Annotated in this window: 112 protein-coding genes, 1 tRNA gene, 6 pseudogenes and 1 riboswitch (1 of these 120 only partly in view); of the genes and pseudogenes, 70 read left to right on the top strand and 49 right to left on the bottom strand. The window is 71.8% G+C overall.

Annotated elements, in window-relative coordinates:
• From ABZO31_RS01125 to ABZO31_RS01110, 4 genes and pseudogenes are all read left to right on the top strand, one after another.
• Positions 1-941: the 3' portion of a glutamate dehydrogenase gene (locus ABZO31_RS01125; RefSeq protein ID WP_406858908.1), read on the top strand. It extends 256 nt beyond the left edge of the window; the window shows 941 of its 1,197 coding nt (coding positions 257-1,197); the start codon falls outside the window, past its left edge; the stop codon is at positions 939-941.
• Positions 929-1,345, top strand: a pseudogene (locus ABZO31_RS01120) (TetR family transcriptional regulator C-terminal domain-containing protein); the annotation flags it as partial. The gene ABZO31_RS01125 and the pseudogene ABZO31_RS01120, both read left to right, overlap by 13 nt.
• Before the next feature lie 236 nt (positions 1,346-1,581).
• A complete protein-coding gene (locus ABZO31_RS01115; RefSeq protein WP_406858907.1) occupies positions 1,582-2,349 on the top strand; it encodes an NPP1 family protein in 768 nt (255 codons plus the stop codon).
• 171 nt (positions 2,350-2,520) lie between these two features.
• Positions 2,521-3,207, top strand: a complete 687-nt coding sequence (locus ABZO31_RS01110; RefSeq protein WP_406858906.1) for a DUF4232 domain-containing protein — start codon at positions 2,521-2,523, stop codon at positions 3,205-3,207.
• A gap of 29 nt (positions 3,208-3,236) precedes the next feature.
• On the opposite strand, the gene ABZO31_RS01105 is transcribed toward ABZO31_RS01110, so the two are convergent.
• A complete protein-coding gene (locus ABZO31_RS01105) occupies positions 3,237-3,653 on the bottom strand; it encodes an isomerase (protein WP_406858905.1) in 417 nt (138 codons plus the stop codon).
• Positions 3,654-3,810: 157 nt separating this feature from the next.
• Here ABZO31_RS01105 and ABZO31_RS01100 point away from each other — a divergent pair, with 157 nt between their 5' ends.
• Positions 3,811-4,599: a helix-turn-helix domain-containing protein gene (locus ABZO31_RS01100; protein WP_406858904.1), complete on the top strand. Its 789-nt coding sequence runs from the start codon at positions 3,811-3,813 to the stop codon at positions 4,597-4,599.
• Here ABZO31_RS01100 and ABZO31_RS01095 read toward each other — a convergent pair.
• Positions 4,596-5,210, bottom strand: a complete 615-nt coding sequence (locus tag ABZO31_RS01095) for a GNAT family N-acetyltransferase (protein WP_406858903.1) — start codon at positions 5,208-5,210, stop codon at positions 4,596-4,598. The two genes, ABZO31_RS01100 and ABZO31_RS01095, sit on opposite strands and share 4 nt — an antisense overlap.
• Before the next feature lie 84 nt (positions 5,211-5,294).
• Between ABZO31_RS01095 and ABZO31_RS01090 the strand changes: the two genes are divergently transcribed.
• The 5 genes from ABZO31_RS01090 to ABZO31_RS01070 all read left to right on the top strand — a co-directional run bounded on the left by ABZO31_RS01090 (position 5,295) and on the right by ABZO31_RS01070 (position 9,026).
• Positions 5,295-5,786 (top strand): GNAT family N-acetyltransferase, encoded by a 492-nt coding sequence (locus ABZO31_RS01090; protein WP_406858902.1) that lies wholly within the window; start codon positions 5,295-5,297, stop codon positions 5,784-5,786.
• Positions 5,787-5,866: 80 nt separating this feature from the next.
• Positions 5,867-6,652: a YqjF family protein gene (locus tag ABZO31_RS01085; protein ID WP_406858901.1), complete on the top strand. Its 786-nt coding sequence runs from the start codon at positions 5,867-5,869 to the stop codon at positions 6,650-6,652.
• 116 nt (positions 6,653-6,768) lie between these two features.
• On the top strand, positions 6,769-7,353 hold the full coding sequence (locus ABZO31_RS01080; protein ID WP_406858900.1) for a TetR/AcrR family transcriptional regulator: 585 nt from the start codon (positions 6,769-6,771) through the stop codon (positions 7,351-7,353).
• Between the two features lie 25 nt (positions 7,354-7,378).
• Positions 7,379-8,209: a M55 family metallopeptidase gene (locus ABZO31_RS01075; protein WP_406858899.1), complete on the top strand. Its 831-nt coding sequence runs from the start codon at positions 7,379-7,381 to the stop codon at positions 8,207-8,209.
• A gap of 253 nt (positions 8,210-8,462) precedes the next feature.
• Positions 8,463-9,026 (top strand): GlcG/HbpS family heme-binding protein, encoded by a 564-nt coding sequence (locus ABZO31_RS01070; protein WP_406858898.1) that lies wholly within the window; start codon positions 8,463-8,465, stop codon positions 9,024-9,026.
• Positions 9,027-9,156: 130 nt separating this feature from the next.
• On the opposite strand, the gene ABZO31_RS01065 is transcribed toward ABZO31_RS01070, so the two are convergent.
• Together ABZO31_RS01065 and ABZO31_RS01060 are read right to left on the bottom strand one after the other, a co-directional pair.
• Complete coding sequence (locus ABZO31_RS01065; protein ID WP_406858897.1) at positions 9,157-9,420, bottom strand: hypothetical protein; 264 nt, start codon at positions 9,418-9,420, stop codon at positions 9,157-9,159.
• Between the two features lie 83 nt (positions 9,421-9,503).
• On the bottom strand, positions 9,504-10,121 hold the full coding sequence (locus ABZO31_RS01060; RefSeq protein ID WP_406858896.1) for a hypothetical protein: 618 nt from the start codon (positions 10,119-10,121) through the stop codon (positions 9,504-9,506).
• A gap of 160 nt (positions 10,122-10,281) precedes the next feature.
• On the opposite strand from ABZO31_RS01060, the gene ABZO31_RS01055 reads away from it, so the two are divergent.
• Positions 10,282-11,067: a glycoside hydrolase family 16 protein gene (locus ABZO31_RS01055; RefSeq protein ID WP_406858895.1), complete on the top strand. Its 786-nt coding sequence runs from the start codon at positions 10,282-10,284 to the stop codon at positions 11,065-11,067.
• Here the strand turns inward: ABZO31_RS01055 and ABZO31_RS01050 are convergent.
• Positions 10,979-11,572 carry a DUF2867 domain-containing protein gene (locus ABZO31_RS01050; RefSeq protein WP_406858894.1) on the bottom strand — a complete coding sequence of 198 codons (594 nt, stop codon included), beginning with the start codon at positions 11,570-11,572 and terminating at the stop codon, positions 10,979-10,981. The two genes, ABZO31_RS01055 and ABZO31_RS01050, sit on opposite strands and share 89 nt — an antisense overlap.
• Before the next feature lie 153 nt (positions 11,573-11,725).
• Between ABZO31_RS01050 and ABZO31_RS01045 the strand changes: the two genes are divergently transcribed.
• Positions 11,726-12,490, top strand: coding sequence for an SDR family oxidoreductase (locus ABZO31_RS01045; protein ID WP_406858893.1), 765 nt, complete (start codon positions 11,726-11,728; stop codon positions 12,488-12,490).
• Positions 12,491-12,981: 491 nt separating this feature from the next.
• Here the strand turns inward: ABZO31_RS01045 and ABZO31_RS01040 are convergent, their stop codons facing one another.
• Positions 12,982-14,793 (bottom strand): hypothetical protein, encoded by a 1,812-nt coding sequence (locus tag ABZO31_RS01040; RefSeq protein WP_406858892.1) that lies wholly within the window; start codon positions 14,791-14,793, stop codon positions 12,982-12,984.
• Between the two features lie 110 nt (positions 14,794-14,903).
• Positions 14,904-14,975 (bottom strand) — tRNA-Arg (locus tag ABZO31_RS01035).
• A gap of 147 nt (positions 14,976-15,122) precedes the next feature.
• Here ABZO31_RS01035 and ABZO31_RS01030 point away from each other — a divergent pair.
• The 3 genes from ABZO31_RS01030 (at position 15,123) to ABZO31_RS01020 (ending at position 16,338) form a co-directional block, all read left to right on the top strand.
• Positions 15,123-15,398 (top strand): isoamylase early set domain-containing protein, encoded by a 276-nt coding sequence (locus tag ABZO31_RS01030; RefSeq protein WP_406858891.1) that lies wholly within the window; start codon positions 15,123-15,125, stop codon positions 15,396-15,398.
• Between the two features lie 63 nt (positions 15,399-15,461).
• Entirely contained in the window at positions 15,462-15,947 is a 486-nt protein-coding gene (locus ABZO31_RS01025) for a PadR family transcriptional regulator (RefSeq protein WP_406858890.1), read from the top strand.
• Positions 15,919-16,338, top strand: a complete 420-nt coding sequence (locus tag ABZO31_RS01020) for a hypothetical protein (RefSeq protein ID WP_406858889.1) — start codon at positions 15,919-15,921, stop codon at positions 16,336-16,338. Before ABZO31_RS01025 ends, ABZO31_RS01020 begins: the two co-directional genes overlap by 29 nt.
• Before the next feature lie 17 nt (positions 16,339-16,355).
• On the opposite strand, the gene ABZO31_RS01015 is transcribed toward ABZO31_RS01020, so the two are convergent.
• The 3 genes from ABZO31_RS01015 to ABZO31_RS01005 form a co-directional block, all read right to left on the bottom strand.
• Positions 16,356-16,880 carry a VOC family protein gene (locus tag ABZO31_RS01015; RefSeq protein WP_406858888.1) on the bottom strand — a complete coding sequence of 175 codons (525 nt, stop codon included), beginning with the start codon at positions 16,878-16,880 and terminating at the stop codon, positions 16,356-16,358.
• The gene (locus tag ABZO31_RS01010; protein WP_406858887.1) at positions 16,877-17,662 is read right to left on the bottom strand and encodes a lysophospholipid acyltransferase family protein; all 786 of its coding nucleotides are present in this window, start codon (positions 17,660-17,662) and stop codon (positions 16,877-16,879) included. Before ABZO31_RS01010 ends, ABZO31_RS01015 begins: the two co-directional genes overlap by 4 nt.
• A gap of 151 nt (positions 17,663-17,813) precedes the next feature.
• The gene (locus ABZO31_RS01005; RefSeq protein ID WP_406858886.1) at positions 17,814-18,914 is read right to left on the bottom strand and encodes an NADAR family protein; all 1,101 of its coding nucleotides are present in this window, start codon (positions 18,912-18,914) and stop codon (positions 17,814-17,816) included.
• Between the two features lie 127 nt (positions 18,915-19,041).
• Between ABZO31_RS01005 and ABZO31_RS01000 the strand changes: the two genes are divergently transcribed.
• The gene (locus tag ABZO31_RS01000) at positions 19,042-19,467 is read left to right on the top strand and encodes a nuclear transport factor 2 family protein (protein ID WP_406858885.1); all 426 of its coding nucleotides are present in this window, start codon (positions 19,042-19,044) and stop codon (positions 19,465-19,467) included.
• A 4-nt stretch (positions 19,468-19,471) separates the two neighbouring features.
• Here the strand turns inward: ABZO31_RS01000 and ABZO31_RS00995 are convergent, their stop codons facing one another.
• Positions 19,472-20,110, bottom strand: a complete 639-nt coding sequence (locus ABZO31_RS00995; protein WP_406858884.1) for a DUF305 domain-containing protein — start codon at positions 20,108-20,110, stop codon at positions 19,472-19,474.
• Positions 20,111-20,233: 123 nt separating this feature from the next.
• Complete coding sequence (locus ABZO31_RS00990; RefSeq protein ID WP_406858883.1) at positions 20,234-20,686, bottom strand: DUF6153 family protein; 453 nt, start codon at positions 20,684-20,686, stop codon at positions 20,234-20,236.
• Positions 20,687-20,856: 170 nt separating this feature from the next.
• Here ABZO31_RS00990 and ABZO31_RS00985 point away from each other — a divergent pair, with 170 nt between their 5' ends.
• Both ABZO31_RS00985 and mgt read left to right on the top strand, forming a co-directional pair.
• The gene (locus tag ABZO31_RS00985; RefSeq protein ID WP_406858882.1) at positions 20,857-21,612 is read left to right on the top strand and encodes a class I SAM-dependent methyltransferase; all 756 of its coding nucleotides are present in this window, start codon (positions 20,857-20,859) and stop codon (positions 21,610-21,612) included.
• A 91-nt stretch (positions 21,613-21,703) separates the two neighbouring features.
• Complete coding sequence (mgt, locus tag ABZO31_RS00980) at positions 21,704-22,906, top strand: macrolide-inactivating glycosyltransferase (RefSeq protein ID WP_406858881.1); 1,203 nt, start codon at positions 21,704-21,706, stop codon at positions 22,904-22,906.
• A 24-nt stretch (positions 22,907-22,930) separates the two neighbouring features.
• On the opposite strand, the gene ABZO31_RS00975 is transcribed toward mgt, so the two are convergent.
• From ABZO31_RS00975 to ABZO31_RS00945, 7 genes are all read right to left on the bottom strand, one after another.
• Positions 22,931-23,887, bottom strand: coding sequence for an immunity 49 family protein (locus ABZO31_RS00975; RefSeq protein ID WP_406858880.1), 957 nt, complete (start codon positions 23,885-23,887; stop codon positions 22,931-22,933).
• A gap of 145 nt (positions 23,888-24,032) precedes the next feature.
• Positions 24,033-27,035 (bottom strand): hypothetical protein, encoded by a 3,003-nt coding sequence (locus ABZO31_RS00970; RefSeq protein WP_406858879.1) that lies wholly within the window; start codon positions 27,033-27,035, stop codon positions 24,033-24,035.
• The gene (locus ABZO31_RS00965) at positions 27,035-28,897 is read right to left on the bottom strand and encodes an HSP90 family protein (RefSeq protein WP_406858878.1); all 1,863 of its coding nucleotides are present in this window, start codon (positions 28,895-28,897) and stop codon (positions 27,035-27,037) included. Before ABZO31_RS00965 ends, ABZO31_RS00970 begins: the two co-directional genes overlap by 1 nt.
• 47 nt (positions 28,898-28,944) lie before the next feature.
• On the bottom strand, positions 28,945-29,922 hold the full coding sequence (locus tag ABZO31_RS00960) for a hypothetical protein (RefSeq protein ID WP_406858877.1): 978 nt from the start codon (positions 29,920-29,922) through the stop codon (positions 28,945-28,947).
• 233 nt (positions 29,923-30,155) lie between these two features.
• A complete protein-coding gene (locus ABZO31_RS00955) occupies positions 30,156-31,112 on the bottom strand; it encodes a sigma-70 family RNA polymerase sigma factor (protein WP_406858876.1) in 957 nt (318 codons plus the stop codon).
• Between the two features lie 10 nt (positions 31,113-31,122).
• On the bottom strand, positions 31,123-32,325 hold the full coding sequence (locus ABZO31_RS00950; RefSeq protein WP_406858875.1) for an NAD(P)/FAD-dependent oxidoreductase: 1,203 nt from the start codon (positions 32,323-32,325) through the stop codon (positions 31,123-31,125).
• Positions 32,326-32,432: 107 nt separating this feature from the next.
• Positions 32,433-32,891 carry a PaaI family thioesterase gene (locus ABZO31_RS00945; protein WP_406858874.1) on the bottom strand — a complete coding sequence of 153 codons (459 nt, stop codon included), beginning with the start codon at positions 32,889-32,891 and terminating at the stop codon, positions 32,433-32,435.
• Between ABZO31_RS00945 and ABZO31_RS00940 the strand changes: the two genes are divergently transcribed.
• The 5 genes from ABZO31_RS00940 to ABZO31_RS00920 all read left to right on the top strand — a co-directional run bounded on the left by ABZO31_RS00940 (position 32,781) and on the right by ABZO31_RS00920 (position 36,035).
• A complete protein-coding gene (locus tag ABZO31_RS00940; RefSeq protein ID WP_406858873.1) occupies positions 32,781-33,239 on the top strand; it encodes a hypothetical protein in 459 nt (152 codons plus the stop codon). The two genes, ABZO31_RS00945 and ABZO31_RS00940, sit on opposite strands and share 111 nt — an antisense overlap.
• 107 nt (positions 33,240-33,346) lie before the next feature.
• Positions 33,347-34,261 (top strand): squalene/phytoene synthase family protein, encoded by a 915-nt coding sequence (locus ABZO31_RS00935; RefSeq protein WP_406858872.1) that lies wholly within the window; start codon positions 33,347-33,349, stop codon positions 34,259-34,261.
• Positions 34,262-34,325: 64 nt separating this feature from the next.
• Complete coding sequence (locus ABZO31_RS00930) at positions 34,326-34,709, top strand: VOC family protein (protein WP_406858871.1); 384 nt, start codon at positions 34,326-34,328, stop codon at positions 34,707-34,709.
• 48 nt (positions 34,710-34,757) lie between these two features.
• Entirely contained in the window at positions 34,758-35,363 is a 606-nt protein-coding gene (locus tag ABZO31_RS00925) for a hypothetical protein (RefSeq protein ID WP_406858870.1), read from the top strand.
• Between the two features lie 102 nt (positions 35,364-35,465).
• Complete coding sequence (locus ABZO31_RS00920; protein WP_406858869.1) at positions 35,466-36,035, top strand: GNAT family N-acetyltransferase; 570 nt, start codon at positions 35,466-35,468, stop codon at positions 36,033-36,035.
• 64 nt (positions 36,036-36,099) lie between these two features.
• Here ABZO31_RS00920 and ABZO31_RS00915 read toward each other — a convergent pair whose 3' ends face one another.
• Both ABZO31_RS00915 and ABZO31_RS00910 read right to left on the bottom strand, forming a co-directional pair.
• The gene (locus ABZO31_RS00915) at positions 36,100-36,279 is read right to left on the bottom strand and encodes a hypothetical protein (protein ID WP_406858868.1); all 180 of its coding nucleotides are present in this window, start codon (positions 36,277-36,279) and stop codon (positions 36,100-36,102) included.
• Between the two features lie 376 nt (positions 36,280-36,655).
• Positions 36,656-37,447 (bottom strand): TetR/AcrR family transcriptional regulator, encoded by a 792-nt coding sequence (locus ABZO31_RS00910; protein WP_406858867.1) that lies wholly within the window; start codon positions 37,445-37,447, stop codon positions 36,656-36,658.
• Positions 37,448-37,582: 135 nt separating this feature from the next.
• On the opposite strand from ABZO31_RS00910, the gene ABZO31_RS00905 reads away from it, so the two are divergent.
• The 3 genes from ABZO31_RS00905 (at position 37,583) to ABZO31_RS00895 (ending at position 40,689) form a co-directional block, all read left to right on the top strand.
• Positions 37,583-38,653, top strand: a complete 1,071-nt coding sequence (locus tag ABZO31_RS00905; protein WP_406858866.1) for an alpha/beta fold hydrolase — start codon at positions 37,583-37,585, stop codon at positions 38,651-38,653.
• A gap of 243 nt (positions 38,654-38,896) precedes the next feature.
• A complete protein-coding gene (locus ABZO31_RS00900; protein ID WP_406858865.1) occupies positions 38,897-39,436 on the top strand; it encodes an ArsR/SmtB family transcription factor in 540 nt (179 codons plus the stop codon).
• Between the two features lie 14 nt (positions 39,437-39,450).
• Complete coding sequence (locus tag ABZO31_RS00895; protein ID WP_406865225.1) at positions 39,451-40,689, top strand: MFS transporter; 1,239 nt, start codon at positions 39,451-39,453, stop codon at positions 40,687-40,689.
• On the opposite strand, the gene ABZO31_RS00890 is transcribed toward ABZO31_RS00895, so the two are convergent.
• On the bottom strand, positions 40,686-41,009 hold the full coding sequence (locus ABZO31_RS00890) for a hypothetical protein (RefSeq protein ID WP_406858864.1): 324 nt from the start codon (positions 41,007-41,009) through the stop codon (positions 40,686-40,688). The genes ABZO31_RS00895 and ABZO31_RS00890 overlap by 4 nt on opposite strands.
• Before the next feature lie 48 nt (positions 41,010-41,057).
• Positions 41,058-42,296 carry an IS110 family transposase gene (locus tag ABZO31_RS00885; RefSeq protein ID WP_406858863.1) on the bottom strand — a complete coding sequence of 413 codons (1,239 nt, stop codon included), beginning with the start codon at positions 42,294-42,296 and terminating at the stop codon, positions 41,058-41,060.
• Positions 42,297-43,101: 805 nt separating this feature from the next.
• Between ABZO31_RS00885 and ABZO31_RS00880 the strand changes: the two genes are divergently transcribed.
• Positions 43,102-43,491, top strand: coding sequence for a RidA family protein (locus tag ABZO31_RS00880; protein ID WP_406858862.1), 390 nt, complete (start codon positions 43,102-43,104; stop codon positions 43,489-43,491).
• A 66-nt stretch (positions 43,492-43,557) separates the two neighbouring features.
• Here the strand turns inward: ABZO31_RS00880 and ABZO31_RS00875 are convergent, their stop codons facing one another.
• Positions 43,558-44,364, bottom strand: coding sequence for a crotonase/enoyl-CoA hydratase family protein (locus tag ABZO31_RS00875; RefSeq protein WP_406858861.1), 807 nt, complete (start codon positions 44,362-44,364; stop codon positions 43,558-43,560).
• Between the two features lie 278 nt (positions 44,365-44,642).
• Here ABZO31_RS00875 and ABZO31_RS00870 point away from each other — a divergent pair, with 278 nt between their 5' ends.
• Positions 44,643-45,752, top strand: a complete 1,110-nt coding sequence (locus ABZO31_RS00870; protein ID WP_406858860.1) for a DNA gyrase subunit B — start codon at positions 44,643-44,645, stop codon at positions 45,750-45,752.
• Here ABZO31_RS00870 and ABZO31_RS00865 read toward each other — a convergent pair.
• Positions 45,715-46,968, bottom strand: coding sequence for an FUSC family protein (locus ABZO31_RS00865; RefSeq protein WP_406858859.1), 1,254 nt, complete (start codon positions 46,966-46,968; stop codon positions 45,715-45,717). The two genes, ABZO31_RS00870 and ABZO31_RS00865, sit on opposite strands and share 38 nt — an antisense overlap.
• A gap of 204 nt (positions 46,969-47,172) precedes the next feature.
• Between ABZO31_RS00865 and ABZO31_RS00860 the strand changes: the two genes are divergently transcribed.
• On the top strand, positions 47,173-48,987 hold the full coding sequence (locus ABZO31_RS00860) for an alpha/beta hydrolase (RefSeq protein ID WP_406858858.1): 1,815 nt from the start codon (positions 47,173-47,175) through the stop codon (positions 48,985-48,987).
• A gap of 48 nt (positions 48,988-49,035) precedes the next feature.
• Here the strand turns inward: ABZO31_RS00860 and ABZO31_RS00855 are convergent, their stop codons facing one another.
• Together ABZO31_RS00855 and ABZO31_RS00850 are read right to left on the bottom strand one after the other, a co-directional pair.
• On the bottom strand, positions 49,036-49,587 hold the full coding sequence (locus ABZO31_RS00855) for an SMI1/KNR4 family protein (RefSeq protein WP_406858857.1): 552 nt from the start codon (positions 49,585-49,587) through the stop codon (positions 49,036-49,038).
• Positions 49,588-49,625: 38 nt separating this feature from the next.
• Positions 49,626-50,579, bottom strand: a complete 954-nt coding sequence (locus tag ABZO31_RS00850) for an AraC family transcriptional regulator (RefSeq protein WP_406858856.1) — start codon at positions 50,577-50,579, stop codon at positions 49,626-49,628.
• Positions 50,580-50,659: 80 nt separating this feature from the next.
• Between ABZO31_RS00850 and ABZO31_RS00845 the strand changes: the two genes are divergently transcribed.
• The 3 genes from ABZO31_RS00845 (at position 50,660) to ABZO31_RS00835 (ending at position 52,858) form a co-directional block, all read left to right on the top strand.
• The gene (locus ABZO31_RS00845; protein ID WP_406858855.1) at positions 50,660-51,493 is read left to right on the top strand and encodes an NAD-dependent epimerase/dehydratase family protein; all 834 of its coding nucleotides are present in this window, start codon (positions 50,660-50,662) and stop codon (positions 51,491-51,493) included.
• Positions 51,494-51,582: 89 nt separating this feature from the next.
• Positions 51,583-52,062: a hypothetical protein gene (locus ABZO31_RS00840; RefSeq protein WP_406858854.1), complete on the top strand. Its 480-nt coding sequence runs from the start codon at positions 51,583-51,585 to the stop codon at positions 52,060-52,062.
• A gap of 151 nt (positions 52,063-52,213) precedes the next feature.
• On the top strand, positions 52,214-52,858 hold the full coding sequence (locus tag ABZO31_RS00835) for a dihydrofolate reductase family protein (RefSeq protein ID WP_406858853.1): 645 nt from the start codon (positions 52,214-52,216) through the stop codon (positions 52,856-52,858).
• An 81-nt stretch (positions 52,859-52,939) separates the two neighbouring features.
• Here ABZO31_RS00835 and ABZO31_RS00830 read toward each other — a convergent pair whose 3' ends face one another.
• Positions 52,940-54,613 carry an FAD-dependent oxidoreductase gene (locus ABZO31_RS00830; protein WP_406858852.1) on the bottom strand — a complete coding sequence of 558 codons (1,674 nt, stop codon included), beginning with the start codon at positions 54,611-54,613 and terminating at the stop codon, positions 52,940-52,942.
• A gap of 264 nt (positions 54,614-54,877) precedes the next feature.
• Between ABZO31_RS00830 and ABZO31_RS00825 the strand changes: the two genes are divergently transcribed.
• The 7 genes from ABZO31_RS00825 to ABZO31_RS00795 all read left to right on the top strand — a co-directional run bounded on the left by ABZO31_RS00825 (position 54,878) and on the right by ABZO31_RS00795 (position 60,173).
• Positions 54,878-56,005 (top strand): SchA/CurD-like domain-containing protein, encoded by a 1,128-nt coding sequence (locus ABZO31_RS00825; RefSeq protein WP_406858851.1) that lies wholly within the window; start codon positions 54,878-54,880, stop codon positions 56,003-56,005.
• A gap of 73 nt (positions 56,006-56,078) precedes the next feature.
• Complete coding sequence (locus tag ABZO31_RS00820; RefSeq protein WP_406858850.1) at positions 56,079-56,537, top strand: cupin domain-containing protein; 459 nt, start codon at positions 56,079-56,081, stop codon at positions 56,535-56,537.
• Complete coding sequence (locus ABZO31_RS00815; protein WP_406858849.1) at positions 56,534-57,802, top strand: beta-ketoacyl-[acyl-carrier-protein] synthase family protein; 1,269 nt, start codon at positions 56,534-56,536, stop codon at positions 57,800-57,802. Before ABZO31_RS00820 ends, ABZO31_RS00815 begins: the two co-directional genes overlap by 4 nt.
• Positions 57,799-59,049 (top strand): beta-ketoacyl synthase N-terminal-like domain-containing protein, encoded by a 1,251-nt coding sequence (locus ABZO31_RS00810; protein ID WP_406858848.1) that lies wholly within the window; start codon positions 57,799-57,801, stop codon positions 59,047-59,049. Before ABZO31_RS00815 ends, ABZO31_RS00810 begins: the two co-directional genes overlap by 4 nt.
• 23 nt (positions 59,050-59,072) lie before the next feature.
• The gene (locus tag ABZO31_RS00805) at positions 59,073-59,333 is read left to right on the top strand and encodes an acyl carrier protein (protein ID WP_406858847.1); all 261 of its coding nucleotides are present in this window, start codon (positions 59,073-59,075) and stop codon (positions 59,331-59,333) included.
• Position 59,334: 1 nt separating this feature from the next.
• Positions 59,335-59,814: an SRPBCC family protein gene (locus ABZO31_RS00800; RefSeq protein WP_406858846.1), complete on the top strand. Its 480-nt coding sequence runs from the start codon at positions 59,335-59,337 to the stop codon at positions 59,812-59,814.
• A gap of 26 nt (positions 59,815-59,840) precedes the next feature.
• Entirely contained in the window at positions 59,841-60,173 is a 333-nt protein-coding gene (locus ABZO31_RS00795) for a TcmI family type II polyketide cyclase (RefSeq protein ID WP_406858845.1), read from the top strand.
• 87 nt (positions 60,174-60,260) lie between these two features.
• On the opposite strand, the gene ABZO31_RS00790 is transcribed toward ABZO31_RS00795, so the two are convergent.
• The 4 genes from ABZO31_RS00790 to ABZO31_RS00775 form a co-directional block, all read right to left on the bottom strand.
• The gene (locus ABZO31_RS00790) at positions 60,261-61,289 is read right to left on the bottom strand and encodes a methyltransferase (RefSeq protein WP_406858844.1); all 1,029 of its coding nucleotides are present in this window, start codon (positions 61,287-61,289) and stop codon (positions 60,261-60,263) included.
• Between the two features lie 114 nt (positions 61,290-61,403).
• The gene (locus ABZO31_RS00785; RefSeq protein ID WP_406858843.1) at positions 61,404-62,480 is read right to left on the bottom strand and encodes a right-handed parallel beta-helix repeat-containing protein; all 1,077 of its coding nucleotides are present in this window, start codon (positions 62,478-62,480) and stop codon (positions 61,404-61,406) included.
• Positions 62,481-62,553: 73 nt separating this feature from the next.
• Positions 62,554-62,691 (bottom strand): hypothetical protein, encoded by a 138-nt coding sequence (locus ABZO31_RS00780; RefSeq protein ID WP_406858842.1) that lies wholly within the window; start codon positions 62,689-62,691, stop codon positions 62,554-62,556.
• 54 nt (positions 62,692-62,745) lie between these two features.
• The gene (locus ABZO31_RS00775; RefSeq protein ID WP_406858841.1) at positions 62,746-63,135 is read right to left on the bottom strand and encodes a hypothetical protein; all 390 of its coding nucleotides are present in this window, start codon (positions 63,133-63,135) and stop codon (positions 62,746-62,748) included.
• Between the two features lie 154 nt (positions 63,136-63,289).
• Between ABZO31_RS00775 and ABZO31_RS00770 the strand changes: the two genes are divergently transcribed.
• A complete protein-coding gene (locus tag ABZO31_RS00770; RefSeq protein WP_406858840.1) occupies positions 63,290-64,084 on the top strand; it encodes a DUF4389 domain-containing protein in 795 nt (264 codons plus the stop codon).
• Between the two features lies 1 nt (position 64,085).
• On the opposite strand, the gene ABZO31_RS00765 is transcribed toward ABZO31_RS00770, so the two are convergent.
• The gene (locus tag ABZO31_RS00765; RefSeq protein WP_406858839.1) at positions 64,086-65,417 is read right to left on the bottom strand and encodes an ROK family transcriptional regulator; all 1,332 of its coding nucleotides are present in this window, start codon (positions 65,415-65,417) and stop codon (positions 64,086-64,088) included.
• A gap of 173 nt (positions 65,418-65,590) precedes the next feature.
• Between ABZO31_RS00765 and ABZO31_RS00760 the strand changes: the two genes are divergently transcribed.
• The 9 genes from ABZO31_RS00760 (at position 65,591) to ABZO31_RS00720 (ending at position 76,281) form a co-directional block, all read left to right on the top strand.
• Entirely contained in the window at positions 65,591-66,898 is a 1,308-nt protein-coding gene (locus ABZO31_RS00760; protein ID WP_406858838.1) for an ABC transporter substrate-binding protein, read from the top strand.
• A 12-nt stretch (positions 66,899-66,910) separates the two neighbouring features.
• Complete coding sequence (locus tag ABZO31_RS00755; protein ID WP_406858837.1) at positions 66,911-67,927, top strand: carbohydrate ABC transporter permease; 1,017 nt, start codon at positions 66,911-66,913, stop codon at positions 67,925-67,927.
• A complete protein-coding gene (locus tag ABZO31_RS00750; RefSeq protein ID WP_406858836.1) occupies positions 67,920-68,780 on the top strand; it encodes a carbohydrate ABC transporter permease in 861 nt (286 codons plus the stop codon). The genes ABZO31_RS00755 and ABZO31_RS00750 overlap by 8 nt, the downstream gene beginning before the upstream one ends.
• Before the next feature lie 35 nt (positions 68,781-68,815).
• The gene (locus tag ABZO31_RS00745) at positions 68,816-70,228 is read left to right on the top strand and encodes a GH1 family beta-glucosidase (protein WP_406858835.1); all 1,413 of its coding nucleotides are present in this window, start codon (positions 68,816-68,818) and stop codon (positions 70,226-70,228) included.
• Positions 70,229-70,386: 158 nt separating this feature from the next.
• Positions 70,387-72,579, top strand: coding sequence for a discoidin domain-containing protein (locus tag ABZO31_RS00740; protein ID WP_406858834.1), 2,193 nt, complete (start codon positions 70,387-70,389; stop codon positions 72,577-72,579).
• 87 nt (positions 72,580-72,666) lie between these two features.
• Complete coding sequence (locus ABZO31_RS00735) at positions 72,667-73,017, top strand: hypothetical protein (RefSeq protein WP_406858833.1); 351 nt, start codon at positions 72,667-72,669, stop codon at positions 73,015-73,017.
• A gap of 79 nt (positions 73,018-73,096) precedes the next feature.
• Positions 73,097-73,187, top strand: a riboswitch (cobalamin riboswitch).
• 241 nt (positions 73,188-73,428) lie between these two features.
• The gene (locus ABZO31_RS00730; protein ID WP_406865224.1) at positions 73,429-74,445 is read left to right on the top strand and encodes a FecCD family ABC transporter permease; all 1,017 of its coding nucleotides are present in this window, start codon (positions 73,429-73,431) and stop codon (positions 74,443-74,445) included.
• A complete protein-coding gene (locus ABZO31_RS00725) occupies positions 74,445-75,248 on the top strand; it encodes an ABC transporter ATP-binding protein (protein ID WP_406858832.1) in 804 nt (267 codons plus the stop codon). The genes ABZO31_RS00730 and ABZO31_RS00725 overlap by 1 nt, the downstream gene beginning before the upstream one ends.
• A gap of 7 nt (positions 75,249-75,255) precedes the next feature.
• Positions 75,256-76,281, top strand: a complete 1,026-nt coding sequence (locus ABZO31_RS00720; protein WP_406858831.1) for an ABC transporter substrate-binding protein — start codon at positions 75,256-75,258, stop codon at positions 76,279-76,281.
• Positions 76,282-76,314: 33 nt separating this feature from the next.
• Here the strand turns inward: ABZO31_RS00720 and ABZO31_RS00715 are convergent, their stop codons facing one another.
• Positions 76,315-76,653 carry a DUF190 domain-containing protein gene (locus ABZO31_RS00715; protein ID WP_406858830.1) on the bottom strand — a complete coding sequence of 113 codons (339 nt, stop codon included), beginning with the start codon at positions 76,651-76,653 and terminating at the stop codon, positions 76,315-76,317.
• A 305-nt stretch (positions 76,654-76,958) separates the two neighbouring features.
• On the opposite strand from ABZO31_RS00715, the gene ABZO31_RS00710 reads away from it, so the two are divergent.
• The 3 genes from ABZO31_RS00710 to ABZO31_RS00700 all read left to right on the top strand — a co-directional run bounded on the left by ABZO31_RS00710 (position 76,959) and on the right by ABZO31_RS00700 (position 80,383).
• Positions 76,959-77,867, top strand: a complete 909-nt coding sequence (locus ABZO31_RS00710) for a peptidoglycan-binding protein (RefSeq protein ID WP_406858829.1) — start codon at positions 76,959-76,961, stop codon at positions 77,865-77,867.
• 103 nt (positions 77,868-77,970) lie between these two features.
• Positions 77,971-79,047: an ABC transporter substrate-binding protein gene (locus tag ABZO31_RS00705; protein ID WP_406858828.1), complete on the top strand. Its 1,077-nt coding sequence runs from the start codon at positions 77,971-77,973 to the stop codon at positions 79,045-79,047.
• Positions 79,048-79,144: 97 nt separating this feature from the next.
• The gene (locus tag ABZO31_RS00700) at positions 79,145-80,383 is read left to right on the top strand and encodes a hypothetical protein (protein ID WP_406858827.1); all 1,239 of its coding nucleotides are present in this window, start codon (positions 79,145-79,147) and stop codon (positions 80,381-80,383) included.
• 90 nt (positions 80,384-80,473) lie between these two features.
• Here the strand turns inward: ABZO31_RS00700 and ABZO31_RS00695 are convergent, their stop codons facing one another.
• From ABZO31_RS00695 to ABZO31_RS00685, 3 genes are all read right to left on the bottom strand, one after another.
• Complete coding sequence (locus ABZO31_RS00695; protein ID WP_406858826.1) at positions 80,474-81,652, bottom strand: alginate lyase family protein; 1,179 nt, start codon at positions 81,650-81,652, stop codon at positions 80,474-80,476.
• 453 nt (positions 81,653-82,105) lie between these two features.
• Entirely contained in the window at positions 82,106-82,249 is a 144-nt protein-coding gene (locus tag ABZO31_RS00690; RefSeq protein WP_406858825.1) for a hypothetical protein, read from the bottom strand.
• 5 nt (positions 82,250-82,254) lie between these two features.
• Positions 82,255-82,494: a hypothetical protein gene (locus tag ABZO31_RS00685; RefSeq protein ID WP_406858824.1), complete on the bottom strand. Its 240-nt coding sequence runs from the start codon at positions 82,492-82,494 to the stop codon at positions 82,255-82,257.
• 712 nt (positions 82,495-83,206) lie between these two features.
• Between ABZO31_RS00685 and ABZO31_RS00680 the strand changes: the two genes are divergently transcribed.
• Positions 83,207-83,617: a hypothetical protein gene (locus ABZO31_RS00680; protein WP_406865222.1), complete on the top strand. Its 411-nt coding sequence runs from the start codon at positions 83,207-83,209 to the stop codon at positions 83,615-83,617.
• Positions 83,618-83,873: 256 nt separating this feature from the next.
• Here the strand turns inward: ABZO31_RS00680 and ABZO31_RS00675 are convergent, their stop codons facing one another.
• Positions 83,874-84,242: a hypothetical protein gene (locus ABZO31_RS00675; RefSeq protein ID WP_406858823.1), complete on the bottom strand. Its 369-nt coding sequence runs from the start codon at positions 84,240-84,242 to the stop codon at positions 83,874-83,876.
• A 271-nt stretch (positions 84,243-84,513) separates the two neighbouring features.
• On the opposite strand from ABZO31_RS00675, the pseudogene ABZO31_RS00670 reads away from it, so the two are divergent.
• Both ABZO31_RS00670 and ABZO31_RS00665 read left to right on the top strand, forming a co-directional pair.
• Positions 84,514-84,633, top strand: a pseudogene (locus tag ABZO31_RS00670) (SDR family NAD(P)-dependent oxidoreductase); the annotation flags it as partial.
• Positions 84,634-84,664: 31 nt separating this feature from the next.
• Positions 84,665-84,955, top strand: coding sequence for an SDR family NAD(P)-dependent oxidoreductase (locus ABZO31_RS00665; RefSeq protein ID WP_406858822.1), 291 nt, complete (start codon positions 84,665-84,667; stop codon positions 84,953-84,955).
• A gap of 76 nt (positions 84,956-85,031) precedes the next feature.
• On the opposite strand, the gene ABZO31_RS00660 is transcribed toward ABZO31_RS00665, so the two are convergent.
• The gene (locus tag ABZO31_RS00660; RefSeq protein ID WP_406858821.1) at positions 85,032-86,561 is read right to left on the bottom strand and encodes an FAD-dependent oxidoreductase; all 1,530 of its coding nucleotides are present in this window, start codon (positions 86,559-86,561) and stop codon (positions 85,032-85,034) included.
• A 141-nt stretch (positions 86,562-86,702) separates the two neighbouring features.
• Between ABZO31_RS00660 and ABZO31_RS00655 the strand changes: the two genes are divergently transcribed.
• Complete coding sequence (locus ABZO31_RS00655; protein ID WP_406858820.1) at positions 86,703-86,975, top strand: FAD-dependent oxidoreductase; 273 nt, start codon at positions 86,703-86,705, stop codon at positions 86,973-86,975.
• Here ABZO31_RS00655 and ABZO31_RS00650 read toward each other — a convergent pair.
• Positions 86,930-87,208: a GlsB/YeaQ/YmgE family stress response membrane protein gene (locus ABZO31_RS00650; RefSeq protein WP_406858819.1), complete on the bottom strand. Its 279-nt coding sequence runs from the start codon at positions 87,206-87,208 to the stop codon at positions 86,930-86,932. The two genes, ABZO31_RS00655 and ABZO31_RS00650, sit on opposite strands and share 46 nt — an antisense overlap.
• Positions 87,209-87,408: 200 nt before the next feature.
• A complete protein-coding gene (ppk2, locus tag ABZO31_RS00645) occupies positions 87,409-88,401 on the bottom strand; it encodes a polyphosphate kinase 2 (RefSeq protein ID WP_406858818.1) in 993 nt (330 codons plus the stop codon).
• A 922-nt stretch (positions 88,402-89,323) separates the two neighbouring features.
• Here ppk2 and ABZO31_RS00640 point away from each other — a divergent pair.
• From ABZO31_RS00640 to ABZO31_RS00630, 3 genes are all read left to right on the top strand, one after another.
• Positions 89,324-91,150: a thiamine pyrophosphate-requiring protein gene (locus ABZO31_RS00640; protein ID WP_406858817.1), complete on the top strand. Its 1,827-nt coding sequence runs from the start codon at positions 89,324-89,326 to the stop codon at positions 91,148-91,150.
• A gap of 1,031 nt (positions 91,151-92,181) precedes the next feature.
• Complete coding sequence (locus tag ABZO31_RS00635) at positions 92,182-93,273, top strand: PP2C family protein-serine/threonine phosphatase (protein WP_406858816.1); 1,092 nt, start codon at positions 92,182-92,184, stop codon at positions 93,271-93,273.
• Between the two features lie 226 nt (positions 93,274-93,499).
• Positions 93,500-94,297: an SMI1/KNR4 family protein gene (locus ABZO31_RS00630; RefSeq protein ID WP_406858815.1), complete on the top strand. Its 798-nt coding sequence runs from the start codon at positions 93,500-93,502 to the stop codon at positions 94,295-94,297.
• Positions 94,298-94,336: 39 nt separating this feature from the next.
• Here the strand turns inward: ABZO31_RS00630 and ABZO31_RS00625 are convergent, their stop codons facing one another.
• Positions 94,337-94,468, bottom strand: a complete 132-nt coding sequence (locus ABZO31_RS00625; RefSeq protein WP_406858814.1) for a hypothetical protein — start codon at positions 94,466-94,468, stop codon at positions 94,337-94,339.
• A 13-nt stretch (positions 94,469-94,481) separates the two neighbouring features.
• On the opposite strand from ABZO31_RS00625, the gene ABZO31_RS00620 reads away from it, so the two are divergent.
• The 3 genes and pseudogenes from ABZO31_RS00620 (at position 94,482) to ABZO31_RS00610 (ending at position 96,202) form a co-directional block, all read left to right on the top strand.
• Positions 94,482-94,733 carry a hypothetical protein gene (locus ABZO31_RS00620; protein WP_406858813.1) on the top strand — a complete coding sequence of 84 codons (252 nt, stop codon included), beginning with the start codon at positions 94,482-94,484 and terminating at the stop codon, positions 94,731-94,733.
• 261 nt (positions 94,734-94,994) lie between these two features.
• A pseudogene (locus ABZO31_RS00615) lies at positions 94,995-95,325 on the top strand (transposase family protein); the annotation flags it as partial.
• Positions 95,326-95,845: 520 nt separating this feature from the next.
• Complete coding sequence (locus ABZO31_RS00610) at positions 95,846-96,202, top strand: hypothetical protein (protein ID WP_406858812.1); 357 nt, start codon at positions 95,846-95,848, stop codon at positions 96,200-96,202.
• On the opposite strand, the pseudogene ABZO31_RS00605 reads toward ABZO31_RS00610, so the two are convergent.
• Positions 96,191-96,606, bottom strand: a pseudogene (locus tag ABZO31_RS00605) (transposase); the annotation flags it as partial. The gene ABZO31_RS00610 and the pseudogene ABZO31_RS00605 sit on opposite strands and share 12 nt — an antisense overlap.
• 253 nt (positions 96,607-96,859) lie before the next feature.
• Here ABZO31_RS00605 and ABZO31_RS00600 point away from each other — a divergent pair.
• A pseudogene (locus ABZO31_RS00600) lies at positions 96,860-97,109 on the top strand (IS256 family transposase); the annotation flags it as partial.
• Positions 97,110-97,143: 34 nt separating this feature from the next.
• Here the strand turns inward: ABZO31_RS00600 and ABZO31_RS00595 are convergent.
• From ABZO31_RS00595 to ABZO31_RS00575, 5 genes are all read right to left on the bottom strand, one after another.
• Positions 97,144-97,710 carry a GNAT family N-acetyltransferase gene (locus tag ABZO31_RS00595; RefSeq protein ID WP_406858811.1) on the bottom strand — a complete coding sequence of 189 codons (567 nt, stop codon included), beginning with the start codon at positions 97,708-97,710 and terminating at the stop codon, positions 97,144-97,146.
• A gap of 74 nt (positions 97,711-97,784) precedes the next feature.
• Complete coding sequence (locus tag ABZO31_RS00590) at positions 97,785-98,723, bottom strand: MerR family transcriptional regulator (RefSeq protein WP_406858810.1); 939 nt, start codon at positions 98,721-98,723, stop codon at positions 97,785-97,787.
• A 329-nt stretch (positions 98,724-99,052) separates the two neighbouring features.
• Positions 99,053-99,460, bottom strand: coding sequence for a hypothetical protein (locus ABZO31_RS00585; RefSeq protein ID WP_406858809.1), 408 nt, complete (start codon positions 99,458-99,460; stop codon positions 99,053-99,055).
• A 580-nt stretch (positions 99,461-100,040) separates the two neighbouring features.
• Positions 100,041-101,111: a PI-PLC domain-containing protein gene (locus tag ABZO31_RS00580; protein WP_406858808.1), complete on the bottom strand. Its 1,071-nt coding sequence runs from the start codon at positions 101,109-101,111 to the stop codon at positions 100,041-100,043.
• A 242-nt stretch (positions 101,112-101,353) separates the two neighbouring features.
• Complete coding sequence (locus ABZO31_RS00575) at positions 101,354-101,983, bottom strand: TetR/AcrR family transcriptional regulator (protein ID WP_406858807.1); 630 nt, start codon at positions 101,981-101,983, stop codon at positions 101,354-101,356.
• A gap of 134 nt (positions 101,984-102,117) precedes the next feature.
• On the opposite strand from ABZO31_RS00575, the gene ABZO31_RS00570 reads away from it, so the two are divergent.
• From ABZO31_RS00570 to ABZO31_RS00540, 7 genes are all read left to right on the top strand, one after another.
• Complete coding sequence (locus ABZO31_RS00570) at positions 102,118-103,683, top strand: FAD-binding oxidoreductase (protein WP_406858806.1); 1,566 nt, start codon at positions 102,118-102,120, stop codon at positions 103,681-103,683.
• A gap of 277 nt (positions 103,684-103,960) precedes the next feature.
• On the top strand, positions 103,961-105,595 hold the full coding sequence (locus tag ABZO31_RS00565) for a phospholipase D family protein (RefSeq protein WP_406858805.1): 1,635 nt from the start codon (positions 103,961-103,963) through the stop codon (positions 105,593-105,595).
• A 74-nt stretch (positions 105,596-105,669) separates the two neighbouring features.
• A complete protein-coding gene (locus ABZO31_RS00560) occupies positions 105,670-105,894 on the top strand; it encodes a DUF6458 family protein (protein WP_406858804.1) in 225 nt (74 codons plus the stop codon).
• A gap of 244 nt (positions 105,895-106,138) precedes the next feature.
• Positions 106,139-107,191 carry a mechanosensitive ion channel family protein gene (locus tag ABZO31_RS00555; protein WP_406858803.1) on the top strand — a complete coding sequence of 351 codons (1,053 nt, stop codon included), beginning with the start codon at positions 106,139-106,141 and terminating at the stop codon, positions 107,189-107,191.
• Positions 107,192-107,573: 382 nt separating this feature from the next.
• The gene (locus tag ABZO31_RS00550; RefSeq protein ID WP_406858802.1) at positions 107,574-108,566 is read left to right on the top strand and encodes an AraC family transcriptional regulator; all 993 of its coding nucleotides are present in this window, start codon (positions 107,574-107,576) and stop codon (positions 108,564-108,566) included.
• Positions 108,567-108,718: 152 nt separating this feature from the next.
• Positions 108,719-109,063 carry a hypothetical protein gene (locus tag ABZO31_RS00545; RefSeq protein ID WP_406858801.1) on the top strand — a complete coding sequence of 115 codons (345 nt, stop codon included), beginning with the start codon at positions 108,719-108,721 and terminating at the stop codon, positions 109,061-109,063.
• A 12-nt stretch (positions 109,064-109,075) separates the two neighbouring features.
• A complete protein-coding gene (locus ABZO31_RS00540) occupies positions 109,076-109,417 on the top strand; it encodes a hypothetical protein (protein ID WP_406858800.1) in 342 nt (113 codons plus the stop codon).
• Positions 109,418-109,627: 210 nt separating this feature from the next.
• Here the strand turns inward: ABZO31_RS00540 and ABZO31_RS00535 are convergent.
• Positions 109,628-109,780, bottom strand: a pseudogene (locus ABZO31_RS00535) (TetR/AcrR family transcriptional regulator C-terminal ligand-binding domain-containing protein); the annotation flags it as partial.
• Positions 109,781-109,984: the final 204 nt, after the last annotated feature.

Below are 109,984 nucleotides of genomic sequence, written 5' to 3'. Positions count from 1 at the left end.
ACCCGCGCGACCCCGAGGCGTACGGCGTCCTCGTCCGCTACCTGCGCGCGATGCGGCCGCACATCGAGCGCTTCTGGACCACCGGCGAGGACCTCGGCCTCACCCAGGACCTCGTCGACCGCGCCGCCGCCGAGGCCGGGCTCGTCTCCTCCGTCCAGGCCGTGTACCCGCTGCTCGACGACGAGGCCGCGGCCCGCCGTCGCCTCGCCGACGCGTTCGCCGTGGACGTCGACGGCATCGGCCTCGACGAACTGGCGGGCGGCTGCGGGGTCGCCGAGTCCGTCCTCACGGCAATGGACCGCGCCGGCGTCCCGCACGCGGGCACGCGGGTCGCGGTGCAGGGCTTCGGGACCATGGGCGGGGCGACCGCCCGCTTCCTCGCCCGCGCCGGACTGAAGATCGTCGCCGTCGCCGACGTGAAGGGGACCGTTGCCAACCCCGAGGGCCTGGACGTCGATGCCCTGCTGGCCGCGCGCGACGTGTACGGGACGGTCGACCGCTGCGCACTGCGGCCGGGTGACGTCGAACTGCCCGGCGACGCCTGGCTGTCCGCCGACGTCGACGTGCTCGTACCGGCGGCCGTCTCGTACGCGATCGACGCGGGCAACCAGGCCGCGATCACCGCCCGCTGGATCGCCGAGGCGGCCAACATGCCGGTGCTGCCGGAGGCCGAGGAGCCGCTGACCGCACGCGGCATCACGGTCCTGCCCGACGTCGTCGTCAACTCCGCGACCAACGCCTGGTGGTGGTGGACCCTGTTCGGCGACATCGGCGCGGACGCCGACGAGGCGTTCGCCCACATACGGCGGTCCATGCGGGCCCTGGTCGAGCAGGTCCTGGCGCGCGCCGAGGCCGACGGGACCACCCCGCGGTCCGCGGCGCACGGCGTCGTCGCGGACCGGCTGCCGGTGATAGCCGAGCGCTACGGCTGGTACGCCTGACCCTCCTGCTGAGCAGACCCCGTACCGGCGCCACCCGCCGACTGCGCGCCGCGCTGCGCTGGTACGCCCCCACCGGGCAGGCCAAGGGGTGGCGGCTGTGGATCGAGGGCTGGGCCGCCGCACTGCGCGAACCCACCCTGCGGAAGGTCGTTCACGACCTCGACCGGCAGGGATGGGCGGCGATCACCGAGGTCGTCGCCGAGGTCGTCGCGGAGGGCGTGGCGGCGGGCGAGTTCGTCTGCACCGCCCCGGCCGGCACGGCCTGTCGGCTGACCGCGCCCCTGGACGGACTGGCCGTGCAGACCGCCTCGTACAAGGCGCCGCTCATCCGTGCCCGTATCCAGGAGTGGGTCGACGACGCGCTGGCACGCGAACTCGGCCTCACCCACGACACCCTGACGGCCGCCCCGCTGAGCCTTCCGTACCCCACGGCCTTCCGCATCCCACGGCCTCCCGCATCCCACGGCCTCCCGTACCCCACGGACTCCGCCCCGGCCCACCTCCGGCCCCCGGCCCACCTCCCGCCGTTCACCTGCGCGTCACGATTCACCGCCGCTGGAATGGGCATGTCAAGGTCGCCGCGGTGCGCCCGCAAGAACGCGCGGGCGCACCGACCCCCCATCCGACCAAGGGAGCCGTAGTGAAGCAAAAGCGTTACCTCGTCAAGGGAGCGCTGACCCTGAGCAGTTCCCTCGCCCTGCTCATCGCCCTCCCCGGCAGCGCTTTCGCCGCCCCGCCCACGGCCCTCCCGGCCAACGCCGACGGCCTGGAGCAGACCTTCCAGCCCGCCTACGACTACGACACCGACGGCTGCTACCCCACGCCGGCGATAGGTCCCGACGGCACGCTCAACGGCGGCCTCAACCCGTCCGGCGCGCTCAACGGCCAGTGCCGCGACTCCTGGGACCTCACCAACACCAACGGCTACGCGCGCTACAAGTGCAACAACGGCTGGTGCGCCATCCTCTACGGCCTGTACTTCGAGAAGGACCAGGCGGTCCCCGGCAGCAGCCTCGGCGGTCACCGCCACGACTGGGAGCACGTCGTGGTCTGGGTGCAGAACAACCAGGCCCAGTACGTCTCCACGTCCGCCCACGGGGACTTCGACACCTACTCCCGCGACCGCATCCGCTGGGACGGCACGCACCCCAAGATCGTGTACCACAAGGACGGCTGGAGCACCCACTGCTTCCGTCCCGCCAACTCCAACGACGAGCCGCCCGAGAACCACCAGCACACCTGGCAGTTCCCCGCCCTCGTCGGCTGGAACGGCTACCCGCCCGGCATCCGCGACAAGCTCACCCAGGCCGATTTCGGCAGCGCGCACTTCGGCCTCAAGGACGGCAGCTTCAACTCCCACCTGGCGAAGGCCAAACCCGCCGGCATCCCCTTCGACCCGAACGCCTGAGGCAGGTGTACACCTCTGTGCTCCCCGTCGCGACCTGCGACGAGGAGCACGGAGGTACCCGGTCAGACCGTGGTGGAGTCGAGAACGCGCCATGACGATTCTGTGAAATTGGCGCGCCACTCTGATCCTCACGCCAGCGCACTTTGCGCCCATCGATCGGGGGAACCGCACATGAGCAGCACCGTACTGAGAGGCACCGTCGTCCTCGCCGCACTGTCGGCGCTGACCCTGACGGCCTGCGGCCCGTCCGAGGACGGTGCGGCGGACGCGCCCACCGCCCCGACGACGTCCGCGCCCGCGACGCCCGACGCGACCCCGACCGAGGCCCCGGACGCCGACGGGCCCTCCGCACCGGCGAAGCCGACGTCGCCCGCCGAGAAGCCGTCGAAGAAGCCGTCGAAGAAGCCCGGGGGCTCCGGCGGCAAGGAGCCCGCCGACCCCGACTTCGACGTCTTCCCGTGCAGCACCTTCGACGTGACGTTCACCGCGACCCTGGCCGAGCCCACGACCAGCAGCTACCTGCTGAAGATCACCAACAAGAGCGCCAAGCCCTGCAAGGCCCTCGGCCACCCCGTCGTCACCTTCGGCAGCCTCGACGGCGCGGCCACCGAGCGCGGTACGGCCCCGGGCATCGAGGACGCCATCCGGCTCGCCCCCGGCCAGTCCGCGTACGCCGGGCTGATGGGCGGGGTGAACGACGGCACGGGCAAGACCGTCAACTCCATCGCCATGACGATGACCACCGACTCGGACCTGGTGCAGACACCGCTCAAGGCCTCGACCCCCGGCCTGTACGTCCACCCGGAGAAGAACTCCGTGACCGCCTGGGCCACCAACGCCGAGGACGCCCTCAGCTGAGGCCCTCAGCCGTACACCCCGCGGTACACCTAGTGGTGCGCCGCGGGGTCGAAGCCCTCGGGGGCACGGTCGAGGAACGCGGTGACGGAGGTGATCCGGCCGTCCTCGCCGAGCTGGATCACGTCCGTCCCCTCCGCGAAGGACGTGCGCTCGCCGTCCGCCGCGCCCACCAGGATCTCCCACCGGAGCCTGGCGCGGCGGTGGTGCACCTGCGGCTCCTGCCGCAGACGGAGGGCGGCCGGGCCCATGTGCCCGGTGAACTGGTTCCGGAAGTCCATCAGGGCCTCGGCCCCGTTGAGGATGCCGATCTCCGCGCGGTACTCGACCCCGTCGGCGAAGGCCACCGCGGCCAGCCGGTGCTGCTCCGCCTCGTCGTCCGCGTTCCAGAACCGTACGTAGGCGTCGAGCCCTTCCGTCTCCGACTGCCGAACTGCCGTGCCGGTCATGGCGGTCGTCCCTTCCTCGCTGGGTCACGGGCCGTGCTCGGCCCCTGGGAGGGGCGTGTTCGGCCCCTGTGACACGACTGTGCGGGCCGCCGGTGACGACTGTCGATGACCTCCCGGGTCATTGCCGTCGCTCCCGCGGCCCGGCAGCCTGAAGGTCATGACCACCACCATCGAACCGGTCGGGGCGTTGCTGCGCCGCTGGCGTCGGCAGCGCCGCCGCTCCCAGCTCGACGTGTCGCTCGCCGCCGAGCTGTCGACCCGGCACCTCAGCTGTATCGAGACGGGGCGCGCGAACCCGAGCCGGGACATGATCCGGCGGCTCTGCGACGAGCTGGACGTACCGCTGCGGGAACGCAACGCGCTGTACCTGGCCGGTGGTTTCGCCCCCGTCCACGCCGAACGCGCCCTCGCCGACCTCGGCGCGGCACGCGCCGCCGTGGAGGCCGTACTGACCGGCCACGAGCCCAACCCTGCGCTCGCCGTGGACGTCCGCTGGGAACTGCTTGCCGCGAACCGGGCGATGGGCGTCTTCCTCGGGGACGTACCGGAGTCGCTGACGCGGCCGCGCTTCAACGTGCTGCGCGCGACCCTCCACCCCGACGGCCTGGCCGGCCGCATCCGCAACCTCGCCCAGTGGCGCGCCCACGTCCTGCGGCGCGTCCGGCGCCAGTTGGACCGCACGCCGGACGCGGGCCTCGCCGAGTTGCTCGCCGAGCTGGAGAGTTACCCCGCGACCGGGGCGGAGGGCGAGGCGGGCGGTGCGGAGCACGACCTGGTGGTCCCGCTCCGGATGGCCACCGACTACGGCGAACTCGCCCTGCTGTACACCACGACGGTCTTCGGCTCGCCGCGCGACGTCACTCTGGACGAGATCGCCATCGAAACCTTCTTTCCGGCGGACGCCGGCACCGCGGCCCTGCTGCGGGCCGTGACCGCTGCCGTCTAGGCGGCGTCCGCGGCGCCGGTGCGAGCTTCGCGCCACATCCCCCAAAGGACAGGGCCGCCGCCCGGCAGCCGGACCTCGTGGCGCACGGTGAAGCCGAAGTGGGCGTAGAAGGGGAGGTTGGACTCCTTCGAGGACTCCAGGTAGGCGGGAGAACCCGCCGCGTCGGCCTTCGCGAGACCCGAGCGGAGCAGCGCGGCGCCCTGGCCCTGCCCCTGCGCCGCGGGGTCGGCGCCGATCAGCGCCAGGTACCAGTGCGGCTCCTGCGGCGTGTGCTGCGCGGCCGCCCCGACGGCGTCCCGGAACAGTCCGGCGCGGTCGCCGAGGATGTTCACCAGCTCCTGGATCGTCTCCGCGTCCGGGACGGCCTTCTCCTGCGCCTCCGGCGGCACCCAGAAGGCCGCCGCGTCGGCGGTGCGCTCGCAGACCGCGTTGCGCAGGTACTGCCGGGTGAACAGCGTCCCGAAGTAACTCTCCAGCGAGGCCCCGCGGGTGGCATCGTCCGGGAAGAACCACCGCATCATCGGGTCGTCGTCGAAGGCGAGGGCCAGGGACCGGCTGACCCGTCCGGCATCGTCGATTGCTGCCGCCTTGGGCGTATTCGTGTTCGACATGCGGACATTGTGCACCGGATGATCTTGGTCGGTGAGGGTGGGGCCGGGTCCGGCCCGCCCTGTCGCGACTGGCATACTCCGGCCATGGACGCCGGGTTGATCATGAACGACGCGGACACCGCGGACTGGACGCTGCGCGCCTCGACACCCGCCGACGTCGAGGTCATTGCCGAACTGCGGGCCGTGGTCATGCGCCCCGACCTGGAACGGCTCGGGGTGTACGACGAAGTCCGGGTGCGGCAGCGGCTGCGGAACCACTTCTCCTTCGACTTCACGAGAATCGTCATGGTCGACGGGGAACTCGCCGGCAGCGTCACCCTCCGGCCCGCCGAGGACCGCGAGTGGCTCGAGCACTTCTACCTCGAACCGCGTCACCAGGGCCGGGGGCTCGGCACGGCCGTCCTGGCCGCGGTACTGGAGGCCGCCGACGCCCGGCACGCGACCGTGGCCCTGCAGGTCATGCAGGGCAGCCCCGCCCGCCGGCTCTACGAGCGGCACGGTTTCACGGTCGAGACCGAGGACTCCTTCGACGTCTTCATGGTCCGCCCGGCGGCCGGGGGTGCGACCTCCGCCTGACCCGCCACGGTCCGGCCTGACCCGCCGGACCGGCCCGACCCGCCGCGGACCGGCGGTACGGCCTCCGCGATACTGACGCGATGCCGCAGCCGCATCCGCCCGCCACCGCCGAACCGGCACCCGAGCCGATCACCGCCGACCCGCCGTACGCCACGGAACGGCCCCTGCTCACCCAGTCGTGGCTGGACCTGGCCTTCCTCCACTGGGCCGTCGACCCGGCGGACGTCGCTCCGCTGCTGCCGGCCGGCACCCGGCCGGACACGCTGAACGGCGTCACGTACGTGGGGCTCGTCGCCTTCCGGATGCACCGCGTCGGCTGGTTCCGGCTCCCGGGCATCCCGTACCTCGGCTCCTTCCCCGAGACCAACGTCCGCCTGTACTCGGTCGACGCCCACGGCCGCCGCGGCGTCGTCTTCCGCTCCCTCGACGCCTCCCGGCTGATCCCCGTCGCCGTCGGCCGCGGGGCCTTCCGCCTGCCGTACGTCTGGTCCCGGATGGCGATCCGCCAGGAGGGCCGCACGGTCACCTACACCAGCCGCCGCCGCTGGCCCGGCCCCCGCGGCGCACACAGCGACCTCGCGATACGCATCGGCGAACCCGTCCGCGAGCCGACCGACGTCGAGCACTTCCTGACCGCCCGCTGGGGCATGCACAGCGCGTTCTTCGGACGCTCCCTGTACCTGCCGAACACCCACCCCCGCTGGCCGCTCCACCGCGCCGAACTCCTGCACTGCGACGAGAGCCTGATATCCGCCGCCGGTCTCGACGCCCCCGGCGGCCCGCCGGTCAGCGTCCTGTACTCGCCGGGCGTCCCCGTCCGCTTCGGCCGCCCGCCCCGCACCCCGGCCGGAATCCCCACCCCGTAAGGCACCCCGTAGGGCCGAGCCGCCACCGCCGCCGAGCCCGGCGGGCGACGCCTCTACGATGCCGTACAGGCAGAGCACGGCACGACACGGCAGGCGCCGGGGACAGGAGGCACCCCATGGCCACGGCCCGCACCCCGCGCGGCAAGTGGATCGAGGAGGGCTTGCGGGCACTGTCCGCCGGCGGCCCGGACGCCGTCCGCATCGAGACACTCGCGCAGTCCCTCGGCGTCACCAAGGGCGGCTTCTACGGGTACTTCCGCAACCGGGGCGCCCTGCTCACCGAGATCCTCGACACCTGGGAGCGCGAGGTCACCGAGAACGTGATCGAACGCGTCGAGGCCGGTGGGGGAGAGGCCCGCGAGAAACTCATCCGCCTCTTCGCCATCGCCAACTCCGCCGGATCCGCCGGTGCTTCGGGAGCCGCCGAGAACCCGATGACCGGGATGCCCGCCGAACTCGCCATCCGCGACTGGGCCCGCCGCGACGAGGACGTGGCCGAACGCCTCCGCCGCGTCGACAACCGCCGCATCGCGTACATGCGCACCCTGTTCGGCGCGTTCTGCCCCGACGAGGCGGAGGTCGAGGCCCGCTGCCTGATCGCCTTCTCGCTGCGCATCGGCAACCACTTCATCGCCGCCGACCACGGCGGACGCAGCCGTGCCCAGGTCCTCGAACTCACCCGGAAGTGGCTCCTCGGCTGACGGCGGGTGCATAGACTCCGCGCCCATGAAGGTGCTGATCTCCGTGGACATGGAGGGCATCGCCGGGATCGTGCATCCCAGCGAGACCGGCCCCGACCGCCACGACTACGCGCGGGGCCGCGCCGCGATGACGGCCGAGGCGAACGCCGCGATCGCGGGCGTCCTGGACGCCCGTCCCGACGCCGAGGTGCGGGTCGCCGACGCGCACGGGACGTTCCGCAACCTCGTGCCGGAGGACCTCGACCGGCGCGCCCGGCTGGTACGGGGCAGACCGCGGGCGCTGGGCATGCTCGCCGGACTGGACGGGAGCGTCGACGCGGTCATGCTGGTCGGCTACCACGCCCGCGCCGGCGCCGGACCGGCCGTGCTCGCGCACACCATGAGCGACGCCGTCCTCGACGTGCGGGTCGACGGGCGGCCCATGGGCGAAATCGGGCTCAACACCGCCATGGCCGGTCACCTGGGCGTGCCGGTCGTCCTGCTCAGCGGGGACGACGCGGCCTGCGCCGAGCTGCGCGCGCTGGTACCGGACGCGGTCACCGTCCCGGTCAAGGAGGCCCTCGGCCAGGGCGCCGCCGTCACCCTCCATCCCCAGGAGGCCCGGGAGCTACTCCGGGAGGCGGCCGCTCAGGCCGTCGCGCGGCCCGTACCGGTCCCGCCGCTGACGCTCACCGGCCCCGTACGCCTCGAGGTCGACCTGGCCGTCCCGTACATGGTCGACCTGGCGATGCTGGTGCCCGGCGTCGGGCGAACCGGGGACGGCGGGCGCACGGTCGCCTTCACCGCGGTCGACTACGCCGAGGCGTACCGGCTGGTCCTGCTGCTCGTCCAGCTGTCGTCGATCAAGCCCGCCTAGCTGCGGAAACACCGCCGAGGACCGGCCGCGGCAGCGGCTGCGGACGGGCCTGCGGCGGCGGGAGGGTCGTCCGATCGGATGACCCTCGGGTCCGCCGGCCCGCGCGCCGTGCGCAGCCGCCAGGTCGACCGGGCGGGGCCCGGGGTGGACCCAGGATGGATGACAGAGCGGGACGGCACGACGGCCTCCCGGTCTCCGGTCCCGGGAGATGCCCGGGGCGGGACGTACCGACGACCGCGAGGAGTCAGTGACCATGAAGAAGATCTCGATGCGGACCCGTGTTCTGACCGGCGGCCTGACCCTGGCCGCGCTCGGCGCCGGCGCCTTCGGCGCGGTGTCCGCGAACGCCGCCACCCCGGCCGCCCCGGCTGCCGCGCCCGCCGCGGTCGCCAAGGCGGATGCCGCCGCCGGCAACACCACGCAGAGCACGCATCTGACGATCGAGGCCGCGACCGAGGCCGCGCAGGCCGCGCTCGACGCCGCCGAGAAGGAGAACCAGCGGGTCTCCGTCGCGGTCGTCGACCGCAACGGCAACACCATCGTGACCCTGCGCGGCGACGGCGCCGGCCCGCAGTCGTACGAGTCGGCCGAGAAGAAGGCGTACACCGCCGTCTCCTGGAACGCCCCCACCTCCGAGCTGGTCAAGCGCCTGGAGAACGCCCCGAACCTGAAGGACATCCCGGGCACCCTGTTCCTCGGCGGCGGCGCCCCGGTGCAGGTCAAGGGCGCGCCGATCGCCGGCATCGGCGTGGCCGGCGCCCCGAGCGGCGACCTGGACCAGAAGTTCGCCCAGGCCGGTGTCGCCACCCTCGACTGACGCCACGTACGCAGAAGGGCAGCACCCGCGGCCCCAGCCGTGGCACACTCACGGAAGAGCCTGGTGTTCCCCGTTCACCGGGCTCCCCCGCAAGGCCCCACCGGTCTCCCCCGTCCGGTGGGGCCGCCCGCTATCTGCCCGTGACCGTGACGCGCAGCGTGTACGGGCGCCCGGTACTGATGGCCTCCGCCTGTTCGCGCAGGTCGTTCCAGCTGAACCCGAGCAGGGCCCGGTCGGCGGCGTCCTTCAGCGCGGGAAGGATCTCGTGCGGCGGCCGCCCGCGGTGCGAGGCGGCGAGCTCCGCGAACGCCTGCTGATAGGGGACGCCGTGCCCGGCCGCGCTGTCGGCCAGCAGACGGTTGAGGTGCTGCCGGTTCACACTGATCCTGCCCATGACCGCTCCCTGCGCCCGTGGGCCGGCACCACACCGGCCCTGCACGAACGACGTTACGAGGGGGGTCTGACAGTCCCCTTCGGTCAGGCCCGTCCACCGTACTGCGCGGGCCCGGCGCCGAACGGCGGCAGGGCCTTGAACCCGTCGTGCAGTCCGAGGCCCGGGGTCAGACGCGCCAGCGTCGCGCGGACGCGGGTCAGCGGGTGCTGGGGGAACTGCGGGTCCCAGTGCTCGTGGTCGCCCATGTGGTACGGCAGACCGCCCGTCGTGTCCACGCCGTACGGGTGCGGGGCGAAGTACTGGTCCGGCCCCGTCTGCGCCATGACCATGGCCTCGCGCATCCCGGTCTGCCGGCCCTCCGCCGCCTGGACCTTCACCACCGTGCTGCACGTGGCCCGCGGGACCGTCCAGGAGCCGAGGAACACCTGGCCCTGGCCGTTCGGCCGGGGTACCTTGATCAGCTGGCGGACGGCGGGCACCGTGTCCACCTCGCCGATCACCGCCTCGATGAGGCCGCCGCCCGCGCGGGTGACCAGCCCGGCCAGCCCCTGCCGCAGCCGCTGCGGCTCGGCGAGCGTCGCGGGCAGGTCGGGGACGAGGTCGAAGAAGTGGATCGAGAGCACGAGGCCGTGGTCGTCGGTCCACACCCCCGGCTCCCGCTCCGTGAAGCCGGTGAGGTCCATGCGCGTGATCGGAGTCATGGCCCCATGATCGCCATGCGCGCGTCGAACACCGAATCGGGGGCGAGTTGGCGACCTCACGCCATCGGGTGACGGATCCGTGTAGCCGCCGGGGACGCGGGCAGGACCTTCGTGACCAGTGGATCATCACTGGACGAAACGTACGCCCGGGGGTACCGCCATGTCGTCCTTTCTCCCGACCGCCGAGCCGGTCTTCACCGCCGACTTCACGTCCACGCGGCAGTGGGTCGCCGGCCGTTCGTGGGCCTATCCCGACGGAGGCCCGGTCAACCCGGGCGACAACAAACTCGACCACCTGACAGCGGACCCGGACTACAGCCGCTCGGGGGTGTTCCGGGCGACGCGACGTGCCGACGGCCTGTGGGACACGGGACTGCTCACCACCGAGGGCAGCGAGGAGGGCTTCCAGGCACGCACGGGCGACATCCTGGAAGCCCGGGTCCGTCTCCCCGAAGAACTCGGAGCCTGGCCGGCGATCTGGACCTGGCGGGACGGTGGCCAGGAGATCGACGTCTTCGAGTATCACCCCGACAACCCCGACCTGCTGGAGCTCTCCAACCATGTGCGCCGGGCCCACCATTACCACCGCGACCCCGGCATCCGTCCCGGCGGCTGGGTACGCCTGCGCACGGAGTTCGGGGCCGACTCGGTGGTGTGGTCGGTCGACGACGTGGAGGTGTACTCCGACCGGCGCGGTGTCGGCCGCTCCTGGCACGCCTACCTGATCGTCAACCTCTCCGTCTGCGCGGGCCGTTACCATCCGAAGCCGGACCCGGAGACGACGGACATGTCCTACGAGGTGCGGGATCTGCGGGTGTTCCGCAGGGCGCGGTCACGCCCCGCGGCGCCGGAATCGGCTACCGCCGCTGTTCCCGCTCCCGCCACGCCGCCTCCCACCTCCGGGTCAGTGCCGGATAGACCAGGAGATAGCGAAAGGGGGCGATGAGGGCCATGTAGGCGCGGCCGAAGCGCCCGTTGGGCTTGACCAGCACCGCCATCCGCAGCTCGTGGTCGCCGTCGTCGCCCGGCGCCCAGCCGAGGTGCATGACCGTGTGCACGGTCTTGTTCGCGAGCTCGCGCGCGCACTCCTGGGGGAGTTCGTAGACGGGCTTGAGGGGCATCGCCGGGTCGTCCGGCCCCTGAGGCGCGGCCAGGAGGTCGTCCGGCAGACGGTCGCGCAGCGAGTCGACGCGCCGCCCGACACCCGCCTCCGGCCGGTCCCAGCCCAGCAGTGCGCCGAGCTTCCACCGCACGGCGAACAGGAAGCGGACCGGAAGGGACTGCCGGGTGAGCCCGCCGCCGGCGCGCATGGCGGCCAGCATCACGGGGAAGTCGTCGGGCCCCGCGCCCGGGGTCCGGAAGGACCACACGTCCTCGACCACGAAGTCGCGGGTGAGGTCGTGGATGCGCCAGGGCAGTTCGGTGTAGGCGGTCGTCGCGCGTCGGGACACGGGCGGTCATCTCCTCGTCCGGAACATCTATACGGTGCCGTATATCCGAGATGCCACGCTAGCGGATGTCACATTCGGGAGGCGCGCGGGGTCCTGTGAGAAGAAGGGGGCGCTCCAGAGGGGAGCGCACACATGGGAAGGGACCGAGACACCATGACGACCATCCTGGTCACCGGCGGCACGGGAACGCTCGGCCGCATCGTCGTGGAGCGGCTGCGGGACGCCGGGGAGCACGAGGTGCGGGTCCTCAGCCGCACCGCCCGGCCGTACGCGGTCGACCTGTGCAAGGGCGGCGCCGGCCTGGACGCCGCCGTCGCGGGCGTCGACACGATCGTGCACTGCGCCAGCGCGCCGAACGGCGGCGACGAGCAGGCGGCGCGGAACCTGATCGCGGCGGCCCGGCGGGCCGGGGTGAGACACCTCGTGTACATCTCGATCGTCGGCGTCGACCGGGTGCCGCTCGGCTACTACCGGGCCAAGCTCGCCGTCGAGCGGCAGGTCGAGCAGTCGGGCCTCGGCTGGACGGTGCTGCGGGCGACGCAGTTCCACGACCTGCTGATCCGGCTGTTCCAGGCCCTGGCGAAGCTGCCGGTGATGCTCGTCCCCGCGGGCGTCTCCGACCAGCCCGTGGAGGTGGCCGAGGTGGCCGACCGGCTGGCCGAACTGGCCCTGGCCGCACCGGCCGGCCGCGTCGAGGACCTGGGAGGTCCCGAGGTGCGCGGCCTCGACGACCTCGCCCGGTCCTACCTCGGGGCGACCGGCCGCCGTCGCCCCCTGGTCCGCCTCCCGCTGGCCGGCAAGGCCTACCGGGGCTTCCGTTCCGGCGGCCACCTCGCCCCCGCACACCGCGTGGGCAAGGGCACGTTCGACGACCACCTGGCGACCCGCCTCGGCGCAGGTCCGGCACGAGGGAGGTGAGCAGCCGCCGGCAGTCAGCGTCCGGCTACCGGACCCCGGTCAGCAGCCAGTGGCGGTTCGTCGTCCAGCCGAGGAGGCGGTGCGCGCGACCGTCGTCCGCCGAGCCGTCGGGGGCGAAGCTGCCGCCTGCCGCGACCAGGTGCAGGCCCGCCAGGGCGGGGGCGAGTCGGCCGGCCACGTGGGCGGGGTGACGGGACGTCTCGGCGGTCAGGGCGGTCACGGTGCGCGCCTGGGTCTCCGCGTCGCAGAGGGACAGGGCGAAGAGCATCTGGCGCCAGGCGTACGCCGCGTCCTTGACCGTCGGCAGCGGGCGCGGGTGGCCCTGCAGACGGGTCGTCAGGCGGCAGACCGTGGTGAAACAGCGCAGGGCCAGGCCGTCCCAGCCGTCCGGCCCGGGGTCGATGCCCACGCGGTGGACCAGGGTGGCCAGGTTGTGCGTGGTGAGGATCTGCGCCTGCTCGATGATCATGCCGTTGCCGGCCACCGACCAGTCATGCGCGTCGGAGTCCTGGCCCGCGCGCGTCGTGCACCACTCGGCGAAGTGCGGCGCGACGTGCGGGACGCGGGTGCGCATCGCGTTGCGGCCGGCCTCGGCCACGGCCGCGTTGCGCACGGCGGTGTAGTCGATGCCGTAGTACCGCTCGTACAGCGTGCCGCGCAGCAGTTCGGCCGCGATCCGTGCGGCCTGCAGGAACTTGGAACTGAACGTGCCCATGAAGATGTCCGCCGCCAGCTCCTCCACCAGCGGCGCCCGAGGTCGGCCTGCCGTGCGAGGACGGAGAGTTCGCGGACCAGCGGGTTGGGCAGGATCGTGCCCGGGAAGCCGCGTACCGCCGTCTCGCCCAGCTCGCGCAATGCCTCCATGGCGCCGTCCGCGCCGTCCCCCCGCGCCGCCGCGACGGCGCGACGGCGCGCACCCACGGCAGTTCCTCGACACGGACCTGGTGCTCCAGGTTCAGCAGTAGCAGCGAGCGCCGGTTGCGGAACGCCCGGTAGTGCGCGGCCATCAGCGTGCGCAGCGCCCCGTCCGGGTACGCGCCGGCCGTCGTCGTCGCGACCAGCTGCGGCACCAGCTCCGCCAGCACCTCGGCGGACGGCACCACACCACGCTCCACCAGCGTGGCGGGCGGCGCGCTGAGGGTGGCCTCCACTGTCCGGATCACCGCCTGCGGCAGCGCCGTGCCCGCCCGTACGCCGGACTCCTCGGCCTCCCGCTCGCTCACGTCCGCGACCAGCGGGCCGAGGTCCTCGGCGCCCGAACCCTGCGGCAGCGCGGCGAGCCGGCCGGCCACGACCGCCGCCACCTCGGCATGCCCGGGCAGCGCCGCCTGCGCGGCCTGCACCCGGCGCAGTTCACCGTGCCGCTCCGAGCCCGGAAGCCCGCGACGGCGCACCATCGCCTCCGCCGCCGTGCGGACCAGGCCGAGCCGGCGCGGGTCGAGGGGCCGTCCGGCCGCACACTCGATCAGGGCCGCGATCAGGATGCCCGTGTTCCCCTTGGGGTCCCGGTGCTTGCGGCAGCGGGTGTGCGTCGCGGCGAGAGCCCTGTACCGCGCGAGCAGCGCGCCACCGCGCGCGTACCAGCCCGCCTCGGGAAGCCGCGTGAACACGCGGCCCTCGTCGGCCGTCTCCAGCCAGTGGGCGAGAAGTTCGTCCGCGAACGGGTTCCAGACCGTCAGCGCCTCGCGCTGCGTCTCCACCGCCTTGTTCGGCGTCCGGCGTTCCAGCGCACCGCGCGCCTCGCCGACCGTCCGGCGGTGCACCGCGCCGGTGCCGTCCGCGCGGGTCGTGGCCGGGCGCGGCAGGAACCGCAGCGTGTCCGCGTACGGCGCCAGCACCTCGACCAGCTCGGCCGCCGCCGCGACCTCCCCCGCCCGCACCAGCCACGCCACCGTGAGCAGCGCGGCCTCCTCCGGCACCGCCACTTCGTAGCAGCCGCTGTCGAGCAGCGCGCCGAGCGCTTCCAGACCGGGCTCCGTCAGGCCGTGGGCGAACAGCGCCCCGCGCGTCGCCGCCACACCGAACCGCCGCGCGTACTCCTCCTCGTACGGCTGGACCGGGCCCCCGGCGCCCGCCTCGCCGGTGGCGAAGCCGCCGCGGACCACCTCGGGCGTCACCCACGCGGGCAGCCCGGCCACCGGGGTCCGCGAGCCGATCGTCAGCCGGCCTTCGGCGATCCCGGTGAGCACGGCGCGCCAGCGCCGGCCGCGCTCGGCCGCCCGCCCGCGCGTGGCGGCGTCGGGGTGACGCACGGCGGTGGCCAGCGCCTTCGCCAACTGGTCCGCCGCATAGGACGGTGCCACGGAAGGCCCCACGGAAGGCGCGACGGCAGGCGCCACAGGAGGCGTCACGGTCGCCGCCGCGGCGGGGGCGTCGGTCGCGGAATGCTGCTGCTCAGCGTCGTCGTTCATAGCCGACGTGGCGGGTTCCGCCCCCGCGCCCTCCGGGTCCGGAGCCCGGCGCTCTGCTGCTGAGCTACACGTCGATGTCCCGGACCCTAGGGCCACCGCCCCGGCCGGCTCAACCGGAATTCCGGCGCCGCCGTCGGCCGTGTCGGCGTCCCGCGCGGGCGCCCGGGGAGCAGGATGGGCCCAGGCCTCCCGCCCGTCGAGTCGACAGGAGTCGCACCGCCATGCTCGAACGCAAACAGCGGAAGAACCGGACCGAGATCACCTTCGTCCTCCCCGCCGATGTTCCGCCCGGCCCCGTCAGCGTCGTCGGCGACTTCAACGACTGGGACCCGTACGCCCACCCGCTGCGTGTCCGCGAGGACGAGACTCGTGCCGTGACGGTCGCCCTGCCCCGGAAGAGCAGCCACTCCTTCCGCTATCTCGCGGCCGGCGACTACTGGTTCAACGACGAGTCCGCCGACGGCCAGGACGGCCCCAACAGTCGCGTGCACACCTGACCGTCCCGCCCGGGCCCTCGCCGGCAGGGGATTCCCGGCCGGGGCCCGCGACACGGTCCCGGCATGGCTGAAGTCCGGTTGACCACACCCTCGTACCTCGTCCTCGGCATCGTCGACAAGCTGGGCGAGGCCACTCCGTACGACGTCAAGGGGGAGGCCGCCCGGACCGTCGCGCCGTTCTGGTCGATGCCGCACGCGCAGGTGTACGCGCAGTGCGACCGGCTGCTCGAAGCCGGGCTGCTGTCCGAGACACGCCAGCCCGGCGGGGGGAACCGGCGGCTCATGAAGCTCACCGACACGGGCCGCGCCGAGCTGAAGGCCTGGCTCGACGACGCCTCCTTCGTCCCCGTCGAGGCGCGCGAACGCGGCATCCTCAAGCTCTGGTTCGGAGCGGACCCCGACACCCTCGCCCCCGCGCAGCTCGACGAGCACCGCCGCACCCTCGCCGAGTACGAGGGTCTCGCGGAGAGCGTCGGGGACCTGCTGACGGAACCGCCGTCCGGCCGCGCCCCGCGCAGCGGTGACCGCGCCGATACCGGGGTGGAATAAGCCGTTCCTGGCCGTGCTCGGCGCGGGCTGGCTCGGGATCGGCGCGGGGCTGCTTTTTCTGCCGGGCTTCTGGGCGGACTTCGTGCCCTGGACCGTCGGCCGTGCCGACGCCCAGGGCCTCGGGGTGGGGGGCCTGGCCCTCGGCGCCGGAGTCCTCGGCTCCCTCGCCGAGGACGACCTCGCCCGCGTGCGCCCGGCACTGATCGCCGTCCCCGGCGTGGCGGTGGCGGCCGTCCTGGTGCTCGCCGTCCACGCGCCGCAGGTCGACTGGACGTCGGGACCGGGCTTCTCCCTGGCCTCGCTCCTCACCGGCCTGCTCTCCACCGGCCTGATCGGCGAGTGGATCCGCCGGCGCGCGACGACCGGACGAGGACCTGCGGCCGTGGCCTAGGGGGTGTCTGACACCCCCTAGGACGCCGGGCGGCGCGGCGGACTGGCCACGCCCTTCCGGCGGCCGCTCAGTTCGGCGTCGAGGGTCTCCTGCGCCACGCGCATCGACTCCGCGTACTTCGGCTCGGACATGCGCTTCCAGGCGACGTCCGGGTCGACGTCCTCGGTGCGGCTGCTGACCCACCAGATGTTGCCGAACGGGTCGCGGACCCGGCCGCCGCGGTCGCCCCAGGCACTGTCGGCGACCTCGGTGACGACCGTGGCGCCCTGCGCGACGGCGGCGGCCACGGCGGCGTCCGCGTCGGGCACGTAGACGCGGAGCAGCGAGGGCATCCGCGGCCAGTCCGGGCGCCGGTCGAAGGCGAGCACGACGGTGTCGCCGACGCGGATCTCGCCGTGCCCGATGGTGCCGTCCTCGACGGGCACCCGCGCCAGCTCCTCGCCGCCGAACGCGGCGGTGACGAAGTCGAGCAGGGCGCCGGTGTCGTCGGTGACGACCCAGGGAGCGACGCTGGTGTAACCCTCGGGTGCGGTGCGGTTCATGACCGTCCTTCCTGCCGTGCGAAGCGGACGTCATGACCGTAGGACGGAACGAGGTCGGATCCTGACCTAGAAGCGCGGGCATCGGCCGGACGGGCGAGATGGGCGCAGGTGGACGGGTGACCGTCGCCGCACATCGGCAGGCGCGCCCGCCGGTGGGCGGCCGACTGCCAGGCCGTGGTGACGGCCTGCCGGGCGAGCCGGGTCGCGGCCGCGGCGTCCGCCGGCAGGTGCGCCGGCACCCCGACGTGCACATGCAGGCGGGGGCGCCGCAAGGGCGCGGTGAGCAGTCCGGCGAGCTGCTTGGCCGTGCTGCCGGAGGTGATGCGGCGGGCGCCGGCCTGGCCCAGCGGCACCAGCGGCACGCCGGCGGCGGCCGCCAGCCGGGCCGGACCGGTGCGGAACTCCTCCGGCGGCGCGTCCGCCGAGTCCGGGCGGTCCGGGATGCGGCCCTCGCCGTACACCAGGACATGACGTCCGGCGCGCAGCGCCGCCTCGGCCACGGCCAGCGCGTCGGCGGCCCGGTCCGTGCCGCGGTACACGGGCACGTACCCCTCGCGCGTCAGGGCGCGGCCGAGCAGCGGGATCCGCCACAGCCCCGCCGCGCAGAGCACCACCGGTTCCGCCCCCATGCGGCGCAGCGCGGCCAGCACCACCGCCGGGTCGGCGAGGCTGGTGTGGTTGGCGACGATGACCGCGCCGCCCTCGGGCAGCCGCGGAATGTCCGCGGAGACGGTGAGCCGGCCCACGACGGGCACGAGAGCGGCGGCGAGGCGACTGAGCACGGGGAGGACTCCTGGCTGGTGCGGGCGGCGTGACGTTCCTCCATCGTCGGCCGCCGAGGCCCGCGCCGCCTGGGTGCGCGTACTCAACTGCCGACGCCCGCCCGGCCCATGACGCCTGAGTACCTGCCCCCGGGGAACCGGGGGCGGGCGGTCACGCCTCGTTGTGCAGACCCGCCCTGGTGAGTTCGAGCAGCCGCCCCATCCAGTTGCGGGCGGCGCCGTGGGAGCCCCAGAAGTCCGAGAAGGGGGCGCCGTAGAGCAGCGTGGCGTCGTCCGTCGCCAGCAGGATCGCGGCCAGGTCCGGGTGCTGGTCGTACTTGGCGTGCAGCAGGCGCGTCATGACGGCGAGACGTCGGCGCTCCCAGCCCTCCCGGCGTGGAGCCTCGGCCGCCAGATGCTCGGCCGCGGCCGGGCTGCCCGCCGCGGCGACCGCGTCGTGGTCCTCCGGATCGGCGACCGACTGCGCCCAGTAGGCGTGGGTGACCGTCGGGTACGTGACGCCGTCGACGACGATCGGGGCGGGGTACTCGTTGAACAGCGCCTGGAGCCCAGGGTCGGCGGTGTGCCGGATCGGGTACCTCTGGCGCAGCGGGATCGCCGGGGCGTGCGGGGTGGCGGGGCCGTCGGCCGGGACGCGGGTGTCCCTCTCCGCCATCCGCCGGGCGCGCTCCTCGAAGTAGCCGATCGCCTCGTCGTACTCCGCCTGCTCGACGGGCTCGTCGGGGAAGTCCGGCGACGGGCCGCCCGGCCCCGCGACCAGGACCTGGAGGGGGATGTCCCTGCGGTCCATGTCGCCGAGCGCGAAGCGGCGCCGCGTCTCAGGGATCGCCAGATACGCCTCGCGGACCGCGGCCCGGTTCTCCTCCGTGCGGTCGGCGAGGAAGACGTCCACCGCCGCCAGGCAGCGGCCGGTCGAGTCGGGGCGGCCGTTTAGCTGGTCCACGGTGTCCCGGACCTCGCCCATCATCACGTCGGGGGTGAGCCCGGTCTCCGGCTCGGTGAACGTCCACGCGGCCAGGCCGTGTGCGGACGCGTGTCCGCCCTCGGGCAGTTCGGTGGCGACCCAGCCGCGGCGGAGCTTGTCGTGGAACTCGTCGAGGGTGACCAGTTCCCAGCAGTCGACCAGCCCGTCGGCGTAGACGAACAGGTCGGTGAGGAAGTAGGTGTCAGCGTTGCGGATGAACGCGGGCCGCCAGGTCCCGGGTATGCGGACGCCGTCCGCCTCGCGATGGATGAGCCGATTGCCGATCATGACGTGGATTGTGCCGTACGGCGGCTCCGCGCCCGCTCCCCGGTCGGGCCTTGTCAGGCCGCGCGCGACCCCTCTACCCTGCATCGCACCTATTCAATTTGTTGGGTAAGTCGAGCGAGGGGTCCCCATGCATCCGTTCCGCACCGCGGTCGAGAACCGCGACGCCGCCGCCATCGAGGCGCTGCTCGCCGACGACGTCGTCTTCACCAGCCCGGTGGCGTTCAAGCCGTATGCGGGCAAGGCGATCACCGCGGCGATCCTGCGCGGCGTCATGCGCGTCTTCGAGGACTTCACGTACGAGCGCGAGATCGCGAACCCGGACGGTCGCGACCACGCCCTCGTCTTCACGGCCACCGTCGCCGGCCGGCGGATCCAGGGCTGCGACTTCCTGCACTTCGACGACGAGGGCCGGATCGACGACTTCACCGTCATGGTCCGCCCGCTCTCCGCCGCCCAGGCGCTCGCCGAGGCCATGGGCGCCCAGTTCGAGCAGATCGCCCGGGAAGCCGCGGAGACGGGACCGCGCGCTGCGGCCCCGTCCCCGCGCGGCTAGCCGGTCAGGACTTGCCGAGCAGCTTGTTCATCTGGGCGATCTCGGCCGACTGGGAGGTGATGATCGCCCCCGCCATCGTCTTGGCCTCGGGGAAGGCGCCCTGTGCCTGTTCCGTCTTCGCCATCGTCACGGCGCCCTCGTGGTGCTTGATCATCAGCTCCATGAAGGCCGTGTCGAAGGCCTTGCCCGAGGCGGCCTTGAGCCCTTCCATCTCCGCCGTGGTCATCATGCCGCCCATGCCGTGGGAGGAGTGGTCCACGGCTCCCGCGGCGGGCATCTGCTCGCCCCACGAGGTCAGCCAGCCCGAGAGGGTCCTGATCTCGGGGTCCTGCGCCTTCTTGATGTCCGCGGCCAGCTTCTTCACGGCCGGGGACTCGGCGCGGGTGGGCGCCAGATCGGCCATCTCCACGGCCTGACGGTGGTGCGGGATCATCCCCTGCGCGAAGGCGACGTCGGCCGCGTTCTGCTGGCCCGGCGCGGCGGACGCCGGTGCGGACGGGGAGGAGGTGGCGGCGCCGTGGCCGCTGTGACCGTTCGTGCTGCTGTCGGCGTCGTTCCCGCCGCAGGCGGCGAGGACGAGGGCGGCGGCACCGGCCGCGACGACGGCGGCGGCACGACGGACGTGGGAACGCTTGCTGCTCATGCGGGTGCAACTCCTAGCCGCGCAGCCGGGCCACCGGCGTGCGCGCAGTACGGATTCACGGATGAAGGGACGCCTCGGAGCACGGCCCGTCGCAGCAGGGCGAGGCGGGCCGCGCGGGCGGCTCTAGATCCGCAGGAGTTGCAGTTCGGCGAGGTCGGGCGGCGCGCGCCCGCTCACGGTGGACGCCGGCGGCGTACCGACGGTGGCGGCCGTCACGGAAAGGTCCGTCAGGGCGGCGGCGAGCGCCGGAGGGGCGTACGAGGCGCTCACCCCGGCCGCGGCGCAGGTCGCGTCCGCGTGCTCCGCATGACCGCCGCCCGAATCGTGCGAGCAGCCGAGAGTCTCGGGGGCCGAGTGAGGCGCACGAGACGCGTGATTCGAATGCTGAGATACGTGACCCGACGGCGGCTGACCGTGGTGACCGGCCTGGACCGCGCCGGTCGTCGCCTGTCGCACCGCGCCCTGCGCGGGCGACAGGGCGTGCATGCCGAGCAGTCCGGTGAGCACGACCAGCACCAGCAGCACGAGTCCGCGCCCGGCGGGGCGGGGGCTCGTCGGCCGGTCGGCGAAGGTCATGACGTTCATCGTACGGGGCACCGGCCGCCGTCCCGCTGCCGGACTGGTCCGTTCGCCGGAGGCGCGTCGGCGGAGTGCCGCCGGCACCCCGCCCGATCTCTCGTGGAACAGCAGGGCACCGGCCAGCAGTTCCGCGTCCGTCACGGGCTGCGTTCACGCAGAATCGTCTGATGACGCCCACGACACCGGCCTCGCAGGCCCTCTCCTTCGACACCGCCGCCGCCCTCTACGCCGCCAACCGCCCCTCCTATCCGCCCGCCCTGTTCGACGCCGTCGAGGAGCTCGCCGGGCGCGCGCTGGCGGGGGCGCGCGTCGCGGACGTCGGGGCCGGGACCGGGCTGGCGACCGCCCGCCTCGTCGAGCACGGGGCCCGGGTCGTCGCGGTCGAGCCCGGCGCCGGGATGGCCGCCGAGTTCCGTCGCGCCCTGCCCGGCGTGCCGCTCGTGCTCGGCGACGGCAACCGGCTGCCGCTCGCCTCCGGCTCGGCCGACTTCGTCACGTACGCGCAGTCCTGGCACTGGACCGACCCGCAGCGGTCCGTCCCGGAGGCACTGCGCGTGCTGCGCCCCGGCGGCGCGCTGGCGCTCTGGTGGAACGACTCCGACGTCACGGTTCCGTGGATCGCCGACCAGGACGCGCGGGTGCGAGGGCTCTTCGGCGTGGACGTCCGCGAGACCGACCCCCTGGTCCGGTTCCGCCGTCTGACGACCGAGCTCGACTTCGGCACCCGCCAGGTGGCGTGGAGCCGCAGTGTCCCGCTCGACCGGCACCTCGCCAATCTGGCCAGTCACTCGGCCTTTCTCATGCTCGGCGAGCAGGGCACGGCGGAATTCCTGGCCGCGGAGCGCGCGTTGCTGACCGCGGTCTTCCCGGACGGGACGGTGGAGGAGCGGTACGTGGTCTCGCTGGGGGTCGCCAGGCGCTGACCCGCGCCGGCCCTTACGCCCGCCCGGCGGGAGGGCCGGCCTGTCCGCAAACCGTTAGACGATACGGTCCGTCTCGTGTAGCGTCTCTCGTATGACGACCGCACCCCGCTCCCACATCGCCATGTTCTCCATCGCCGCCCACGGCCACGTGAACCCCAGCCTGGAGGTCATCCGCGAACTCGTCGACCGGGGTCACCGGGTGAGCTACGCGATCCCCGCCTCCTTCGCCGACAAGGTCGCCGCGACCGGCGCCACGCCCGTCGTCTACGACTCCACCCTCCCGACCGACGACGACCCGGACGCCTGGGGGACCGAACTCATCGACAACATCGAGCCGTTCCTCGACGACGCGATCCACGTCCTGCCGCAGCTCGCCGCGGCCTTCGACGGCGACCGCCCGGACCTGGTGCTGCACGACATCACCTCGTACCCGGCCGCCGCCCTCGCCCACGGGTGGGGCGTCCCCGCCGTCTCCCTCTGGCCCAACCTCGTTCCCTGGGAGGGGTACGAGGAGGAGGTCGCGGGACCGATGTACGCCGAGCTCAGGACCTCGCCGCGGGGCAAGGCGTACTACGCGCGCTTCGCGGACTGGCTCGCCGGCCACGGCATCCACACCGACCCCGACCGCTACGTCGCCCGCCCGCGCCGTGCCGTCGTCCTCATCCCCGAGGCCCTCCAGCCGAACGCCGACCGGGTCGACCGCTCCGTGTACACCTTCGTCGGCGCCTGCCAGGGCGAACGCGCCGACCAGGGGGAGTGGCAGCGGCCCGCGGACGCCGGGAAGGTGCTGCTGGTCTCCCTCGGCTCCGCCTTCACCAAGCAGCCCGACTTCTACCGGGCCTGCGTCGAGGCCTTCGGCGGCCTCGACGGCTGGCACGTCGTGCTCCAGATCGGCAGGTTCGTCGAACCGGCCGAGCTCGGCGACGTGCCGGACAACGTCGAAGTGCGCTCCTGGGTACCGCAGTTGTCCGTACTGAAGCAGGCCGACGCCTTCGTCACGCACGCCGGCGCGGGCGGCAGCCAGGAGGGGCTGGCCACCGGCACCCCGATGGTCGCCGTCCCCCTGGCCACCGACCAGTTCGGCAACGCCGACATGCTCCAGTCCCTCGGCGTGGCCCGCCATCTGCCGATGGACGAGGTCACCCCCGACCGCCTGAGGGAGGCCGTCCTCGCGCTGGTCGACGACCCGGAGGTGGCCCGTCGCGGCCGGGAGATCCAGGAGCGGATGGCCGGCGAGGGCGGCACCCGCCGCGCCGCCGACCTCATCGAGGCGGAACTGCCCACCCGGTCGTAGCACGGGTGCGGCGGACCGCCGGGACTACTTGGCGTGCCACACGCCGAGGTTGTTCTCGCCGGACTCCGCCGCCCGCTGCAGCGCGTCCGTCGTACCCAGGAGCGCCTGCGGCAGGTACACGGAGCTGATGCCCGGCTCCCAGCCGTGCACCTGCACCGCGAGGGCGGCCAGGGCGAGCGTGTCCATCGGCAGCAGCGTCCGCGGGGCGGGGTCCGCGCCCACGCTCTCGCGGTGCTCCACCAGCCGGGCCGCCAGGGCCTGTTCGAAGGCGGCCCGGTCGTCGTCGAGCAGGACCCGCAGCAGCCGCTGGTCCGCCGTCAGCTCACCGGCCGCGTCCAGCAGCCGGGCCGCCTCGGCGCGCTCCTCGGCGTCCGGCTTGCGCAGGGTGACGGTCGGCCAGTCGCGCGGCAGATGCCCGCTCGACTCGGCGAGATAGAAGCAGAGCGCGTCCATCGCGGCCGTGCCGCCCGGGTCCTCCGGCGGCGTGAACCTCGAGTACGGCGCGCCCTTGTGGATCTCGGGCGCGCAATCGCCCCGCAGCAGCAGACCGACGACCTTCTGCCAGTCCGCCATCAGACCGCCGACCAGGGACACCGCGAACACGTCGAGCCAGGTACGGGCCGACGGCGGCTCGTCGACGACGTCGCGGAAACACATCTCCTCGCTGGTGAGCGTCTGGTTCAGTGCCAGCGGGAAGCGGAGCTCCTGGTCGCCGTCGGGCCAGCAGGCGAGGCTCATCAGGCCCAGATGGCACTCCGCCGCCGTCAGCAGGGCGGAGCGCGCGGTGTCGTCGAGCGCCGGGTCCTGCAGGGCGCGCGCGGCGACGTGGTCGAGCAGCTCGTCGGCGAACTCCCGCAATCCGGCAGGGGAGAAGGAGCCGTAGCGCATGGAGTGCCAGCGGGCCCATGCCCGGTCCTCGATGCCCTCCAGAGCCTGGGCGATGCGCTCCTCGCCGACCTCGTGATGCGCCACTACCTGCACGGTTTCGTCCCCTCGTGATCGTTCCACCGGATGCCGCACGCTACCAGCGCGCACTGACACTCCCCGTAACGCGCCCCGGGCCCGGCCGTGTTGCACGGCCGGGTCCGGGGCCTCCGGCATCGGAGCGGTCCTGACGACCGGGCGGCTAGCGGGACATGTAGTCCTGTCGCAGGGCGTCCAGGATCTGCGCCGCCTCCGGGAGCCCGGCCTTGCGGCAGCGTGCCGCCGCCGTCGTCAGCCGGGCGATGGCCTCCTTGTACCGGCCCAGCATGTTGCCCTCGATCAGCGCGGCGACCCGGACCGCCTCGGCCCGCGGCGTCTCGCCGTCCTCGCCGCCCTGTTCGTGGCTGAGAACGGCGGCCTCCGCCGCGGCGAGGGCCTCCTCGGGCCGCTCCGCCTGCGCCAGGACACGGGCCCGGCGGTAGTGCACCGTGCCCCGCTCGAACCACGGCACGAAGTCCTCCGTGCCCGCCGGCACGGCGTCCGCGAGCGCGTCCGCCTCCGCGAGATGCCGCAGCGCCGTCTCCAGGCCCTCGGGGCCCTGCTCGTTCATCACCAGACGCGCGAACTCGCACATCATGTGGGCCATCAACGACGGGTTCGGCGCCTTCGCGTGCGCCGCGAGGGCCCGCCCGTACGCCGTGCCCGCCGCGTCCCAGCGGTCCGCCAGCGCCAGCGCGATGGCGGTGTCCGCCGCCACCATCGTCTGGATCGGCGCGTCGTCCTCCCAGCCGGCGGTCGCGTCCGCGAGCCGCACGAACTCCTCGGCCGACGGCAGGTACTCCTCCAGCTCCCGCAGCCCGCGGGCCAGCGTCAGCCGGGCCTGGGCGACCATCCGCTCGTTCAGCGCGGCCGCCGACTCCTCGGCCACCAGCGACTCCAGGACGGCCACACCGTCGGCGTGCTGACCCGTCCGCATCAGGACGTCCACCAGCTGCAGCCGCACATCGGCGGCCTCCTCCGCCTCGCCGGCCTGGTCGTACCGCGTGGCCGCCTCCGACAGGTGGCGCACCGCGCCCGCGAAGTCGCCCAGGTGCGAGACCGCGTGGCCGAGCATCGCGTACGTCGGCGCCACCGGGAAGTCCACGTCGTCGTACCGCACCGCGTCCGCGAGCGCCTGGTGCAGCAGGTCCACCGCCTCCGCCTGCCGCTCCTGCGCCAGCAGGATCTGCGCGAGCAGGGCCCGGGGCCGCGGAGCGCGCCACGGCCGGCCGGCGGCCTCCAGGTCCTGCAGCGCCGCACGCAGCTCCGCCTCGGCGTGCGCGAAGTCGCCGTGCCGGGCGGCCACATCGGCCGCGAACTGCCGCGCGTTGGCGACCTGGTGCGGCACGGCCAGCCGCTCCGCCTCGGCGCGCAGCGCGCGCACGCACGTCTCGAAGCGCGCGAGGGCCGCGGGGGAGGGCTCGGGACCCCCGCGCCCCAGCTCCCGGTAGGCCGCGTACGTGCGGGAGTAGAACACCGCGAGGTACGCCAGCTTGCGCTCCTGCTCCAGGTCCTCGCCGGACGCCGCCTCCGCCGCCCCGAGCGGCTCGCCCGTGAACGGGGCCTCGGACCGCAGCTTCTCGGCCTCGGGCAGCAGTGCGTCGAGGGCGTCACGGAGGGCGTCGGCGTCCAGGCGCACGGCCTCCACGGAGGCGCCCGTCTCGCCGCCGTCCTCCTCCTCGGCCGGCTGGTTCGTCCAGGCGAGGCCCCGGGCCCGCGCCGACAGCGCCTGCCACGGCATGCCGATCCGCTCGTACAGCTCCGCCGCCCGCCGCATCTCGACGGTCGCCTCGTCGTCGCGGTCGCCCATGGCCAGCTCGCCCGCCCGCTGCTCGGCGAGCTCCGCCCGCAGCAGCTCCTCCGGACCGATCCGGTCGTCGTGCACCGTGCTGCCGTCGGCCAGCCGCTCCGCGATCCGGTTCCACAGCCGGGTGTCGCCCGGGTGCCCCGAGTTCGCCATCCGCCGGGCCTCGCGCACCAGGGCGACGAAGTCCTCCGGTACCTCCACGACGGCGGCGGACACCGCCACCGGGGCGGCCGCCGGGGCCGCCGGCCGGGCGACCGACGTCCGCAGCCCCAGCGGCAGCGGCGCGTCGAGCAGCGGACGCTGCGCCAGCCGCTCCCGGCGGCGCTCCCCGACCGCGCTGGTGCCGTTGCGCGCGTCGAACGCCGCGGTGAGCCGGTCCGCCTCGGCGCGGACGTGCGCGAGCAGCTCGTCCGCGGTCCAGTTCCGCCCCGGCGGGCCCGCGACGACCGTGTCGGGGTGCCCGTCCTCGACGATCCGGGCGAGCAGCAGCTCCACACCGGTGAGGAAGTCCAGATGGGCGTGCGGTGCGCCGGTCGCCTCGAACAGCGGCCGGTTCTCGGCGAGGATCTCGAGCCCGCGGCCCTCGTTGCGGGACAGGACGCAGAACTCCAGGTGCCGGCCGACCCACGCCTGCATGCCGGTGTTGCCGCGGACCCGGCGGTAGCCGGTCAGGTGCTGCGAGCGGGCCTCGTCGAGCCGGCCGGTGCGCAGCAGCGCCGCCAGCGCGAGCGCCTGGCTCATCTGCGGCTCCTCGGCGCAGCCGATCGCCCCGTCGAGTACTGGCCGCAGCGTGTCGAGCGCCGTGGTGTCGGCACCCCCGTCGATCTGGTGCGAGGCCAGATGGCGGGTCTCGCACGCTTCGCAGTCGCTCAGCTCGGTGCGCGGCCGGGTGACCCACAGGTCGTACGCGTCGGCCACGCCGACACCCGTGTGGGACGCGACGTGGTAGCGCATCGCCGCCACGGGCTGCATGCCGTGCTCGGCCTTCTCGTACCGGCGGCGCATCTCGTCGATCCAGCCGTGGATCGAGGCCAGCGGCACCTCCGGCACGTCGAGCAGCGAGGTCGCCACCCACTTGAAGCGCCAGTAGATCTGGTGCGCCTCCCACTCGCTGAATTCCTCGGGAGACTCGTCCCACAGCTTCAGCAGCCGGCCGAAGACCACCGGCGACTTGCGGTACTCGCCGGTGAACTCGTACGCCGTCATCAGCTCGAGCAGGGCCGTGACCAGGACGTCCGGCTTCTCGAACTGCCCGGCCGCCTCGACGAGTTCCTCGGCGGCGACGGTGCGCTGCATGCCGTGCGGGCGGTCGTGGTTCTCACGCAGCGCCTCGACCACGGCCTCGGGGGTGTCCAGCATCAGATGTCCTTCCCGGGCCCGACGCCGTCCGCGTCCGTGCCGGCGTTGTGCATGGCGTGGGTGAGCAGGCCGATGAAGGCCCGGTTCAGCAGGGCGCTCTCGCTCGCCTTCAGCGGGCGGCGGCTGAGCAGCAGGGCCTGCCCGTACAGCGCCTCGGCGGTGGTCACGGCCAGACCGCGCTCGGCGATCGTGATCGCCTGGCGGACCAGCGGGTTGAGGTGGTTCAGGACCAGCTGGGCGCGCGGCGTCTCGTTCCGCAGCGAGCCCAGGATGTCCGCCCACAGACCGTCGCTCTCGGCGGCCAGGCTCGACCGGGTCCGCTCATGGCGCGCCTCCCGGTTGTCGAGCAGCAGCGCCGGCGCGGTCACCGGCTGGAAGTCGCGCAGCACGACGTCGCAGTCGTGCACGGCGATCGTCTCGCGGGCGACGGCGAGGAACGCCGCCGCGCGCAGCTCGGCCGTCGGGTCCACCGCGTCCAGATGCGCGGTGACCGTGGCCGGGTCGAGGTCGCCCACCGACGTGCCCGGACGGATCTCCGGCAGACGGTGCACCAGGTCGCGGTCGTACGTGTAGCCACCGTTGACCACGCCGAGCCCGGCCGCCGCCGCGATCGGGGCGACCTGACGGAACTCCTCGACGCTCCGGGTGACCAGCAGCGTCGGGTGCGTCCGCGCGAACTCCTCCAGCGTGACGTTGCCGTCGGTGGTCTCGAACGGCAGCCACGGCAGCACCACCCGCAGCAGCTCGTCGTCGTACCGGGCGAGCGCCTTCACCGCCAGGTGGTGCGTGTCGATGAACCGGTGCAGCAGCGCCGGGTCGCTGGCCGCGAGCCCGGTGAGCCAGTCACGGATCCGCTCGCCGAGGGCGTCGCGTACGGCGGACAGCGTGCCGTCCTCGTACAGCGACTCGCGCGAGGCCGTCGGCCGCAGGCTCGTGGTGTCGACGACGCAGCGCACGAAGAACGCCCAGTCCGGCAGCAGTTCGGGCGCCTGGTCGGTGAGCAGCATGCCCTTCAGGTGTACCCGGTGACCGGCCCGCTGCGCCGGGCTCACGGGCGTCGGCAGTACGTACGCGACACCGCGCAGCCCGGCCGCCGGCAGGTCGAGGTCGATGCTGTCCAGCGGCGTGAAGTCGAACAGGTCGCGGCAGTACGCGGTCAGCGCCTCGCGACGGGCGAGCGGGGAGCGGTGCGTCTGCTCCCACGGCGGCGCGTCGTTGATCCGGGTCTTCTCCCCCTGCGGGTCGACGACGGTGACCTCGTACCGCAGCAGGCTGCCGAAGTGCCGGGCCAGCTCGACGACCTGCCGGGGGCGCGTCCACTCGGCGTTGTCGGCCCGCGGCACGAGGCGCACGGTGGTGCCCGGCTCCGGCACGGCCGACGCCGGCAGCGTACGGATCGTGTACCGGCCGTCGGAGTGGCCGCGCCACTCGACCGCGGGCGCCGCCGGGTCGGCCGCGGACCGGCTGAGCACGGTGATCTCGTCGGCCACGACGAAGCAGGCCAGCAGACCGATGCCGAACTGGCCGATGAACTCGCCGCGGGCCGCGTCGAGTCCGGCCCCGTCCAGGGCGCCCTCGGCGGTCCGCTTGGAGCTGCGGCCGATGGTGGCGAGGAAGCGGTGGACATCGGCCTCGGTCAGACCGATGCCGGTGTCCGTGACGGTGAGCGTGTCACCGGTTCGCACGGTGATCGACCCGGGAACGCCCGGGTCGACGGCCTGCCGGGCGGTGATGGCGTCCACGGCGTTCTGCAGCAGCTCGCGCAGATAGACCCGGGGGCTCGAGTAGAGGTGGTGGGAGAGCAGGTCGACCAGGCCGCGCAGGTCGACCTGGAAGGTGTGGGCGGTCTCGGACGGTGACACCGGACGGAATCCTTCGCGAAAGGGGACGGAACTCGGCACGCCTGGGGTCAGCGCCCGGCGGAGGAGCGGTGCTTGCGGTAGGCGGCGACGGGGTCGGAGCCGTTCAGGTACTGCCACGGGGACTCCGTGACGCGGCCCTCCGTCGCCTGGAAGCACTCACGGGCGGAAGCCCGGTCGCCGGCCAGCGAGAACGCCATGGCGAAGCTGTTCAGCACGCCGAGCCAGGCACCCTCCCGGACGAAGTCCGGGTGCCGGTACGAGTGGTCGGCGGCCTGCCGCAGCGACTGTGCCACGTCCGGGCGGCCGATGTACGCGGCGTCCGGCCCCGATTCGAGGGACAGCCACTCCTCGATGTGCGCGTCCGCCACCAGCCCGCCGAGGAGCGTGCCGCCGGGAGCCTTGAGGGCGGACTCACGGGCGAAGGCGTGCATCTCCTCGTGCGAGCCGCCCCACTTCTTGCAGATCTGCTGCAGCTGCTGCTCGTGCGCCCCCAGGTGGTGCGGGTCGCGGCGCACGGTCGCCTCGAACCGGCGGCGCGCCGTGACCTGCCCGACCTGAAGTCCGCGGCCGGAGATCTGCAGCGCGTACCAGGGCGAGGTCCAGCCCGGCTCCCGCTCGGCCGCCTCGTACAGGTACTCCTCGGCCTGGCGCAGCCTGGAGTGGAACACCTCGAACTGCTCGCGCGAGACGTTCTTCGCGTACCCGGAGGTCCGGGCCTCCCAGCCCCAGCTGATGTACCGGATGCCCGCCACCGTCCGCGCCAGCGCCGACTCGGGCTCCGCCTCCAGCACCTCGCCGATCCAGCGCTCCACCCCGGCCGTGTCGGCGACGGTCCACAGCAGCCCCGTACGGTCCTGGCTCTCCGGGCGTGCCTCGAGCACGCTCCGTACGGTGCCCCAGTCCGCCGCGGCGGCAGCCGCCCGCAGCTGTGCCACCTCGGGCTTGTCGTCGCCCTTCACCAGCCGCGCTTCCGGCCGGCCGGACCATCGTCCCAGCGTGAGCCCCCAATCACGGAGCAACGCCATGTCCCCACCCCTTGGTGTTCTCGAACGGGGAGGCAGATGATCACCCCCCTCGTGGAGGTAGTGACTATCACGCGCGACTGACATTCGCACATCTGTTTAGTGGCCACTGAGTCAGGGTGCGTCTCCCGGTACCGGCTCGCGGCCGTCCTGGTCACGCAGGGCGCAGTGCCGCCCCCGACTGCCCATCCGGCCAGGGCGACAGCACGAGGGCGGGCAGGGGGAGGGGCGACGGGTCACCACTCGGCGACGAGCGGCGTGTCCGGTGCCTGCCGGCGCCAGACTTCGGCGAGTCGGGCGAGGCGGGCGGGGGCGGCGATACCGCGCACGGTGGCGATCCTGCCGCCGGCGAGGTCGAACGTCACCGCGCCGATGACCCGGTCGCCGAGCACGAAGAGGAACGCGGGCGCGCCGTTGACGAACGCGTAGTGGACGGCGGGCGTGCCGCCGGCCAGTCGCCGTTTCGCGGCGGTGGGTTTCAGCCCGGCCCGTGTGACGGCGGCGATGCGCTGCGGACTGTCGAACCGGAGCAGCTGCGCGGCCGTGCCGCCGACGCCGTCGGAGACCCCCGTCGCGTCGTCGGTGAGCAGCGCCACCAGCCGTTCGGTACGCCCCGAGGAGGCGGCGGCGAGGAACTCCTCGACGATCCTGCGGGCGTCGGCCGGATCGACCTCGCTGCCGCGGCGGCGCGCGGCGGCGACGCGGTTCCGGGCCCGGTGCAGGTGCTGCTGGCTCGCGGACTGGGTCACGTCGAGGATCTCGGCGATCTCGGCGTGACTGTACGAGAACGCCTCGCGCAGGACGTAGACGGCCCGCTCGACCGGCGACAGACGCTCCATCAGCGTCAGCACGGCCAGGGACACCGATTCGCGCTGCTCGAAGGTGTCCGCCGGGCCGAGCATCGGGTCGCCGTCGAGCAGCGGTTCGGGCAGCCAGGCGCCGGCGGTGCGTTCGCGGCGGGCCTGCGCCGAGCGGAGCCGGTCGAGGCACAGGTTGGTGACGACCTTGGTCAGCCAGGCCTCCGGCACCCGGATCCGCTCGCGGTCGGCGGCCTGCCAGTGCAGGAACGCGTCCTGCACGGCGTCCTCGGCGTCGGCGGCGGAGCCCAGCAGCCGGTACGCCAGCGAGGCCAGCCGGTTCCGGCCGGCCTCGAAGCGAGCGGTGCCGAAGCGATCGGCGACGGTGTCGTCCACGTGCTTCACTCTAGACGCGCGCCGTGGCCGGCGACGCGACCGCGTGTTCGGCGGTCACGTGGTGCCTGCGCTTGGGCAGGCCGAAGGTCGGGTGCGAGGTGGCCCACAGCGACATCCTGAGGATGCCGGACTTGATTCGCGCGGCCTTCCGCCCGCCCACGTACTTCGGCTTCGCCCGCCCCTCGGCGTCGACCGGCTGCAGGACCCCGTCCCGCCGCCCGAAGCTGATGTGGTTGCCGACGTACTCCAGCTTGGTGCGCGGGATCGTGCGGCCGGTGAGGCGTCCCACGATCGCGCTCACCGCCTGCGCGCCGGTGTAGCCGGCCGAGGCGCAGGACATCGGCAGCGGCCGGCCGTTGTCGCCGAGGGCGTAGGCGCTGTCCCCGACGGCGTAGACGTCCGGGTGCGAGACGGACCGCATGACGCGGTCGACGACGATCCGGCCGTCCTGGGTGACGTCCAGCCCGGCGGCCGCGGCGACGGGGCTGACGGCGAAGCCGGCTGTCCACACCGTCGCGTCGGACGCCAGGACGCTGCCGTCGGCGCACAACACCCGCGCGGCTTCGACGGCTTCGACCTCGGTGTGCTCCAGGACGGTGACGCCCAGCCGGCCGCAGGCCCGGCGCAGGTGGCTGCGGGCCCCGTCGGAGAGCCGGGCGCCCAGCTCACCGCGGGCGATCAGCGTCACCGACAGCCCGGGCCGGGACTCGGCGATCTCGGTGGCGGTCTCGATTCCGGTCAGCCCGTCACCGACGACCACCACGTCCCCGCCCCGCCCCGCGGCGCCGAGGCTGTCCAGCCTCTCCCGCAGGCGCAGCGCGGAGGGCCGGCCGCTGATGTCGAAGGCGTACTCGGCCGCGCCGGGGACACCGTGGACGGCGCCGTGACTGCCGAGCGCGTAGAGCAGCGTGTCGTACCCGACCTCGGCCCCACCGCCGGCATCGGCGACCTCCACGACCCGCCGCTCGGGGTCGACCCCGGTCACCCGGCCCAGCCGCAGCCGAATCCCCGTCCCCGCGAACACGTCCGCGAGCCGCGGAGCCGCGACCTCCTGTCCGGACGCCAGCTGATGCAGCCGCATCCGCTGAACGAACTCCGGCACGGCACTGACCACCGTGATCTCCACTGCCTCGGCCACCAGCCGCCGCGCCAACGACCCAGCCACGTGCGCTCCGGCATACCCGGCCCCGAGAACGACGATGCGATGCTTCATGACCAGCTCCTGTCGTCTGCCTGCTCTTGCTGCTTGAGCGGGACAGCGCCGTCGTTCCTGACAGAAGATGAATGTGACCTGGGTCACACCGGCGAGGGCGAGTGGGGTCAGTCCGTGGGCCGGTTGATGCGGATCAGGGTCTGCTGGCCGTTGGCGACCAGTGTGCGTGCGCCGTCGGCGCCGACGCCGTAGACCTCCAACTGGCAGACGGTCAGGGTGCGTCCGGACTTCAGGACGGTGCCGATCGCCTCGAGGTGGTCGCCGGCGGCGGGGGCGAGGAGGTTGATCTTGTACTCGACGGTGAGGACGTCGGCGTCCTCGGGGAACACCGTGAGCGCGGCGTAGCCGCCGGCGCTGTCCGCGATCGCGCTGGTGGCGCCGACGTGGACGTAACCGTGCTGCTGGCTCACCTCGGGGCGGGCCGGGAGGACGATGTGGACGCGTCCGGGGCCGATGTGCGCGAGGCGCGCCCCGAGCGTGGCCATCAGGCCCTGCCGGTCGAAGCTGTCCTGGACGCGCTCCTGGACGGAGGGGCTCGCCTGCTCCCGCGGTGTCCGGTCTGCCATGGACGTGCTCCCTTCGGGTCCGTGTCGAACCTCGTCGGCGATCATCATGGCATCGGGGCGGCGGGTGACGGCCGGGGCGGGCGAGGGGGCACTCGCCGGACTGCCCGGCGGGACGCCCCCCCCGCGCTCGTGGCCGCGGCCGAGGTCTTCGCGCAGGGGGAGACCCTGCCGGCCGACTCGCTGCGCGCCCGCGTCGCCGACACGGAGCGAGCCGCGCAGGTGGCGACGCTCGTCGTCGCCGCGACGGACGGCGCCATCGCCCTGTGCCGCGCGAGCCGCGACACCGCGCCCCTGGACCGTACGGCCGCCCAGCTCCGCGCGGTGGTCGCCGACGCGGTGGACGGCTGAGCGGAGGACGATCGGCCGGCTCACCGGCCCGGCCCCGCAGTTCCGTCGTCCGCCGGCCCCGTAGGCTCGCAGCCCGGCGACACGACATGACAGGAGAGGGACCGGGTATGTGGAAGCGGGCCTTGGACCGGGCCGGCGTCTCCGACGCGCGGCTGCGGCGGGACTTCACGGAGCAGCGCCGGGCCGTACGACGGTACAGGCCGGCCGAGTACGCGGCGGCGCGACTTCTGCTGCCCGAGGCGCTGCTGCCGCATGTCGTCGCCGCCGTCGCCTTCATGCACGAGACGGACGACCGGGTCGACCGCGGTTCCCGGGACGACGGGGACGACCGGGTGGCGGCGTGGGCCGACTGGGACGGTCACGTCCGCAAGGCACTCGACGGAGCCGACCCCGAACTGCCCGTGCTGCGCTGCCTGGTCCACACCACGGAGCACCGTCCCGCGCTGCGCGGGCACGTCGAGGAGTTCCTGCGGGGCTCCGAACGCGAGGCGGAGTGGACGGCGTTCGCGGACGACGCGGAGCTGGCGCGGTACGTACGCGCGTACTCCCTGCCCGCCCTCATGCTCACGGCGGGCCTGATCGCCCCCGAGGACCCGGCGCGCCGGGCGGCGTACACGGACGCCTGCCATCGGCTGATCGCCGGCATGCAGCGCCTGGACTTCCTGGAGGACCTCTCCGAGGATGTACGCGAGGGCCGCCCCGGCATCCCGGCCGACGCCGTCGCCCGCCACGGCGCGGACCTCACCCGCCCCGACGCGGCCCTGGGGCGGCTCGTCGCGGAGCAGGCGGACCGGGCGGCCGCGGAGATGCCGGGCACGGAGGTGCTCGAAGCCGCGGTGGACCCCGAGTACCGCCCCTTCGTCCGCGCCCTCGTCGGCGTGCAGCGGCTCCGGCTGGACGCGGTACGCCGTGCCGGCGCGTCCCTGGCGACGCGTTCGTCGGGGCCCGCGCGGCCTGCGGCGGCAGGCCTGCTGCTCGGCGAGTGGCGAAGCAGGAGACGAGGGCTGCAACGGCCACGCTGACACCGGACGCCCGCCTGGCACATCTCGGTGGCGTCCGGAGCGGAAGTCGGGCAGGCTCGCCCGCATGGTTTCGGTATTGCAGAACGTGGCGATCGACTGTGCGGACGCCTATGAACTGGCCGGTTTCTGGAGCAGTGTGACCGGCCGCCCGCGGGACCCGGAGGCGAAGCCGGGGGACCGGGAGACGCAGGTGCTCCTGGCGGAGGGCCCGATGCTCTACTTCAACGAGGTGCCCGAGCCCAAGAAGTCCAAGAACCGGCTCCATCTCTGCCTGCGCCCCGAGACCTCCCGCGACCAGGAGGTGGAACGCCTCCTGGCCCTCGGCGCGACCTTCGTCGCCGACCACCGGAACCCCGACGGCTCCGGCTGGGCCGTCCTCGCCGACCCCGAGGGCAACGAGTTCTGCGTCCTGCGCAGCGAGTCGGACCGGGCGGCAACGGACTCCTGAAGCCGAAGTGGCCCGCCCAACCGCCTCAACTCCTCGAGGAACGCCCAGTTGACTCCACATTCCCTCGCCTTCTACGTCGACGTGCTCACGTCCGGAACCGTCCTCGGCGCCCAGCCGACGGACAGCCCCGACCAGGTCACCGCGATCCTGGGTGCGGACTACGCCGAGAACTCCTTCGACGACCAGAGCATGTGGCGCGACTACGGCATGGTCGAGTTCTTCTGGTGCAGGGAATCGCGCGACCACCCGTGGGTCGGACACCACTTCTCCCTCCAGGTGCACCGGCTCTCGACTCTCGGTGGAAGCACGGTCAACGGGGCGATCCGCGAGCGCTACGGCCGCTTCGACCGCCACCTCCGCTTCGGCAAACTGGAGCGCCTCCTGGCCAATCGCGGCGTGCACTTGGAAGACGTCCCGGACCCCAACGCCCCGGCCTACACGCTGCACTGGCAACCTGCCTCCCAGGTCTCCGTCCTGACGCGCCGCGCGCACGAGCGGACGAAATACTGGCGCGGCGGCGACCGCCTCGGCGACGTGTACAAGGTCTCGTCGTCGATGACCGCGGACCAGGTGGCCTGGTACAGGTCGCACTACGGCGGTCGGAACGCTAACGACTTGGGGAGCGATAGAGGCGGGTGCTCGGCGGTGACGTGAAGGCGGCCGTGCCATGTTGCCGCTCCTCCAGCACCCCACCCGGTGACAGCCGCGGCCCGAAACTCCCTGGATCGTCCGACCCGTCTCGGCCATGATCCTCACGTGACCACCTACCTCGAGTCCGAGCGCCTGACCCTCCGCCACTTCGCCGCCGCCGACGCGGACCTGCTGATCGAGCTGGACAGCGACCCGGCGGTGATGCGCTACCTGACCGGCGGCGCTCCGACCCCGCCGGAGGAGGTCCGCGACCTCGCCATCCCCAGCATCCTCGCCGGCTACGAGCGCTGGGATCACGACCTCGGCCTGTTCGCCGCGCACGAGAAGGACGGCGGCGCGTTCGTCGGCTGGTTCTGCCTGCGTCCGCTGCGCAGCGGCCCGCGTGAGGAGGCCGAACTCGGCTACCGCCTGCGCCAGGCGGCCTGGGGCCGGGGCTACGCCACCGAGGTCTCGCAGGCGCTGCTGGCGAAGGGGTTCGCCGAGCTCGGCATCCGCATGGTCTGGGCCGAGACGATGACCGTGAACCGCCCTTCGCGCAACGTCATGGAGAAGCTCGGGATGACGCTCGCGGAGAGTATCCCCACCCCGGACGACATGATGGCGGTCGAGGGTTCCGAACACGGGGGTGTGCGGTACGAGATCACGAAGGAGCAGTGGGAGCGGCGGCAGGCGTAGGCGGTGAGGCGCGGCGCCCGTAGATGTGAGGTCATCAGCCTGCGCGGCCTTGTCTCATCGTGCCCTATCGGGCATATCCCGACAGCATTCTGCCGAACTCGTCGCTGAGCTCGTCCCGGCAGGGGAGGCGCAGCAGGAGTCTGCGCTGCGGGTGCGGCGCGGCGGCGATCGCCGCCGCGAGGCCGGTGCCGGCCCGAAGCATCGGCTGGTGTTCGTCGACCGGGTGCCGGTCACGCTCGCGCACTTGCGACACGATCCTCCGCACTCGGCCCTGGCTGTGCTGTGAGGAGTGGACCGCTCCATCATCAAACCCTGGCAGTAATCGTCATCGGATCTGATGGGATTCGAGTCGCCGCGGACCCCCGGATTGCACGGGTCCATTGGACGCGTCGCCCGCCTGTCGTCAAAGGATCGCTTGACGACAGGCGCATGCCCCAGGGATGTCTCGCCTGTCTTCCGTGTCGCCACTGTCCGGTGGTAGGCGACCAGGTGCGAGGGAATCGTCCGCCGCATCCAGAAGGACATCCCCCGAGGGGCGCAGCCCGCTGTAGACCGTGGGCAGGGTTCTGGCTGCTTCGGCCGCCCCGATTCGCATCGCTGATCGCGGCGGGTGCGCCGCGCTACGAAACGACCCGCGAGGTGGGTGGCTGGGGCCCGGCCGGGTGTCCGTCTGTGTATGCACTGTCGGAGTGTTCGACGAGTCTCTGGATGCCGTCGAGGAGGCAGGTGAGGCCGAAGGCGAGGGGGTCGTCGTCGGTGCGGGCGAAGCCGCCTTCGGCGAGGACGCGGGTGACGGCGGGGAACCGGTCGGCGTGCTCGGTCAGTTGGCGGGCGGTGAGGCGGTCCCACTCCCTGTCGGCCGCCTCGTTCCGGTCGAGCGCCTGCTGGGTGAGGTTGCGGACCAGGCTCAGGACGAGGAGGGCGGCGTCGTGGCGGCGGCGGGCGTCGAACCCGGTCGGTTCGAGGGCGGCGAGGGCCACGTCCAGCCAGGCCACCTGGTGCGGCCCCATGGCCTGTCGCCGGAGGCCCGTCGCGGTCAGGATCCAGGGGTGGGCGCGGTAGACGTCCCAGCAGGCCCGGGCCCAGGCTTCAAGGCGGGGGCGCCAGCCGCCGGGGATGCGGCCGAGGTCGGGCGGGGTGCCGAGCACGGTGTCGACCATCAGGTCGACGAGGTCGGGCTTGCCGGGGACGTAGCGGTAGAGGGCCATCGTGGTGACCCCGAGCAGCTCGGCCACCCGCTGCATCGACAGGGCCTCCAGCCCCTCGGCATCGGCGAGTTCGATGCCCCGGCGGGCCACGTCGACGGGGGTGAACTTCGGTTTCGGCCCCCGCCGGGGGCGGCCGTCGGCCCCGCCCCACAACAGCGCGAGGCTGGCGCCCGGGTCCCGCTTGCTCTCCTTGTTCGCCGGCACGGTACCGGTCTCCTTCCCGCGGTCAGGTCGCGAAGGGGTGCCAACAGATAGCGGAGGTTGTCTCCCACCCAGCAACTGTGTATAACATACACAACAATTAACAGCGTATCACGTACACAGTTTTTAGGGGTGTTCATGCTTGTCACTGTCATCACCGCAGCCTGTGCCACCATCGCCGCCTCTGCGGCCACTCTCCTCTCGCACCGCGCGATCGTCCGCTCGGGGAACTCCCGCCGCCTGCGCATCACCGGCCCCCACGGCGTCGACGAGCAGTACTTCACCCGCATCGGCGGCCTCGACCAGTGGCTCTCCGTCCGGGGCGAGGACCGCGCCCACCCGGTCGTGGTGGAACTACACGGCGGCCCCGGCTCCTCCAACGCGATCCTCGCCAATGTCTCCCGCGACTGGGAGCGGCACGTCACCCTCGTGCGCTGGGACATGCGCGGCACCGGCAAGACCCTGCGCCGCTCCGGCGCCGCCGCCCAGGGCGAGATGACGTTCGACCGGCTCGTGCGGGACGCCGTGGAGGTCGTCGAGCACGTACGGGAACGCCTCGGCGCGGACCGGGTCGTCCTGCTGGGCTGCTCCTTCGGCAGCGCCGTCGCGCTGCGCGTCGCCCGCAGCCGCCCCGACCTCGTCGGCGCGTACGTCGGGACCGACCAGAAGGTCTTCGACGGCGGCCGGGACACCTCCGACTACGACGCCGCGCTGGAGCGGCTGGAGAAGGCGGGCAAGAAGAAGGAGGCGGCGGCCGTACGGGAGATGGGACCGGACCAGCGGGCCTGGAGCGCCGAACAGTTCAGCCACTTCAGCCGCTTCGCCTCCGCCACCGACCCGCACACCTTCGCCGCGATGAAGTCCGTGGTGATGAAGTCGCTGTGGTTCTCGCCGCTGCACTCCCTGCGCGAGATCGTCACCTTCTTCAAGGGCTTCATGGCCTCCGCCGCCGTGCTGCCGGACACCGCCTCCTTCGACGACCGGGCCGACGGCACCCGCTTCGGCGTGCCGTTCTTCGTCGTCCAGGGCGCCTGCGACCTCGTGAACACGCCCGCCCGCGCCCGCGCCTTCTTCGACGAGGTCCAGGCGCCCGTCAAGGAGTTCACCCTGATCGAGGGCGCCGGCCACTTCGCCGCCTACCGGCACCCCGGGGTCTTCCTCGATGTCCTGCGGACCCGCGTCCTGCCCGCCCTCGCCGGCAGCCGATAGGGCCGTGTTCTGCACAGCGAGGTGCCCGAGCATGCCGGCGCGCGGCTGGCGATCCCGAGGGGTCCGGCGAGGAGGGCGGCGGCCCTACCGGGCCCCGCACAGGGCCCAGCCGGAATGTGGGGGCGGCGGCATGTCCACCCGCCGGGCGGGGCCTCAACGGAAGACCTCGCGCACGGACGGCAGATTCCGGCGGTCCGCGAAACCCCCTTGCGTAATGGTCAAGAAACGTTGACCATTGGGACCATGCCTACCGACGATCTCCCCGAGACGTTTCACGTCACCACGGACGAGCAGCTGCGTGCCGTCTCCAACCTCACGCGCCACCGGATCATGGCCGTGCTCCGCTTCGAGCCCGCGACGATCACCCAGATCGCCGAGCGGGTCGGCCTCGCGAAGGGGAGCTCCAGCTACCACGTGCGTCTCCTCGAACGGGCCGGCCTGGTGAAGGTGGTGCGCACGCGCAAGGTGCGCGGGGTCACCGAGCGGTACTACGCCATGGCCGCACGCTCGATCGCGCTGCCGGACCCGGGCGAGGGAGGCCCCGACGTGCTGATGCGGCACGCGGTGGCGGACCTGGAGGCATCGCCCGCGGACGGCGAGCGGCACGTACGGATGGCACATCTGCGGCTCACCGAGGAGCAGTTCACGGAACTGGGGGCGCGGTTGCAGGCACTGGCGGACGAGTACCGGGAACTGTCCGACCCGTCGCTGCCGGACGCGTCGCTCGTCTTCGCCCTGTTCCACCCTGCACAGGGCAAGCAGACCGAAGGGGGCACCAAGTGACGAACGCCGAAAAGCTGCCGGCCGGGTTCGGACGGCTGTGGACCGCGCAGACGGTCTCCTCACTCGGCGACGGGATCACTCACGCCGCCCTGCCGCTGATCGCGCTGACACTGACGCGGGACCCGATGGCGCTCGCTGTCGTCACGGCCGCGGGGACACTGCCGTGGCTGCTGTTCGGGGTGCTCGGCGGTGCGCTGGTGGACCGCTGGGACCGCCGGCGCACGATGTGGGTCGCGGACGCGGCCCGTGCGGCACTGCTCGCGATACCGGCGGCGGCGGCCGTGCTCGACATGCTGACCATTCCGCTGCTCGCGGCCGTCGCCTTCCTGCTCGGCCTCGGAGGACTCTTCTTCGACACCGCCGCCACGGCCTATCTTCCCGATCTCCTCCACCGCGACCCCGCACTCCTGGAGCGCGCCAACTCCCGCCTGCGCGGCGCCCAGACCGCCATGTCCGGATTCGCGGGACCGCCCGCGGGCAGCGCCCTGCTCGCGCTCGGACGATCGGTTCCCCTGCTCGCCGACGCAGTGTCGTTCGCGCTCTCCGCACTGCTCGTACGGACGCTGCCCGCCGTGCCCCGGCCCGCGACAGAGGCCCGCGAGTCGCTGCTGCGGCAGGCACGAGCCGGGGCCTCGTACGTCTTCCGGGACCGGCTGCTGCTCGGCCTCGCGCTGCGCCCGGCGGTCGGGAACATCGCCTTCCTCGCCGTGGAGACCGTCCTCGCCCTCTTCGCCCGCGAGCGCCTCGGCATCGGCACCTTCGGCTTCGGCCTGCTCCTCACGGCGGAGGCCACCGGCGGCCTGCTCGGCGCGGGCATCGCCTCCTTCCTCGGCCGACGCCTCGGCACCGGCACCGCACTGACCTGCACGGCCGCAGCCGAAGGGCTCGCCATCCTAGGACTCGCCGCCGCCCCGAACCCGTACCTGGCCGGGCTCGCGCTCGCCGTCTGCGGAGCAGGCATGGGCGCCACAATGGTGCTCGGACCCTCCCTGCGCCAAGCGATCGTCCCCGCCCACCTCATGGGCCGGGTCGCCTCCACCTCCCGCATGCTCGCCATGTGCGCCGCCCCCCTCGGCGCCTTCCTCGGCGGCTGGCTGGCCACCGCCTACGACGTACGCACCCCGCTCTACGCCGCCGCGGGCCTCCTCCTGACCATGACCGCCATCACGGCGACCATGACCAGCAACCGCCGGGTCGAAGCGGCGCTGCGTGCCGCCACCCCGACCGCCGTTCCAGACACCTCAGGGTTCTAACGCGTCAAGTCCTCGTCGGTGAGTCCGGGGTTTCCCCAGCGATTCCAGAGCGTGCGATGCCAGACGTCGGCGTCGGGCCCCGGGCGTGTCACGGCCGGCAGCGGGCCTGGGCTGGTCTCGATCAGGTGCAGCAGCGACCAGGCGACGCCATAGCAGTCGTCGGGGCCGAAGCAGCCAGCCAGGGCCTGCGCCTCGTCGGGTGTGACTGGCGCGGAGATGGCGTCGATTTGCCGACCTCGGCGGTCGACGAGCTCCTCGTCGTCGGTGTCCCAGTCGGGGAGAGGGCCGTCGGCGACGAAAGCCTGAACTTCGGGTCTCATCCTTGAATGATCGACTGCCGTGGGTGAACTGAGCAAGATAACTGCAGGTCAAGCGGCTGCCATCTCCGCCGTTGAAGGGGGTGCGGGGAAGGCAGCCTGCTCGTCGAACTGTTCGCCGCGCTGCAGGCAGTGGTAGAGCTGGCCGATCATGCGGTTGAAGAGGTTGCGCTGGGCGGCGGCATGCCAGTCTCCGTGGTCGCGGCGGCGCCGGTAGTGGGCCTTGGCGCCGGGTGAGGCCGTGAGCGAGGCGAAGGCCCAGAGGTAGCCGGCGTGGTTGAGGCGGTCGTTCTTGACCCAGCGGCGGGTGATGGACGACTTCTTTCCGGAGGCTCTGGTGATGGGCGAGGCGCCGGCGTATGCCTTCAGGCCGCGGGCGTCGGCGAACCGCTGCCGGTCGTCTCCGACCTCGGCGAGCACCCGGGCGCCGAGCTGGAGGCCGAGGCCGGGAAAGCTGAGGATGATCTCAGCGTCCGGGTGCTGAGGGAAGGACTCTTCCACGGCGTTGGCGAGCTGGTCGGCGGCCGTGCAGGCCGCATCAAGCTGCGTCAGGAGGGCGAGCGTCTGCTTGCCCAGCGCCTCCTCGACCAGCGGTGGCTGATGAGCCCACTCGGACCGGAAGACCTCACGCAGCCGTTCGACTTCGGCCTCGATGCCGCGCTGGCGGCCCGCGCGCTTGAGGACGGCCTGGAGCTGGGTGCGGGTGAGCCGTGCAGCACGGGTCGGAGTCGGGGCTGTCCGGAGGAGTTCGCGGGCCTCGGACCGGCACAGACCGTTCTTCCAGCCGTCCGCTGCTGCCAGGGCTGCGGGGTAGTACTCGCGCAGCAGTGAGCGGAGCTGGTTGGAGATCTGCTGGCGGTTCCAGGTGGCATCCTGCTGAGCTCGGGCGAGGACGGCAACGGCCCGGGCCAGGTCGGAGTCGTTGGGCAGGGGCCGGTGGGCGTGCATGTCGGTGCGGAGGATGTTTGCCAGGACCAGCGCGTCGCCGGGGTCGGACTTCTTGCGGGAGACGGAGTGCCGGTCTCGGTAGCGGGCGGCTGCCATCGGGTTGATCGCGAAGACCTGCCGCTTGCCGGTCCGCAGCACGGCAACGAGCAGGCCGCGGGACGTCTCGATCGCGACCGGGATCGGGTCCTCGGCAGTGTCGCCGTACTCGGCGAGCAGGTCCAGCAGGATCTTGTAGCCGTTGGCGTCGTCGGTGATGTGGCGTTTGGCCAGGAGCTGGCCGGTGTCGTCGACGAGGGCGACGTCGTGTGTCCTCTCCGCCCAGTCGATGCCGCAGTAGATCAAGGTCCCTCCCGGTACTGCTGTGTATTTGTGCTGGTCACGAGCTCGTGCGGAACCACGCAGCGACCTAATCCCAGGACTCGACGCGAGGGCCGGTCCGCCACCTCAGTAGCTGTTCGTGGCACCAGCTCACCCCACGGGCCTCGGTCTATCTGGGAGCTCTGCGGCTCGGCAGCATCGAGAAGTCACCGCACGGTGGGCTCGCACCACCAACTCCAACGAGCGATCAAGTGGCAAGTGTTGACGCCCCTGCGGTGGCGGTCAGGGAGGTGCCGAGACGCGCTCGGTCTGGCACAAGGTCTCGGGACCCGATCACACGAAGTCGTCCACTCGGCACCCGCCTGGACGCCACCACCATGAACACCACAGCCCTCGCGCCACTCTCTGACGAGGCCTGAGGGCCAGGTTCTTGATAGGCATCACGGGCCTTGGTGCTCGAACAGGCCCGGGAGCACTCGGCTCCCCAATCCCGCTCTTAAGACGGGATTAGATCACCCGGCCCTCAAGGGACCCGCCCAGGAGAGCGCACCCGACGTGCTGTGACGCCTGCTGCGAAAGCGTCACGACGACCCGGTGTCCAAGAAGTTCGGTTCCGGGGCTCACCAGGTGCCTGCCAGCGGTGAACATCTACTGGGCCGGTGAGGGCCAGGCGGGTGGCTGCATGGCCGAAGTGGAGTTCCTCGGCGAGTACGACGAAGGGGTGCAGCTACGGGAAGGGAACTTCGGGGCGGTCCATATGCCTAGAGGTATCAGCCCATGCCTGTGGCTGTATTAGACGTATCCATGCTGGTCACCTAGCGTTCGGCACATGACAGAGCGACGCGCGATCCTCAGCGGCTCGACCTTCGAGGATCAGATCGGCTATGCCCGTGCCGTGGTTGACGGCGACTGGGTGCACGTGTCCGGGACGACCGGCTTCGACTACACCGACATGACGATCTCCGACGATGTGGTGGAGCAGGCCGAACAGTGCCTGCGCAACATCGAGGCCGCGCTGACCGAGGCCAAGTGCACCTTCGGCGACGTGGTGCGGGTGCGCTACCTGCTCCCCGACCGAGAGGACTTCGAGCCCTGTTGGCCGGTCCTGCGCCGCTGCTTCGGCGACGTCCGACCGGCCGCCACGATGCTCGTCTGCGGCCTCGCCGACCCCCGCATGAAGATCGAGATAGAGGTGTACGCGCGCCGGTCCACCGCGTGACGGCCCGATCCGCGCCGGGGGGGGGAACGGGTGGGGCCGGCCGGTACGCGGCCGGCCGGGCAGGTCCTAGTCGTCGAAGGAGCCGTGCCGGCCCGCGCCGCCGGTGAAGCGGGCGGCGCCGGTGAGGGTTTCGCCGGTGGTCAGGGGGACCATGCCGTGGCGGAGTTCGGTGGCGAGTGCCTCGGGTTCGGGGAGACCGTGCTGGGCCAGGAGCGAGAGGCGGTCGTGGCGCAGGCAGAGTTGGGGGAACGCGGCGATCTCCCGGGCGAGTTCCTCCGCCGCCTGCCGGGACCGGCCCGGCGGGACGACGCGGTTGGCGAGGCCGATCGCCTGTGCTTCCGCGGCGGCGACGGGACGGCCGGTGAGGATCAGGTCCATCGCGCGGCTCTCGCCGATCAGCCTGGGGAGCCGGACGGTGCCGCCGTCGATGAGGGGGACGCCCCAGCGCCGGCAGAACACCCCGAGGACCGCGTCCTCCTCGACCACCCGCAGGTCGCACCAGAGCGCGAGCTCCAGCCCGCCCGCCACCGCGTGGCCCGCGATCGCGGCGATGACGGGCTTCGTCAGCCGCATCCGGGTCGGGCCCATCGGCCCGTCGCCGCCCGGCTCGACGCGGTTGCCTCGCTCCGTGCCGATGGCCTTCAGGTCGGCGCCCGCGCAGAACGTGCCGCCCTCGCCCCACAACACCGCGACCGACGCCGACTCATCGGCCTCGAACTCCCGGAACGCATCCGCCAGTTGCCGCGCCGTCGGCCCGTCGACGGCATTGCGGGCAGCGGGTCGCGACAGCACCACGGTCGTCACAGGGCCGTCCCGCTCGACGCGGACGGCGGGGGAGCCCTGCTCTGCCGGTGTCACTGGGGTGTCGGTCATTCCGGCATTCTCACGCGCCCGCCGCGTTGCGGGCGAGAGGAATTGAGATCGGGCCTCAACGGCTGCCCGAATCACCGTCGTACGCAGTGGCGGCGGGGGCTTCGGCGGACCCTCCGCCGTTGCCCGACCCCCGGCTCCGCAGGGCACGGGATCGGCGTTCTCCTGGCCTGTCACGGCCTCGGGAAACTGGCACTGACCTGGTGTTTTCCCGCTGCCCGCCTAGGGTGGGGGAGTACTGCCGGACACCGCCCGAGGGGGACTCCGTGAGCGACAATCCCGTGACGTACGACGCCGCACGCATCGAAGTGCTGGAAGGGAGGGAAGCCGTCCGGAAGCGACCCGGGATGTACGTCGGATCGACGGGGGAGCGCGGGCTGCACCATCTGGTGTTCGACGTCGTCGACCCGGCCGTGGCCGATGTCCTGGCCGGCCGCGCGAGCCGTGTCGACGTCGTCCTGCTGCCCGACGGCGGCGTGCGCGTCTCCGACGACGGGCCGGGCGAGGAGGCTTCCCTCGAGGACCGGCTGAAGCGCCTGCACGTCGGGCCGGATCCTGTCGGTCGCCTCAGTGCGCCGGTGAGCATGTTCAGCGGAGGACTGTTCGTCGCCAACGTGCTGTCGCGCCGCTTCATCGCCGAGGTCCGGCGGGACGGAGCGTGCCGGGTCCAGGAGTACGAGCGTGGCGTCGCGCGCGGCCCGTTCACGGCGACGTCCCGTCCGGTGACCGGAACCGGGACCACTCTCGCCTCCTGGCCCGACCTCGACGTGTTCGAGACGGTGGAGTGCTCGTACGACAGGCTGGCCGAGCGCTTCCGGGAACTCGCCTATCTGCACAGGGGCCTGGAGATCACGCTGACCGACGAACGGCCCGCCGCATCCGCACCGCACCAGGAGCGCTTCCGTTCCGACAACGGCCTGCGCGACCTCGTGGCTGACCTCGACGCCCGTCTCGACGCGCCTGCGGACATCATCGGTTTCGCGTGGGCGGACCCGCGCATGGAGGGAACGGCGGAAGTGGCGCTGCGCTGGTCCGGCGCCCACGTCGAACGGCTGGTGTCCTTCGCCAACAGCCGCCTTACCCAGGAGGGAGGCACGCATGTGGTGGGACTCCATGAAGGAATCGCCGCCGCGGTCGACGCGTACGCGCGCGAGCGCGGCCTGCCCGCCCCTGCCGGCGACAGGCTCGGCGAAGGCTTGACGGCCGTTGTGGCCGTCGCGCTCGATCACCCCGAGTACGAGGGATGCACCCGCACCAGGCTCGCCAACCCCGCCGTCCGCGCCGGCGTGGCGGAAGCCGTGCAGGAACACCTCGGCGCCCGGCTGAAGGCGGACCCCGATCGCGCCGACGCCCTCATCCGCCGGATCGCGACCGGCTCGTCAGGGACGTGACACGGCGCCGGCGCTCCTGGCGGGCCCGGGTGTTGCGGTCCAGCTCCTCCATCAGGCGCCGGCCGCGGTGATCGGGGTCCAGCTCGTCCAGTACACGGTCGATGTCGGCGACCAGGGCCCCGTACAGCTGCCACAGCTCGGGCGCGTGGCGGGCGTCCTCCCGCAGGAGGCCCGCCGCGCGGTCGCGGGCGGACCGCGTCGACGCCAGGTCGCTGATGAGCCGGCTCTCCGCCCGCTCCGCTCCGTCGCTCGCGTTCGAGGTGACGAGCACCCCGAAACTCACCAGCGCGTCCCCGAGGCCGCGTAGCGCCTCCTCCACCGCCGCCCCCGTGTCCCGGCGGAACAGCGCCGCGCCCCGCCGGTGCTTGGCGAGGTCCGTCAGCGTCCGGGCGAGGACACGCAGGACGACGGCCGAGATCTCCAGCGTGTCGAGCCCGGTCCGCAGCACGATCCGGTGCAGCAGCCCCTCCTTCACCCGGGGGTTGAGCCGCAGGCTGTCCTCCGCCTGCCGCAGCGCCGCGTCGACGTCCGCCACGTCGTTGTCGAGCCGACGCGCCTCGTGGAGCCGGGCGGCGGCCCGCTCGAAGGGTTCGGAGGACGGGACGGACCCGTCGCCGGGCTCCGGCTCCGACGGGGCCGTCAGCTCGTCCCCGATGTCCAGCAGCAGCCGCCGCATCTGCCGGGCCAGGTCCACGATCGAGTCGCCGGCCGTGTCCACCCAGACGGGCGGCACGAGCACCACGTTGAACAGCAGCCCCACCACCGCGCCGATCAGGGTCTCCAGCACCCGGTCCCACGCGGTGTCCGCGACCTGCGTGACGCCGAGCACCAGCATGGCGCTGATCGCCACCTCCGGAACGAATTCCTCCACCCGTACGAACCGCCCCACCACGAGCGACGCCAGGATCACCAGCGCGAGGCTCCACCACGTCAGCCCGACGAGCACGCTGAACGCGATCGCGATCAGCACGCCCACGACGACCGAGTTCACCCGCCGCAGGCTCGTCTTGAGCGTCGAGTACAGCGTCACCTGCACCACGAGCAGTGCGGTGAGCGGCGCGGTCAGCGGGGCGGGCTCGGAGCTGAGGCCGAGCGCGACGACGTACGAAATCGTCGCCGCGGCGGTCGAACGCACGGTCTGCACCACCGACGGGTCCCGCCGCCACCGCTCCCAGAGCCGGGCCGGGGAGAACGAGGCGGCGGAGCGCTGCGACATGGGGACGACTCCTCCTCCGACGGAGCGGCGGGCGACGCGCGGCCGAGGGCCGCGCACCCGCACACGTCTTCCCGTCGCGTCCGCCGTCGAATCCCGCTGCTCCGCCATCGCCCGGACTGGCGCACACCGGTGGTGTGCGGTGGTGAGGATTGGTTCATCAGGTGACAATTCGGTCGGAGTGTGATCGTCCCGGTCGGAGGAGCCATGAGTCACGAGCCACCAGCCGCACCGGACGACGACCAGCCGCACGAAGACGCACCCGACCCGGAACGGTCCGACGACCCGGAACGGTCCGACGCCCCGAAACAGGCCGATGCCCCGAAACAGTCCGACGCCCCGGAACCGTCGGACACCCGCGAGCCCCCCACCCCCGACCACCCGCACCCCCACCCCTGGGCAGCCTGGGCCGTCACCCTCCCCGGCGCCTGCGGAGCCCTGCTCCTGGCCTGCCTCTCCTTCACGCCCTCCCTCCTCCCGCGCGCCGGAGTGCTGCAGGGAGTGATCACCGGCATCCTCGCCGCGATCGGGTACGCGCTCGGCCTCGTCGCCGCATGGATCTGGCGGGCCTTCGCCGACCGCGGTCCCCGCCGCCCGCGGAAGTGGGCCTGGCCGGCGTACTTCATCGCCGGGTTCGTCCTCGTCGGCGTCGCCTTCGGCCTCGGCCAGTACGGGCAGCACCGCATCCGCCAACTCCTCGGCGTCACGGACTACAGCGTCCTGCAGACGGTCGCCAGTCCGTTCATCGCCCTCGCGCTGTTCTGCCTCCTCCTCCTGGCCGCCCGCGGCATCCGCCGCGTCTACCGCTGGGTCACCCGCCTGCTCCACCGCTTCATCGGCCCGCAGGCGGCGAAGGCCGTCGGCGGCATCCTCGTGGCTGCCGGAACGTTCCTCCTGCTCAGCGGCATCCTCGTCGACGGCCTCGTCTCCGCCGCCAACCAGGCCTTCTCGCTGCGCGACACCGAGACCAAGCCCGGCACGACCCGCCCGACGACCGCCCTGCGCTCCGGCGGCCCGGGCTCGCTCGTCCCGTGGGACTCGCTCGGCAGAGAAGGCCGCGCCTTCACCGGCACGGGACCCACCGCCGCCGACATCACCGCCCTCACCACCCGCCCGGCGAAGGAACCCGTCCGCGCGTACGCGGGGCTCAAGACGGCACCCGACACCGAGTCCCGCGCCGCCCGTGCCGTGGCCGACCTCCGGCGTGCCGGCGGCTTCGACCGTACGAGCCTCCTCGTCGCCACGACGACCGGGAGCGGCTGGGTCGACCCGGCGGCCGTGGACTCCTTCGAGTACCTCACCGGCGGCGACTGCGCGACGGTGGCGCTGCAGTACTCGTACCTGCCCTCCTGGCTGTCGTACCTCGTCGACCAGTCCAAGGCCCGCGAAGCCGGCCGGGAGCTGTTCGACGCGGTCTACGAAGGCTGGTCGAAACTCCCGCCCGAGGACCGCCCGAAGCTGTACGTGGCGGGCGAGAGCCTGGGCTCGTTCGGCGGGGAGACCGCCTTCAGCGGCGAGTACGACCTCCGCAACCGCACCGCGGGCACCCTCTTCGCCGGCCCGCCCAACTTCAACACCCTCTTCCGCCGTTTCACCGACGGCCGCGACGCCGGCACGCCGGAGGTCCAGCCCGTGTACAAGGAGGGCCGGACGGTCCGCTTCGCCGACGACGCCAGCACCGAGATCCCGCCGACGGGAGCTCCGTGGGAGGGCACGCGCGTGCTGTACCTGCTGCATGCCTCGGACCCGATCGTCTGGTGGGGCCCGCACCTGATGTACCGCGAGCCGGACTGGATCGGTCAGCGGCCGGGCGAGGACGTCCTGGAGAGCATGGTCTGGGTTCCGTTCGTGACGTTCTGGCAGGTCACCGCGGACCTCCCGTTCGCCACCGGTGTTCCGCCGGGGCATGGGCACGTGTACCGGGGCGAGTACGTCGACGCCTGGAACGCGGTGCTCCGCCCCACGGACGTCACCGAGCCGGAACTGGCCCGGCTGCGGGCGGCCGTCGCGCAGGAGGAGTGACGAGCACGGTCACCCACACTCCAGCCGCTCACGCACACCCATCCACGCTCACTCCTGCTCCAGCCAGGCCGTGTACCAGTCGCGGAAGCCGCGGTGCACGGGCGTGAACCCGCCCCAGTCCGGATCGAGCATCCAGATCTCGCCGGCCCGTGGTCCGTTGAGGATCAGCCGGACGTACATCCCGCAGCCGAGTTCGCCCAGCATGAGCGTGCCCGGGGTCAGCGCCTCGGTGTCGGCGCCGATCGCGCCGGGACGCGGCTCGGCGAGCGGGAACGCCGCGGCGAGCCGTCCCGGCCGCCGGTCGTCCTCCCACTCGCCGTCCACGGCCCAGTCGTCGCCGGCCTCCGGGCGTGGCACGGCGAGCGGCATCAATCCGTGGTCGGGCCCGGCGGGACCGTCGCCGACCTCGGCGACGAAGGCGCGGTACTCCGCAGGCAGCGCGATCCCGTGGCGCTCCTCGAACGCCCGGATCTCCGTCTCTGGCAGCGGAGCCGCCAGCGCGTACCGGTGCGTGTCCGCCCCGAACCGCTCCAGGCGCGGATCGGCCGCCGCCATGGCCCGTACCCGTGCGCGTACGCCGTCCGCATCCCAGTCCGTCACCCGGCGACCGTAGCAAGCCGGCGCGGCGGGTAGTCCGGTCAGCCCCCGACCGCTCCCGACGCCGCCGCCGCGCGATGATCGCTGGGCCGGATCCCGCACTCGCGCTTGAACGCGACGCTGAGCCCGAACGCGCTCCGGTACCCGACCTTCCGCGCGATCGAGTCGACGGTGGCGTCCGTCCGCGCGAGCAGGTCCGCGGCCAGGGCGAGCCGCCAGTCGGTCAGGTACGCCATGGGCGGCCGGCCCACCAGGTCGGTGAAGCGGCGGGCGAGCGTGGCCCTGGACACGCCGGTCTCCTCGGCGAGCGCGGCCACCGTCCACGGATGGGCCGGCCGGTCGTGGATCAGCCGCAGCGCCCGGCCCGCGACGGGATCGCCGAGGGCCCGGTACCACGCGGGCGGATCGGCCTCCGGACGGGCGAACCACTCCCGCAGCGTGGACAGCAGCAACAGGTCGAGGAGCCGGTCCAGCACGGCCTGCTGACCGGGGTCGTCGCGGCTGATCTCCAGGGCGGCGAGTTCCAGGATCGGCCCGGGCTCGTCGTGGTGGACCACGAGCACGCGGGGGAGCGCGCCCAGCAGGCGTTCGGACACCCGGCCGTCGACCCGGTAGCTGCCGGTGAGCAGGACGCTCGGCCCGTCGGCGCAGTTGCCGCAGGTGCGCAGTCCGAGATACACGTCGTCGCTGACGTCCTTGCCGTCCGCCGCCGTGCAGCGGTCGGGGTGCACGACGTACAGCGGTGCCGCCCGCGCGCCGGGCTCGTCGGCGACGGCGAACGGCTCCGTACCGGCCACGACGGCCACGTCACCGGGCCCGAGCGCGACGGGCTCGGCGTCGCCCGGCACGATCCACGCCGTCCCGCGCAGCATGGTGAGGAGGGTGAGGGGAGTCCCGTCGGCGTAGCGGACCGACCAGGGCGGGGCCAGGAAGTTCCGGCTGAACAGGGCCCCGTTGCTTCGGACTTCGTGCAGCAGGCCGGCTAACGGATCCATGCGGCGAGTCTAGACGCTGAGACATCGAACTGAGCGGCTGAGCCATTCCACGGCTCATCTGCGCCCCGTTGACTGGGCGCATGACGAAGAAGACGATTCTGGTACTCGGCGGCACGGGAAAGACGGGACGCCGCGTGGTCGCCCGTCTGCGGCAGCAGGGACACGAGGTCCGCGTGGCCTCCCGCAAGGGTCCGACCCGATTCGACTGGACCGACGAGAACACCTGGGAGCCCGTCCTGGAGGGCGTCGACGCGGCGTACCTGGTCGACTCCATGCTCAGCGACGCCGGGCGGTCGATGACCGGCTTCGGCAAGCTCGCCGCGTCGAGCGGCGTGCAGCGCCTGGTCCTGCTCTCCCACCGCGACTGGGTGGTCCCGGCCGGGGAGGAGAAGCTGCCCTGCGAGCGCGCGGTGAAGGAGTCCGGCGCGGAGTGGACGCTGCTGAAGCCCTCCTGGTTCGCGCAGAACTTCAGCGAGGACGCGTTCTTCCGCGGACAGGTGCTCGAAGGCGAGGTGGCGTGGTCGGCGGGCGACGGCGTCGAGCCGTTCGTCGACGTCGAGGACATCGCGGACGTCGCCGTGGCGGCCCTCACGGAGCCCGGCCACGCCGGCGAGTCGTACGACCTGTCCGGCCCCCGCCTCCTGAGCCTGTCCGACGTGGCCGCCGAACTCGCCCGCGCGACGGGCCGGGACATCACGTACCGCCCCGTGTCGCCGGCGGACTTCGAGTCCCTGGCCCTGCGCGAGGGCCTGCCGGGCGACTTCACGGCGCTCCTGAACGACCTCTTCTCCTGGATCGAGGCCCGCCGGTTCGCCACCCTCGCCGACGGCGTGCAGCGCGCCCTGGGCCGCGAACCCCGCGACTTCGCGTCGTACGTCACGGCCACCGCCCAGACGGGCATCTGGCAGCCGTGACAGGTGGCGGGGACGGCGGAAACGCCTTTGACTGGAGCGGTCGATCACCTGGTGGGTGAGAGATCACCTGGTACGTGAGGGGTAAGGACATGACCGGACGCCGACCGCGTGTCGCTGCCGCAGGGGCCCTGGCGGCCGTCGTTCTGACCGGCCTGACGGGCTGCTCGGACGACGGCGGCAATCCGGTGTCGGACGTGGTGAGCCAGGCCGCGTCCGTGGCGTCGTCGGCCGTCACCGACGCGGCCTCGAAGGCCGCCGAGCGGGCGAAGCAGCAGCTGGCCGAGGTGAAGGACGGCGTCGACGCCAAGGACGAGGTGACGCTCGGCAGCGCGGCGACCGACTCCGACGGCCGTACGACGGTGCCGGTCACCGCCCGCAACACGGCCGACTCCGCCAAGTCCTTCACCGTCCAGGTCGTGTTCAAGGACTCCGGCGGCGCGCTCGTGGACACCGTCGTCCTGACGATCTCCGACGTGGCCGCCGGCCAGTCCAAGGCCGGCACGGCCCGCAGCACGCACAAGCTGTCCGGCACCGTGACCCCGTCGGTGGCCGCCGCCCTGCGGCACTGACCCCCGCGCCGCGTCACCCGTTCGCAGGGCCGACGGGTGACGCGGACGCCCCGTTCGGCCCAACGGGTACGGATCGGGCGATGAGTTCCGTCCGCCGGGACAGTCTCCTCTCCGTTGGCTACGACGCGACCCAGCGACAGGAGAGACACCCGTGGATCAACTGCTGCGCGTGCAGAACTTCACCGTCTCGAGCGACGGCATCGCCGCCGGCGAGGACCAGACCCTCGAGCGGCCGTTCGGCCACGTCGACCCCGGACGGCTGTTCGGCTGGGCCGGTGCGACCGCCAGCTGGCCGATGCGCACGGACGCCGGGGGCAGCCGCGGGCTCGACGACTACTTCACCCGCGACTTCCCGCGGAACATCGGCGCCGAGATCATGGGGCGCAACAAGTTCGGTCCCCAGCGCGGACCGTGGGAGAACTACGAATGGCGCGGCTGGTGGGGGGACGAACCGCCGTTCCACACACCGGTGTTCGTGATGACCCACCACCCGCGGCCGGCGTTCACGCTCTCCGACACCACGTTCCACTTCGTCGACGCCGACCCGGCGACCGTCCTGGAGCAGGCGCGCCGGGCGGCCGGGGGCAAGGACGTACGGCTCGGCGGCGGCGTGACGACGATCCGGGAGTTCCTCGACGCCGACCTCGTCGACACGATGCACATCGCCGTCTCGCCGGTGAAACTCGGCTCCGGGCTGCGGCTGTGGGGGTCGCCCGAGGAACTGCTCGACCGGTTCCACCTGGACGTCGTACCCAGCCCCAGCGGGGTGACGCACCACCTGTTCTGGCGCAAGTGACCGTGTAGCGGACCCCGGAGGAGCCCCCGCACCTCGGGGCAGCCCCGGCGCGCCGCGCCGGGGCTGCCCCGAGGGATGCGATCAGTCCCTGCTCAGTACCGACTCCAGGACGTCGCCCAGCGCCGTCTCCGGGTCCTCCGACGCGCCCTCCGACCGCCACGCGACGAAGCCGTCCGGGCGCACCAGCACCGCACCGTCCTCCGTCACCCCGTACGCCTCGGCCCACTCCTGGTCGCCGGCGGGGCCGAGGTCCGCGTCCGGCGCGGTACCGATCCGGTACGCGTCCAGGGGGACCGTCATCCGCTGCGCGACGGTCTCCGCCGCCGCGTGCCAGGCCCGGCCGGACGCCGAGGCGGCCGAGGTCAACAGGACCAGGGAGCGCTCGTACAGGTCCAGGGCCGACACCCGCGAACCGTCGAGGTCCAGCCACACGTGCGGCGCCCGCGTCCCCGGCTCGCCAGTCAGCCGCAGACCCTCCGGCACCACCGGTACCGTCGGGTCCGCGCCGACGACCGCGCCCCGCGGGTACCGGTGGCCGAGGACCACGTTGAGGATGCCGCCCTTCCGGCCCCCGGGACCGCCGGGCCCGGGCGCGTACCCCGGGTGGCTGTGCTCGACCGACCGCGACGACGCGCGCTCGCTCGTCGCCACCGCGACCGGCCGCCGCTCGGCGTCGTACGAGGCGAGCAGCCCCGGACCGGCCCAGCCGCCGAGGACGGCGGCGAGCTTCCAGGCCAGGTTGTGGGCGTCCTGGATACCGGTGTTGGAGCCGAACGCCCCGGTCGGCGGCATCTCGTGCGCGGAGTCGCCGACAAGGAACACCCGCCCGTCCGCGTACCGTTCGGCGACCCGCTCGGCGGCGTGCCAGGGCGCCCGGCCCGTGATCTCGACGTCGAGGTCCGGCACGCCGATCGCCCGGCGGATGTGCTCCCGGCACCGCTCGTCCGTGAACTCCTCCATCGTCTCGCCGCGTTCGGGATGCCACGGCGCGTGGAACACCCAGCGCTCCCGGTTGTCGACCGGCAGCAGTGCCCCGTCGGCCTCCGGGTTCGTCAGGTAGCAGACGATGAAGCGCCGGTCGCCGACCACCGCCGCGAGACCGCGGGACTCGAAGGTGATGCTGACGTTGTGGAACAGGTCGCCCGGACCGCTCCGCCCGATGCCGAGGGCCTCGCGGATCGGGCTGCGCGGCCCGTCCGCCGCCACGAGATAGTCCGCGCGGATCGTGGTGTGCTCGCCCGTCTCACGGCTCTTGACCTGCGCGGTCACACCGTTCGCGGTCTGCTCGAACGACATCAGCTCCGACGAGAACCGCAGGTCCCCGCCCAGCTTCCGGGCGCTCTCCACGAGCACCGGTTCCAGATCGTTCTGGCTGCACAGACACCACGAGGCGGGGCTGAAGCGCGCCAGCCCGCCGCCCGGGTCGATCTCCTTGAACAGCCACTCTCCGTCACCGTCACCCCGGGCGCCGCCCACCAGGGCGGGCGTCTGCAGGATGCCGTTGTTCTGGGCCAGGACCGACGCGGCCTGCTCGATGCGCTTCTGGATCCCGGCCTTCCGGAACAGCTCCATCGTGCGCACGTTGTTGCCGCGGCCGCGTGGGTGCATCGACGTGCCCGCATGGCGCTCGACGAGGATGTGCGGCACGCCCAGCCGGCCCAGGAACAGCGCGGTGGACAGGCCCACCAGGGAGCCGCCGGCGATGAGGACGGCCGTGCGGTGACCGGCCTCGCCGGCCCGATCGCGTGGGTTCATTGCTTGCCTCCGGCGTCACCGAGGACGCCACTGTGGGGGGTGGGACGCCTATGCATTCCCGTTCGCGTGCCGAGCCGCATGCCCGGGGCACCCGGATGACGCGCAGTTCACTCGTCCGCCCCGTGGGGCTCGCGCGCGAGCACCCCTCGTGTCGACGATCGGCATATGACGACCCCGGCCTCCCTGGACGGGCTCGGTCCCTCCCGGCCGGTGCGGTCGTCCTTCCCCCGACTCTCCCTGACCAAGAGAAGAGGTGCGCTCCGGATGACCATCTCGGGACGCGTGTCGCAGTCGGCGTTCGACGGAGCAAGGCTCAGAGTGATCCTGCTGCTCGACCTGTACGACGGGGCACAGGAACAGTTCCTGGAGGCGTACGAACTCATGCGCCGGCAGGTCGCCTCCGTGCCAGGACACATCAGCGACCAGCTCTGCCAGTCCATCGAGAACCCCTCGCAGTGGCTCATCACCAGTGAGTGGGAGAGCGCCCCGCCGTTCCTCGCCTGGGTGAACAGCGAGGAGCACGTCGAAACCGTCAAGCCGATGCACGCCTGCGTCCGCGACACCCGGTCGATGCGCTACAGCATCCTCCGGGAGACCGGACATCAGGGGCCGCGGACGACGGACGCCGGGCCGGCCGGCGTGCAGGTGGCCGCCCGCGTGGGCGACGGCGTGGCGCGCCACGCGCTCACCTTCACCGTCAAGCCCGGCTCCGAGTCCAAGGTCGCGGAGATCCTCGCCGCGTACGAGTCGCCGCAGGCCCAGGTCGACGAGAAGACCCGGCTGCGCCGCACCTCGCTGTTCATGCACGGCAACCGCGTCGTACGCGCCGTGGAGGTGGAGGGGGACCTGCTCGCCGCGCTGCGGCACGTGGCCCGCCAGCCCGAGGTACGGGCGGTCGAGGAGGCCGTCAACCCGTACCTGGAGCAGGACCGCGACCTGACCGACCCCGAGTCCGCGCGGGTCTTCTTCACCCGTGCCGCGCTCCCGGCCGTGCACCACGTGGCGGCCGCCCGGCCCGCGCCCCCCGGCGGACTGCGGCGGCACGCGCTGTACTACCCGGCCCGGGAGGGCCGCGGCACGGACCTGGCCCGGCTGCTCGCCGCGCAGGACGCGGCCGCCGCCGAGGACCCGGACAGCCCCGTCCACGCCAGCACCGTCTTCCAGCGCGACGACATCGTCGTCCGCCTCGTCGACGTCACCGGCGACCTCGACCTCGACCCGCCGGCCGCCCTCGGCCTCAAGGGCCCCCGCAAGGCCGCCGTCCTCGAGCGGCTGCTCGACGGCGCCGCCATCGGCGTCGAGGGCTCCCTGCAGACGGACCGCAACCTCAACCGGCTCCTGTCGCACGCCGACATGCTGCCCATCACCGACCGCACCGCGGCGGGCTCGTGACGGCCGGCCGCGGCCCCGGCCGCGGCCGCCCCACCCACCCCGTACGCCACTGCCACACCCGGAGGTAACAAGCATGCTCAAGCAGCGTCCGCGCATCGTGAACCTGAGCGAGACCGAACCCAACCGCAGGCGGGGAGGCGACCTCAGAGCCATGCTCACGCCCGCCACCGTGGGTTCCACCAGCGGCTTCATGGGGCTGGCCATCGTGCAGCCCGGCGAGCGCATCGGCGAGCACTACCACCCGTACTCCGAGGAGTTCGTGTACGTGGTCTCCGGCGACCTCGAGGTGGACCTGGACGGGCAGACCTTCGCGCTCACCCCCGACCAGGGACTCATGATCCCCATCGACATGCGGCACCGCTTCCGGAACGTCGGCGACACGGAGGCCCGCATGGTCTTCCACCTCGGTCCGCTGGCGCCCCACCCCAGCATGGGACACGTCGACACCGAGGAGACCGGCGGCGAGGCGGCCGGCGCCGGCGCACCCGCGACCGCGGCGGCCGGCGACCCCGTCCACGGAGCCATCGAATGACCCGGCGCGTCGCCGTCACCGGTGTCGGGGTCGTCGCCCCGGGCGGCACCGGAGCAGCGGCGTTCTGGGACCTGCTGGCCGCAGGCCGCACCGCCACCCGCGGCATCACCCTGTTCGACCCCGCGGGCCTGCGCTCCCGCATCGCCGCCGAATGCGACTTCGACCCGCGCGCGCACGGCCTCGACCCGGACCTGTGCGAACACGCCGACCGGTACATCCAGTTCGCCGTCGTCGCCGCCCACGAGGCGGTCCGCGACTCCGGACTCGACACCGGCCGGCAGGACCCCTGGCGGGTCGCCGTCTCCCTCGGCAGCGCCGTCGGCGGCACCACCCGCCTCGAGTCCGACTACGTGAAGGTCAGCGGACGCGGCAGCCGCTGGGACGTCGACCACCGGGCCGCCGACCCGCAGCTGCACCTGGCGTTCTCGCCGAGCACGCTCGCCTCGACCGTCGCCGAACAGTTCGGCGCGCGCGGCCCCGTGCAGACCGTCTCCACCGGCTGCACCTCCGGCCTCGACGCCGTCGGCTACGCCTACCACACCATCGAGGAGGGCCGGGCGGACGTGTGCATCGCGGGCGCCTCGGACTCCCCGATATCCCCGATCACCATGGCCTGCTTCGACGCCATCAAGGCGACGTCGCCCGACAACGACGACCCCGAGCACGCCTCGCGCCCCTTCGACGCCGACCGCAAGGGCTTCGTCATGGGGGAGGGCGCGGCGGTCGTGATCCTGGAGGAGTACGAGCACGCCCGGGCCCGCGGCGCCCCGGTGTACTGCGAGATTGGAGGCTATGCCACGTACGGCAACGCCTACCACATGACCGGACTGACCGCCGAGGGCCTGGAGATGGCGCGGGCCATCGACGGCGCGCTCGACCAGGCGAAGCTCGATCCCACCCTCGTCGACTACGTCAACGCCCACGGCTCCGGCACCCGGCAGAACGACCGGCACGAGACCGCCGCCGTGAAGCGCTCGCTCGGCGCCCACGCGTACGACACGCCGATGAGTTCGATCAAGTCCATGGTGGGGCACTCGCTCGGCGCCATCGGCGCGATCGAGGTCGCCGCCTGCGTGCTCGCGCTGAAGCACCAGGTCGTCCCGCCGACCGCCAACTACCAGACTCCCGACCCCGAGTGCGACCTGGACTACGTGCCGCGCACCGCCCGCCCCCGGAAGCTGCGCAACGTGCTCTCCGTCGGCAGCGGCTTCGGCGGCTTCCAGTCCGCGGTGCTCCTCACCGGGGCGGGCGGGAGGACGAGATGAGCAGTACGAGCCGCCCACCGGACGCGGTCGTCACCGGCATCGGTGTGATCGCCCCCAACGGGCAGAACGCGGACGCCTTCTGGAAGTCCGTCCGGGAGGGCGTCGTCGCCCTGGACCGGATCAGCCGTGAGGGCTGCGACCACCTGCCGCTCAAAGTCGCGGGAGAGGTACGGGGCTTCGACGCCGCCGACCTCATCGAGGAGCGGTTCCTCGTCCAGACCGACCGGTTCTCCCACTACGCCATGGCCGCGGCCTCGCTCGCCCTCGACGACGCGGGCATCGGCCGGGGCGTGCCCGACGCGCCCTTCGACGTGGGCGTGGTGACGGCCGCGGGGTCCGGCGGCGGCGAGTTCGGCCAGCGGGAGCTGCAGAAACTGTGGGGCCAGGGCTCGAAGTTCGTCGGCCCGTACCAGTCCATCGCCTGGTTCTACGCGGCCTCCACCGGCCAGATCTCCATCCGCGGCGGCTTCAAGGGTCCCTGCGGAGTGGTCGCCAGCGACGAGGCCGGCGGCCTGGACGCCCTCGCCCACGCCGCCCGCGCCGTACGCCGCGGCACCCCGACGATGCTCGTCGGGGCGGCCGAGGCGCCCCTCGCCCCGTACTCGATGGTGTGCGAACTCGGCTACCCCGAGATCAGCACCGTCGAGGAACCGGCCCGCGCCTACCGGCCGTTCACCACGGCGGCCTGCGGCTTCGTCCCGGCCGAGGGCGGCGCCGTCCTCGTCGTCGAGGACGAGCGGCGGGCCCGCGACCGCGGCGCCACCGTCCGCGCCACCATCGCCGGCCACGGCGCCACGTTCACCGGCGCCTCCCGCTGGGACCGGTCCCGCGAAGGGCTGGCACGGGCCATCGGCGTCGCCCTCGACGAGGCCGGCTGCGCCCCCGAGGAGATCGACGTCGTCTTCGCCGACGCCCTGGGCGTGCCCGAGGCGGACCGTGCGGAGGCGCTGGCCCTCGCCGACGCCCTGGGCGCGCACGCCGCCCGCGTACCCGTGACCGCACCCAAGACCGGGATCGGCCGCGGCTACTGCGCGGCGCCGGTGCTCGACACCGTGGCCGCGGTGCTCGCGATGGAGCACGGCCAGGTGCCCCCCACCCCCAACGTGTACGACATCTGCCACGACCTCGACCTGGTGGTGTCCCGCGCTCGGCCCGCCGAGCTGCGCACGGCCCTCGTCCTCAGCAGGGGACTGATGGGATCCAACGCGGCGCTGGTCGTGCGCCGCGGCGGCGAGTCCGCCCGGTAGAGCCGGGCGGGGAGGAGAAACACATGATCACCACGGCAGTGACCTTCGACGAACTGGCCACGCTGATGAAGCAGGCGGCCGGCGTCACCGTCGACCCCCGCGAGCTCGAGCAGTCCCCGCAGACACCGTTCTCGGTGCTCGGCATCGACTCGCTCGGCCTCCTCGGCATCGTCGGCGAGCTGGAGAACCGCACCGGGCAGTCCCTGCCCAACGACACCGAACGCTGCAAGACCCCCGAGGAGTTCCTCGCCCTCGTCAACGACACCCTCAGGAACGGAGGCTGACATGTCCGGCCACACCGACAACAGCATCACCATCGACGCCCCGCTCGACCTCGTCTGGGACATGACCAACGACATCGAGAACTGGCCCCACCTCTTCAGCGAGTACGCCTCCGTCGAGGTGCTCTCCCGCGAGGGCGAGGCGACGACGTTCCGGCTCACCATGCACCCGGACGAGTCCGGCAAGGTCTGGAGCTGGGTCTCCGAGCGCACCATGGACCGCGACAGCAGGACCGTACGGGCCCGCCGCGTCGAGACCGGCCCGTTCGCCCACATGAACATCAAGTGGGAGTACGTGCAGCTGCCCGGCGGCGTCCAGATGCGCTGGGTGCAGGACTTCGCCATGAAGCCCGACGCCCCGGTCGACGACGACTGGATGACGGACAACATCAACCGCAACTCGCGCACCCAGATGGCCCTCATCCGCGACCGCATCGAGCAGGCCGCCCGCGACCCGCGCCGGACGGCGCCGGTCGCGCGCTGACCGCGCCGCCCGAGGAAGGACGCTCGATGCACCACACCCTGATCGTCGCCCGCATGGCGCCCGGTTCGGCGCCGGCGATCGCCGACGTGTTCGCCGATTCCGACCGGGGCGACCTGCCGCACCTAATCGGCGTGTCCCGGCGCAGCCTGTTCCAGTTCGGCGACGTGTACCTGCACCTCATCGAGGCCGAGCAGGACCCGGCGCCCGCCATCGCGAAGCTGGCCGGCCACCCCGAGTTCCGGGGCGTCAGCGACCGGCTGTCGGCGTTCGTCAGCGCGTACGACCCGCAGACCTGGCGCAGCCCCAAGGACGCCATGGCGCACCGCTTCTACAGTTGGGAGCGGGACCCCCGCACCTGAGCGGACCGCAACAGAATCCCGAGGCCGCCGGCCCCGCGTCAGACGCGGAACCGGCGGCCTCGGGATGGGGGACTTCGGGGTGGGACGTCAGGCGGGGACGGTGCACTCGAAGGCGTGCAGATACGCGTTGACCGGACGGATCGCGCCGATCACGAGACCCGCCTCCGTCAGCCGGTCCACCAAGCTCTGCCGGGTGTGCTTCGCGCCGCCCACGTTGAGGAGCAGCAGCAGATCCATGGCGGTGGTGAACCGCATCGAGGGCGTGTCGTCCACCAGGTTCTCGATCACCACGACGCGCGCGCCGGGACGCGCCGCCCTGCGGACGTTGGCCAGCGCCCGGCGGGTGCTGTCGTCGTCCCACTCCAGGATGTTCTTGATGATGTACACGTCCGCGCGGACGGGGATGTCCTCGCGGCAGTCCCCGGCCAGCACCTCCACCCGCCCGGCGAGCGCCCCGCCGTCCCGCAGCCGCGGGTCGGCGTTCCCCACCACGCCCGGCAGGTCGAGCAGCGCACCCCGCAGCGCGGGATGCTTCTCCAGCAGACTCGCCAGGACGTGCCCCTGCCCGCCGCCGATGTCGGCCACGGTCGACACGCCGCGCAGGTCGAGGAGTTCGGCCACGTCCTGCGCGGACTGCCGGCTCGACGTCGTCATGGCACGGTTGAAGACGTACGCGGACTCCGGAGCGTCCTCGTGGAGGTACGGGAAGAACTCCTTCCCGTACACGTCCCCGAAGACGGTCCGGCCGTCGCGCACCGCCTCGTCCAGCCTGGGCCACACGTCCCAGGTCCACGGCTCGGTGCACCACAGGGCGATGTACCGCAGGCTGTGCGGATCGTCCTCGCGCAGCAGCCGGGACATCTCCGTGTGCGCGAACGCCCCGTCGGGCTGCTCCGCGAAGACGCCCTGACAGGCCAGGGCGCGCAGCAGCCGGCGCAGGGCCCGCGGCTCCGTCTTCACGGCCGCGGCCAGGTCCTCCACCGGGGTGGGCGTGTCGCCCAGCGCGTCCGCCACGCCCAGGCGGGCGGCGGCGCGTACGGCGGCGGCGCACGCCGCCCCGAAGACGAGCTCCCGCAGCCGCATGGGCGGCGGGGGAGCCGGATCGATCGTCGTCATCTGTTGGCCTTGCCTTTGCTCACGCAGGGAGAAGGAGGGGTCAGCAGGGAGCCGGCCGGTTTCGGCCGGGGTCCGGCCCAGGTCGGCCGGGGGTCGGCACGGATCGGCCGGAGGTCAGCACATGCCGGCGGGCTCGGAGACCGTGCACCGGTTGCCGACGAACGCGTTGCCCTTGCCGATGTCGCGGTCGGCGAGGTCGGCCGTGCTGTTGCGCAGCACCACGTTGTCGCGGATCTCGTTCTGCTCGTTCGCCGCGCCGACGAAGCTCTTGAACAGCACGATGCCGCCGGACAGCGGGGACTTGCCCACGTTGCCGACGACCCGGTTCCGCTCCACCAGCGACTCCTCGGCGCCGGTGAGGACGATGCCGGAGCCCTGCAGGAAGGGCAGCCGGGGCGTCTGGGGGCAGTACTTGTTGTTGGCGCTGATGTCGTTGCGGCGCACGGTCGCCTCGGCGCGCGGCCGGGACTCGTCGCCCACCACGAACACCCCGGCGCAGTTCCCGGTCGCCACGTTCCGCTCGACGGTCACGTTCCGCAGCCGCCGCACGGTGATGCCGATCCGGTTGCCGGCGATGTGATTGCGGCCGACCGTGGTGCCGCGTGCGTCCGTGGAGCCGTGCTCACGGTCGACGGTGTTGGCCAGGAACAGTCCGGCGTCGCCGTTGTTCCGGGCGATGTTGCGGGTGAACGTGCCCCGTACGGAGCGCTCCTGGCCGATGCCCCACTTGCCGTTCTTCTCGGCGACGACGCGCTGCACCGTCAGTCGGTCAGTCCACGTGGACCACAGGCCGCTGGAGGTGTACCCGCGCAGCGTCAGCGAGCGCACGGTCACGCCGGTGACCGGGGCGGCCTCCGTCCCGGTCACGCAGATGCCGTTGCCGGCCTTCGCGCACGAGTCGTCGGCGGCCGGGGTCGTGGCCGGCACGAGGACGGTGGGCAGCACGCCGGAGCCCCGCAGGGTCAGGTTCGACGTGGTGATGCGGACGCTCTGGCGGTAGGTCCCGGGGGAGAGCAGGACGGTGTCCCCCGGCTTCGCGGCGTCCACGGCCTTCTGGATGGAGGCGCCGGCCTTGACCCGGTGCACCTTCGGGCCGGCGTGGGGGGCGGCGGCCGTCGGGACGGCGGCGCCGAGCGCCGTGGTCACGACGGCCGCGGCGCATGCCAGGCCGGTGATCTGTCGTTTCGTCATAGGGCCGAAGCTAAGAGCGGCGGTACGGGCCTGCCACCGCTGCTCCTCCAGGCGGGCTCCAGGTGTCCCTCCGTCAGACGGGTACCAGCCCGACGTCGTGCCGGGCCGCGAGCCCGGCCACGGCGGCCCCGTCGCACCCGGCCAGGACCGGTCGCAGCCCTCGCCGCAGCATCGAGTCGAGCACGAGCGCCCCGGTGTGGCCGGTGGTCACGACGGCTGCGGCAGTACCGCGCCGCGGCATGACGCGCCGCGGCGGCTCAAAGACTCAGAGGCCGGCGAACAGGCCCTCGGGCATGTCGTCGAGGACGAAGCCGTTGTCGAGGCGGACGCGGACCGTCATGCCGAGGCCCTGGTCGCGGTGAGCCGTCCAGGCGGGTTCCAGCGACGCGAGCTCCTCCTCGAGCCGCTCCCTGCTGGCCGGCGGCATCTGGGCGCCGAACGAGTCGAGCAGCGACTTCAGCCGCTCGTACTCGCGGACCTCATGGCTCGGCTCCGGGCGCCGGCCCCCGTCCGTGCGCTCCACCGTGCCCTCGACACCGGCCGCCAGCGACAGCGAACCGCCGTACACCTCCGCGGAGTCCGCGTCCGAGACCAGTGATCCGGCCAGCCGAAGTTCCGTCGTCAGCCTCACGCGCCGGCCCGCTTCGAGCGTCATCAGTGCCTCATCCCTCCCGTCGTACCCCCGCCATTATCGCGCCGACCATCGCCGCTGGACGGCCGCGTGTGACCCCTGTGGCCCCCGTGGCGGTGCGAGAAGCGGCAGGTCGCGCCAGCATCGAGGTGACCCCTGGACCCTTACGGAGGCTGCCGTGACGACAGGTTGGGAACCCCGCCCCGCGGACGGTGCCGACAGCGGCGAATGGCGGCCGGCCCTGGACGTGCCCGCGCCGGGACAGCAGCGGCGCTGGACGGTGCTGCTGCGCTGGCTGCTGCTCCTGCCCCAGTTCATCGCCGTGTTCCTGCTGTCCTTCGTCGCCTTCTTCGTGGCGATCGTGGGCTGGTTCGCCGCCCTGGTGCTCGGCCGGCTGCCCGACGGGATCGCGGACTTCCTCGGCGGCGTCCTCGTCTACCAGACCCGGGTCTCGGCCAGTGCCGCCCTGCTCGTCGACCGCTACCCGCCGTTCGCCTTCGACGACCCCGAGTACCCGGTCCAGATCGAACTGCGCCGCACCCCGCTGAACCGCCTGGCGGTGTTCTTCCGGCTGATCCTGGTGATCCCGGCGGCGATCATCGGCAGTTTCGCGGCGTCCGGCTGGTTCGTGCTCAGCTGGGTGTTCTGGCTGATCTGCCTCATCCTGGGCCGGCTGCCCGATCCGGTCTTCGGCGCGACGGCGGCCGTCGTCCGGTACCGGATGCGGCTCTCCGCCTACATGTACCTGCTGACGCCCGTGTACCCCAAGGGCATCCTCGGCGACGAGGCCGGACCCGCCGCACTCCAGGCGCCCTCCGCGACGCGCCCGCTCGTCCTGGACACCGGCGGGAAGGTGCTGGTCTGGGTCTTCCTGGCGCTCGGCCTCGCCGGCCAGCTGACCTCGGGCACGGTCGACTACGACTCCGACGTCGACTACCAGTACGCGCCGGTCGCACCGGCCGACCGGTGGTGACTCACGGCGACACCCGGTCCTGCAAGGTGGTCTGCCAGGCGGGCCCGGGCAGCTCGGGCCCGGCCTCGGCCCGGCGGCCGCCGCGCGCGAAGAAGTCGGCCAGCGGCAGCAGCGCCGCGCCGACCGTGACCGCCTCCGGGCCCAGTTTCCCCAGGTCGATGGTGGTGCGGCTGGCCGGGTAGCGCAGCGCGTACTCCCGAGCGTGCTGCCGTACGGCCGTCAGGAACCGCTCGCCGAGCTGCAGCCCCGCCCAGCCGCCGACGAGGATGCGCTCGGGCTGGAACAGGTTGATCAGATCGGCGAAGCCGGCGCCGAGGAACTCCGCCGTCTCCGCCAGCACGGACACGGCCGTCGCATCGGCCTCCGCCTCGCCTCCGGGCGGGTACGCCGCGGCCAGCAGCGAGGTCAGCGCGGTCTCCTCGTCCGCCCCGGCCGGCGGCTCCCCGCCCGCCTCCCGCCAACGCTCGAGCAGCGCCTCCGCCCCCGCGTACGCCTCCAGGCAGCCCTGGGAACCGCAGCGGCAGCGCCGGCCCCGGACCCGTACCGTCATGTGGCCCCACTCGAGCGCGCGCACATGACCCCAGTCCAGGGCGCTGCCCGGGCCCAGCGGGTCGTCGGCCACGCAGGCGCCGACGCCCGAGCCGAAGAGCACCACGACCGCGCTGCGCGCGCCCCGCCCAGCGCCGAACCACATCTCCGCCTGGCCGAGGGTGCGGGCGCCGTTGTCGATCCAGTACGGCACCGAGTCCGGCAGGTCGACAGCCTCGCGCAGCAGCCGCTCCAGCGGCACGGCGTCCCAGCCGATCGTCTGGCCGTGCACCACCGCGCCGTCCTCGGGCGTGCGGGCGACGATGCCGGGGACGCCTACCCCGACGCCGAGCAGCCGCTCGGTGGGCACGCCTGCGGTGTCCAGGACCTCCGCGATGCCGTCGCGCAGATGGTCGACGACGAGCCCGACGTCGTACCGGGCGGTCCGCGGCCCGGTGCTCGCCAGCGGGCGCTCGGCGCGGGCCAGCTCGGTGAGGGTGAGGTCGAAGAGCTCGATCCGCAGCCGGGTCTCGCCGATGTCGACGCCGATCATGCAGCCGGCGCCGGGGGAGACGCGCAGCAGCGTACGGGGACGGCCGCCCGCCGAGTCGACGCTGCCGGCCTCCTCGACGAGGCCCTCGGCGACCAGCTCGGCGACCACGTTGCTGATCGATCCCGAGCTGAGCCCGGTCGCCGGGCCGAGCATGAGGCGGCTCATCGGCCCCTCGAAGTACAGCCTGCGCAACACGGCAGTGCGGTTCTCGCGTCGCAGATCACGCACCGTGCGGCCACTCTTCGCGTGCACTTGGGTCCCCGTCTGTCGAAGTGGTTCGTTGCAACATACCCGGAGAACAGGCCTTGACGCGACCTTCTCATGGGGTTTAACTCACATCCTAAATTAAGCCGACGGGGCGCGGGCGAGCCGACCGAGAGCCCGGCCCCGGCACTCGCGTCGTCCCCCGGAAGGGCCCACGAGCCATGCGCAGAATCAGAGCCGCTGTCACCGGAGCCGTCACCCTCTCCCTCCTCCTCACGGCCACCGGCTGCGGCGGCGGGGAGGAGAACAGCGGCCAGGCGAAGAAGACCCTCACCTACTGGGCCTCCAACCAGGGCGCGAACCTCGAGGTCGACAAGAAGGTCCTCCAGCCCGAGCTCGACAGGTTCGAGAAGGAGACCGGCATCAAGGTCAAGCTGGAGGTGATCCCGTGGTCCGACCTGCTCAACCGGATCCTCACCGCGACCACCTCCGGCCAGGGCCCCGACGTCCTCAACATCGGCAACACCTGGACCGCCTCGCTGCAGGCCAGTGGCGCGCTGGTGCCCTGGGACGAGAGCACCTTCGGCAAGATCGGCGGCAAGGACCGCTTCGTCGACTCCGCGCTCGGCTCCACCGGCGCCCCCGGTCAGGACCCGGCCGCCGTCCCGCTCTACTCGATGGCCTACGCCCTCTACTACAACAAGAAGATGTTCCAGGAGGCGGGCATAACGAAGCCCCCGACCACCTGGGACGAGGTGACCGCCGCCGGAAAGAAGATCAGCAAGGACGGCAAGTGGGGCATCGGCGTCGAGGGCTCCAACCTCGCCGAGAACATCCACCACGTCTTCGTCCTCGGCAAGCAGCACGGCGCCGACTTCTTCACCGCCGACGGCAAGGCCGACTTCACCTCCGACGGGGCCGTCGCCGCCGTCAAGCAGTACGTCGACCTCATGGCCTCGGCCAAGATCGTCGCCCCCGGCAATGCCGAGTACGCCCAGAACCAGTCCCTGAGCGACTTCGCCAAGAACCGCACCGCGATGGTCCTGTGGCAGACCCCGCAGTCGACGTTCGCCGCCCAGGGCATGAAGGAGAGCGACTGGGGCGTCGTGCCGGCTCCCGTCGCCGCGGGCGTCCCCGGCTCCGGCAAGCAGACCAACTCCATGGTCGCCGGCATCAACCTGGCCGTCTTCAAGAACACCAAGAACCTCGACGGCGCCATGAAGTTCGTGAAGTTCATGACCAGCGACCAGGAGCAGATCACGCTCAACAAGACCTACGGCTCCGTCCCGCCGGTCAAGAGCGCCCTGCAGGACCAGGCCTTCTCCGGCCCCTCGCTCACCGTCATCCGCGACACCCTCGGCAAGAGCGCCGCCGCCCTCCCGCAGGTCCCGGAGGAGTCCCAGTTCGAGACCGTCGTCGGCACCGCCGTCAAGGAACTCTTCGCCGACGCCGCCGCCGGCCGTCCGGTCACCACCGAGTCCGTACGCGCCAAGCTCGACAAGGCCCAGCAGCAGATGCCGAAGAAGTAGGCCGCAGCCCCCATGACGAACACCGCCGCCGCTCCCGCGAGCAAGAACACGGGCGTGAGCAAGAGCGCGCCGGCGGTGCGCAGCGCGGCACCCGGAGAGGCACCCGCACCACGCCGCTCCGGGCGCCGCCGCCTCGCACTGCCCTACCTGCTGCTCCTGCCCGCCCTGCTCCTCGAACTTCTCGTCCATCTCGTGCCGATGCTGATGGGCATCGGCATGAGCTTCAAGGAACTCACGCAGTTCTTCATCGGCAACTGGTCCGAAGCCCCCTGGACCGGCCTCGGCAACTACTCCGTCACCGTCGACTTCGACGCCCCCGTCGGCGAGGCGCTGCTGAAGTCCTTCCTCACCACCTGCCTGTTCACGGTGGCGTCGGTGGGCCTGTGCTGGCTGCTCGGCACGGCCGCCGCCGTCCTCCTCCAGGAGAACTTCCGCGGCCGGGGCCTCCTGCGGACGCTGTTCCTCGTCCCGTACGCGCTGCCCGTCTACGCCGCCGTGATCACCTGGGCGTTCATGTTCCAGCACGACAACGGCGTGATCAACCACGTGCTGCACGACCAGCTCGGCATCGGCGACAGCCCCGCCTTCTGGCTCATCGGCGACAACAGCTTCTGGGCCCTGCTCACCGTCTCCGTCTGGAAGGGCTGGCCGTTCGCCTTCCTCACCGTGACGGCCGGGCTCCAGACCGTCCCGCGGGAGATGTACGAGGCCGCCGCCCTCGACGGCGCCGGCATCTGGCAGCAGATCCGGCACATCACCCTGCCGTTCCTGCGCCCGGTCAACCAGGTCCTCGTGCTCGTCCTGTTCCTGTGGACCTTCAACGACTTCAACACGCCCTTCGTCCTCTTCGGCAGGGCGGCCCCCGAAGCCGCGGACCTGATCTCCCTGCACATCTACCAGTCGTCCTTCCAGACCTGGAACTTCGGCACCGGCTCGGCCATGTCCGTCCTCCTCCTGCTCTTCCTCCTCGTCGTCACCGGCGTCTACCTCCTGCTCACCACCCGCGGAAGGAAGACCTCCGATGTCTGACACCCGCTCGCCGACGGCCCCGCCGCGCTCGTTCCTGTGGACCCGCCGGACCGTCCTCACCCTGCTCACGGCCTTCGTGCTGCTGCCCGTGTACGTGATGATCTCCAGCTCCCTGAAGTCCCTCCAGGACGTCTCGGGCAAGTTCCAGTGGATCCCGTCGGGGCTCACCCTGCGCCCGTACGCCGACATCTGGCGGACCGTGCCGCTCGCCGACTACTTCGTGAACTCGATCGTGGTGTCCGTCGCCGCGACCGTCTTCTCCGTCACGGTCGCGACCTTCGCCGCGTACGCCGTCAGCCGGCACGACTTCCGCGGCAAGCGGGTCTTCACGGTGACGGTGCTGTCCACGCAGATGTTCCCCGGCATCCTCTTCCTCCTGCCGCTCTTCCTCATCTACGTCAACGTCGGCAACGCCACCGGCATCGCCCTGTTCGGCTCCCGCGAGGGCCTGATCCTCACCTATCTGACCTTCTCGCTGCCGTTCTCGATCTGGATGCTCACCGGGTACTTCGACTCGATCCCGCGCGAACTCGACGAGGCCGCCAAGGTCGACGGCTGCGGACCGGTCCGCGCCCTGTTCCGCGTGATCGTGCCCGCCGCCACCCCCGGCATCGTCGCCGTCTCCGTCTACGCCTTCATGACCGCCTGGGGCGAGGTCCTCTTCGCCTCCGTCATGACCAACGACTCCACCCGCACCCTCGCCGTCGGCCTCCAGAGCTACGCGGGCCAGACCGACGTGTACTGGAACCAGGTCATGGCCGCCTCCCTCGTGGTCAGCGTCCCCGTCGTCGCGGGCTTCCTCTTCCTCCAGCGCTACCTCGTCGCCGGCTTCACCGCAGGCGCGGTCAAGTGACGCTCTCTCAGCACCGCACCGCAGAAAGGCACTTCGTGTCATCCGACCTCGGAACCCTCCGCCCGGCGCCCGCCGCCGCCCCGCTTCCCCTGGACGTCGCCGCCTTCCCGCCCGGCTTCGCCTGGGGCACGGCCACCTCCGCGTACCAGATCGAGGGCGCCGTCGCCGAGGACGGCCGCGCGCCGTCCATCTGGGACACCTTCTCCCACACGCCGGGAGCCGTCGACAACGACGACCACGGCGACACGGCCTGCGACCACTACCACCGCTGGCCCGAGGACCTCGCCCTGATGCGCGAACTCGGCGCGAACGCCTACCGGATGTCGATCGCCTGGCCCCGCGTCGTCCCCGGCGGCGACGGCCCCGTCAACGCCGCCGGCCTGGACTTCTACGACCGCCTCGTCGACGCGCTCCTCGACGCCGGCATCACCCCCAACGTCACCCTGTACCACTGGGACCTCCCGCAAGCCCTCCAGGACCGCGCCGAGGCGAGCCGCGGCGGCTGGACCGAGCGCGCCACCGCCGAACACTTCGCCCGGTACGCCTCCGTCGTCTCCGAACGCCTCGGCGACCGCGTCACCCGGTGGGCCACCCTCAACGAGCCCCTCTGCTCCGCCTGGATCGGCCACCTCGAAGGCCGCATGGCCCCCGGCTGGACCGACCTCACCGCCGCCGTCCGCGCCTCGTACCACCTGCTGCTCGGCCACGGCCTCGCCGCCGCCGCGGTACGGGCCGCCGTCCCCGGCGCCCGCATCGGCCTCGTCACCAACCACTCCACCGTGCGGCCCGCCTCCGACCGCCCCGAGGACGTCGCCGCCGCCGTCCGCGCCGACGGCCACAGCAACCGCTGGTGGCTCGACCCGGTGTACGGCCGCGGCTTCCCCGCCGACATGCGCGAGCTCTACGGCGTCGAACTCCCGGAAAGGGCCGGGGACATGGAGCTGATCGCCACTCCGCTGGACTGGCACGGCCTCAACTACTACTTCCCCGTGACCGTCGCCGACGACCCGACCGGCCCGGTCCCGCACGCCCGCGAGGTCCACCACCCCCACCTGCCGCACACCGGCATGGACTGGCCCGTCGACGCCGCCGGCCTGGAAGCCCTCCTCATGCGGCTCACCGAGGAGTACGGAGCCCGCCGCCTGTACGTCACCGAGAACGGCTCCGCCTTCCCCGACACCGTCGGCCCCGACGGCCACGTCCACGACCCGGACCGCGCCCGCTACCTGGAGCAGCACATCGCCGCCTGCGCCCGCGCCCTGCGCAAGGGCGCGCCGCTGGCCGGCTACTACGCCTGGTCCCTGCTGGACAACTTCGAGTGGGCGTACGGCTACGACAAGCGCTTCGGCCTGGTGCACGTCGACTACGCGACCCAGCAGCGGACGGTGAAGACCAGCGGCCGCCGGTACGCGGACATCATCCGCGCCCACCGCACCGCGACGGGCTGACCCGGCCCCCCGACCGTCGACCGCCTCCGACCACGGCGCAGTGCCGGAGGCGGTCGACCGCCCCACACCGGACCCACCCCGAAGAGAAGGGACCCCGAAGCCGGCACCGCCGCACAGCACCGCTCAGCACAGAGATGACCCCCACACCGAGGAGCCGCATGTCCTCCGTATCAGTCTCCGTAGAGTCCCCACCGACGGCCCGCCGCCGCGTCGCAGGCGCCGTCGTCGCCTCACTCGTCACCGGCGTGCTGACCGCCCTGACCCCCGCACCGGCGGCCCAGGCCGCAGCCCCCGTCCTCCTGTCCCAGGGCAGGACCGCCACCGCCTCCTCCACCGAGGCCGCCCCCTTCGGGGCGACCGCCGCCGTCGACGGCGACCTCGGCGGCACCCGCTGGTCCAGCCAGTGGCAGGACGGCCAGTGGATCCAGATCGACCTCGGCCGCACCGCCGAACTGAGCCGCGCCGTCCTCACCTGGGAGGCCGCCTACGGCAAGAGCTACCAGATCCAGGCGTCCGACAACGGCACGGACTGGCGCACCCTCACCACGGTGACCGCCGGCGACGGCGGCACCGACGACCTCGCCCTCTCCGGCTCCGGCCGCTACGTCCGCATGAACGGCCTGACCCGGGGGACCGGATACGGCTTCTCCCTCTGGGAGTTCCAGGTCTACGGCACCACAGAGGGCGACGGCGGCGGTCCCACCCTGCCCGGCGGCGGGGACCTCGGGCCGAACGTGCACATCTTCGACCCGTCCACGCCCGGCATCCAGACGAAGCTGGACGAGGTCTTCCGCCAGCAGGAGTCGGCCCAGTTCGGGGCGGGCCGGCACGCCTTCCTGTTCAAGCCCGGCACGTACAACGGCCTCAACGCGCAGCTCGGCTTCTACACCCAGATCGCCGGCCTCGGCCTGCGCCCCGACGACACCACCGTCAACGGCGACGTGACCGTCGACGCGGGCTGGTTCAACGGCAACGCCACCCAGAACTTCTGGCGCGGGGCCGAGAACCTCGCCCTCGCCCCGGTCAACGGCACCGACCGCTGGGCGGTCTCCCAGGCGTCCTCGTTCCGCCGCATGCACGTCAAGGGCGGCCTCAACCTGTCCCCGACCGGGTACGGCTGGGCGAGCGGCGGCTACATCGCCGACTCGAAGATCGACGGCCAGGTCGGCAACTACTCGCAGCAGCAGTGGTACACGCGCGACAGCTCGATCGGCGGCTGGTCCAACTCGGTCTGGAACCAGGTCTACTCGGGCGTCGAGGGCGCCCCGGCGACGGGCTTCCCGGAACCGAAGTACACGACGCTCGACACCACCCCCGTCTCCCGCGAGAAGCCCTTCCTCTTCCACGAGGGCGGCGAGCTGAAGGTCTTCGCCCCGGCGAAGCGCACCAACGCGAGGGGCGTCAGCTGGTCCGGGACCCCGCAGGGCGAGTCCGTCCCGCTGACCCGCTTCTACGTCGTCAAGCCCGGCGCGACGGCGGCGACGATCAACCAGGCGGTCCAGCAGGGCCTGCACCTCCTCTTCACCCCCGGCGTCTACCACGTCGACCGCACCCTGGAGATCACCCGCCCGAACACGATCGTCCTCGGCCTCGGCCTGGCCACGATCATCCCGGACAACGGCGTCACCGCGATGCGGGTCGCGGACGTCGACGGAGTCCGGCTCGCCGGCTTCCTCATCGACGCGGGCCCGGTCAACTCCCCGACCCTGCTCGAGGTCGGCCCGCAGGGCGCCTCGGCGGACCACGCGGCGAACCCGACCACGGTCCAGGACGTGTACCTCCGCATCGGCGGCGCCGGCCCCGGCAAGGCCACGACCAGCATGGTCGTCAACAGCGACGACACGATCGTGGACCACACCTGGGTCTGGCGCGCCGACCACGGCGAGGGCGTCGGCTGGGAGACCAACCGCGCCGACTACGGCGTCCGCGTCAACGGCGACGACGTGCTGGCCACCGGCCTGTTCGTCGAGCACTTCAACAAGTACGACGTCGAGTGGTACGGCGAGCGCGGCCGCACGATCTTCTTCCAGAACGAGAAGGCGTACGACGCGCCGAACCAGGCGGCGATCCAGAACGGCTCGACCAAGGGCTACGCCGCCTACCGCGTGGACGACTCGGTGACCACCCACGAGGGTTGGGGCCTCGGCAGCTACTGCTACTACAACGTCGACCCCACGATCCGTCAGGACCACGGCTTCAAGGCCCCGGTGAAGCCCGGCGTGAAGTTCCACAGCCTCCTCACGGTGTCCCTGGGCGGCAACGGCCACTTCGACCACGTCATCAACAGCACGGGAGCCCCCACGGAGGGCACGGCGACGATCCCGTCGACGGTGACGTCGTTCTCCGGATAGGCGCCTGACGAAGCCCGGTCGTTCCGACGGAACGACCGGGCCTTCGGGATTCTTGTGTTCCGGTGTGAGCCGGGCCAGAGTGGCGGGGTGGCAGACGTGGAAGCGGACGAGACCGGGATCCTCTGGTCGGGGCGGCTCGGCCGAGTGGCCGCGGAGGTACGAAGGGTGGACGGCCGGCCGGTCCTGAGGATCGGCGACTGGTCGACGGTCGTCGACGAGCGGACGGAGATCCGCCACCGGACGGGCCGGTTCGCCCTGAGTCAGAGCATCGAGGTACGCCGGCCCGGCGAGCCCGTGTTCGTCCACCGCTACCGGCTCCGGCTGCTGCTCCAGCTGGCCCCGTACTTGGAGGCCAGCTACGACCGGTGGTCCGCCGAGGCCGACGACCCGGGCCTGGAACTGGTGGAGTTGCTGGGCGGTACGGACGACTGGGTGTAGCAGGTCTGGACGATTGGGCGTCACAGGTCCGGTGCGGGGCCGTCGCCGCCCCCTTGCTACGCTGCGAGCGCGTCCCGTGGGGGAAGTCCGGTGAGAGTCCGGCGCTGACCCGCAACGGTGTGTACGCGCGTCGGAGCAGGAGCAGACGCGTCGTACGAGCCCGATCGCCCGGGGGACGGCAGCATTTCCCACCCACTCGCCGTGGACTGCGACCGGGGATGCCTCGCGGTCCCGCCGTGTCCCACGGGCCGCGGGCCGCCCTCGTACGTACGGATCGCGGCCCGGACACGAAGGACCGCCGTGACGACGCCCGCGCCCCCCGAGGCCGGTCCCGCGCCCCCCGAGGCCGATCTTCCCGCACCATCGCCGGAGGCCCGTCCCGCCGCACCCCGCCGCCTCGCGACGGGGGCCCTGACCACCGCGCTGGCGGCAGCCCTTCTGCTGTCCCTGGTGTGCGGCGTGACCCTGGGCGCGGCCGGCCTGGCACCCGGCCACGTGCTCGGACTCCTCCGCGCCGGACTGACCGGCGGCGTCATCCGGCCCGACGAGGTCTCGGCGTACACCATCGTCTGGGAGATCCGCCTGCCGCGCACCGTCCTCGCCGCCGTCGTCGGCGCCGGCCTGGCGGTGACCGGCGTCGCCGTGCAGGCCATGGTGCGCAACGCCCTCGCCGACCCCTTCGTCCTCGGCATCTCCTCCGGAGCCGCGGTCGGGGCGAACGCCGTGATCCTCCTCGGCGCGTTCTCCGCCCTCGGGGTGTGGGCCCTGTCCGTGTCGGCGTTCGGCTCCGCGCTCGCCGCGATGACCCTGGTGTACGTGGTCGCCCGCACCGCCCACGGCCTGACGCCGCTGCGCCTCGTGCTCACCGGCACGGCCATGAGCTACGGCTTCTCCGCGGTCACCACGCTCATGGTGTTCAGCGCCGAGCACGGCGAGGCGGCCCGCGCCGCGATGATGTGGCTCCTGGGCAGCCTCGGCGGCGCGACGTGGGGCTCGGTACCCATCGCCGCCGCCACGGTACTTGCCGGCACGGCGTACCTGCTGCTCGCCGCGGGACGCCTCGACGCACTGGCCATGGGCGACGAGACCGCGGCCGCGCTGGGCGTGGACGCGGGCCGGCTGCGCCGGGAGCTGTTCGTCGTCACCGCCGCCGTCACCGGCACGGTCGTGGCCGTCAGCGGCGCGATCGGCTTCGTCGGCCTGATGGTGCCCCACCTCGTACGGATGCTGGTCGGCGCGGACCACCGGCGCGTGCTGGCGGTCGCGCCGCTCGCCGGCGCCGTCCTCCTCGTCTGGGTGGACATCCTCTCCCGCCTCCTCCTGGCCCCCGCGGAACTGCCCGTCGGCGTGATCACGGCCCTGATCGGCGTGCCGTGCTTCCTGCTGCTGATGCGCCGCCGCGGCTACGCCTTCGGAGGCGGCCGCTGATGCGCATCGACATCGAGGACCTCTCCGTCGAGGTCGCGGGCGCCCGCCTCGTACAGGACATCCGGCTGCACGCCGCACCGGGGCAGGTCGTGGGCCTGGTCGGCCCGAACGGCAGCGGTAAGTCGTCCCTGCTCCGCTGCGTGTACCGGGCGTTGCGGCCCGCGGCCGGCGCGGTCCGCCTCGACGGCGAGGACCTGCACGGCATGGACGCGCAGGCGGGCGCCCGGCTCCTCGCGGCGCTGCCGCAGGAGTCGTCGGCCGAGTTCGACTTCTCGGTGGCCGAGGTGGTGGCGATGGGCCGTCTCCCGCACCGTCGCGGAGCGATCGGCCGGGCGTCCGCGGAGGACGGCAGGATCTGCGAGCGGGCGCTTGACCGGGTCGGCGCGACGCACCTGACGGACCGCAGCTTCCTCACCCTTTCCGGCGGGGAGAAGCAACGCGTCCTCGTGGCCCGCGCACTCGCGCAGCAGCCCCGCGTCCTGGTCCTGGACGAGCCGACCAACCACCTCGACATCGCCCAGCAGTTGGAGGTCCTGGCCCTCGTCCGGAGCCTCGGCCCGACGGTCCTCGTGGCGCTGCACGACCTCAACCTCGCAGCCCGCCACTGCGACGTCCTGTACGTCATCGCCGGCGGCCGCATCGTCGCCTCGGGCCCACCGCACGACGTCCTGAGCCCGGACCTGCTGGCCGAGATCTTCGGCGTACGCGCCCACCGCGTGCGGCACCCGAGAACGGGCGCCGTCCAACTTCTCTTCGACCGCCTTACCGACGACGTCCGACCGATCGAGCAGACGAACAGGTGACACACGCATGACCCGCCCGAACCTTCTTGCCGCAGCCCGCACGGCAGCGGCCCTGGCGCTCGCCCTCACCCTCACCGGCTGCGGTGCGCAGGTCGCACCCACCGGCGCCGGCGGCACCGACGACGACCGCCCCACCGCGATCACCATCGAGGACTGCGGCCGCAAGGTCACCTACGCGAAGCGCCCCGAACGCGTCGTCACCAACGACGTCGGCATCACCGAGATCATGTTCGCCCTCGGCCTCGAGGACCGGATGGCCGGCTACGTGATGCCGGACGACCGCGGCGAACTGACGAAGGTGCCGTGGAAGGCCGGCTACGACCGGGCGAAGTGGCTGTCCAAGGACAGGATCACCAAGGAACTCGTCCTCGACGCGCGGGCCGACCTCGTGTTCGCGGGCTGGAACTACGGCTTCGGCGAGGACAACGGCCTCACCCCGGACTCCCTGCGCGCCCTCGGCGTCGACTCGTACCTCCTGACCGAGTCCTGCCGCAACGGCCCCGGCGCGGCGCGCGGCATCATGCCGCCCCTGGACGCGCTGTACACCGACCTGACCAACCTCGGAAAGCTCTTCGGGGTCGAGGACCGCGCCCGGAAGCTGATCGCCGACTTCAGGAAGCAGGTCACCGCGGCACAGGCCAAGGCTCCGCGCGGCGACGCCCGGCCCACGGTCTTCCTCTACGACAGCGGCCAGGACAAGCCCTTCACCTCCGGCCGCTACGCCGCGCCGCACGACATCATCACCAAGGCCGGCGGCGACCACGTCATGGCCGACCTCGGCGACTCGTGGACGACGGTCGGCTGGGAGACGATCGTCGCACGTGACCCGGAGGTGATCGTCGTCAACGACTACGGCGACACGACCGCCGCCCAGAAGCGCGACTTCCTCCTCTCGTACCCCCCGCTGGCCCGGGTCTCCGCGATCAAGCACCAGCGCATCGTCACCCTGGACTACGTCGACCTGGTGGAAAGCCCCCGCAACCCGGCGGCGATAGCGACCCTGACCGACTACCTGGCCACCGTGCACCGCTGATCCCCGCCCCGTGCTCGGGCGGGCTGCACGGACTCAAGCCCGCCCGACATAACGAATGACCTCGCAGTCGTCGAGGATCACCAGGCCCCCTCCCACCAACTCGTCCAACTGCGGCAGAAACGCCCGCACCCGCTCCTCCTCGTCGACGATCACCACTGCCACAGGAAGGTTCTCGTTCATCGACAGCAGCCGAGCGGTATGGATCAGCGAGGAGGCCCCGAACCCCTCGACCCCCCGGAACACCGACGCCCCGGCGAGCCCGGCCTGATGCGCCCGGTGCACGATCTCGGCGTACAGCGGCCGGTGGTGCCACAGGTCGTTGTCCCCGATGAAGATCGTCACGCGCAGCGCCCGCCCGGTAAGCCTCGTCACGCGGCGAATCCTCCCAGAACGGACCAGGGAATCGGCCCCGGAGAACCGGCGCGCCGCGACCAACCGGAGGTGACAACACGGATATGGCGGATCACTCGATAGAGGGTTGAGGGAAAACACGCCTCGCCAGTCCCTCTGGCAAGTGCCCAAGACATATCGCCTGCTGCCGGGCCTGTGGGACGAGGTCACGGCGATCCGTCGGCAGCACCATGCCCTCGTACTCGACACAGCATCGACTCACGCGCCGTGCATCGATGCGTGAAGATGCACGCACACATGCAGGGCTCTGACGTGCGGTGATGCGCGTGCAGCGAACCTCGGAGGCACGGTTGGTCGAGACGCGACCCCACCGCACGGCGGACGGTACGGGGCAGGAGTTGGCGCTGCTGTTACGCGCGTGGTGGGAGGCGTCCGCGGACAAGGCCGGCGGAAAGCCGACGCAGGAGTCCCTCGCGCGGAAGATCGGCGTCAACCAGACGACCCTCTCCCGCTACTTCAACCCCCTGCACCCGTCGACCGCCCCCAAGGACGTCGTACAAGCCCTCCACGCGGCGCTGACCGCACCGCCTGACGACCTGCCGCAGGCCGTGGCCCTGACGGAGGCGGTGGTCGAGGAACCACCGAACACGCACCCTCCGGCGAGCCCGAGCCTCTGGACCCCACCGGGCGTATGGCGCACGGCGTTGACGGTGACCGCGACCGTGAGCATCGCCGTCGCATCCTGGTCGGCCCTCACGCACAACCTGCCGACGACGAAGCCCGACCACCCGCTCACGGCAGCCGCCGGCTCGGCGACAGCGCCGGAGTGGCCCTCGGTGAGGACAGGGGAGCGCTCGCCCCTGACCCGGACGATCCAGCGACTGCTCCGAGCCGCCGGCCACCGCCCGGACGCGGACGGCGTCTTCGGCCCGGAGACCCGCCGCCAGGTGATCGCCTTCCAGCGATCGAGAAACCTGCGCCCGGACGGCGAGGTGGGGGAGCGCACGTGGCCGATGCTGATCCGCCCGGTGGCGTCGGGCGACAGGGGCCACGCGGTAGAGGCGGCCCAGGACCTCCTGACCCAGGCGGGCCACCCCGCCCCCATCACCGGCGTCTACACATCGACGACGTTCCACGCCGTCACCGACTTCCAGACCCGCCACGGCCTCAGGCCAACAGGCACGGTCGGCACCACGACATGGCTGGCTTTGACGGCAGCGGCAAGGCGTCCGTGACCAACAAGAAGGCCACCAGCAGAAATTCACTTGCCCACCGGCAAAAACCCTGGATGCAATGGCGACCCACTGACCCACCAGCCACCGGGGAGACGCCGCGCGCATGAACACCCAACCCATCCGCATAGGCGCCCTGGCTCCCCTGACCCGCCCCGGCTGGGCGGAGGCGGGCCGACACCTGCTGGCGGGCCTGGAACTGGCCGTCCGCGAAGTGAACGCCGCAGGCGGAATAGCCGGCAACCCGCTGGAGCTGCTGGTCCGAGACACAGCAGCCAACCCCCAGAAGGCCGAGGCGGCGGTCGACGAACTGGCGGGGTCGGGCGTGGTGGCCGTGGTAGGGGAGTACCACAGCGTGGTCGCCCGCACCGTAGCGGCGAGGGCGGACGCCCTGGGCGTCCCCTTCCTCTGCTCGTCAGCGGTACTGGACGATTTGATCGACCACCCGACGAACTGGGTAGCCCGCCTCCCCCCGCCCCAGTCCCAGGGCTGGCACCTGTACGCCGACTTCCTCGTCAGCGAGGGCCACACACGCGTCGCCGCGGCAGTGGACCCAAGCGCCTACTGGGCAGCAGGAACGAAGATCCTGCACAACGCGCTCACCCCGCACGGTGGAACGCTGGCGACCCTGGACATGCGCGGGCACACCCCGAACTCGGTGTGCGACGAACTACTGGCCCAAGGCGCCACGGCCCTCCTGCTCCTGGTAGGCCACCCGGACCCGGCAGGGCCGATCGTCAAGGCGGTCCGCACCGACCCCCGTCTCACGGAACTCCTGATAGGCGCCCCGGCGGGACAGCCGGAGCTCACCGAATGGGCAGGCCTCCTGGGCGACGACGGCACAGCGGTCCCCTTCCTCCGCTACCTCCCGGCCCACCTCACCCCAAGCGGCGAGCGAATCGAGAGAACCCTCCGCAACGACCTGAAGGAAGCCCCCTCCTTCGTAGCCTTCGAGGGCCACGACACGATCACCGTCCTGGCCACCGCCCTCCGCACCCAGGGCACGACCCGCTCAAGCCTCGCCGCATCCTGGCCCCACCTCACCGTCGAAGGAACCCGCGGAACGATCCGGTTCACCCGCACCCCACCGAGCAACGTCTGGCAGTGGACCTGTCCACCCATCCAGATCGCAGACCGGGACCCGGCATCCCCCGACAACTTCCGCACCCTCCACACAAGCTGAGGCCAAACGCCTGCCGCCGCGAATCGCCCGACCACGCCGCGCCGGGCGCGTGGAAATCCGGAGGCCGGTCACCGAGGCGGCGAAGTAGCATCCCCGGATGCCGGAGGACGACATAGACCACATGATCCCGTCGGCCGGGCGTGCCGACACCGATGCCCTGCGCGCGCACGACGCCGAGGAGCTCGCCCAGTACGTGGCCGACCCCACCCACCCCTGGTGGCGCCGCAGGGCCTGCGCTCAGGCGCTCGCCGGCCGCGTCCCGGAGCCGTGGGCCGACGCCCTGCTCGACCGCGTCCGCGACATCGAGGACGTGGGCGAGGTACGCAGGGCGCTGCTGGAAATCGTCGGCGACCGACCCGAACTACTGCCCTGGCTCCGCCACGAGGACCGCGGCCGCGAGACCTCGTACGGAATGCCCGACGCGTTCCTCCGTACCCGCGGCCTCGCCGGCGACCTCACCGCAGCCGAGGACCTCGCCGTCCTCGCGGCGAGCCCGTGGCGGCGCACCCAGGAGGCCGGCGAGACGGGGCTGGACGCGCTGGTCGCACACCACGGCCTCCAGAAGGTCCTGACCCGATTCGGCGAGGACCGCCCCGAGGACCGCCTCTTCCGGCTGCGGATGCGGTACCGGGCCGGCCAAGACGTGACGTACGCCCTCGCGGACCCGGACCGGACGGTGGCACACCTCGCACACACCCTGGCCCACGACGCCGACGCGCTCCGCGCCTTCCTCACGCATGCCCCGACGACAGAGTCCGCCCTCTGGGCCGTCCTGGCCCTCCACGAACTGACAGAGGTCACCAAGGACACAGAAGACACCGAGGCCCGGGCCGAAACCCGCAGGCTCTACAAGGCACTCGGCAGCCCGCGCGTGGAGGTCCCCGGCCTGGACGAGGAACTGCGCGTCCCGATCCTCCACGAGTACGCCCAGCGGAGCCAGCGACTCACCGACCCCCGCTGGCGCGTGGAGGTCCTGTGCGCCGAACCGCCCGCCCCGCACGACGTGGACGCCTGGCTGAGCAGAGCCACCCACGCACTGACGTCGGCCGGCCTCGCCCCGTCCCCACCCGTCGACTGCGGCGCGTACCACCAGCAGGGCGGCGGCACCTACCACGTCATCAAGTTCGGTGACAGCGCCGTCCGGATCAGCACGCTCGGCCCGTACGCGAGCGCCGCCGAGAGCGGCATGGCGGCCCGCCCGCCACTCGAGGCGGCAGGCTTCCGCTGGCTCGACGAGGACACCGCTGCCACCAAGGTCACCGACCTCTGCGTCTACTACTTCGGCGACCGGGAAGCGCTCGCCATCGAGACGCTGCTCTTCTACTGGCAGGACTGACGAGCGCACGCACGTACCACAGGTATTGAGGCATCGTGCCAGGCGGCCGGGCGTGACGCCGTCGTGCCCGACGGCAAGGGGGCGACGGGCTCAGGAGGGACTGTCCCCGTGCGTAAGGGTCTCCCAGGCGACGAACAGGTTGTTGCTGCCGGCCGGACGGTTGCGCTTCGTCAGCGTCTCGGTGTTGGTCATGGCGTGGCCGAGGCGGTTGTGCATCGCGTTGTAGCCGACCTCGGTGACAGGCCCGAGCCCAAGATGCAGGGACCCGCCGCACAGCCAGGTCGGTGCGGCCGTGCCGAGCTCGTACTTGGCCTGGAACCCCAGCGCGTGCCGCAGCCGCTCGCCGACGTCCGTACCGTACAGGTCCTGGCCCTGGATCCGGCTGGTCTCGGCGACGTGCGAGATGGCGGAGATGCCGTAGCCGGTGTGCGTGAAGTCGCGGCAGGTCTCCTGGGTGAGGCCGGTGACGAAGGTCGACTGCCCCTGCCAGTACTTGACGATCTTCTCCCGCGTGTCGAGGTTCTGGCTCGGCACGGTCTTCGGCAGCGCGCCGTCGGACTCGAGATAGACGTAGGCGGCGGTGCGGGTGCGGAACTTCGCCATGGCCTTGTCGTACGACGCCCTGTCCTCCAGGAACACGGAGATGCCGATGGCGGCCTCCATCATCGACAGCTCCCAATTGCCGTTGGAATGGGAGCCGTTGATGATCTCGGGCAGATACACATTGCGGAGCATCGTCGCGAACCGCGCGGAGTTCGGCCAGCCTCCCGTGTACGTGTACTTGATGATCTCGGCGGCCTTGGGCCAGGAGGAGCCGGCCCAGCCTGTCTGCAGCGGGGCGTTGCTGTTGGTGTGGTCGGTGATGACGGCGGACCAGGCGTCCATCAGCTGGATGGACTTCTGCGCGTAGCGTGCGTCACGCGTGATGTACCAGGCGAGGGCGTTGGTGTACGCGGCGATCGCGTCCTCGCGCTCGTCGGTGCAGCCGTAGTTGGGGTTGGAGTAGGAGCCGCACTCCACGACGGCGCGGGGCTTCGGGGTGCGGTTGAGGCCGGCGTACCTGCTCGCCATCATCTGGTCGTAGGCGCCCTTCCAGGGCTGGGCGCCGGCGAGGACCTTGGACCTGGCGAAGTCCAACTGCCCCTTGGAGACGGCGACTCCAGGGTGCGTGAACGTGGCGGGTGCCGCGTCGGCACCGGGTGCGGACGGCCAGACGAGGACACCGACGACAAGGGCGGCAGCGGCCGCGAGAAGTCCGGTTCTGCGCATGGGTGGGGGGCCTTCCGTTCTCGTGGGGGAACGTGAAGCGCCGTGAGGAACAGGCGCGTTGAGCGGAGACCATAGGTCTGGACCATCGTTCCGTCAAGGTGTGAAGGAAGTAGTCGCCCGGTCTGACGAGCCCGACGAGAGCGCTGACATCCCGCCGGCGGTGAGGTCAGGTCACGTCACTGACGCGCACGGCGCTGTCCGCACCGCAAGTCCCGCGTGCCTGCGCCCTTTGCCCGCAAGCCGGCGGGCTTGCCGGCGGGTCGGCCGACGAGCCGGCGCCCGCCCGAGGCGAGACCGGCCTCGCCAGAAGACTCCGGCACCATGAGGGCCCCCGCCCCTCCCGCATCGCCCCTCCAGCATCGCCCATCCCGGTCGCACCGTCCGCTCTGACTCCTAGGCCAAGAGGTTCGTCGAGGTGGAGGGCATCCGTGTTGCTCGGCAGGGCATCGAGCGTCACCGTGATGCCTGGATCACCGAGGGCTGGTGGATCCCGGCCGGGGACCGCCGGGTGTCCGTGGCGTGTTCAGCGCTGACATGGTGGGCGCCGTCCTCGTTGTCGACGACGCAGACCGCGACGGCCTTACCGTACGCGAGCATGCGGCCTACGTCGTCGCTCTCGCCGAGCTCGGCGTCGCGGCGTTCCAGGACACGCTGTGCGAGGCTGGGGGAGGGCCGAGCCAGATCGGCGTGGACAGGACCAGGATGTCGCAGCCCAGAATCGTGCCGCGGATCTCCGGCAAGGCGACGCCATCTCCCATGTCGACCTCGACACCCGGTTTGACGTCGTGGTTGGCGATCCGGATCACCTTTCCGGTCACGCCGTGATCGGCCAGGTCAGACATGGTTTGCTCGCCCAGTGACTGCGAGCCGGACCCCTTCCGTGGCGGGGAAACGTGCTGACCAGCGCGACGGCGCGCAGCGGCGTGGTTTCGGTGGTGGTGTCCATGCGATCCGGCTGACCCTGAGGGTCATGCCGTATCCCGCACTTCCTGGCGATACTCACCGATCAACGGTCGGTCTGGACCGGACTGCGGCGCGTCAGCGGCAGGCACAGACGGCGTACGGCACCCAAGACCGCTTGAGGCCCTGCTCCGGTTGGCTTCCTGGTAGACCTCGTCGGCGTCCGCTGGCACTGCTGCCGCTGGACGGTTCTGCCGCCTCGCTGCGAGGCGGCCTTCCCTAGGTGAGGCTGCGGCTGGCCGACTTGCTCTCTCACCTGCAGGACAGCGGCATCGGTACTGCCGTGCTCCGTAAGCTGCGTGAGCGGTGTAACCACGAGGGGCACCCTGATCGGCTGCACGTCCTGCAAGGCAGTCGAGCCCGGCGGTGGTACGAGCGGCAAGGATGGCCGTGCATGTGTGAGCCGGCGGAGCGGGCAGAGGCACTGGTGCGGCCCCCGCCCGCGGTATACCCCTTTGCGTGAGCGGAGGCCGCTCCGAGCCGCAGAAGCACCGAGATGGCTGGGACGCGTGGCGGCTTGGGCTGGCTCGGGCTGCTCAGCACGCTCCTGCAGGTGCGCCGGGCCTGTCACCGCATACAGTGCCGCGTGTGGACATGCGGACTGCCATCGATGACCTTGCGGAGGAAGCCGGCCGGCTCATCCGTCATGGGGCGTGGGTCCCCACGCCCCATGACGGCGCCGTTGCTCAGGAGACGGCCGCCGACCTGCAAGCCGCCATCGGAGCTGCGCAGTCCCAGGAGATGCTGCCTGCGATTGACCGGCTGGCACACCTGCGCGAAGCGATCGCCGCTGTAGCCATCGCCCTCGCTCACGTCCACGGACGCCTGGCCTGGTTCCTCGGCGCAGCTGCAACCATTCTCACGCCGATCCTGCATTGGCGCGCCCTGCCCGCCGAAGACAACTCCACCTTTGGTGCCGTCACCCCGGAACCCCAGCAGTACACGGAAGCCGAAGACGCGATCCGTCGGCTGCAGAGCGTCCTCTCCGGCATCACAGTCGCCTGACACCAACGGACGCCACTGTCCACCTCGACGTAGGTGACGATCAGGATGCTGCCGAGCGCGGTCGCGAAGAACACGATCCGGACCCCAGCGTGCTGCCCTCGGAGGCGGCTCCGACGCCATATTGCGGCGAAGAACAGGTGAGCGCCGTTACAACGGCGGCGCGGCGGATTCGACGTACCGGCTGCGCGTCGGCAGCTACTTACGGTGCGCGGCCAGGCAAGCCCGGGGTCCGCGGCGGCGAAGCCAGTTCGTCAGGTCAGCCTGGGCGCTGGCGGCCGGTGCGCGGCTCGTCGGGGTCCACACCGGTGAAGGCGGAGTCGTCCTTGGTGCCGCTGGGGCGCTTGGAGCGGCCCCGTGGACCGGTGTCGTGCATACCCTTCTCGGGCGTACTGCCCTGCTTTTCGCCGCGTCGGCCGTCGTGGCGGACGGTGTCGCCAGGGACCTCTCGCGTCTCCTCCTTGGAGACCTGACGTCCCTTGCTGGGAGGAGGGGCGTACTTCTCGGGGTGGAAGGAACGTTCAGCACTGGGATTGTCCTGCTGCCGCGTCTCATCCACATCGGGCGACCATCCGTGATGGCCGGGCTGCGACGGCTTCGAGGATTTCGGTCTCGGTTTCTCGGCCATGAGCAGACCTGCCTGTCCGTTGCAGAGAAACGCCTATTCCCTACTCACCGTACCCCGATTCACCCTGGTCCGCCGATGCAACAGTCGGCCGGTACGGCAACGTCGCTGACGTCCTTGTCCGAACGCTGCGACCACACCGACACGGCCGGACACAGCGCCCACCCGGTCGGCGTTTCGAGGCGGTGTGGAGGCTCCGGAATGAAACCGGCGAAATGGGTGGCGAGCAGGCGGTGAGGAACTTCCAGCGGACGAAGAGCCCGGGACCGTCGTCGTGGTGACCGGAGGGTCGAGCGGAATCGGACGCGCCGTCGCCAAGGCCTTTGCGCGGCGGGGCGCGAGGATCGTTGTGACGGCACACAGCAACGACGTTTTGGAGGACGTCGCGCGGCAGTGCGCCTCCGCCCATCCTCGGGCGGGGGGCAGTGGCCGTCACCGCGGACGTCGCCGATCCGGACGCCATGATCGGGATCGCGGAGACCGCGCTCGCCCGCTATGGCCGCATCGACGTCTGGGTGAACGCGGCGGGCGTGGGCGTTCTCGGCCGCCTCGACCAGATACCGTCGGGCGACCTGCGCCGGCAGTGGGAGGTCAACGTGCTAGGCGCATTTCACGGCATGCGACGGAAGTGCCACGCGGAACATTCGGGTAGCCCAGCGAACGCACAGAGTCAGAGCATCGCCAGCCCCTACCGGCCCAGCTGCCCGCCGTTGTGAGGGGGGCGCCCGGCCCCTTCCCGTAGGTAGCGCGGCCCGCGTGAGCGGCGGCAGTGAGTGGCGCCGCGTGGAGCGGTCAGTCGGTCTGAGGGCGGGGCCGTGGTTCGAGGGGGCGGACAGCGGGGCCCTGGAGCACGGAGCCGTCGATGGCGAACCGGGACCCATGGCAGGGACACTCCCAGGCGCGCTCGGCGTCGTTGAAGTGCACGAGGCAGCCAAGGTGGGTGCAACGTGCGGACACGGCATGCGCCGCTCCGCTCTCGTCGCGGTAGACCGCACACCGTCGCCCTTCGATCCGTACGAGGGCTCCCGTTCCCGGCTTGATCTCTTCGACGCTGTCGGCATGGGAGGTACGCAACCGATCGCCCACGAAATGCTTGAGAACCGACCCCTGCGCCTTCAGCAGCGACGGTGCCTCGCGGGCGTGGAGGCGTCGCGGGTCGTAGAGGGAGGCCCAAGGCACCTTGCCACCCGTGATCAGCGCGCTGATGAGCCGGCCGGACATAGCGCCGTTGCTCATACCCCAGCCGCCGAACCCGGTGGCCACGTACACGTGCTCGGAGCCGGGGTGGAATGCCCCCACGAAGGGCACCTTGTCCGTGGTCGTGTTGTCCTGCGCCGCCCACCTGTGGGTGATCCGCGCATCCGGGAAACGCTCCATGGTCCAGGCTGCGAGCCGTTCGTGGCGCTGGCTCACGTCCCCGACACCCGGCTTGAACTTCTCCCCGGTGACGATGAGCAGCCTCTCCCCTTCACCGTACGGAGCCGTCCGCACGGAACGGGTGTTCTGCTCCTGGGTCAGGTACATGCCCTGCGGGTCGTGGTCGGTGGGAAGAACCGCCGCGACCACGAGTTCACGGTGCGGTTCGAGCCGGGAGAACAGCAGGGCACGGTCGAAGACGGGATAGTGCGTGGCCACGACGACGTCCCGTGCCACGATCTCGACCCCGCCCTCGGTGGTGAGCCGACAGGGCTCGCCCTCGTCGAGTGAGACGACCCGCGTACGCTCGTGCACGACCCCGCCCCGCCCGACGAGGTCGGCGACCAGAGCCAGCAAGTACTTACGCGGATGAAACTGTGCCTGGTGGTCCACCCGGACCGCGCCCGCGACGGGATACGGCAGACCGGTTTCCGAGACGAACGACGCCGCCAGCCCGGCCTCGCGTGCCGCGTCCGCCTCGGCCCTCAGTTGGTCGACCGCGTCCGCCGACTCCACGTACGTGTATGCAGGGAGCCGTTCCAGCTCGCAGTTGATCCCCAGCTCCGCCGCGACCCGGTCGACGTACTCAACGGCCTCCTGCTGCGAACGCGCGTACTGCCGCGCTCCTTCCACACCGAACGACTTGCGCAGCTGGGCGTAGAGGAGGCCGTGCTGTGCGGAGAGCTTCGCGGTGGTGTAGCCGGTGACTCCCGCGGCCACGCGGTCGGCTTCGAGCAGGGCGACCCGGCGCCCGGCGCGTACCAGCTCCCAGGCGGTGCAGATGCCGGCAACACCAGCGCCGACCACCGCGACGTCGACTTCCAGACCATCGGCCAGGGCGGGATGTTCGGGCCCTGTCCCAGTCTCCATCCAGTACGACTCGTAAGTGCCGGGCAGTTGTGTCATTCAGGGCCTCTCCCATTTCACAGTGAAACCGGTCTCCTGCCTGCCGCGCCGGGCTGACAGGCCGACGCCACCCGCGTCACCGAGGCGATCGGCACCAGTGTCTGGGACCTCACCCGCGCCGAGTTCCTCGCCCACCGCCAGATGGGGCAGATCGCCAGGTTTCTTCGCAGCCGCGTGCCAGGGTTCGCCGAGTCGTACGTCCTCCAGAGCGGCGTCCAGGTCGGTGTCCGGAAGACGCGTCGGATCGCGGGCGAATATCAGCTCACCGGACACGATGTGCTGAGCGCACGCAGCTTCGACGACGCCATCGCCCGAGGCGCGTATCCGGTAGGCGTCCACCATGCGCCCGGCCTGCGGCCCTGTGGGAATCAGGCGTGTCGGCGGGAGCTCCGGTTGCCGATGAAGAGGCGGTAGAAGGCCAGCAGGATGACCGACCCCACGATGGCGGCGACCCAGGTGGAGAGGTCGAAGAAGCCGTCGATCGAGTCGACTCCGAAGATGACCTTGCCGAGCCAGCCGCCGAGCAGGCCTCCCGCGATGCCGATGAGCGTGGTGATGACGAAGCCGCCCGGGTCCTTGCCCGGCATGAGGGCCTTGGCGATGAGGCCGGCGAGCAGTCCGATGAGGATCCAAGCAATGATGCTCATAACGCGTCTCCCACCTCGTGTTATATGAGGGATGTCAGGAAGTCGTCTTTACTTTTCCGCCGCTTCTAAACACTGCAGGACACCCAACCGGATCCCCGTCAGGACGTCTGTGCTTGCGTGAGGGACGGATGATCCGCCGTGCCGCTCCCGGGCGGGCGCCGGGTGATGGCCACAGCAGCGCACAAACGCAGTCCGGCCGTTCAGGGGGACGGGTGTTCGCCCGGGCCTCCCCGCATCGGGGCCAGCGGTGTCGGCGAGAGATCCGTCGTCTCCTCGCCCGGTTCGAGCAGCGTGTCCGCCGCGCCGACGATGAGCGGATCGGGCGTACCGACCGCCGCCGCGTCCTTGTTCGCGTACTCGATGCGGGACAGAAGGCTGCGCATGGCCTCCAGCCGGCCGCGCCGCTTGTCGTTGCTCTTGACCACGGTCCATGGCGCGTGCGCGCTGTCCGTCTCCCTGAACATGACGACCTTGGCGGTGGTGTAGTCGTCCCAGCGGTCGAGGGAGGCGAGGTCGGTGGGGGAGAGCTTCCACTGCCGCACCGGGTCGACCTGGCGGATGGCGAAGCGGGTGCGCTGCTCGGAGCGGGAGACGGAGAACCAGAACTTCACGAGGTGGAGGCCGTCCTCGACCAGCATGCGTTCGAACAGCGGGCACTGGTGGAGGAAGAGCGTGTACTCCTCGTCGGTACAAAAGCCCATCACTCGCTCGACTCCGGCGCGGTTGTACCAGGAGCGGTCGAAGAAGACGAGCTCGCCGGGAGCCGGCAGGTGGGCCACGTAACGCTGGAAGTACCACTGCCCGGCTTCGCGCTCGGTCGGTTTGTCGAGGGCGACGATCCGGGCGCTGCGTGGGTTGAGACGTTCGGTGAAACGCTGGATCGTGCCGCCCTTGCCGGCGGCATCACGGCCTTCACACAGCACCACGATCCTGGCACCGGAGCGTCTGGCCCAGCGCTGGAGCTTGAGCAGCTCGATCTGCAGGATGCGCTTCTGCCGCTCGTACTCGGCGCGGCGCACCTTACGGGTGTACGGGTAGTTCTCCTGCCACGTCCGGATGGGTTCGCCGGCTGCGCTGAGCAGGACGGGCTGTTCGGGCCGGCTGGAGTCCACGCTGAGCCCCGCAAGCAGGTCCGGCTCGGCTGGCGGGTCTTGTCCGCATTCCTCACCGCCGAGACCACTCACGTCGACCATCCGGCACCTGCCCCACTCACAGCCCCTCGCTCCATCCTGTTTTACCCTTCGCGTCCGGCCCGTCTACCAGCATCTCCCCCTCTCCTGCCCTCGGCCTCCCGGGGCTGAGGATCGCTGGCCACCCGACGCTGGCCCCGGCCTCGGGCGTCGCGGGAGCTGCGCCGCGCCGCGCCAGTCAGTCTCTCGGCGGCGCGCCGACCCGGCGCCCGGTTGGACATGGAGAAGCCGCGAGTCGGGGGCGGCGGTTCGACCTGTGACCGGTCACAGGGAAACACGGTCGGGTGCCCACGAACCTTCGCTCGATCGGATCCGCGATACCTGGGCAGGCGGGCGCTCCACGGACGTCACGAGGCAGCGACGGTGGGCCTGGAAGGCAGCTTCGGTTCAGGGACGTCAGCCCGGGTAGGCGCCGGTCACGCGCAGTCGGTCGGCCGACTGCCGAGGAGGTGAGAGAGGTGACCCCGCCGAGCAACGCGGACATGGGCCCCCGCTCCACTACGGGGTTCGAGGCGCACGGTCGGGCGAGACGCCGTCCGCCGACGCGAGCACCCGTGCTGGCGACGGCCCGCACCCGCGCCTGAAGTCTGGCTGGACCAACCACGGGCCCCGTAGTGATCTTGCCGCGCGGATCGAGTCAGAGCTAGAGGCGGATCGAGCCAGAGCTGGAGAAAGCGCTGGGAGGGTTCGAGGGGGAAGCAGGGGAGGCCTGGGCCCCGGATGCCATACACACGCTGCCCAGCGCCTGGGCTCGCCCGTCCCGTCCGCCCGCCACGCGACGACCGGCCTCGCGGGGCCGCTGCGCTGACACCGCCCGGGCGCTCTGAGACACCAGTACCGAGACGGCGCGCCTTCAGCGTGTTTCACGGCGACCCGCTGGAAGGCCGCCTCGCCCGGTTCACTCACTGCCGAAAGGTTCCACGTCATGTCGATCAAGGTCTCCGACCATGTCCTCCAGCGGCTGCGTGACTGGGAGGTGGAGCACGTCTTCGCTTATCCCGGCGACGGCATCAACGGGCTACTCGCCGCCTGGGGGCGGGCCGACGACAAGCCGCGGTTCGTGCAGGCGCGCCACGAGGAGATGGCAGCGCTCTCAGCAGTGGGCTACGCGAAGTTCTCCGGCAAGGTCGGGGTGTGCGCCGCCACCTCGGGGCCGGGTGCGATCCACCTGCTCAACGGCCTGTACGACGCCAAATTGGACCACGTTCCTGTCGTCGCCATCGTGGGGCAGACCAATCGCAGCGCCATGGGCGGCTCGTACCAGCAAGAGGTCGATCTGATGGCCGTCTACGGAGACGTCGCCTCTGACTTCTGCGAGACCGTCACCGTCCCCGAGCAGCTGCCCAACGTGATCGACCGTGCTATGCGCACGGCAATGGCGCGACGGTCGGTGACCGCCGTCATCATCCCCGCCGACGTGCAGGAACTCGACTACACGCCGCCCGCGCATGCTTTCAAGATGGTCCCCTCCAGCCTCGGCATGCCGCAGTACGCTCCGGTGCCTAGTGATGTGGACCTGGAGCGTGCCGCCGAGGTGCTCAATGCGGGTGACAAGGTGGCGATCCTTATCGGCCAAGGCGCCCGTGGCGCCCGCCAGGCGGTCATGGCGGTCTCCGAGCGGCTGCGCGCCGGCGTTGCCAAGGCACTGCTCGGCAAGGATGCCCTTGACGACGACCTGCCGTACGTCACAGGTTCCATCGGACTGCTCGGCACCCGGCCGTCCTACGACATGATGAGGAGCTGCGACACGCTCCTCGTGATCGGCTCGTCCTTCCCGTACACCCAGTTTCTGCCGGAGTTCGGACAGGCGAGGGCCGTACAGATCGACATCGACCCGCACATGGTCGGGCTGCGCTATCCGTTCGAGGTGAACCTGGTCGGTGACGCCCGCGAGACCCTGGAGCGGCTGCTGCCCCTGCTGAAGGCGGGCGGCAGGGACGAGGGCTGGCGCAAGAAGATCGAAAATGACAACGCTCACTGGTGGGACGTCATGCAGCGGCGCGCCGCCGTGGATGCCGATCCGATCAACCCCGAATACGTCGCCCACGCGCTCAGCGACCTGCTCCCCGAGGACGTCGTCCTGGCCGCCGACTCCGGGTCCGCCGCGAACTGGTACGCCCGCCACCTGAAGCTCCGCGGCGCGATGCGGGGTTCGCTGTCCGGCACTCTGGCCACCATGGGGCCGGGCGTTCCGTATGTCATCGGGGCCAAGTTCGCGCACGGCGACCGCCCTGCGATCGCGCTGGTCGGCGACGGGGCGATGCAGATGAACGGCATGGCGGAACTGATCACCGTCGCCAAGTACTGGCAGGAGTGGGAGGATCCCCGCCTGATCGTGGCCGTCCTGAACAACCAGGACCTCAACCAGGTCACCTGGGAGATGCGCGCCATGTCCGGCGCGCCGCAGTTCCTGCCTTCCCAATCGATCCCGGATGTCCCGTACGCCGATTTCGCCCAGCTGATCGGTCTGGAAGGCATCCGTGTCGAGAAGCCCGAGGAGGTCCGTGATGCGTGGCAGGCCGCGCTGGCTGCCGACAAGCCCTGTGTGTTGGACTTCGTCACCGACCCGGCTGTGCCTCCGATCCCTCCGCATGCCTCGCTCGACCAGATCGAGGCCGCGGCGGCGTCCGTCCTCAAGGGGGACAGCGACCGGGCTGCCATGATCCGCCAGGGCTTCAAGGCCAAGGTCCAGGAGTTCCTGCCCTGCCGTCGGCATCGCGAGGAACGGCCGGGTGCCAAGGACAGCGCATGACTCGTGCCTCCATCCCGCATCAGATTCTCCCCAGCCGCAGCCCGTCCTGGCGACCCTTGCGTTGGTGAGGCGAGGTTCTTGGGCGCGTGAGGCGGCACGCACCGCAGCCGAAGTCGAGCGGTGAAATGTCACGCGGGACCCTCCACCCGGGCGTGGACCGCCTCCATGAACTCGTCCGTTCGGCCGCTGCTCCCGTCTGGCGGGACGTACCGCAACGCTCCCCTTTCTTGCAGGTCAGGGCGGTGGGACGTGCCTGCACGCAGCTGTCGCCAACCCGCACGCACGCAGGACCCGATCCCGCACCGGCGCCGTCGTGGACACGCGGTGATCGTCGTGCCCTCAGCTACTGGCGACCGGCGGGTGACCATGGGCGGCCGAAGCTCGGGATTGCTCGTGGCGACTGGACCTGATCGAACTTCTCGCCGCGCGCGGGATGGGCGATGTTGGGGCGCTCGTCGGCTCGGCCTCGGCGACGATCGAGTGGCGCGGAGGCATCCGCACGAGTACGACGCGGCGTGAGAGTGTTCGGGCCCTGCCCAGTGGGCGTCCATGCCTCGGGTCGGTAGTAGTTGACGCCCAGGGCGTCGATCGGGCTCCTGATGATCCCCAGGTCGCCTTCCAGAGTCGGTCCTCGATTTCCATCCCTGCCTTCGCCGACCCGTCGCTCACCGTCATCCGTGACAGCGCACCCCTCCTGCCGCTGGTCGGCTTCACGGCCCAGGGAGGTCGGCGCCCCGAGGGAAGCGTGGCTGCGGATTCGTTGCCGGCCTGGCGGGCGAGCCCTCCGTGCACAGAGGCCGTCCCGAGAAGGCGTACCGCCCCTGGCTTCGTTCGGGTGAAGCGGTGCCGACGGCGGACCATGATCCGTCCCTGCAGGGAATGGCCTCGATCCAGGGCAGTCGGTTCGTCGCCCAGCCCACTCGGCCCCGTCTCGGCCGTGCCCGGGACCTCCACGTCATCACCCGCCTGCTGCGAGCTGGACTGTGCGCGTCGGGATGTAATGCACCTATTGTGTAGATACGCTGGTATGCGTGATCGAGTCCGAACGGCCGCGGCTCCCTCGGCGCCCCGGCCGGGGGTGGCTCGTGCGGCTGTCGCCGATCTTTCTGACCGTCGTGATCGCCAGCCTGGCCTACGCCACCCCGCCGGAAATGGCCTTTAGCCGCCTCCTGCCCGCCGCGCCGGCCCTGGCAGCCGCCATGTGGCCGGTCCTCCCCACCGTCCTGCTGGGGACGGTCTGCCTCATGCTGATGATCGGCCTCGGCTTCGTCTTCCCCGACCTGGGAACGTGGTGGACGGCCGCGGGGATCATCGCGGTCACGGTGGCTGCCGCGTACGGGAGCCACCTCCGGCTGCAGAGGGAGCGCACCCTCTTCCAGGTGCGGCTCGTCGCCGACGCGGCCCAGCAAGTGGTGCTGAGCCCGATGCCACGCCGCTTCCGGGACGTCGAGATCGAGTCCCTGTACCTCGCGGCCGCGGCGGAGGCCCGCATCGGCGGCGACTTCTACGAGGTGGTCGACACGCCGCACGGGGTCAGGCTGCTCATCGGTGACGTACGGGGCAAGGGCCTGCCGGCAGTCGGGGCGGCCGCGGCGATCGTCAACGCCTTCCGGGAGGCGGCCTACGGAGAGACCGACTTGGTGAACGTCGCACGCAGACTGGACGCCAGCAGCACCCGGTACAACGCCGCCTTTCCCCCCGACGGGCCGATGGAGCGCTTCGCGACCGCTCTCGTCGCCGAGATCCCGCACGAGGGCGGACGGATCGACATCCTCAACTGCGGACACCCGCCACCGCTGCTCCTGCACGACGGAAGACTCCGCGCCCTCGAGCCTTCCACCCCCTCACCGCTCCTGAGCCTCGCAGACCTGATCGGCGAGCACTGGAACGTCGACAGCTTCGTCTTCGCCCCCGGCAACCTGCTGCTCCTCTACACCGACGGAATCGCCGAGGCCCGCGCCCGCGACGGCGAGTTCTTCCCGCTGGCAGCCTGGATGCGTCGCCAACCCTCGACACCGCCCCGCGAACTGCTCGCGGCTCTTCACCGCGACCTGCAGCGCTACACCAGAGGGCGCCTGGACGACGACATCGCCGCCCTCGCCGTACGCCTCCGCGACCCCTGAGACAAGGCCCCCCACGAGCGACCCGCCCCGCCGCGCACCCCGAGCCGCTGGTTCGTCCAGCTCCACCCGTTGTGCCATGACCCTGCGCGACAACGTCATCCTTCCCGCGCCGAAGCCCGACTCGGCAGCCGGCCGAGCACCTGCCCGGCCGACCAGCGCGAGTCCCACTCGCTCCGTCGGCAACGAAGGTGGCTCGTGGAGCGTGCGATGGGCTTCACTGTCCGCCATGGAGCTTACGCAAGCGACCGTCAGCGACCTGTTGGCCCGACTCGGACCAGGGGGCGGCTGCATGTACCTGCCCGGCGACGTGAACGTGGAGGACCTGACCGACCTGCTCGACAGCAGGTACGGCGCCCCGCGCACCCTCGTCCTCGACGGCGCCACCGACCCGGCGGTCGATGAGTCCCGGGGCGCGGCTCTCCTGGTCCCCTTCGAGGACCGGGCCGTGACGATACGGGCGTGGGCGTACGGGGATCAGTGGGTGGGCACGGGTACGGCGCGTGACTCGGAGGGAACCGAGCGGCCGGTGCTGGTGGTCGCTCGCCGGGAGGTGCCCGCACCCTTGGAGATCGCTCCAGGCGAGGACGTCGACTGGACGCAGAGGCTCATCCGGATCACCGGCTGGACGCCGCCCGCCCAGCTGACGGAGGTGGACTGGGCGGAGGTGGAGTCGCGCCTGGGTACCGCGTTGCCGAGCGACTACAAGCGCATGGTCGAGACGTTCGGTGAGGGCGCCTTCGACGGCTTCCTGAACCTGAACCAGGAGCCGTGGACGCATCTCCGGGAGGACGGGCTGCTCATCTGGGCGGGCACAGAGCACGAGGACCTGTACTGCTGGAGGACCGACGGCGACGACCCCGACCGTTGGCCCGTCGTGGTCCAGTCCTTCGACGGTGAGGACGTCCCCTTCGACCACCAGACCGCGGAGTTCGTCTGCCGCATCCTCGACGACCCGGACCACCCCTTCACGATGGCCCGCTATTTCGACACCCACTGGTTCATGAACTACCGGGAAGTCGGTTGAACCGCGCCGCCCATGGCCTCCCCAGCCTGGTCGACGTCGTCACTCCACACCGGGCGCTTCGTCGGCTTCGCCATCCGGCACATCTTCGACCTGCTTGCCGCGCTCGCCGGCCTGCCGGAGTGCTTCGTAGAGATCCCGCCCGTACGATTCGACGAGCGCGCCAAGGTCCACCTCGTATCGGACCTTGCACGCCGACCGTCGCGCCGCCCAGGCCCGCCCCCCCGCGTGGGGCGGGATCGAAGAGCCGTACGCCACCGAACTCGGCATCGCCGAGGTCACGGCGATCCCGGTCTCGGCGCTCGCCGGCGACGATCCCGCCCCCCCGCGTGGGGCGGGATCGAAGAGCTCCTTCGTCGACCTCGAAGGTTTGATCGGGTACGGCAAGTTCGAGTCCTACCCCCGGTCGAGGGTGCCCGCGATGGCGACGCTGTCGTGAACGCCGGTGGCGATCGGGCCGTGTCCAGGACGTCCATGAGTACGGCCCGGCACAGCAAGCCATCCTTGGTGCCCGGGGAACCTTCAGACCGCCCAGATCCTGCTATGGCCGTTGAGACTTCCAAGGCCTGTCCCGCAAGTACGGTCGTGCCGTGAGGCCCGGAGCCTGGACCGCTGGCCTACTGACCTCGGCCGGCGGAGCAGGGCGCGTAGGTCTGGACCGTGTATGGAGCAAGGCCCACGACTGAGATGATCTTGATGTCTGCTATTGGAAGACCGGGTGCTGCTGGTTGCCGCGTTCCGGCGGACGAACCTGACCTTGCGGCAGGTGGCTCCCTTGTTCGGGATCTCGAAGTGGGCCGCGGGCCGGATGGCGAGCCGGCTCGGACCCTTGCCTTGCGCTGCGGCCGCGGAGCCGCCTCCGCAGAGACACGGTGCTGATCGTGGACGGCACCCTGGTGCCGACACGGGACCACAGCGTCGCGGCGCAGTCCAAGAACTACCGCTACTCGACCAACCACCAGGTCGTCATCGATGCCGACTCACGTCTTGTGTCTGCGTCGGCCGGCCCGTGCCCGGCAACCGCAACGAGCTGCAAGGCAGGGGAATTTTCAGCCATGCTGGGCATATTGCCCAGCTGCGCAATCTTGCGCTGACCCATGAGCGAGGGCTTCAGCCCGGCTCGGCCGCGCTGGAGCCCGCCGGCTTCGGGGGTCTCTGGTGCCCACACTCCAGCCGTGTGCCGTCCGCGTCAGTCACTGTGTACTCCAGGACGACCTTGGTCGGGTCACCGTCCTCGTAGAGCCACACCGTGATGCCCTCCTGGCAGACAGCGGTAGAGAACCAGACATCGATCCCCTCGACCTCCGGAGCGACCGTGAGGACCTCCCCGGGTTCCAGCCAGTAGTCCTCACCGTCCGGCTCGACGAAGAGCCAGAGCCGATGCCTCCATGAACCCCCTACACGCTATCCACCGGGCCGGCATCGGCGCCTTCAGGTGGCCCTCGTCCCACCGGCCCTTTGCGGGACAGTCTTTAGACGTCGTTTCCTTTGGACGCTGTCCGGCTCATGAGGGCTGGCGCTTCCGGCGCCGGTGACGCAAGATCGGTTTCCATGTCTCAGGCCGTACATGTTCAATACACGCACCTCCTGCGCACGAGTACGCTCGAAGGCTGGAAGCGGATCAGGAGTCTCCTCGCAGATCAGGGACTCGACCCGGCGACGACCGTGCTGGTCAATCTCTTCCCAGACGGCGGTGACCTCGAGTTCGGCCAGTGCATCGATGAGGACGGCCGTGTCTACTGCTTCGATCTCGTCTACGAACGCGAGGCGCCGAAGGCAGTGAGCAAGGCCATCGTCCGTAACTGGACCGACATCACCGATACGTGGCAGGAGGACCCACTCCAGGGCGAGATTGCCGATGCCTTCATGTGGCGACCTCCAGCGCGCAGGACTGTCCTACCTGGATGACCGCGAAGGCACATGTCCCTGCTCGGTGGCCGACTTCACCGATTGGAGTCGGCGGTGGGAATGAGGACTGCGGCTATGTCGACGAAGGCGAGGAAGTGTTCGGCCTTGCGCTCGTAGCGGCGGTGGAGGCGTCGGCAGCCGGACAGCCAGGAGACTGTTCGTTCGACGAGCCAGCGGTGGCGGCCCGGACGCTGCGAGGACCCGACACCTTTGCGGGCGATCCGGTGCCGGATCCTCCGCCCGCGGAGCCATCGCCGGAGGTGGTCGTAGTCGTAGCCCTTGTCCGCGTGGAGCTTCACCGGACGTCGGCGCCGTGGCCCGCGGCGGGAGCGAATGGGCGGGATCCCTCGAACGAGCGGCTGCAGGCCGAGACTGTCGTGCATGTTCGCACCGGAGATGCCAAGCGGCGCGTCGAGGTAGAAGTCGCGCAAGGCATTGAAATGCTGCAGCAGATAGGCTCTCAGGCCGCCAGTGATGTCGGCCCCTTGGCCGATCGAGGACGCGGCGTCACGGTCGTCGGCGGGCAGGGCGGCGAGGAGTGCGGGCATGTCGATCTGGTGGAGCAGTTCGGAGACACGCGCCACTTGAGGCTCGGCCAGGGCGGTTGGGGCGGACCCGAAGGGGGAGATGGCGTGCGGATGCAAGTGGAGAAAGGCCTTCCCCACCGAGCGCTGGGTCCATCTGCGGACCACGAATCCCATCGAGTCGACCTTCGCGACCGTGCGGCTGCGGACCAAGGGTGCCGGCAGCCGGGCCGCCAGGCTGGCCATGGTCTTCAAGCTGGTCGAGTCCGCCCAGGCCCGATGGCGGGCCCGTGAACGCACCCCACCTCGTCGCTCTGGTCCGTGCCGGGGCCCGCTTCGAACGCGGCCGACTCGTCGAACGCCCCGAGACCCTCGCGGCGTGAGCAGCCTCAGCCGTCCGCAGAAGCCGGGAGGATCTCAGGCACCCGTGCGCCGTACGTGCAGGTGGCCATCGCGGGGGAAGGAGGGCGGCGCCGCGGGCAGGATGCTGTCGAAGTCGTACCGGCTCTTCTGCGCAACCCGGCACGATGCCAGGTTGTCCACCTGGTGCAGGAGTTCGAGACTCTCCAGCCCGTCGCCCTCGAAGGTGTCGAAGGCCCAGCTGGTGAGTGCTTCCAGAGCGCGGGGGGCCACTCCCCGCCCGCGAGCGTGCGCCGCGGTCCAGTAGCCCACCTCGGCCGCCGGTTTGCCGGAGATGACTTCCTTGAGGACCACGTTGCCCACCAACTGTTCGCAAACTGAACCGGGTTGTGCCTCAAGGACGGCGAAGCCGAACCGGCTCCCCTCTGCCCAGCCCCGCTGCTGGGCCTGTACCCACCGTGCCCCGTCAGCGTCGTTGTCCACGACAGAGCTCGCCCACTGGCGCAATGCGGGATCCCGGCTCACCTCGACCAACGCGGGAACGTCCTCCATGCGCCAGGGGCGAAGAACGAGAGTGGGAGAGGCCGGCGTCGTGGCCACCTGAAGTACGACGGGGGCATTCACCAACCGATCATATGCGGCGGCGTTTTCACCCGACGCCAGCCGCGTCCGGCCCATGCCGCCTTGCGACCACCCCGTCATCGCTGTGTCCGGACGTGCAGAGCCTGGACGGACCAGTCGAACACCGGCGCCAGACTCTCCGGGGCCGGCCAGCCGTTGACCACTGCGAGCAGCTGGAGGTATCGCTCCCTGCGGGGGTCGTTCACGCTCTCCAGCCGAGTCGCCAGCCGGCGGCGAAGCTCGACGTCGTCGGGGCGGCCGAGGAGGCGCGCGTAGTGCGCCGTGAACGCCGCGACGATCGGATCGGCCTGGGGCGAGGCCGGGTCGATGCCGGCGGTCAGGGCCGGGCCGGCCTGGTCACGGACGACTGCGGCGATGTCGCGGCGCGGGCCCATCGTGTCGCTTCGGGCCTGCTCGGCTGCCTGGTCCTCGGCCATCCGCCGCACGGCGGCGCGGAAATCCGGGTCCAGGGACATTTCGGCCAACTCCACCCATGCCTGGACCTGCTCCGCCTCCGGGTTGTCGGGCAACTCGGGCGTCATCGAGCGCATGACCCCCGCGAATGCGGGGGCGGCGTCAAGACCGCCGAAGACGACGTCGAGGAAATCGCCGATCAGACGTCGGCGTTCGTCCTCGGAGAGCTGGGCCAACCGGTGCATGAGTTCCGTCTCCTCAGGTGTGGACCCGCGCTCGGCCACCGCCGTCATCACCGCGCGCCGCAAACGCAGGACGCGGATCTGCACTGCCAGTGCTTCGGCGTGCGCCGCGGCGACCTCGGGAAGCGAGAGCTCGCGGTCCGCGACCTTGCGGATCGTGGGAAGGTCCAGTCCCAGCTCGCGCAGGGTCCGCACGAGGTCCAGGCGTGCGACGGCGTCGATGTTGTAGAGGCGGTAGCCGGCCGGGCTGCGGTCCGTCGGCGCCACGATTCCGCGATCGGAGTAGAACCGAATGGTCTTGACCGTGAGACCGGTCCGCCGAGCGAGCTCGCCGATCGAGTAGAGCGTGTCGCCGTCCATGCCCCCACCTTTGCGTCTCCCCCTACTGGAGACTCAAGCCCCTATGCCTGCCAGCAGCCAACCACTCCTCATCCACAAGTCTTGACAATTCCTCAACCTCCGGGCGCCTCGTCGAATGTGCCGCTGACCAAGATTCTCAGGGCGCGTGAGGGATCCCCTGCGCGGAAGGTAGTGCTGAGGGTGCTCATCACGCCGACGCGTAACGTCCGGATCGGAGGCCGCGCCCGCGACCAGGTCGAAGTGCGTGTTTCCGCCGCTCCGGGCACGGTGCAGCGCCGCTCCCTCCGCCTCGCTCTCTGCCCGGTCGGCTCCTGCCATGCCACCCACGCCTACGTCCACTCCTGCGCGGCGAGCATGGGGCCGTATTCGGTGGTGATCCACTCGGCTGTCTCCTGCACATCAGGGTGGCCGCTGGTACGAGCACGCTCGGCGAGGCGGGCGAGCATGGGCCAGGCATGGAGATGGACCAAGAGCTCCGCCCATCTGGCGTAGTAATCGTCGTCGCAGCCCTGCAACGCCTGGAGCTTCGTCTCGAAGACTGCTTCGAGCGCAGGAACCAATTCGGGACGTGGAATGCTTGCGATGGCTCGTCGGGCGTCTGGCAGGTAGCGGATACTCATTGCCATGTCCACCAGGAGCGGCAGAAGGGCAACGTCGGCGCCGAAGTCATTCGCGTATGCCAGGGCTGCATAGGTGTTCTCAGCGTCGGGTTTCGCAAGCGCCTCGCGCAGCACCACAGTCGAGTCCTGTGACTTCCGATCCTCGCTGGGCGATGGAGAAGTCGCCTGACGGTAGCGCCCGAGGACGTTGTTTGCGGGTGACGTTGCCCACGAGGCTGGTCCGGGCGGTACAAGCCCGCAGGGTCTGTGCTCGGCGAGCTGTGATGCCCACTGGCAGCGGTTCGTCGATGTTTCCTCGCCAAGCAGCGCGTGTGCTGTCTGCCGGAGAAAGTCCGTCGCATGGGGCGGGATCCTTCACCCAAAGCGCTGGACCGCAGCTGTCGTTGCGGGGGCTGCCGGCGCGTGGGATCGGTGTGGATCTCCCCACGCCAAGACTCGCCGCGACGAGCTCACGCACGTCCACCGCGCCGAGCTCGCCCTGGAGCGGGCCTGGGTCCGGCGGGGAGCACACTGCGCTGAGGTGCCTCCTGCCTGCAGGCCCATGACGCTGCCACGGATGGTGACACCGCCGTCGTGACCGCATCCCGTTCGCGGACGGGAGCGATCACGGCGGCGGACCCGGAGAACTGGTTCACGGTCTCGACGTTCGAAAAACAGGGGTCGGCCGCTTTGCGTGTCGGGTGGCCGCCCGGCTCGGTCACCGGGTGGTGTCGTGCGCCCTCACAGGGGTCGTGTTGAGCTCCGCGACGATCGACGCGGGGGAGTGGCCGCTGCCGTCGGACAGGCGGTGGAAGTCGACAGAGACGAAGTTGGGCGCGCGGCCCCCGGTCGCGGTCCGGCACTGCCCGGCGATGCGGTCTCTGAGCTTGGCGCCGTTGTCCAGGGCCGCCGTGAGGACCGTGGGCACGTTGCGGTGGTGGCTCATCGTGAACAGCCTCCGGAATCCGGGTTCCTGCCGGTCCAGGGGCACGTCCGGCCAGCGGGTGACGCACGCGAGGTCGTCGCCCAGGTCGCCGAGGCTCCAGTAGTTGCTCACCGTCCAGGACTTGTCGTACATGACGCCCAGGTGCTCGCGGTCCGACCGGTCGGAGAAGAGCAGCAGGCGCTTGCCGGCGGTGACGAGGTCGGCCACCTTCGGCCAGCCCTGCTGCCGTACGCCCCACTCGTCGGGCCGGAACAGCAGCTCGTCGACCCCGCGGACCCTGCCGAGTGACTGCCGGAGCTGCTCGGAGCTGACGTAGTCCTCCAGGAAGACCGTCACCACCTCCTGCGGGTGGGCGGCGAGGAAGTCCACCACGGTCTGCATGGTCCCGTGGAAGGACTGCCTCGGCAGTGCGTACGTGGCCCCGGCGAAGGTCTTGCAGTCGCCGTGGCACAGGTAGACGTCGCTGGGGTAGCAGTCGCTGCCGAAGCTGATGACGCACAGCCAGGTGCTGCGCTCGTACCAGTGCGTGTCGAGGCTGAGGCCGCGGACCCCGCCCTCGAGCTGGGCGCGCACCGATTCGGACTGGTTCACCGAACTCCAGCGGGAGTCCTCGTAGTTGGTGAAGGCGTTGTGGGTCGTGAGGAAGGAGACCTCGTCGAGGCGCCGGTCGCCCCAGCGGGCGGCGGCGTCCGTCGCCGCGGCGGCGGCCGGGGAGGGCTGCGGGGGCGTGGCCGCCGAGGCGTTCGGTATGCCGAGGATGGCCAGCAGGAGGAGCAACACCAGGACGTGGGGGCCGGTTCTTCTCCCGACCGCCTTGCCGCATGTCGTGTCCGTGTCAAACATGCTCCGGGAGGGTAGCGTGCGCGGCGACGCCCCGCCTCCCGCCGGACCGCATCGGCCGAATCCCGCCGCCGTAGCGGCCTGGGCGGCGGCCACCGTCGCCGTCGCCCTGCTCGTGCGCGCATCGCGGATGCCCGTACCACCCTCGCCACTGGCGGGCACCTGCCCCAGCTCGACGAGCTTGCGCACACCCGTCGGTCACCACGCCTGGCGGCAGGCGCGGGCGCCGCGCCCCGGTTCCGTGTTCACGGAGTTCGCGGGGCGCGCCCGAGGGCCGTGAGGATCCGTTCGAAGCGTGCGGTCATGCCGTCGGCGGTCTGCTCGGGGTGGTGCCGCCACCAGGCGACCGCCGCGCTCACCGTCCCGTACCAGAGGTGCGTGGCGAGGTCGGCGTCGAGCGGTTCGTCGGCCTGGGCGGAGGCGAGGATCTCGGCCACGCCGACGGCTCCCATGCGGTTGAGTTCGCGCCGGTACGCGGCGGCCGCGGTGTGGAGCGGTCCGTCCGGCGGCAGGGTCGGGTCGTAGACGAGCTGCCAGTCGTACGGGCGGGCTTCGAGGGCCCGGAAGACGGCCTCCAGGGTGCGTACGGCGCGCGTGATGTCCGGCGGCCCTTCCTGCGCGGCCTCGACGGCGGCGACGAGGTGGGGACCGGCCTGATCCAGGCAGGCACGGTAAAGGCCGTCCTTGGAGCCGAAGTACCCGTAGATCATGGGTTTGGTGATGCCGGCCTCTGTCGCGACCTCCGCCGTCGACCCGCGGGCGTAGCCCTTCGTGCCGAACTCGCGCGCTCCCGCGTCCAGTATCAGCCGTTCCCGGTCCTTGCGGGGCATCCCCTTGGTGCCCACGCCGCGCGTTGCCGTCTGTTGCTTGCCCATGCCCTCACCTTATGCCAATGTGAACCACCAGTAACTTACCTTGCATTCAGATAGGTGGTGTGTGCGACGTGGTGGCTGGGAGCGACGCAGGCAAGACGCGTTCGTGGTGGGGGTGGGGATACGTCGAGGACGCGGTGTCCGGCCCCGAACGTGCGGAGCTCACGCGACGCACCGCGGAGATGCTTCCGGACGCGGACCTGACGATCCACACGGCGCCCCCGGTCGAGTCGTTCGAGGTCGGCGCGAGCCGGGTCGACGCGCCGTCCTCGCTGGCGCACCTCGTCTCCGACGACGCCCGGGACCGGCTGGCACACAGCCACGGGCAGGCGTTCCGTGACGTGGTGCGAGCACTGTCGGGGAAGCTGCCGCACATACCCGATCTGGTCGTGCGCCCGTCCTCGGAGGCCGAGGTCGTGCAGGTCCTGGACTGGTGCAGCGACGCGAACGTCGCGGTCGTCCCCTTCGGCGGCGGCTCGTCCGTGGTCGGGGGCGTGGAGCCCAGGGTGGGCGACGGGTACGCCGGTGTGGTCAGCCTGGACCTGACGTCGATGGACCGGGTGCTCGCGGTCGACCGCACCAGCGGCGCCGCGCTCGTCCAGGCCGGCGTCCTCGGCCCGCACCTGGAGGAGCAGTTGCGGCCGCAGGGGTACACGCTGCGCTTCTTCCCGCAGTCCTTCGAGTTCTCCAGCCTCGGCGGCTGGCTGGCCACGCGGGCGGGCGGCCACTTCGCGACCCGTCTCACCCACATCGACGACCTCACGGAATCGCTGCGGGTGATCACCCCGTCCGGCGCCGTCGAGACCCGTCGTCTCCCGGGCTCGGGCGCGGGGCCCTCGCCCGACCGGCTCTTCCTCGGCTCCGAGGGGACGCTCGGGGTCATCACCGAGGCGTGGGTACGGATCCAGGAACGGCCCCGTTGGCGTGCCGGGGCGTCGGTGGGATTCGCGGACTACGACGCCGGCGTCCAGGCGGTGCGCGCGCTGTCCCAGTCCGGACTCCATCCGGCCAATTGCCGGCTTCTGGACCCCGTGGAGGCGTTGATCAACGCGGGCTCCCCGACCGCCGTCCTCGTCCTCGGCTTCGAATCCGCGGACCATCCCCTGCACGCCTGGATGGAGCGGGCGCTGGAGCTGTGCCTCGACCACGGAGGGATTCCGTCCGGGCCTCCGCGGTACACCGACAGCGCCGACGACCGGTCCGCGCGCACCGGCCCCTCCGACACGTGGCGCTCCGCCTTCCTGCGGATGCCGTACCAGCGGGACGCACTCGCCGCGCAGGGCATGATCGTGGAGACGTTCGAGACGGCCTGCACGTGGGACCGGTTCGCCGCGCTTCGCGCCGCCGTCGACGACGCCGCCCGGGACGCCATGCGCCAGGTCGGCGCGACAGGGGTCGTGACCTGCCGGTTCACGCACGTCTATCCCGACGGGCCGGCACCGTACTTCGGGGTCTACGCCGCGGGGGAGTGGGGCAAGACCGTGGAACAGTGGGACGAGATCAAGCAGGCCGTCTCCGAGGCGCTGATCGCGAACGGCGGGACCATCACCCACCACCACGCGGTGGGCCGCGATCACCGCCCGTGGTACGACCGCCAGCGCCCCGACCTCTTCGCCGCCGCTCTCCAGGCGGGCAAGGCCGTCCTCGACCCGGCCGGGATCCTCAACCCCGGCGCCCTGGTCGATCCGCTCCGCAGAGCGTGAGATCTCCCGGCCTCGCGCCCGGCCGCCCGCGCCCTCCGGCACAGAGAAAGCCGGTACCACTCCACGTGAGGTGCGCGAAGCGGAGGGTGAGAACCGCTGGGGAGGCGTTGACGGCGGTCGAGCGGGTACCCGCCGGTGGAGACCCCCAACGGAGTCCTTCGAGCGGCTACGTGCCGGTGGTGCCGGTGGGTGCCGGTGGGGGCACCATCGGAGGCCCCATGCGAGGCACCCGTCGTGAGGTCCCGTCGTGAGGTCCCCTCGTCGTGAGGTCCCCATCGTGAAGTACAGCGACTGGATGCTCACCGCCGCCGAACGCGGCAACGGCTCCACACGGCTGGACGGCCGCCACCCCGACGGCGCGGCCTGGACCCGGGGCAACGACGTGCGGCCGCTCGTACACGGCGCGGCGTACTTCGCCGAGTTGCTCGAGGCCGTACGGGCCCAGCGGGCCGGAGACATCCTGCTGTTCACCGACTGGCGCGGCGACCTGGACGAACGCCTCGACGGCGAGGGTTCCGAGGTCGTCCGGGTCCTGGGCGAGGCGGCGGAGCGCGGAGTGATCGTGAAGGGGCTCGTGTGGCGCTCCCACCTCGACAAGCTGCACCTCAGCCAGGCCGAGAACCGCCGCCTGGCCAAGGAGCTGGAGCAGGCGGGAGCCGAGTGTCTGCTCGACATGCGGGTGCGTCCCGGCGGCTCGCACCACCAGAAGCTCGTGGTGCTGCGCCACCCCGGCCGTCCCGAACGGGACGTCGCGTACATCGGCGGGGTCGACCTGTGCCACAGCCGCAACGACGACGCCGCCCACCGCGGCGATCCCCAGGCGGTGCCCTTCGCCTCTGCGTACGGGGGCCGGCCGCCCTGGCACGACGTCCAGCTCGCCATCCGCGGGCCGGCGGTCGGCGACCTCGAAGCCGGCTTCCGCGAACGCTGGGACGACCCCTCGCCCCTCAGCCGCAGCCCCCTGGTCTGGCTCCGCCAACTCGCGCACCGGGAGGACATCAGTGCCGATCCGCTGCCGCCCCAGCTGCCCGACCCCGCCCCCGTTCCCGATACCGGTCCTGGCGGCAGCCACACGGTGCAGGTGCTGCGCACCTACCCGAACCGGCTGCTCCACGGTTACCCCTTCGCCCCCGACGGCGAACGCAGCATCGCCCGCGGCTACGTGAAGGCCCTGCGCCGGGCGCGATCGCTGATCTACCTGGAGGACCAGTACCTGTGGTCGACGGACGTGGTCGGGTTCTTCGCCCAGGCGCTGGTGGAGAACCCCGGTCTGCGGCTGATCGCCGTCATTCCCACGGTGCCCGAGCAGGACGGGCGGCTCACGCTGCCGATGAACCTCGTCGGACGCGTCACGGCGCTCGACGAGCTGCGCCGGGCGGGCGGCGCCAGGGTGGCCGTGTACGGACTGGAGAACCCCGAGGGCGACCCCGTGTACGTACACGCCAAAGTCTGCGTGATCGACGACGTGTGGGCGGCGGTCGGCTCCGACAACGTCAACCTCCGTTCCTGGACCCACGATTCGGAACTCGGCTGCGTCGTCCTGGACGACGACCTCGACGAGCGACCGCCGGCCGACCCCGGTGGCCTCGGGGACGGGGCCCGCCGGTTCGCCCGTGACCTGCGCCTGGAGCTCTGCCGCGAACACCTGGAAGCGCCGGAGGCGGAGCCGCCGTACGCACCCGGCGAACTGTGCGATCCGGTGAAGACCTTCGACATCCTCGCCACGAGGGCCGCGGCGCTGGACACCTGGTACGAGAACGGCCGCCACGGGCCGAGACCGCCGGGCCGGCTGCGTACCTATCACCCGCCGGACATGCCCCACCGCACCCGCGTCCTCGCCATGCCGCTGTACCACCTCCTGGTTGATCCGGACGGCCGCCCCGCCAGGTTCCGTCGGCGCAACACGTACTGACTGCCTGGGGGATGAGTGTCCGGGAACGGGGTACGCGAAGCTCGTCCAACCGCTCACAGGGAGGAACGAGAGCTATGGGTCTCGGAGTCTGCATCATCCTGATCGCCGTGGGAGCCATCCTGACCTTCGCGTCCGACTGGCAGCTCGACGGGGTCAACCTCGATCTGGTGGGCCTGATCTTCATGGCGGTGGGCCTCATCGGCACTGCGGTGTACACCAGCATCCTCCGCCGGCGTCGCATGGTCGTCCCCCCGGTCGCACCCACGGTCACCGAGGACGACCGCCGCGACCTGCGCTGAGACGGACAAGGGCGATCGCGGGCTGTGTCGGCGTGCCCTTCACGCCGTATGGCCGGTGAGTGTGTGGCGGTCGAGTTCTGCCTGAGGGCCGGCCGGCCATGGCCGGTGACCAGGCGGCTCGTCAGGCCGGTGGTTGCCGGCACAGGGGTTTCCCGTGCCGCCGCCCGTCCGACGTTTGAGCGCCGGTGTGTCGGTGAGGCGAAGGGGCGAACGTGTTCGATTCGCCGATCACCCCTGGGGAGACATGGAGTACATCCTTCGACTGGCGATCGTCCTGGGCGGTTGCGCGCTGGCGGCACTCGCCGTCGGGCGGGCCGCGGACCTCCTGGCGCGGTACGCCGATGCCCGGCATCCCGAGACGCCCCTGTGGGGGCTCCTGCGCCGCTGTCGCGCACCGTTGTACCTCGTCCTGCTCACGACGCTGCTCAGGTCGACCTACCCACTCATCGGCCTGCCCGCCCTCCGTCGTCGCTCCGAGGCGCTGGATCACGTCTTCCTGCTCTGCCTGATCGGCGGCGGGGCGTGGCTGGCGGTCCGGGTCGCGTCGGCCGTCGTGGAGTCCTCGTACGCGCGCTACGCCGGGCGGTCGCGCGACCCGGCGCGGGTGCGCCGGGTGCGGACGCAGGTGACGCTGCTCATGCGGGTCGTGTCCGTGGCCGTCGGAGTGCTCGCGGGCGCGGTGGCCCTCGTCACCTTCCCCGCCTTCCGCACCCTCGGTACGTCTCTCCTCGCCTCGGCCGGCATCATCGGCATCGTGGCCGGCGTCGCCGCGCAGTCCACGCTCGGCAACGTCTTCGCCGGCTTCCAGATCGCGTTCGGCGACATGGTCCGCATCGGCGACACCGTCGTCGTCGACGGCGAATGGGGCGTCGTCGAGGAAGTCACCCTCACCTTCCTCACCGTGCGCACCTGGGACGAACGACGCGTCACCCTGCCCGTCTCGTACTTCACCTCCCGCCCGTTCGAGAACTGGTCGCGCGGTGGTTCGGAGAAGACCGGGACGGTGCACGTCCACTGCGACCACTCCACGCCCGTCGCTCTGATGCGGGCTCACCTGCGCGAGTTCCTCGAGACCTGCCCGACGTGGGACAGCCGCGGCTGGGACCTGTCGGTGACCGAGACCTCGCCGACCGACATCACCGTCCGGGCGATCGTCACCGCCAAGGACGCCGACGACCTGTGGACGACCCGCTGCGCCGTCCGTGAAGAACTCATCACCTGGCTCGCCCGCGAACATCCCGCGGCGCTGCCCCGCATCGCCACAGCCACCGCGGCCGAACCACCGAAGACCGAGTGAACCGCTCCCCGGCGGCAGCTCGGGCCGGGTGCCGGACCTCCGGATGACACAGCGTCCACGGGCCGGGGCCAGGGAGGGCGTGCGATCCGCGTCAAGCAACCCCGTCGACCTCGCCCCGGCTCAAGGTCGACGTGAAGTCGAAGGCCTGCCCCATCAACCGGCCCTCATGACCGGCGAGATCAGGACCTGGCGGGCGAGGCAGGGCTGAGTCCGCCACTTCCCCTCGCCCTCGTCGGGTACGCGCCGCCGACGCATCGCACGCCGCAGATCTCGGTCCACGACGCCGCTGTGACTCTTGCGACACCCCGGACATGTCACAACGCCCCTCGCCGGGGCGTCTAGGGGGCGCGAGGTACCCACGGGGAGACGGAGGACCACTGCGATGATCGGAACCGTGTTCCGGAGCGAGGACGTGCCCCCGGAGGGAGGGTTCGACTGCTGGCGCGACATGATCGTCAGGACCCGGTCGACGGACGCGGTCGATGCCCAAGCCGAGGGCTTCCGGGCGGAGTTACGGCTCATGGAACTGGGCCCGGTGACCGTGTGGCACGCCTCCCTCGCGCCCACCCGCTTCTGGCGGAGCACCGGCGGCACACGCGGCGGCCGCCGGGAACACCTTCGTGTGACGCTCCTGCTCGACGGGACGATGAGCCTGACGCAGCAGTCCGGGCGGGAGACTGTACTCGGCCCTCACGAGCTCCATCTCGCCGACGGCGCACAGCCCTTCCCCGTCCGCCCGCATCCTCAGGAGTGCCGGTCCCTGACCGGCGTCGGGGTCAACGTCCCCAAGGCGCTGCTCCCACTTCCGCCGCAGCGGGTACAGGACTTGAGCGGGCGCGGGTTCTCGGCGCGGGAGGGTACCGGCGCGCTGCTGGCCGAGTTCCTCGTCGGCCTGGTCCGGCAGGCCGACGTCCTGCGTCCGTGCGACGCGTCCCGGCTCGGCACCACGGTGCTCGACCTGGTGTCCGCCTGGCTCTCCCATGCCCTGGCTGGCGAGTCCGCCCTGCCGGCGGAGAGCGTCCGTCGAGCGTTGTCCGAGCGCATCCGGGCTTTCGTCCGCGGGCAGTTGCACGACCCGGAGCTGACGCCCGCCGTGATCGCTGCCGCGCATCACATCTCCCTCAGCCATCTGCATCGCGTCTTCACCGAGGAGTCCGGGGGCGAGACGCTCGCCGCGTGGATCCGTGCCCGTCGCCTGGAGCAGGCCCACCGCGACCTGGCGGACCCCGCCCTGCGTACCACCCCGATCCACACCGTCGCCGCCCGCTGGGGTTTCCCCCGTGCCGGTGACTTCACCCGCGCTTTCCGCTGTGCGTACGGGCTGTCGCCGCGCGAGCACCGGCAGCAGTCGCTCGGCGACGCGTCCCGCCCGTGAGATCCAGCGCGAAGCAAGCGAAGACTCAGCGCGAACACGGCCGCGGCCCGGCTCGGCATGATCGGTGTCGCGCGCAGCGCGGGGGAACAAGTCGTCCTGACCAGGCGATCGCCGCTGCGCGCACCCGACCGAGAGAGAGCAGGTGAAGCATCGTGTCGACGAGTACACGCATCCGGCGGGCCGTCGTTCCCGCAGCGTTCGGGGTGCTCATGAGCGGAGCCTTCGTGCTGGGGGCGGGAGCGCCGGCCACGGCGGGGGCCTTGGGGCGTCCTGCCGACTGCCACTACGAGCGGATGCGCGATTGGGGCGGGGCCGCCGAGTGCCGCGACCACAACGGCGGTTCGTACCGGGGGCTCGTCCTGTGCAGGTACCCCAACGGAAGGATCGTCGAGTTCGTGGGGCCGTGGCGGCAGAACGGCATCTCCTACGCGTACTGCCAGAACGAATCCAAGGCCCAGTCCGCGGGCGTCGAGACCTCCGTCTACGACAAGACCTGAGGAGCAGCAGACATGAACAGGCTCACGCGCGCGCTCGCCGCCACGGCGTTGACCGCGACCACCGCTCTCGGGTTCCACGGCACGGCCGCGGCCGTACCCGCCGCGGGTGACGTGACGGTGATGGGCTGGCCGACGGGCTGCGAGTACGGCTCGTACGACAACGGCTCGTACGCCAAGTGCAGCCGCAGCAACGGGGGCAGTTACCGGGCGACCGTGCTCTGCTACCCCATGCACGGTGGGAATCTCGTCTCCCGTACCGCCCCGGGCTGGAAGACGAGCGGGGTGTCGAAGGTCTTCTGCCCGCCGCTCACCATGTTCTCGAGCGCCGGCATCGAGACCCGTTCCACTCACTGAGGCGAGACCGGCCCCAGCTCCTCCCGGATTGGGCGCCCCTGGGCGTTCGCTCACGGGCCGGAACGGCGGCGTCCCCATGTCTTCCCCCAAGAAGGGGACGCCGCCATTCACCTCTTCAACAGCGCCACCGTCACCGCCCCGCCGAGCCCGAACCTGAAGGGGGTCGAGAGGTTGGTGGCCCACCAGCGGGCGATACCGGAGGAGGTCGAAGGCACGGTCGGTGGCGGCCTGCAGATCAGTGATGGGCGGGGGTTCGCCACGCCGCACCTCGCGGGCGAGCAGAGTTCGTACGACGACGCGCCGACTCTCCACCCACTCGTGGAGGGGGTCGGCGAAGGCGGGGTCGATCTGGGCTTCGGCCATGAGGCCGCGCAGGGCGCGACCCGCAACTCGTGCTCGGACACGCCGTAGAGGGCGTCGGCGAAGGGGGTCAGGTCGCCTTTGACCGAGCGTGTGTCGGGTTCGGGTGGCGACACCACGATCCGCGGCAGAGTCCTCACCGCCGGCTCCGGGGGCTGTCCTTTGGAGGGCGGTGTACTCACCGCCGGCCGAACGCGACGTTGTGAG

This window comes from Streptomyces solicamelliae, assembly GCF_045348655.1.
GTDB classification, from domain to species: Bacteria; Actinomycetota; Actinomycetes; order Streptomycetales; family Streptomycetaceae; genus Streptomyces; species Streptomyces solicamelliae.
This window is presented reverse-complemented; position numbering and strand designations above follow the sequence as displayed.

What these genes read in the sequence shown, in the direction of transcription:
- ABZO31_RS00640 (WP_406858817.1), top strand. Translation starts at nt 89,324, where the DNA reads ATGTCGATCAAGGTCTCCGACCATGTCCTCCAGCGGCTGCGTGACTGG.
- ABZO31_RS00590 (WP_406858810.1), bottom strand. Translation starts at nt 98,723, where the DNA reads ATGGACGGCGACACGCTCTACTCGATCGGCGAGCTCGCTCGGCGGACC.
- ABZO31_RS00630 (WP_406858815.1), top strand. Translation starts at nt 93,500, where the DNA reads ATGGAGCTTACGCAAGCGACCGTCAGCGACCTGTTGGCCCGACTCGGA.
- ABZO31_RS00945 (WP_406858874.1), bottom strand. Translation starts at nt 32,891, where the DNA reads ATGGCAGACCGGACACCGCGGGAGCAGGCGAGCCCCTCCGTCCAGGAG.
- ABZO31_RS01055 (WP_406858895.1), top strand. Translation starts at nt 10,282, where the DNA reads ATGTCGTCCTTTCTCCCGACCGCCGAGCCGGTCTTCACCGCCGACTTC.
- ABZO31_RS01065 (WP_406858897.1), bottom strand. Translation starts at nt 9,420, where the DNA reads ATGGGCAGGATCAGTGTGAACCGGCAGCACCTCAACCGTCTGCTGGCC.
- ABZO31_RS00610 (WP_406858812.1), top strand. Translation starts at nt 95,846, where the DNA reads ATGTCTCAGGCCGTACATGTTCAATACACGCACCTCCTGCGCACGAGT.
- ABZO31_RS00800 (WP_406858846.1), top strand. Translation starts at nt 59,335, where the DNA reads ATGTCCGGCCACACCGACAACAGCATCACCATCGACGCCCCGCTCGAC.
- ABZO31_RS00725 (WP_406858832.1), top strand. Translation starts at nt 74,445, where the DNA reads ATGCGCATCGACATCGAGGACCTCTCCGTCGAGGTCGCGGGCGCCCGC.
- ABZO31_RS00555 (WP_406858803.1), top strand. Translation starts at nt 106,139, where the DNA reads ATGGAGTACATCCTTCGACTGGCGATCGTCCTGGGCGGTTGCGCGCTG.
- ABZO31_RS01095 (WP_406858903.1), bottom strand. Translation starts at nt 5,210, where the DNA reads ATGTCGAACACGAATACGCCCAAGGCGGCAGCAATCGACGATGCCGGA.
- ABZO31_RS00695 (WP_406858826.1), bottom strand. Translation starts at nt 81,652, where the DNA reads ATGCGCAGAACCGGACTTCTCGCGGCCGCTGCCGCCCTTGTCGTCGGT.
- ABZO31_RS00935 (WP_406858872.1), top strand. Translation starts at nt 33,347, where the DNA reads ATGTGGAAGCGGGCCTTGGACCGGGCCGGCGTCTCCGACGCGCGGCTG.
- ABZO31_RS00830 (WP_406858852.1), bottom strand. Translation starts at nt 54,613, where the DNA reads ATGAACCCACGCGATCGGGCCGGCGAGGCCGGTCACCGCACGGCCGTC.
- ABZO31_RS00880 (WP_406858862.1), top strand. Translation starts at nt 43,102, where the DNA reads ATGACAGAGCGACGCGCGATCCTCAGCGGCTCGACCTTCGAGGATCAG.
- ABZO31_RS00810 (WP_406858848.1), top strand. Translation starts at nt 57,799, where the DNA reads ATGAGCAGTACGAGCCGCCCACCGGACGCGGTCGTCACCGGCATCGGT.
- ABZO31_RS00675 (WP_406858823.1), bottom strand. Translation starts at nt 84,242, where the DNA reads ATGGCCGAGAAACCGAGACCGAAATCCTCGAAGCCGTCGCAGCCCGGC.
- ABZO31_RS00890 (WP_406858864.1), bottom strand. Translation starts at nt 41,009, where the DNA reads ATGAGACCCGAAGTTCAGGCTTTCGTCGCCGACGGCCCTCTCCCCGAC.
- ABZO31_RS00850 (WP_406858856.1), bottom strand. Translation starts at nt 50,579, where the DNA reads ATGGATCCGTTAGCCGGCCTGCTGCACGAAGTCCGAAGCAACGGGGCC.
- ABZO31_RS01025 (WP_406858890.1), top strand. Translation starts at nt 15,462, where the DNA reads ATGGCTGAAGTCCGGTTGACCACACCCTCGTACCTCGTCCTCGGCATC.
- ABZO31_RS00990 (WP_406858883.1), bottom strand. Translation starts at nt 20,686, where the DNA reads ATGACCTTCGCCGACCGGCCGACGAGCCCCCGCCCCGCCGGGCGCGGA.
- ABZO31_RS01015 (WP_406858888.1), bottom strand. Translation starts at nt 16,880, where the DNA reads ATGAACCGCACCGCACCCGAGGGTTACACCAGCGTCGCTCCCTGGGTC.
- ABZO31_RS01075 (WP_406858899.1), top strand. Translation starts at nt 7,379, where the DNA reads ATGAAGGTGCTGATCTCCGTGGACATGGAGGGCATCGCCGGGATCGTG.
- ABZO31_RS00905 (WP_406858866.1), top strand. Translation starts at nt 37,583, where the DNA reads ATGCTTGTCACTGTCATCACCGCAGCCTGTGCCACCATCGCCGCCTCT.
- ABZO31_RS01045 (WP_406858893.1), top strand. Translation starts at nt 11,726, where the DNA reads ATGACGACCATCCTGGTCACCGGCGGCACGGGAACGCTCGGCCGCATC.
- ABZO31_RS01000 (WP_406858885.1), top strand. Translation starts at nt 19,042, where the DNA reads ATGCATCCGTTCCGCACCGCGGTCGAGAACCGCGACGCCGCCGCCATC.
- ABZO31_RS01080 (WP_406858900.1), top strand. Translation starts at nt 6,769, where the DNA reads ATGGCCACGGCCCGCACCCCGCGCGGCAAGTGGATCGAGGAGGGCTTG.
- ABZO31_RS00795 (WP_406858845.1), top strand. Translation starts at nt 59,841, where the DNA reads ATGCACCACACCCTGATCGTCGCCCGCATGGCGCCCGGTTCGGCGCCG.
- ABZO31_RS00760 (WP_406858838.1), top strand. Translation starts at nt 65,591, where the DNA reads ATGCGCAGAATCAGAGCCGCTGTCACCGGAGCCGTCACCCTCTCCCTC.
- ABZO31_RS00650 (WP_406858819.1), bottom strand. Translation starts at nt 87,208, where the DNA reads ATGAGCATCATTGCTTGGATCCTCATCGGACTGCTCGCCGGCCTCATC.
- ABZO31_RS00840 (WP_406858854.1), top strand. Translation starts at nt 51,583, where the DNA reads ATGACCGGACGCCGACCGCGTGTCGCTGCCGCAGGGGCCCTGGCGGCC.
- ABZO31_RS00900 (WP_406858865.1), top strand. Translation starts at nt 38,897, where the DNA reads ATGCCTACCGACGATCTCCCCGAGACGTTTCACGTCACCACGGACGAG.
- ABZO31_RS00805 (WP_406858847.1), top strand. Translation starts at nt 59,073, where the DNA reads ATGATCACCACGGCAGTGACCTTCGACGAACTGGCCACGCTGATGAAG.
- ABZO31_RS01070 (WP_406858898.1), top strand. Translation starts at nt 8,463, where the DNA reads ATGAAGAAGATCTCGATGCGGACCCGTGTTCTGACCGGCGGCCTGACC.
- ABZO31_RS00550 (WP_406858802.1), top strand. Translation starts at nt 107,574, where the DNA reads ATGATCGGAACCGTGTTCCGGAGCGAGGACGTGCCCCCGGAGGGAGGG.
- ABZO31_RS01060 (WP_406858896.1), bottom strand. Translation starts at nt 10,121, where the DNA reads ATGACTCCGATCACGCGCATGGACCTCACCGGCTTCACGGAGCGGGAG.
- ABZO31_RS00580 (WP_406858808.1), bottom strand. Translation starts at nt 101,111, where the DNA reads ATGTTTGACACGGACACGACATGCGGCAAGGCGGTCGGGAGAAGAACC.
- ABZO31_RS00970 (WP_406858879.1), bottom strand. Translation starts at nt 27,035, where the DNA reads ATGCTGGACACCCCCGAGGCCGTGGTCGAGGCGCTGCGTGAGAACCAC.
- ABZO31_RS00845 (WP_406858855.1), top strand. Translation starts at nt 50,660, where the DNA reads ATGACGAAGAAGACGATTCTGGTACTCGGCGGCACGGGAAAGACGGGA.
- ABZO31_RS00700 (WP_406858827.1), top strand. Translation starts at nt 79,145, where the DNA reads ATGCCGGAGGACGACATAGACCACATGATCCCGTCGGCCGGGCGTGCC.
- ABZO31_RS00825 (WP_406858851.1), top strand. Translation starts at nt 54,878, where the DNA reads ATGACCATCTCGGGACGCGTGTCGCAGTCGGCGTTCGACGGAGCAAGG.
- ABZO31_RS01030 (WP_406858891.1), top strand. Translation starts at nt 15,123, where the DNA reads ATGCTCGAACGCAAACAGCGGAAGAACCGGACCGAGATCACCTTCGTC.
- ABZO31_RS00820 (WP_406858850.1), top strand. Translation starts at nt 56,079, where the DNA reads ATGCTCAAGCAGCGTCCGCGCATCGTGAACCTGAGCGAGACCGAACCC.
- ABZO31_RS00865 (WP_406858859.1), bottom strand. Translation starts at nt 46,968, where the DNA reads ATGTCGCAGCGCTCCGCCGCCTCGTTCTCCCCGGCCCGGCTCTGGGAG.
- ABZO31_RS00655 (WP_406858820.1), top strand. Translation starts at nt 86,703, where the DNA reads ATGGGGCAGATCGCCAGGTTTCTTCGCAGCCGCGTGCCAGGGTTCGCC.
- ABZO31_RS00740 (WP_406858834.1), top strand. Translation starts at nt 70,387, where the DNA reads ATGTCCTCCGTATCAGTCTCCGTAGAGTCCCCACCGACGGCCCGCCGC.
- ABZO31_RS00690 (WP_406858825.1), bottom strand. Translation starts at nt 82,249, where the DNA reads ATGCTCGCGTACGGTAAGGCCGTCGCGGTCTGCGTCGTCGACAACGAG.
- ABZO31_RS00685 (WP_406858824.1), bottom strand. Translation starts at nt 82,494, where the DNA reads ATGTCTGACCTGGCCGATCACGGCGTGACCGGAAAGGTGATCCGGATC.
- ABZO31_RS01090 (WP_406858902.1), top strand. Translation starts at nt 5,295, where the DNA reads ATGGACGCCGGGTTGATCATGAACGACGCGGACACCGCGGACTGGACG.
- ABZO31_RS00875 (WP_406858861.1), bottom strand. Translation starts at nt 44,364, where the DNA reads ATGACCGACACCCCAGTGACACCGGCAGAGCAGGGCTCCCCCGCCGTC.
- ABZO31_RS00720 (WP_406858831.1), top strand. Translation starts at nt 75,256, where the DNA reads ATGACCCGCCCGAACCTTCTTGCCGCAGCCCGCACGGCAGCGGCCCTG.
- ABZO31_RS00785 (WP_406858843.1), bottom strand. Translation starts at nt 62,480, where the DNA reads ATGACGAAACGACAGATCACCGGCCTGGCATGCGCCGCGGCCGTCGTG.
- ABZO31_RS00680 (WP_406865222.1), top strand. Translation starts at nt 83,207, where the DNA reads ATGCGGACTGCCATCGATGACCTTGCGGAGGAAGCCGGCCGGCTCATC.
- ABZO31_RS00985 (WP_406858882.1), top strand. Translation starts at nt 20,857, where the DNA reads ATGACGCCCACGACACCGGCCTCGCAGGCCCTCTCCTTCGACACCGCC.
- ABZO31_RS00930 (WP_406858871.1), top strand. Translation starts at nt 34,326, where the DNA reads ATGGTTTCGGTATTGCAGAACGTGGCGATCGACTGTGCGGACGCCTAT.
- ABZO31_RS00750 (WP_406858836.1), top strand. Translation starts at nt 67,920, where the DNA reads ATGTCTGACACCCGCTCGCCGACGGCCCCGCCGCGCTCGTTCCTGTGG.
- ABZO31_RS00540 (WP_406858800.1), top strand. Translation starts at nt 109,076, where the DNA reads ATGAACAGGCTCACGCGCGCGCTCGCCGCCACGGCGTTGACCGCGACC.
- ABZO31_RS00705 (WP_406858828.1), top strand. Translation starts at nt 77,971, where the DNA reads ATGAACACCCAACCCATCCGCATAGGCGCCCTGGCTCCCCTGACCCGC.
- ABZO31_RS00755 (WP_406858837.1), top strand. Translation starts at nt 66,911, where the DNA reads ATGACGAACACCGCCGCCGCTCCCGCGAGCAAGAACACGGGCGTGAGC.
- ABZO31_RS00790 (WP_406858844.1), bottom strand. Translation starts at nt 61,289, where the DNA reads ATGACGACGATCGATCCGGCTCCCCCGCCGCCCATGCGGCTGCGGGAG.
- ABZO31_RS01005 (WP_406858886.1), bottom strand. Translation starts at nt 18,914, where the DNA reads ATGATCGGCAATCGGCTCATCCATCGCGAGGCGGACGGCGTCCGCATA.
- ABZO31_RS01100 (WP_406858904.1), top strand. Translation starts at nt 3,811, where the DNA reads ATGACCACCACCATCGAACCGGTCGGGGCGTTGCTGCGCCGCTGGCGT.
- ABZO31_RS00960 (WP_406858877.1), bottom strand. Translation starts at nt 29,922, where the DNA reads ATGGCGTTGCTCCGTGATTGGGGGCTCACGCTGGGACGATGGTCCGGC.
- ABZO31_RS00815 (WP_406858849.1), top strand. Translation starts at nt 56,534, where the DNA reads ATGACCCGGCGCGTCGCCGTCACCGGTGTCGGGGTCGTCGCCCCGGGC.
- ABZO31_RS00560 (WP_406858804.1), top strand. Translation starts at nt 105,670, where the DNA reads ATGGGTCTCGGAGTCTGCATCATCCTGATCGCCGTGGGAGCCATCCTG.
- ABZO31_RS01110 (WP_406858906.1), top strand. Translation starts at nt 2,521, where the DNA reads ATGAGCAGCACCGTACTGAGAGGCACCGTCGTCCTCGCCGCACTGTCG.
- ABZO31_RS00775 (WP_406858841.1), bottom strand. Translation starts at nt 63,135, where the DNA reads ATGACGCTCGAAGCGGGCCGGCGCGTGAGGCTGACGACGGAACTTCGG.
- ABZO31_RS01105 (WP_406858905.1), bottom strand. Translation starts at nt 3,653, where the DNA reads ATGACCGGCACGGCAGTTCGGCAGTCGGAGACGGAAGGGCTCGACGCC.
- ABZO31_RS00575 (WP_406858807.1), bottom strand. Translation starts at nt 101,983, where the DNA reads ATGGGCAAGCAACAGACGGCAACGCGCGGCGTGGGCACCAAGGGGATG.
- ABZO31_RS01085 (WP_406858901.1), top strand. Translation starts at nt 5,867, where the DNA reads ATGCCGCAGCCGCATCCGCCCGCCACCGCCGAACCGGCACCCGAGCCG.
- ABZO31_RS00995 (WP_406858884.1), bottom strand. Translation starts at nt 20,110, where the DNA reads ATGAGCAGCAAGCGTTCCCACGTCCGTCGTGCCGCCGCCGTCGTCGCG.
- mgt (WP_406858881.1), top strand. Translation starts at nt 21,704, where the DNA reads ATGACGACCGCACCCCGCTCCCACATCGCCATGTTCTCCATCGCCGCC.
- ABZO31_RS00950 (WP_406858875.1), bottom strand. Translation starts at nt 32,325, where the DNA reads ATGAAGCATCGCATCGTCGTTCTCGGGGCCGGGTATGCCGGAGCGCAC.
- ABZO31_RS00860 (WP_406858858.1), top strand. Translation starts at nt 47,173, where the DNA reads ATGAGTCACGAGCCACCAGCCGCACCGGACGACGACCAGCCGCACGAA.
- ABZO31_RS00660 (WP_406858821.1), bottom strand. Translation starts at nt 86,561, where the DNA reads ATGACACAACTGCCCGGCACTTACGAGTCGTACTGGATGGAGACTGGG.
- ppk2 (WP_406858818.1), bottom strand. Translation starts at nt 88,401, where the DNA reads ATGGTCGACGTGAGTGGTCTCGGCGGTGAGGAATGCGGACAAGACCCG.